This window comes from Flavobacterium sp. K77 (assembly GCF_021608205.1).
GTDB classification, from domain to species: Bacteria; Bacteroidota; Bacteroidia; order Flavobacteriales; family Flavobacteriaceae; genus Flavobacterium; species Flavobacterium turcicum.
Genome location: NZ_JAKIHO010000008.1, coordinates 1 through 114,882, shown reverse-complemented (window position 1 = coordinate 114,882; position 114,882 = coordinate 1). Strand labels below are relative to the sequence as shown.

Here is a 114,882-nt window from a genome sequence, read left to right as displayed (position 1 = left end):
TGTTAATGTAAAGATCACATTGCTTCCCACATTTGGTGTAGGATTGTTTACTGTTTTAACAACCCTTACGTTGGATGAAGCGTCAACAAAGTTTCTACCTGTGATGGATTGAAAGCCAAAAACGTTATTACCAACAACACTATCATTTGCTCCATCTACATCTGAAAAATTAGAGAAACCAGTCAAATTTGTCTGAGTCACCGTGTAAGTACCTAAGCTCCCCACAGGAATGGCAAACGAATAGTTTCCGTTTGCATCAGTAGTTGTAGTTTGGCTGCTCGGCCCACTTAATGTTACAGTAGAACCTGAGATATTTCCACCACCATTTACTGAAACATTTCCACATAACAATGGTGAAGTCAAAACCGTGCCTTCTCTCCCTGTTAAAGTTATATCTTGAAAATAAATCGAATTGAGTCTTTCTACAGTAGTTCCACCTACAGCACCTATAGTAATAATCATCGACGAACGATTCTCAAAATAAGTTGTGTATGCAAATGCTGGCCCTACTCCTGTACCAGCTTGTACTGTAGTATTAGTTGCAGTTCCTCTAAAACTAGTTGCAGTAGTTGCAAATGTTAAATTAGTGGGATTAGAATTAAATCTTGCATCTGGCAAATTCATTTCTACATATTCTCTTAAAGTACCATTATCTCCATCAACATCTAATGCAGATGCATAATAATTCAATCGCACCGGATTTGCAAAAGTTCCTCCCGCAGTAACGAAATTAAATGTAAATGTAATGCCAACGGGATTAGCTCCATTCGTTAAAATCGAAGGTTGGAAAGCTGCATCAAAACCATCCACCCCTTCCGTCGCAGCAGGCTTATCGAAATCAACAATAGTTGGAAGCCCGCCTGAACCATTGATAGCTGATATCGTAACTAACGCGTCTACTCCAGCTGTTACAGCTGGGAAACGATATACATCTCCCTCATTTGGGACACCATCGTTAGAACCCGACACAAATACAGGATTTTGAAAATTTAAACTAGAAGCTGTTATCGCACTGGAATTACAAGCCCTCTGAGAAGAAGCATCATAAGGAACAGTAGTAAATTTTGAATTATTATTCCCCGGGGTTGGATCGGCTTCATTGGCTGCAATACTCGCTGAATTGGCGTAATTACCTGTTGCATTTACAGTTGCCGTGATGGTTAATGTTGCACTTTCTCCATTGGCTAATGGACCTATTGCCCAAATTCCACTCCCACTAGTATAATTACCTATTGAAGGATTTGCACTTACGAAAGTATAACCGCTAGGTAATAAATCTGTGACATTGACGCCTGTTGCTGATCCAGGCCCAGAATTATTAGCTGTCAAGGTAAAAGTAACATTGCTTCCAAATGAAGGTGTAGCATTGTCGACTGTTTTATTGATGGCTAAATTAGCAGAACCGTCAACAAAATTTCTACCAGTAATAGAAACAAAACCAAATACATTATTATTAATTGCACTGTCATTTGCACCCTGAACATCGGAAACATTAGAATAACCCGCTAAATTGGTTTGAGTAACATTGTAAGTACCTAAATTTGCAACCGGGATAGTAAACGAGTAATTACCAGAAGCATCTGTAGTAGTACTTTGATTGTTTGGTCCTACTAAGTTTACAGTAGAACCTGGTATACCTCCTCCACCTTGTAAAGAGACATTACCACAAAGTAAAGGTGGGGTTATTACAGTGTTAACAGGAGTGGTATAAGTTATATTTTCGAATAAGAGAGAGAATATTCTATCAACATTTACAGCAGTTCCTGCTTTTCCAGTTGTTATTGTTATTGTGTTCCTGTTTTCATAATAAGAAGTAAAAGAATAAACTGGATCATTATTTGTACCTGCCACAGTAGTTGTCCCTGAAGTACCACGGACAAAACCAACCGGAGTAGTTATTATAACTGAAGAAGGATTATTCCTCACATAAGCATCTGGTGTTGGCATTTGTACAAATTCCTGCACTGTTGTGCTTCCGTCGACGTCAATAGGAGTTACGTAAAAATTTAAGTTTACTGGATTAGCAGCTGTTCCACCAGCGGTAACAAAATCAAACCTAAAATTTGCTGCAGCTCCAGACGCAGTGCCTCCACTAATAGTTGGTTGAAAAGCTCTATTGTAACCATTCGTACCTTCGACAGCGGCAGGTATGTCAAACGAAGCGGTCGCAATGCTTGCCCCACTTGTGTAGGGAAGTATAGTGACAAGTGCATCCACACCCAAAACAACAGTTGAAAATCGGTAAACATCTCCAGCATCCATTGAGGCATTATTAGACCCTGATACAAAAGTAGGGTTTCGAAAATCTAAACTTGCCGCTGTTATAGCAGTACTGCTGCAACTCCTTTGAGAAAAACTCTTGACCGTAGAGGTAAGTGCAAAAACAACAAATAAGAAAGATAAATAAACTCGTGACTGACTTTTAGTAAAGTTGTGCATACGCTATGATTTTTTAATCTGTTTTTTTATTTCAAATAGGAAACCGAATTGTTTCGACTTCCTTTTTTTTTATGTCAAAAATTTTTAACTACTTAATTGTATCGAAAGAACAAAATAGTAATTCACTAATCCATCTTCCATTTTTACCAACAAACCAAGAATTAATCAAGTGGTCCATTTGAATCTAAGCTAGTTTAAACTAGATGTACGTTAAAAATATCTTAACGGTTTTGTTAAAAATGAAAATTTTATTTTGGAGACAAAGTTTACAAAAAAAATCATAAAATCAAATACATTTTTAGAATGACGGCAATAATTCCTAAAATAAAACACTTGTATATCAACACTTTTGACAATTCCAATGATTTTCATCACAATTTAAAATCATAAAAATTTAACATTTGATAATCTAAATATTGATTGTAAGGCGTTTATACCTTAGTAAAACGTTTTAACATCCATAATAACACGCAACTTTAAGCAATCAATACGAACCTTGAAACAAACAATAATAAAATTAATAAAAGGGAAAATAAAAAATAAAAACTTTCGACGAATAGACAAAATGTGTAGCTAAACAGTAAAAAATGTAGTTTAATTAGTAGTGAACTATAAATTCGAGCCAGAGAACTATCTTAAAAGCATAAATAACATCACTACTCTAATACCGAAGTGAATTGTTTACGATATTGCGAAGCACTCTTTCCTGTAAAGGCTTTAAATGATTTGTTGAAATAACTAAAATTATTAAATCCACTTTCAAAACAAATTTCGGTAACACTAATCGGATTTTCGGCTAGCAACTTGCAAGCGTGAACCAAACGATAATCGTTTACGAATTTGGTAAAAGTTTTATGGGTAATTTTTTTAAAATACCTACAGAAGGAAGGGACGGTCATGCTAACTAACTGCGCTATTTCTTCAAGACTAATGTGCTCCTGAAAATGATCTTTCACATAATTAAAAACTAAATTAATTCGATCATTATCCTGCATTTGCATTTCGAGCAAAAAACCATTAGCATTCAGAACTAAGGCGTCGTCAGCTTGTTCCAATTCATGAAGAATCTCCAGCAAACATAGTACTCTTTCGAACGGATTTTGTAAGGCCATCTTTTCTATCTTCTGACCTACTTTGATCTTCGTATTTCCTGTAAAAGCTATCCCCGCTTTAGCTTGGGTAAGCAAATTAAGTATCGAAATAAACTCTGCTTGGTTAAAAAAATTATCACCCAAAAACTCCGTTTTGAATTGAATAACAGTCTCAGTTCTATTGCCAGTTTGTTCATTAGTGAATCCACAATGTGGCAAATTACTACCTATTAAAATCAAGTCACCATCAGTATAATAGGATATGTGACTTCCTATTTGACGTTTACCAGAACCACCATTTACAAAAACAAGTTCAATTTCCGGATGGTAATGCCATAAGTGTGCTTTACTATTTTCATTTTCTATATACTTCGAAAAATAAAATGAACTCCCAAAAGAAGGCACAATAATTTCAAAAGCTGGTGGAATTGATTTCATACGTAACAATCTAAATATCAATGTAAATGTAACAAAAACCATTAGCATATTTACCACGAATTAACCTAAATCGTTTTCGTAAAAGGTAATATAGCACACAAATATGAAAACCCAGCATCATTACTACCTAAACAACTACCGTAATTTAGCAGCAGATAAATATCAATAACATCTAACACTTAACGATTATGAAAAAGATTTTAAAATTTAGTTTCTTGCTAGCTACACTAGTGTTAACTACAAAACAAGTACGAGCAAAAAATATTGATTTTTCACTGAATTTAATTAAAGAAGATGGAAAAACAGTAAGTTTTAGTTTGAAAGAAATCAATACAATTGCTTTGTCTATTTTCGACAGCAACGACGCTTTGATTTTTCAAGAAAAGATGACCAATCAAGATGAGATAAACAGATCATACGATTTAACAGCACTACCTGATGGAGTATATTTCTTAAAGGCTGAAAGCGATCGTAAAATTGCTACGTACAAAATCGAAGTGAAAGGTCGAGTAGCTAAGCTAGGAAACACAGCGATTTCTACCGTGTACAAACCTGTAGTTGTAAATAAAAATGGAATGGTAACTGTAAACGTTCTAAATGCAGAACAAAAGACTGTAAAAATAACTGTTTACGGCGTAGACCAAGCCGAACTGTACACTCAAGAAATAGGTACCGCTCAATACATAGGTAAAGTTTTTGATTTGAAAAATGTACAACCTGGCAAATACACTTTTGAAATTAAGAACAACGGTAAAACATTTGTAGAAAATATAACTATAAAATAAAGAAATCCAAAAAAGAAAAGGCTGCACTTATAAAATGCAGCCTTTTTTTATACTTATTAACAGCCTTCAATACCACAGCTATCTCCAGAAACATCATTAAGTAAATGCGGTTTTATTACAAAATTACCTTCGTCCCAAACTTTCTCCAAAGTCTTCACAAAAGTCTCAACATGTTGTGCTCCAGATACAGCATATTTATTGTCGAATGCAAAAAAAGGAACACCTTGAACTCCTATAGCATTAGCCTCAGCTATGTCAGCACGAACTTCGGCAACATACTTATCTGATGAAAGCACCTCTTCAATTTCAGTAGAAGAAAGTCCTACCACAAGCCCTAAATCCGATAGCGTATTATTGTCGTTTACATCCTTGCCATCCGTTAAATATGCTTTTAAAAGCAATTCTTTTAATGCATCACCTAGCTTATACTTTTTAGCTAAATGCAACAATTGATGCGCTTTTAGGGAATTAGCCATAATTGCTTTTTCAAAATGAAAATCCAATCCTGAATTAGCAGCATTCTCAGTCATGTTGCCCAACATCTCTTTAGCCCAATCTGTATCTTTTCGATATTTTTCAGCCAAATGATCAACCAAGTTATCATCAGGAGAGGCAACGAAATTAGCATCTAACTGAAAACTCTTCCATTCAATCTCCACCGCATCTTTGTATTGGAACTGTTCAAGTGCAGCTTCTAGCCTTCTCTTTCCTATATAACAAAACGGACACATAACATCCGACCATATTTGAATTTTTAAAGTATTTTGCATCTGTTCTACAATTTAAAAAATTATTGTTTGTATATACAAATGTACAATACTAAATACAAAACACGACAGCCATTATGCTTTAATTAAGAGTATAACACTAAATTTAAAACATAAAAAAACCATCAAAATTAATTGTGATGGTTTTGTATAATTGAGAATATTTTTTCTTTTAAGAAATAAGGTCTAACACTACTGAAGGAAACAAACCTAATGCAATATTCAAAACTATTGCAATAACAGCAACTGCATAAATTATAACCGGCGTTCCAGTTCTCGTCTCATTCGCATCTTTAGTGAACATGGCTAATATAAGTTTGAAATAATAACCAACACTGATAATTGAATTGATCACAGCAACAATAACTAGGGTAAGATATCCAGCTTTTATGGTATCACTAAACAAAACCAACTTAGCAAAGAAGCCTGCAAAAATAGGAATACCTGCCATAGACAGCAATGCAGCAGTCAAGATCACGGCTAATAATGGGTTTGTTTTTCCTAAACCATGAAAGTTAACAATATCTTCATTATCTCTATTTTTACATACATACAACACAACACTAAAAGCTGCAATTCCAGCAAGTGCGTAGGCAGAAGTATAATACAATAAACTACCTGCAGCAGTAGACAGACTTAGTAAAGTCATCAACATAAAACCCGCGTGCGATATACCTGAAAAAGCCAACATTCGCTTTACATTAACTTGACGCAATGCCATAATATTTCCAACCGTCATCGATGCCATAGATATAATCACAACAACTAATTGGAAGGATTCAGAAACATCAGCATTCATTACCGAAAGTAACTTGAACAAAGTAGCAATCGCTACCACCTTAGCCAAAGTACTCATCAAAGCCGTGGTTAATGCCGGAGAACCTTCGTAAACATCTGGAGCCCAAAAATGGAACGGTACAGCAGCGACTTTAAATAACATACCAATGGTCAGCAAAACAATTCCGATAGGGAACCAAATAGGCAATTCGGCCGATTGTGAAAGTTCGCTGATTTCAGTAACATCAAAACTACCCATTGCTCCATAAATTAAACAAATACCAAACAGTATGATACCCGAAGCAAATGAACCCATCAAGAAATATTTCATCCCAGCTTCGTTACTTTTTAAACTCAAACGATCACTAGCAGCCAAGATGTAAAGTGCAATAGATAATACTTCGATTCCTAAAAAGAACATAGCTAAATTTCCAAAGGAAACCATAGCAACAGCGCCGGCTAACAAAAATATTTTTATGGCAATAAAATCCGAAATTTTAGACTGCTTTTGTTCATAAAAATTGTGACCCAAAGCGACCAAGAAAATTGTCAAAACAATAAACAATGATGAAAATGCTCCTGAAAATTTACTGACAACAATCATATTATTGTAGAAACTAGCAGGCGTATTCATTTCAGAAATTGTCAAACCAAGCACACCCAAAAGACCAATAATCGTAAATGGAACAATGGCTTTACGTAAATTAAATATTTCAAATAAAAGGCATAAAACACCTAATCCTATTATAGCTATTAATGTATTCATTTCTTATTTGACTTAGTTAATTCGGTTGATTTGTGTTAAAATTTCTTCAAGACTTGGCGTAATCAAGTCGGTTATTGGTTTAGGATACATTCCGAAAAAGAACAACACTCCAATAATGATAATAAAAGTAATCGCCTCAGATAAAGTAATGTCAGTAAATACTTTGGTATTGGTTTCTCCTAACATCACATGCTGGTACATTTTCAACATGTAGTATGCTCCCAAAATAATAGTTGTTCCACCTAATATTGCGAACCAAACATTGATTCCGTATAAACTGTAAAGAACCGTAAACTCCCCAACAAAGTTAAAGGTAGTTGGTAATGCTACAGAGGCCAAAACCAATATTAAAAATAATGAACTAAATTTAGGAGCTTGAGTTCGCACACCACCCATTTCTGAGATTAATCTAGTTTCATATCTACGGAACAAAACTTCAGCTGCATAAAATAATCCAACAACAACAAATCCGTGAGCGATCATTTGTAAAACTGCACCACGCAATCCATCTAAAGTTAATGTATACGTTCCAGCTGCAATTAAACCTACGTGTGCCAAAGATGAGTAAGCTAATAATTTCTTCAAATCTCTTTGTCTAAGTGCAACTATTGATCCGTAGATAACACCTGCAATACCAAGACCTATGAAAACAAACATATACTCTTTAGCAGCTAAAGCAGTAAGAGGTAATTGCCAACGGATAACACTGTATAAACCCATTTTTAACATGATACCCGAAAGTAACATGGTTCCAACGGTTGGCGCTTTTTGGTAAACAGCAGCCTGCCAAGTATGAAAAGGAATCAAAGGAATTTTGATTGCATAGGCTAAAAAGAAAGCAAGGAAAATCCAAAACTGCTCGTCGGCTGACAAATCCAATTGATACAAATCTTCTAAAAGTAAACTTCCTGCTTTTTGGTACATGTACACAAAAGCAACCAACATAAATAAAGAACCTGCAAGGGTGTAAATAAAGAATTTAACAACCGCCCTTTTGCGAGACTCAGAATCCCCATTACCCCACAACAAAGCTATAAAGTAAATAGGAACAAGTGCCAATTCCCAAAAAACATAATACAACAATCCATCACTAGCTAAAAACGTTCCGACCATTGCAAAGGACATAAACAAAACTAATGCGTAGAAAGCTTTCGCATTTTCAAATTTAGAACCCAATGAAGAAAGGATAATCACTGCTGTAAGAACGGTAGTCAATAACAACATGGATATTGATAAACCATCTACTTTAAGTGCAAAAGAAATATTAGGTTGCGCGATCCATTGCTGAATGAAATTGGCATTTTGACCTAAATTATATTGATTTAGTATAACGATAGAAGTCGCAGCTGCCACTATACTGAAAAGTAAAGCTACTTTTGAAGCTAATTTATCACCCGAAAGAAAAGTGACAAAAGCACCTACTAAAAGAATAATTAAAATAAGAGATACATTCATAATATACGATTATTGAGCTAAGAATAAATAAGAAACGATGGCACAAAGACCCAACACAAATACAAAAAGATAAAGTCCGATACTTCCAGTTTGTATTCTCTTACCTTGATAGCTTAATTCATTAGTCACTTTTCCAAACCCTAAAACTAAAGCTGATAAACCAGTTTCAACAGTATCTCTAAAAAAGTTAGAAAGAGCATTGATTGGTTTCACAAATATTGAATCGTAAACTTCATCAACATAATACTTGTTGTATATCGTTTTAGATAATCCAGTTAACGCTTCGTCTTGAACAGGAACATTATTTTGCTTCACAAATTTGATGTAAGCTAGACCAATACCAAATAATCCACCAACAACAGCAACACCCATCAACATGTATTCAGTAGTACCTAAATGATGCGCGGCGGTAGCTAACTTTGGTAAAATCGGAATTAAATAGTGATTCAACCAACTGTTTCCTGGCAAACTAATAACACCACCTACTGTAGCTAAAATTGCTAATATTATTAATGGAATGGTTATTAAGGCTGGACTTTCATGTAAATGATGTTTTTGCTCTGCAGTTCCTCTAAATTCTTGAAAGAAAGTCAAGAACATCAAACGGAACATGTAAAAGGCGGTCATTATAGAAGCAATAGATGCAACAATCCATAATGGAATATTATGATGGAAAGCAACTAACAATATTTCGTCCTTAGAGAAAAATCCTGAAAACAAAGGAACACCAGAAATAGCTAATGAAGCAATTAACATCGTAATAAAGGTAATTGGCATCGCTTTACGTAAACCACCCATATTACGCATATCTTGTTCGCCGTGCAAAGCATGAATAACCGACCCTGAACCTAAGAACAAACAAGCTTTAAAGAACGCATGCGTGATTACATGAAAAACAGCTACTTCATAAGCTCCTAAACCTAAAGCCAAGAACATTAATCCCAATTGCGAAACTGTAGAATAAGCCAACACTTTTTTAATGTCGTTTTGCAACAATCCAATAGTAGCAGCAACCAATGCAGTTACAGCACCTACAATTGCAATTACATTTTGAACATCTGGTGTTAAATCAAATAAAAAGTTCAAACGTGTTATCATAAAGATACCCGCAGTAACCATGGTAGCCGCGTGAATCAACGCAGAAACAGGAGTTGGTCCTGCCATTGCATCTGGCAACCATGTATATAAAGGTATTTGAGCCGATTTACCACAAGCTCCAATAAACAATGCGAAACCTGCAACAGTAAGCCAATACATATCCACATTACTTCCGGTTGTGATGGCCGCTTTTAAACTAGTATAATCAACAGTCGAGAATAAACTTCCTAAGATGAAAATTCCAATCAACAATCCTAAATCCCCAATACGGTTCATGATGAAAGCTTTCTTTGCAGCATCATTGTACTCTTGATTTTTGTACCAAAAACCAATTAACAAGTACGAGCAAAGACCAACACCCTCCCAACCGATAAACATTACCAATAGGTTACTTCCTATTACTAAAGTGATCATGAAAAAGATGAACAAATTCAAGTAAGCAAAAAACTTATGCATGTTTTCGTCATCATGCATGTAACTGATGGAATACAAATGAATCAATGATCCGATTCCTGTTACAAAAAGCAACCACAATAAAGACAGTTGATCCAACTGAAAGCCGAAATCAACTTTAAAATTGCTAATCTGAATCCAATCAAACAAAGCTATGCGAATACCGTCCGGTTGCGCTGCTAATCCTCCAAAAAAGTAAACCGTAGCTACAAAACTAACTACAACTGCCAATGTACCTATGACACACGATACCCTTTTGCCAAGGCTTTTGCCAAAAAACACATTCAATAAAAATCCTAAAAAAGGAGCAAGAACTAAAACTAAAGCTATATTGGTATTCATCTCCATTTATCCTTTTAAGTTTTTTAAATTATCAATAGTAATTGAACCAAGGTTTCTGAAAATAGAAACTAAGATAGCCAATCCTACTGCAACCTCTGCTGCTGCAACAGCCATCGAAAAGAACACAAAAACTTGTCCTTGTGCATCTTGATGGTAAGTTGAAAATGCTACAAAAAGCAAATTCACCGCATTCAACATAATTTCGATAGACATAAATACGATAATGGCATTTCGTCTGTACAACACTCCAAAAATACCAATACAAAAAAGTATGACACTCAAGAATATGTAATTTTCAATACCAATGTGGTTTAAAATATTATTCATCTTATTTCTGCAATTTTTCTTTTTTAGACAATAATACTGTTCCTATCATCGCAACCAATAATAATATCGAAGCAAATTCAAACGGAACCATGTATTCATTCAGCAACACTTTACCAAGCACTTTGATTGATTGATAATCCTCACCGGTAGTTACATATTCTCCAACAATTGGTTTCGAATTAATGAAAATCAATATTAAAACTGCACAAATCAAACAGAACGAAACAATAGCTCCTAAACGGGTAATCCGCGGGCGATGCACTTCTTTTTGTTCATTCAAATTCATTAACATGATCGTAAAGAGGAACAAAATCATGATAGCTCCTGAGTAAACAATGACGTGAACTATTGCTAAAAACTGCGCATTCAATAAAAGGTAATGTCCTGCGATAGAGAAAAAACAAATCACTAAATAAATAGCACTATGAATTGGGTTTCGACTAAAAATAGTTAAAAATGCGGTGGCTAAAGTAATTGCAGCCAATACACAAAATATGATAAGTACTGTAGACATTAGTTCGCGTTTTTAAGTTGAGTATTTTTCATAGCCATTTCCAAAGGCATTACTAATCTGTCTTTACCAAAGATAAAATCTTCTCTCTCATAACTTGAAGGCACAAGAACTTTACTTGTTGTAAGGTAGATAGCATCTTTCGGACAAGCCTCTTCACAAAGACCACAAAAAATACAACGCAACATATTGATTTCATAAATAGAAGCATATTTTTCCTCGCGATACAAATGCTTTTCATCCGCTTTACGCTCTTCAGCCTTCATTGTAATAGCTTCAGCTGGGCATGATAAGGCACACAAACCACAAGCGGTACAGTTTTCACGACCTTGTTCGTCACGCTTTAACATGTGTTGTCCGCGATAAACCGGACTCATGGTACGTACTTGCTCCGGGTATTGAATGGTAACCTTTCTAGTAAACAAATGCTGAATGGTGATAAACAATCCCTTGATAATCGCAACAAGGTACATGCGCTCCCAAAAAGTCATCTCCTTGTTGGAGACTAACTTTTTTCTTCCCGATAAGGATATACTTTCTATTGACATTTTCTATTTTTATTTGAAGCTTATTCCTGCTATTCGTTTCAATCTTTTATCCTGATAAAAATCAGGCTAAAAGGATTTCCACTACTATCAGGGCTAGGACTTACGGTAAACAATTCTAATTTCTTCCTGGTTTTAGTACAGCTAACTTAATTTATAATCCAAAATAAGCAGCAATATCAGCTCTTAAAATTACAATTCCGGTAATTATAATATTGATAATCGAAAGCGGAATCAAAATTCGCCATCCTAAGTTCATCAATTGATCGTATCTAAATCTCGGGATCGTCCAACGTACCCACATGTAGAAAAAGATGAAGCCACACAACTTGATAAACAATGCACCAAACCCTAAAAGATTCGCCGCATTCACTCCCCAATTTTCAACAACCCAACTCATTCCCGGATAATTATATCCTCCAAAAAACAAGACCGCTAAAATAGTAGAAGAAATGAACATATTTGCATATTCAGCAAATAAATAAAAGCCCATTTTCATAGACGAATATTCGGTGTGGTAACCTCCAATTAATTCACTTTCGCACTCTGCCAAATCAAAAGGAGTTCTGTTCGATTCTGCAAAAGCACAAATTAAAAAGATTACAAATGAAAGTGGTTGGTAAAATACATTCCAATTCATTCCGGCTTGCTGTGCAGAGATTTCTCTTAAACTCAAAGTTCCAGTCATCATCAACAAAGCAATCATTGAAAGTCCCATGGCAACTTCATACGACACCATTTGCGAAGCAGCACGAACCGCTCCCATCAACGAGAACTTGTTGTTCGAAGCCCATCCTCCAATCATGATTCCGTAAACACCCACAGACACCACTCCAAAAAAGTATAATAAACCAATATTCAAATCGGTTGCTTGTAATAAAATATCTCTTCCAAACAAATGCAATCTGTCTCCCCACGGAATCACAGCACTTGTCATTAAGGCCGTACTCATAGCAATGGCTGGCCCTACAAAAAACAAGAAACGGTTTGGCGTATTTGGCTCAAACTCTTCTTTTGAAAATAATTTTAAACCATCAGCAAGTGGTTGAAACAAACCTAGCGGACCTGCTCTGTTTGGCCCTACACGATCTTGCAACCATGCCGCCACTTTACGTTCTGCCCAAGTAGAATACATCGCCATTAACATTGTCAGTGCAAAAACAGCAACAATTATGACACTTTTTTCAATTATAATAACGCTATCCATTGTTCTCGGTAGTATTAAAAGTTGTACTTCCTTCGTTTGTCAATGGAATCTCAGCCATACTGATTTTTTTACGGTCAACTGCTCTACCCAACAAAATGTTCTCTTCGGTTGCAATTTGCACTTTTTCTAACTTTCTGTTGTATTTATTTACGTTGATTACAGAATCTTTTTCAAAAGCTCTTGGTCCTTCAATAGTCCAGTCAGCTACATCTTTATGGTCAAAACGACAACCGTTACAAATGAACTCATCAACTTCGTGGTACTCGTCTTTACGTCCTGTTACACGCTGAATCTCGTCACCAAACATCCAAACAGTAGTTTTACCTGAACAAGTAGGACAATCTCTGTGTGCATTGTACGGCTTGCTAAACCAAACTCTTGATTTGAATCTAAATGTTTTATCAGTTAATGCTCCAACAGGACACACATCAATCATGTTTCCTGAAAACTCATTATCAATTGCTTTTGAAATACAAGTTGAAATGTTAGAGTGATCTCCTCTATCCATAACACCATGCACACGCTCATCTGTTAACTGATCAGCTACCATCACACAACGGTAACATAGAATGCAACGGTTCATGTGTAACTGAATGTTCGGACCAATATCTTCTGGCTCAAAAGTTCTTTTCTCTTCAATAAAACGAGTCTCTGACTTTCCGTGCTCAAAGCTTAAGTTTTGCAAATCACATTCACCAGCCTGATCACAAACTGGGCAATCTAAAGGGTGATTGATCAATAAAAACTCAGTTACCGACTTTCTAGCTTCTTGAACTCTTGGTGATGATTTACTATTCACTTCCATTCCGTCCATACAGCCTGTAACACATGATGCCATTAATTTTGGCATAGGTCTTGGGTCTGCATCGCTACCTTTGGCAACTTCAACTAAACAACAACGGCATTTTCCACCGCTTCCTTTTAGTTTAGAATAATAACACATCGCTGGCGGTACTACCTCACCACCTATCATACGTGCTGCTTGCAGGATAGTTGTTCCTGGTTCTACTTCTATTGACTGTCCGTCTATTGTTACTTTCATTTCTTAATTAGTTTCAAGTTTAAAGTTTCATATTTCAGGAATTGTCCTGAAACTGAAACCTGAAACGTTTTATACTGTTTGCTTTGCTACTAGGTGCTTTACTTGTTCAAAAGGCTCGGCAACAAAATGATTTCTATTTTTGATTTTCTCTGGAAAACGAATGTGGTATTCAAATTCATCTCTAAAGTGACGAATCGCAGCAGCTACTGGCCATGAAGCAGCGTCACCTAAAGGGCAAATTGTATTACCTTCAATTTTACTTTGAATACTCAACAACAATTCGATATCCTCTTCACGTCCGTGTCCGTTTTCAATACGGTGCAATACTTTTTCTAACCAACCCGTACCTTCACGACATGGCGAACATTGCCCACAACTTTCATGATGATAAAAACGAGAGAAATTCCATGTGTTACGAACGATACAAGCTGTATCATCATAAACGATAAAACCTCCTGAACCCAACATCGATCCTGTAGCAAAACCTCCATCACTCAAAGATTCATAAGTCATCAAACGATCTTCGCCATTTGCTGTTTTGTAAATTAAATTTGCTGGCAAAACCGGCACAGAACTTCCTCCTGGCACGAAAGCTTTTAATGGTCTGTCAGAACTCATACCACCCAAATATTCATCTGAGTTCATGAATTCATAAACACTTAAACCTAAATCAATTTCGTAAACTCCAGGATTTTTAATATTTCCCGAAGCAGAAATTAATTTGGTTCCCGTAGATCTACCTATACCGATTTTAGCATAGTCAGCACCTGAATTGTTTACAATCCATGGCACAGCTGCAATGGTTTCAACATTATTCACTACCGTTGGATTAGCCCATAAACCAGATACCGCAGGAAACGGCGGCTTGATTCTTGGGTTTCCTCTTTTACCTTCTAACGACTCAATAAGAGCAGTCTCTTCTCCACAAATATAGGCACCACCACCAATTTGAACGTACAAATCCAAATCGTATCCGGTACCTAATATATTTTTACCCAACCATCCTGCAGCTTTCGCCTCAGCAATGGCGCGTTCTAAAATTTTATACACCCACATGTACTCTCCACGAATGTAGATGTACGATAAATTTGCACCAAGAGCATAACTTGAGGTAATCATTCCTTCAATCAATAAGTGCGGAATGTACTCCATCAAATAACGATCCTTAAAAGTACCTGGCTCCGACTCATCTGCATTACAAACCAAGTGTCTTGGCTTACCCGATTTTTTGTCGATAAAACTCCACTTCATCCCTGCAGGAAATCCTGCACCACCACGACCACGTAGTCCTGAAGTCTTTACTTCTTCTACTACTTCGTCAGGTGTCAAGGTTTTTAAAGCTTTTTCTACAGAAGCATAACCACCATTAGTGCGGTACACATCATAAGTTTTAATTCCTGGAATATTTACTTTATCTAATAATATTTTCTGTGACATATTATTTATCGTGTAGAATTATTGTATTGTTTTTGCAATCATCAATTAACTGATCTACTTTTTCTTTGGTTAAATGTTCCTTGTAAAAATCACCCAACTGCATCATTGGAGCATATCCACAAGCACCTAAACACTCTACTCCTCGAACTTCGAATAAACCGTCTGCTGTAGGCTCTCCTACCTTTACACCTAATTTTTCGCAAGTATAATCCATTAAGTCCTCTACTCCATTCAAACAACAAGGTGATGTTTGGCAAAATTCAAACATGTATTTACCAACTGGTCGACGATTGAACATCGTATAAAATGAAACCACTTCATACACCTCAACCGGTTTTATCGAAAGAATTTCGGCAACCTTGTCTTGCAATTCAATACTCAACCAATCATTGTGAGCATCTTGAACCTCATGCAAAACTGGTAGTAAAGCTGATTTTTGTTTGCCCTCTGGATAATGACTTATTAGCTCATTGATGCGAGTCATCAAGGCTTCAGTCATATTTATTTCTTGTTTGTACTGTGTTCTTTCCATTTTAAATATTTTAAATTTTGAATTATAAATTTTAAATGTTTTGGATACTTTATAATTTAAAATTCATCATTTATAATTTTACTAAGCGTCTAACTCTCCCGCAATTACATTTAAACTCGACAAAATAACAATCGCATCAGATAATAACGAACCTTTAATCATTTCTGGATACGCTTGGTAATATATAAAACAAGGTCTACGGAAATGCAAACGGTATGGAGTTCTACTTCCGTCAGTTACCAAATAAAAACCAACTTCACCATTTCCTCCTTCAACAGGATGGTAAATTTCGGCTACTGGTACCGGAACCTCACCCATAACAATCTTAAAGTGATAGATTAAAGATTCCATATTGTTATACACATCTTCTTTTGGAGGCAAGTAATAATCAGGTACATCAGCATGGTATTCGTTTCCTGCTGGCATTTTATCCAACGCTTGACGAATAATACTCAAACTCTCCCAAACCTCGGCATTACGAACACAAAAACGATCGTAAGTATCACCTGATTTTCCAACTGGAACGATAAAATCAAAATCTTCGTAAGAAGAATAAGGTTGTGCAACACGTACATCATAATCTACACCAGCTGCACGCAAGTTAGGGCCAGTAAAGCCGTAAGCCATAGCTTGTTCTGCAGTGATAGCGCCAACATTAACGGTACGGTCAATAAAAATTCTATTTCTTTCAAAAAGGTTTTCGAACTCTTTCCAAGCAACTGGAAATTCTTCTAAAAACACATCTAATTTTCTAAAAGCTTCTGGAGACCAATCTCTTTCGAAACCACCAATACGTCCCATATTTGTTGTCAAACGAGCACCGCAAATTTCTTCGTAAATCTCATATACTTTTTCTCTAAACTGAAAAACATATAAGAAACCGGTGTAAGCTCCAGTATCAACACCTAAAATAGAGTTACAAATAATATGATCGGTAATACGCGCTAATTCCATAACAATAACACGCAAGTACTGCGCACGTTTTGGAACCTCAATACCTAACAATTTTTCTAAAGTCATCCACCAACCCATATTATTGATAGGCGATGAACAATAATTCATCCTATCTGTAAGCGGTGTAATTTGATAAAAAGGTCGGTTTTCGGCGATTTTTTCGAATGCTCTGTGAATATATCCAATTGTAGGCTCTGCCTCTAAAATACGTTCTCCATCCATCAACAAGATATTTTGGAAAATACCGTGTGTAGCTGGGTGAGTAGGCCCTAAATTTAGAATCGAAAGCTCGCTTCCGTCTTCATTTAGTTGCTCTGCAATTCGTTTAGCATAGCGATGCTCTGGTGGTAATAATAGTTCTGACATTTAGTTAATGTGAAAAATTATAATATTTTTTTTAGCAATTTTTGACAGTACGACCGAAGAAACGATCGTCTTTATCCGTTCTTCCGCTGTCTTCCATCGGAAACTCTTTACGCATCGGGAACGAAATCATTTCATCCATATTCAAAATACGTTTCAACTGTGGATGACCGACGAAGTTAATACCGTAAAAATCGTATGCTTCACGTTCCATCCAATTAGAACTTAAAAAGATATTGGAAATGGTTTTAATTTCAGGATTAGCGCCATTTAAATACGCTTTGATTCGGATTCTTTTGTTCTCGTACCAATTGTGCAGGTGATATACCACAGCAAATTGATGATCTTCATCATTATCAGGATAATGAATACCGCATAAATCGGTTAAGAAATGAAAACGTAATGTAGGATCATTTTTCAAAAAAAGGATGATAGCAGTAATTTTATCTGAGCTCGCTTCAAATGAAAATATATCTTGTTCTTGTTTGAAGTCAAAAACAGCTGAATCAAAAGTTTCAACTAGTTTTTCTTGAATTTGTGTAGTTTCTAGCGCCATTCTTTATTTGATATTATAAGAAGCTAATAATTCTTGGTATTCAGGTGAACTTCTGCGTCTCACAGATTCTGTTTTTACCAATTCTTGCAATTTCATTACTCCATCAACAATTTGTTCTGGTCTAGGTGGGCATCCTGGTACATATACATCTACAGGAATTACTTTATCGATTCCTTGTAAAACAGAGTACGTATCGAAAATACCACCAGATGAAGCACAAGCACCAACAGCAATTACCCAGCGAGGCTCAGACATTTGCTCGTATACTTGACGTAAGATAGGTGCCATTTTTTTTGATATTGTTCCCATTACTAGCAACATATCCGCTTGACGAGGCGAAAAACTCACACGTTCAGATCCGAAACGGGCCAAATCATAATGTGAAGCCATTGTTGCCATAAATTCGATTCCACAACAAGAGGTTGCAAATGGCAAAGGCCATAATGAATTGGCACGAGCCAAACCCACAACATCATTCAGTTTTGTAGCAAAAAAACCTTCACCAACAACACCTTCTGGAGGGGCAACCATAGTTACATTTGAATTACTCATCTTTTGAAAAATTATGAAGTATGAATTATGAATTGTGAATTCATAATTTAAATTTTAAAACATTCTTTTAAAACACATTAAAAATTAGAATCTATGACATTCGCTAGTTCCAATTCCTAAATATTCTTTATTCCCACTCGAGTGCCTTCTTTTTGATGATGTAAAAGAAACCCACCAAAAGCAACAACATAAAAACAACCATCTTGATCATTCCATCCATTCCTAGTTCTCTAAAATTTACAGCCCAAGGGTATAAAAAGATAACCTCAACATCAAAAAGAACAAATAGAATAGCTACCAAGAAATATTTAACAGAGAAAGGAATACGCGCATTACCTACGGATTCAATTCCACATTCGAAGTTTTTATCCTTCACCTCCGAAGATCGCTTTGGACCTAATTTACCCGAAACTAAAATAGTACCTACAACAAACCCTACAGCTAAAATGAACTGCATAAGGATTGGAATGTAATTTAACTGATCTGATTGCATATAATGGTTTTTACGAATAACAATAAGCTACAAAGATAACTTTCAAAAAATTAAATACCAATTAAAACTTAGAAATACATGACTACTACAACGATGTAAATTTGCAATTTTTATCAATTATAAATAAGGTTTTAATAAATAATTAAGAGCTGTTTAAGCTTGATTTTTCATGAATATGTAAATTTTCGATTCCATCAATCTTTTTGATAATGCATATTCATAAAAAAAGCGTCCCGATATCTTCGGGACGCCTTAAACATTCGTAGGCAATAAAAAAATATTTTTTATGCTTAGATCACTGCTACTTTCGCAGCAACTTTTCCTTTTCTTCCTTCTTCTTCTTCATAGCTAACTCTGTCACCTTCGCGTAATTCTTCCGCGTTGATTCCTGAAGCGTGAACGAAAATGTCTTTTCCTGTTTCTTCGTCTGTAATGAATCCGTAACCTTTAGACTCATTGAAAAATTTAACTGTACCTGTACGCATTGTAATAGTAATAATAATTTATAATGTAGCAAATGTAATATTTAATACAATACGAAAAACGTTCAAGGCTTTTTATTTTGTAAAATTATTGATATTCAACGTTTTCTAGTACACTTACGTTTCCTAGGTCACTTATTTTAATTGAATATGCAACTCATTTAGTTGCGAAACATCAATTGCAGATGGCGCATCAATCATAACATCGCGACCTGAATTGTTTTTTGGGAAAGCAATAAAATCACGTATTGTTTCTTGTCCACCCAAAATCGCAACAAGTCGATCTAGTCCAAATGCTAATCCTCCATGCGGCGGCGCACCAAACTGGAAAGCATCCATTAAGAAACCAAACTGCGCTTTAGCTTCTTCTGGAGTAAAGCCTAAATATTTAAACATTAATTGCTGTGTTTCTTTGTCATGAATACGAATAGAACCTCCACCAATTTCGTTACCATTCAAAACCATATCATAAGCATTTGCACGTACTTGACCTGGATTGGTTTCTAATAAGTGCATGTCTTCTGGTTTTGGAGAAGTAAAAGGATGGTGCATGGCGTGGTAACGACCACTTTCTTCATCAAATTCTAACAATGGAAAGTCTACTACCCATAAAGGTGCAAATTCTGCTGGATTTCTCAATCCCAGATGAGTAGCCAACTCCATACGCAAAGCACTTAATTGCGTACGCGTTTTGTCTGCTGGTCCAGAAAGCACAAAAATCATGTCTCCTGCTTTCGCACCCGTAATTTTTGCCCATTGTTGCAAATCATCTTGATCGTAAAATTTATCTACTGATGATTTGTAGGTTCCGTCATCATTGCATTTTACATACACCATTCCTGATGCACCCACTTGAGGACGTTTTACCCAGTCAATTAACCCATCAATTTCTTTACGAGTGTAGTTTCCAGCTCCTGGCACTGCAATACCTACAACCAATTCTGCTGCATTAAAAACAGGGAATTCTTTGTGTTGTGCTACGGCATTTAACTCTCCAAATTCCATCCCAAAACGGATATCTGGCTTGTCATTTCCGTAGGTTTTCATGGCATAATCATAAGTGATTCTTGGGAATTTATCTACTTCAATGCCTTTAATTTCTTTTAGTAAATGTCTTGTCAATCCTTCAAAGACATTTAATATATCTTCTTGCTCAACAAAAGCCATCTCGCAATCAATTTGTGTGAATTCCGGTTGTCTGTCGGCGCGTAAATCTTCGTCACGGAAACATTTTACAATTTGAAAATATTTATCCATTCCACCCACCATCAACAATTGTTTGAAAGTTTGAGGCGATTGTGGTAAGGCATAAAATTGTCCTTCGTTCATCCTTGACGGCACTACGAAATCTCTAGCTCCTTCTGGAGTCGATTTAATAAGATAAGGCGTTTCTACCTCACAGAAATCCAAATCAGATAAATACTTGCGTACTTCCATGGCCACTTTGTGGCGGAAAAGCAAACTATTTTTAACCGGATTACGACGGATATCGAGGTAACGGTATTTCATACGAATATCTTCGCCACCATCTGTTTCATCTTCTATTGTAAAAGGTGGAGTTAAGGCTGCATTTAAAATTTGTAATTCTGAAACCAAAATTTCGATGTCACCCGTACTCATGTTTTTGTTTTTAGCCTCGCGCTCAATCACTGTACCTTTTACCTGTATAACAAATTCACGACCTAAGGTTTTGGCCAACTCAAAAACGGTTTTTTCAGTACGACTTTCGTCAAAAATTAATTGTGTAATTCCGTAACGATCACGCAAGTCAACCCAATTCACAAATCCTTTATCACGAGATTTTTGAACCCAACCTGCCAATGTAACTTCGTTATTGATATGCGTGGCATTCAACTCACCACAATTATGACTTCTATACATGTTTTACAAATTTATTATTTAAGCGCTACAACGCGGGTGCAAATTTAGGACTAATATTCAATAATGAATTGCCAAAGCTTAAATTTTACCATCAAAGCGATGGCAAAGTTCATAGCCAATGTTAAGTTTTACTCCAATGTTACCAAATTGTTAACTTAAAGTTTTTTTATTGTAAAATAGTTTTTATATTTGTGACTATAAATGAAACTTTTAAAAACCTACATCATGAAAAAATATATCATTATTGCCGTATTACTATTTACTGGAATCGTATCTGCTCAAGAAAACAATCCAAAACTAGAAGCTATTGGAGAGTTAGTAAAAACAACTTACTATTATGAAAATGGAAATGTACAACAAGAAGGATTTTTCAAAAACGGAAAACTAGAAGGAATCTGGACATCGTATGCTGAAAATGGAAACAAACTAAGCGTTGCTACCTACAGTAATGGTGAGAAAACAGGAAAATGGTTGTTCTGGAATGGAATCAATCTAAATGAAGTTGACTATTCTAATAATAGAGTTGCTACTGTAAAAACTTGGAAACAAGATGCAATAGTAAACAATTAACATCAAAAAACATAAAGGTTAAAAAAAAAAGCTTTCGAATATCTCGAAAGCTTTTTTTTTGCAACAGCATTACCTTAAATAATTTTAATCTGGTTTTATCATTATTAATGCTTCGCATTACATTCAATAGCAATGTGAAGCATTTATCTTTTACCAAAAAATAGTATAGAATGCAGCTATTAATGAGATCACAATCAACATTCCTACTGTAAAGGCAGGGCTCATTTTAAACATTGCTCGATCAATTTCAAGACCATTGGTTTTAACACCTCTTGACGTTTCGTACAAACTAATACTCACCATACCGATTATACAAATCAAGAATACAAATCCCATACGATCAATAAACGGAATTTCATACAATCCATCTGCATTTGGTACCGCAAACCCTGTTGAATATAAAAATGACAAATCAACGACAGCTGGCATAAATTTGAAAGCAAGCGACAGCAAGAAACCACCAATGGTTGCAAACAAAGCCGCATTTGAAGTTGTTTTCTTCCAGAAGAAACCAAGAATAAACATGGCAAAAACTCCAGGACTTACAAATCCTGTGTACTCTTGAATGTATTGAAATCCTCCTTTTTTATCAATTCCTAAAAATGGAGCCACAACTACAGCAATCAGCATCGCAACTACAATTGCCTTTTTACCAACGTTGACTAATTTTTTTTCATCAGCATCAACATTTAGTTTTGTTTTGTAGATGTCTAATGTAAAAATAGTCGCAATACTGTTCGCTTTTCCAGCCAGGGAAGCTACAATTGCAGCAGTAAGTGCAGCAAAAGAGAGCCCTTTTAAACCTACCGGAAGTAAATTTAACAAAACAGGATAAGCACGATCTGGATTTAACGAACCGTCTTGTAGCATCTCGGAACCAAAATATCCTTTTTGATACAATACAAAAGCGGCGATTCCTGGTAAAACAACAATTATAGGCATTAACAATTTCAAGAAAGCAGCAAACAAAATTCCGTTTCGTGCCGTTTTAATATCCGCACCTAATGCTCGCTGCGTGATGTATTGGTTACAACCCCAATAATTGAGATTGATAATTAACATACCACCAATCAAAACAGAAAGTCCAGGCAAATCCATATAATTCGGATTCGTTTTTTCAAAAATCATATGAAAGTGATCGTTTGCCTCGGTAGTCATCAAGTTAAAACCATTAATTACACCTGTCGTACCAAACTCTTCGGCCACCAAATTCAGGGCTAGATAAGTAGTAACCAATCCTCCTAATATCAAAAAGAAAACTTGAATAACATCAGTATAACCAATAACTTTCATACCGCCTAGTGTAATCATAACCGCGAAAAACGCCAAGAAAATCATACAGAAAGTCAAATTTAAACCACAAATACTACTGATTGCCAAAGCGCCTAAGTACAAGATGGAAGTCAAATTCACTAAAACGTAAAGCAATAACCAAAATACCGCCATAATCATGGCCACATTGCTATTATACCTTTGATTAAGATACTGCGGCATGGTAAAAATTTTATTTTTTAGATATACTGGAATAAAGAAAATAGCAACAATAATTAAGGTAAAAGCCGCCATCCACTCATAAGTAGCAATGGCTAATCCCATCTTGAAACCACTTCCACTCATTCCGATAAACTGCTCCGCACTAATATTACTCGCAATTAATGAAGCACCAATAGCCCACCATGTGAGTGATCCCTCGGCTAAAAAATAATCCTTACTACTGGTTTCTTCTTTTTTCTTCTTGCGGTAAATCCATACTCCATAACTCACAATTAAGATGAAGTAGAAGAAAAAGACAATGTAATCTTGGGTTGCTAATGTTTGCATTGGTTAAATTGTTTTTGGTTTTTGGTTGGTTTTATAGTGAATGGTTGGCAATGCTCTTAATATGGCTGCACTTTTTTCTGGTGTAATATCCCGTTGCGATTCGCCCATCATTTCATATCCTACCATGAATTTTTTAACCGTTGCCGAACGCAGCAAGGGCGGATAAAAATGCATGTGGAAATGCCACTCTGGATGCACATCACCATCAGTTGGCGACTGATGAATGCCTGACGAATACGGAAAAGAAGTTTCGAAAAGGTTATCATACTTAGTTGTCAACTGTTTCAATATCAGCGCAAAATCAGCAACTTCGGCTTTGGTAAAATTAGTTATTTTATTGACATTACGCTTACTAATAATCATCGTTTCATAAGGCCAGATGGCCCAAAACGGAACTAATGCCACGAAATGTTCATTTTCAATCACAATTCTTTCTTGAGAACGCAATTCCTCTTGTACATAATCCTGTAAAAGAGTTCGTTGGTATTGGTCCCAATATTTTTTCAGACTAATTTGTGTTTTTTCAACCTGAGTTGGTAATGACGATTGTGCCCAAATTTGACCGTGCGGATGCGGATTACTGCAACCCATCACACTTCCTTTGTTTTCAAAAATTTGCACATGATTGATGTATGGTACAGCACCTAAATCTGTATACTCGCGCTGCCAAGTGGCAATGATATCTTCAATTTCATGTCCCTCCATTTCTGGTAAAGTCAGATGATGTTTGGGTGAAAAACAAACGACTCTTGAAATTCCTCTTTCTGGTTTAGCTTTAAAAAACCGTTCGTTTTCATCTTCCTCAAAATGGATTTCATCTTGTTTTAAAGCTGCAAAATCATTCTCAAAAACAAAGGCATTTTTATACTCAGGATTTATTTCTCCGTTGGCACGAACGTTACCCGGACATAAATAACAAGTTGGGTCGTATTCCGGTAGTTTTTCTGTTGCTATAGATTCATTTTGTCCTTGCCAAGGTCGTTTAGAACGGTGGGGCGAAACCAAAACCCATTCATTGATTAAGGGATTGAAACGCCTATGTGGATCTTCGTTAATATCAAAATTTTTCATGCTATTCATTTATTGTTTTTAACATTCCTTGATCGGAAGGTCTTTTTAACACAAACTAAATTTGTGCTTAAAAATGGATGTAATCAGTGTTACGTTTTTTTATGTTTCAGAGGTTCATACAAAGAAGTCCCGTTTCCGATTTTAACATCATAAATCTTTAAATCGATACCGAAAGTAGCTTTATAACCTTCAACTAATTTCGTTTTTATTGCGTGTTCTTCTCCCTTTTTAATCAAATTTATGGTGCAACCACCAAAACCGCCACCCATTAAACGCGAACCTACAACGGCCTTTTCGTTTTTAACAAAATCAACTAAAAAATCCAGCTCGTTGCAACTCACTTCATATTCTTGAGATAATCCTTCGTGGGTTTCAAACATCAACTGTCCTAAAGTTTCTATAGCACCATTATCGAGCGCAGTACAAGCTAAAGTTACTCTTTCGATTTCTTTCACCACAAACGAACATCTTTTAAAAACATCGGCACTCATTACGCCTTGCAATTGCAGTACATGCTCCAAACTACAATCTCTAAAACTATTGATTTCTGGAAACTTATTTTTTAAAAGAGACAACCCTTCTTCGCATTGTTCTCTTCTTTGATTGTACGCGGAAGTCATCAAGGAGTGTTTCACGTTCGAATCAAATAAAATCAAAGCATAATCATTAAAGTCGGCCGTATGGTATTCATATTCCAAAGTTTTACAATCAATTTTAATCACTTTATTTTCGAGTCCCATTACACTCGAAAACTGGTCCATTATACCACAATTAATTCCTACCCAATGTTCTGCTTTTTGGCCCATTAGCGCCATATTGATTGGTTTTATTTGCAAATTAAAAAGCGTATTAATTCCGTATAAAAAACCACATTCAAGCGCTGCCGAAGATGACAAGCCGGAACCAACTGGAATATTACTGCTAAACACACAATTAAAACCTTCAAAATTAAATCCATTATCCTGTAATTGTTTGATAACTCCCAGAAGATAATTTGTCCATTCAACTTTACTATGACTAACTTCTACCGAAAGATCAACTACCAATTCTTCATTCAAATCCAAGGCTATAATTTTAGATTCGTTCGAAGTGTTTTTGGCAAAAGCAAAGCAAATAATCTTATCAATGGCAGCCGGCAAAACATAACCATCATTATAATCAATATGTTCTCCGATGATATTAATTCGACCAGGAGAAAGCACAACTTTTTCGGGAGTTGAACCAAATTTTTCCTGAAAAAAAGCACTCGTTTTTTGTATTACTACATCATTCATAAACTTCTTATTTTATTGTATTATTGGCCTGCTGCGCCTTTTGCTTGGGTTGATTATTTAACAAGCAAATCGATAAAACCACTTTTTAAACCTGATCCACTTACCTCTAATTTCGCTGTTCCAGCACTTACTTTTGATTGTACTAAAACCACTAATTTTCCGCTAAAAAGTTTCATTGTATCATTATGAAACATTTCGAGCGAGGTCGCATCACCATTACAAGCCGCTCTGTAGGATGCCGCACCTGAAACTTTAAACTTTAATTGATTTGTAGCTGTTGGGCACGGAATTCCATTTTTATCAACTACTGAAACCGTAACGAACGAAATATCTTCACCATCAGCCGAGATTATTTTTCGATCGGCCTCAAGTACAATATGATGGGGTTTTCCTGCGGTTTGAATTTGCTCCTCGGCCACTGCTTTACCGTTATCATCTATGGCAACTACTTTTACTGTTCCCGGCTCGTACTTTACATCCATCCACATCAGGCGGTAGCGATTTTGTGGTGTGCTGTTATTTTTTTTCTGCACGCCCATACTTTTGCCATTGATAAAAAGCTCAGCACTGTTGTAATTGGTGTAGACAAAAACAGGTGTTGTTTTCCCCTCGCGGCCTTCCCAATTCCAATGCGGTAAAATGTGCAGCGTTGTATCCTTAGTATTCCAGCGACTGCGATACAAATAATATCGATCTTTGGGTAAACCCGCTAAATCATTAATTCCGAAATACGAACTTCGTGACGGCCAACTTTCGTCATAAGGTGTTGGTTCACCTAGATAATCAAAACCGGTCCAAACGAATTCGCCAATTACCCAAGGTTTATCATCTTGCAGCACAAAATCTTCATCGGGAACATTTGACCAACTGCAGGCTTCTAAATCATAAGACGAAGATTGAAAATCGGGATATTGCTTCATTTTTTCTTGAACAACAGGAAATTTATAAATTCCTCGTGAACTTACTGTTGAAGCCGTTTCGGAACCTAAAATAAAACCTTGAGGGAATTTTTTTTGAGCCTCATCGTATAAATGAACTCGGTAATTGAGTCCAGGAATATCTAGCAAGGCTCCAAAACCCGATTCGATGGTAGCTTTTACCTGATCCATTCCAACGGTCACTGGACGAGTTGGATCTTCTCGATGAAATATTTCTTGCAACCATTTGGCTCTTTTAACGCCTTCTTCGCCCCACTGATCAGGGACTTCGTTACCGGAACTCCACATCACAATCGAAGGATGATTTCTGGTAGCTCGAACTAAATTTACGATATCTTTCTCTGCATATTCTTCAAAAAAACGATGGTAGCCATTATCTACCTTTGGCTTAGCCCATTCATCAAAACTTTCTGCCAGGAATAAGAAACCCATTTCATCGGCCAACTCTAATTGTTCGAATGACGGCATATTGTGTGAACTTCGGATGGCATTGCAACCCATGTCTTTCAGAATTTGCATTTGTCTACGAAGCGCCGCTTTGTTTACAGCAACTCCAAGCGGTCCCAAATCGTGGTGCAAACAAACACCTTTGAACTTAGTCACTTTTCCATTTAAGCTAAAGCCTTTGGCTGCTTCATATTTGATAGACCTTATTCCGAATACGGTAGTATTTTCATCTTTTAACTGATCACCAACGAACAATTGCGACACTGCTTTGTATAAATACGGACTTTCGGGACTCCACAATTTCGGTGTTTCAACTTTTATATTTTGATCGAACTCTTGACCAAACGGCACTGTAGCTTCGTCAGAACCAATTTTTTTACCATCGGCATCAAAAATGGTAGTGAGTAAACGCGTGTTTTCTCCTGATACTTTCGTTTTAATGTTCACTTTTGCAACAGCATCTGTAACAAGTGGTGTAGTTACAAACTGTCCCCATTGATCGATACTTTCTTCATTCTTGATGATCACGCTTACATTTCGATACAATCCTGCACCCGGATACCAACGTGAAGCAAATTCTTTATTGGAAAGTTTTACCGCTAAAGTATTGTTACCTTCTTGTGCCCACTGCGAAATATCGAAATAAAAATAACTGTAACCGTACTTCCACTCGCCTACTTTTTTTCCGTTCCAGTAAATTTCAGGCTCACTCATGGCACCTTCAAAAAGTAAAATAATTTTTTTGCCTTTTACATCTTTTGGCAAACTCACATTGTTGCGGTACCAAGCAGTACCAATGTGCGGCAAAGCTCCTGTTCTACCTGTTTTTTCGGTTGCTACAGTTTCTCCGTTTTGAACGATGGCTACCTTTTGGATATCAACATTTTTGTCAAAAGGACCGTAGATTGCCCAATCATGCGGAACGCTCACTCTTTGCCATTTGGCATCGTTAAAAACGACTTTTTCTGCGCCAGCGTGATCGCCTTTTTGAAATTTCCAATTGGCATTTAACACCTTAACTTCTCTTGATTGAGAAAATGCAGCTTGTGTAAAAGCTAAAATTACAACTAGAAAACAGAACAATTTCTTCATTTGTGAAATATTTTTTGAACCATATAAGTCATGTAAGATCAGATAAGTTTGCTACTAATTGTAGATTTAATCTGTGTTACCTTTACCAGATATGGTTAATTTATTTTGCATTTTAATACCGATTGACTACTCTTTGAAAGCATCTAAAGCCATAGAGGGTTTTCCGTCTGATTGCCAAGCGCTCAAACTGTAACCACTCCATGATTTGGCTCCCTGCGGTTCCCAAAACATTACGCCTAATCCTTTTTGGTTAGGAACAGCTTTCACGGCTTTTATAGTTTCTGTTAATAATTCAAAGGTGTTTTGAGACTTTTCATCCTCTCCGCCTACTTCAACTACCATAACTTCTTTAGCATAGCGAGAAACCATATCGTTTAAATTAAAAGCTAAATCTGAAATGGTTTCTGAGTAATCTTTTTTGATCCAAAACGGATAATACGATAAGCCAATTACATCATACTTGACCTTATAAAGCGTAGCTTGATCAAAAAACCAACGGAATTTTTCATTGTTATTTCCCTCATCAAGATGCACAATTACTTTAATTTTTGGGTCGATTGCTTTTGTGGCTTCGTATCCTTTATTAAGTAGTTGGGCTAGTTGTTCAAAATTTGAGGTTTTACCTTCAGGCCAAAGCATACCGCCAGGAATTTCGTTTCCAACTTGGACCCATTCTGGAGTAACTTTTGCCGCTTTTAACAAACGTAGTACTTCAAAAGTATGATTATAGACATCTGTCAAAAGTTGTTCAAACGAATGATTTTCCCACGCTTTAGGTTTAAATTGTTTAGCCGGATCAGCCCAAGAATCACTGTAATGAAAGTTAATCATGATGCGCATTCCCATTTTTTGAGTACGAACTGCCATAGCAACCGTTTCGGCTGGGCTGCAATGACCGCTGGCCTTATCGTCATTTGGATTTACCCATACGCGCAAGCGAACGGAATTCATTCCGCGATCTTTCAAAAGTTGCAGAGCGTCTTTGGGCTTACCATCCGTATCGTAAAATTTGTAACCTGTAGCTTCCATTTGCGGCAACCAACCTACATCTGCACCTTTGGCGAAAGCGGGAACAGTCGTAGCAGTTTGTTTTGTTGAGCTACAAGAAAAAAATAGGAATTGCAACAATACTAACAGGAGAAAATGTTTGGTCTTAATTAATTTTATCATGTTACCTTTTATTGCGCAAAAGCTTGTAAAACAGGCAAGGCTTTATTATTAAAATCATAAAAAGCTTGGTTCTCAAAAGTAGATCCATTGGTAGCTTGATTCCCTTTGAAAGACACCCATTCGCCACCCCAATAGGCAAACCCTTGACCATATTCTGATGCTTTAACAAGATTTTTAATAGCTAGTACAAAACTTTTTTGACCATCAGGCGTTGCAGGATAACCAGCTACCAACTGCGATTCAAGCCCCACAATATTGTTGGTGTAATCATTCCAAGTTAATGTAAATGGGTAAGCAGTCTCGGCAATGAGTACCTTTTTAGCAAATGTTTTTCCCAAAGCATCAATCGTTGTTTTTACATTGTTGATGTCTTTTCCGTGCCATATTGGATAGTAAGACAAACCGATATAATCATAATCGACACTTTTTACTTTATTGAAGAACCAATTCGTATCCGAAGAAGAAACTCCTGCATAATGAATCATGATTTTGGTAGAAGGTTGCGCAGCCCGAACCGCTACACTTGCAGCCGCCAACAAAGATAAACTTTGCGTTTCTTGGCTAATCAAATTGCCTTGAGGCCAAAGTAAACCGCTATTTATTTCGTTTCCTATTTGAATAATATCTGGCTTTATTTCATTCATTATTGTTGTAGTGTAGGTTGTTACAGCTGTTTTAAGAGCAGTGAATGAGAGTGATTTCCACTCAGCTGGCGTTTCTTGCGCTCCTGGATCAGCCCAAGTATCCGAATAATGAACAGTCAACCAAACTTTGAAACCCGCTTGTTTTGCTTTTTGTGCTAGTGTCTTCACTTCAGCTAAACCAGAACGTCCGTTGCTAGGATTATTCCACAAACGAATTCGAACAGTATTGCATCCTGAATTTTTTAAGGTGGTTAGCATATTTTCCGGCTGGTTGTTGGCGTTGTACAACACTTTTCCTGACGCTTCTAGTTCAGGTAAATACGAAATATCTGCTGCTCGTATAAATCCATCAACAACCGCAGGAGGCGCTACCTCAGCCTCTGTTTCATTACTATTAGAACAAGAGAAAAGGGAAGCAATGGCAACGATTTTAATTAAAAATGCCTTTTGTAGTTTCATTTTTATAATGCTTTAAATTTGTAAATAGTTTTATGATAGTACAATTCGCCCTTATCTAACTCACAAGAAGGAAAATGCGAGTGATTGGGCGCATCTGGAAAATTTTGAGTTTCAAAACAAACACCGCTCAAGGCGGTATATTCAGCACCTTCTTTTCCTTTTATTTGCGAAAAACAATTTCCACCCACGTACACATGAACAGCAGGTTGGTTGGTGAAAACCGACATTTTTAAGGTCTTGGTACTGTTGTACAAACTAGCAGCATATTCTTTAACTTGATTTAAGATGAAAGTATTGTCTATCTTACTTGGACAAAGTCTACCCTCTGAAAAATCAAAAGGGCAATTGGCAACATTTAAAAATTGACCCGTTGGAATTCCGGACGAAATCGTGTCTAAAATGCGTTGCGACTTAATTTTTAGTTCATGATTCACAACTGTTGCTGCTTGCCCATCTAAATTAAAATAACTGTGATGCGTCAAGTTTACAATCGTTTTCGCAGTTGTATGGGCAATATACTCTAATGCCAATTCATTCGTTTCAGTTAAAGTATAAGTTAAATCAATTTGCAACTCTCCCGGAAAACCGTTATCGCCATCAGGACTTGTGTGACTTAAAGTAACCGAAGGGTTTTTACCTTCTGTTCGTCTTTTGATCACCCAATTTTTTTGACTGAAACTATTTGATCCGCCGTGCAATGTATTTCCGTTCGAATTGGTATCCAAATTAATTGTTGCTCCGTCCAGCGAAAAAGCACCCTCGTTGATACGACCTGCAAACCGACCTACAGTAGCTCCAAAATAAGGTGCACTTGGCAAGTCAAACGATTGTATGTATTGTTCTAAAGTTTCGAAACCTAAAACCACATCTACACTACTCTCATCCTTTAATGGTACTTTCAAACTAGTTAGCGTAGCACCGTAAGTGATAATTTTGGCTACAAGACCATTTCCATTTTTTAGTTCACATTCAAAAACGGCTGAACCATCGGCAAGAATACCAAACGATTTGACAGCGGAATTAGATTTAAAATGTGATTTATGTTTTATTTTCATGCTAAAATTATGAAATATGAAAAATCAAAAATAAAGGAATTGTTAAATTATACATACCAGTACCTACCAGTTTTTGTATCTTGCACCAAAATTAGCATCCAAATGAAATTAATTTCGATTCAAAACAACATTGGAATTCCAAAATATAAGCAAATTGTCTCCTCAATTGAACAAGTAATTGCCGACAAAAAAATTAAAAAAGGAGATGCTCTTCCATCCGTAAACAAGGTCTGTATGGAGTTTTCATTATCCAGAGATACCGTCCTACAAGCTTACGAGGAATTAAAAAAAAGAGGGATAATTTATGCCATTCCTGGAAAAGGATACTACATCAAAAGCATTGAAACTACTATCAAACAAAGGATTTTTTTACTATTTGATGAGTTAAACATCTTTAAAGAAGACTTATACAATTCATTTTTAGAGAGCATTGGAGCTCATGTACAAGTAGATATTTTTTTCCATCATTTTAACCCAACTGTTTTTCAAAAACTAATTAATGATAGCAACGGTAATTACACTAAGTACATCATTATGCCAACCAATTTAGCAAATGCATCGACTTGTATAAAAACCCTACCAGTTAATGATGTGTATATCCTGGATCAAACCAACACTGAATTATCAAACTACCCGGCCGTGTACCAAAATTTTGTAAAAGATATTTATAATGGCTTACTCAAGGGCCAAAACCAGTTGAGTTCCTACCAAAAATTAATTATGATTTTTCCCGGATTTAGAGAGCCATTGGGTATGAAAATAGGTTTTGAAAAATTTTGTTCAGACTTTGGTTTAACACACGAAATTATCACCAAGATGCAAAACCGCATCATTCAAAAAGGCGAAGTATACATTATTCCGAGTGATCGAGATTTAGTTGAAGTAATCGAACAAGCCAAAACACAACAGCTACAATTAGGTATTGATTATGGCATTATCTCCTACAACGAAACTCCTTTAAAAAAAGTAGTTGAAAACGGAATCACCACAATTTCAACTGATTTTAAACTCATGGGAAGCTTACTTGCCGATATGATTTTGAAAGGAAAAAAAGGACAAATTGAGAATAAAAGCGCATTGATACTTCGGAATTCTTTATAACAAAAAAATCCGCTTCTTTCGAAGCGGATTTTGTACCCGGAGCCGGAGTCGAACCGGCACGGTTTCCCACAGGTGTTTGAGACCAGCGCGTCTACCAATTCCGCCATCCGGGCTTAGCAGACCGAAACGACAACAGCCGTTTCACGCAATAAAGAGACAAATGGTGGTAGCCAAGTGCCTTTATCTTTAACACGGTGCAAATGTAAAAAATATATTTAATAGTCCAACAAAAAATACTTAATTTTTTCCTTTCAGAGTTGAATAAATTTCATAAATTTGCACCTCGGTAAAAACACAACACACAACTAACTACAACCGAGGTAAATACATAAAAAGAAGCCAAAATACAGTTTGGATTTTTTGAAACAATTTTAACTTCGGGATAAAACAACAACTAAATGTCACACCTAGAACCAGAAGCTAAAATATTTGCTTGTTCGCAAAGTGTTTATCTTGCTGAGAAAATAGCAAAAGAATACGGAATTCCTTTAGGGAAAATCACCATGTCAAAATACAGCGACGGTGAATTTCAACCTTCGTACGAAGAGTCAATTAGAGGATTACGCGTATTTATTGTTTGCTCTACTTTTCCAACAGCAGATAATTTAATGGAATTGTTACTAATGATTGATGCTGCAAAAAGAGCTTCAGCCAGACACATAACTGCTGTAATTCCTTATTTTGGATGGGCAAGACAAGATAGAAAAGACAAGCCTAGAGTTCCGATTGGAGCTAAGTTAGTAGCTAATTTATTAGATGCTGCAGGCGCAACAAGAGTAATGACCATGGATTTGCACGCTGATCAAATTCAAGGGTTTTTTGAAAAACCAGTAGATCACCTTTTTGCATCTACTATCTTTTTACCATACGTAAAAAGCTTAGGCCTTGACAATTTAACAATTGCTTCGCCTGATATGGGTGGTTCAAAAAGAGCTTATGCCTATTCTAAATTTTTAGAATCGGATGTAGTAATTTGTTACAAACAAAGAAAAGCTGCCAACGTGATTGACACAATGGAACTAATCGGAGAAGTTAAAGGTCGCAACGTTATTCTTGTAGATGATATGATTGATACTGGAGGCACTTTGGCGAAAGCCGCCGATTTAATGATTGAAAAAGGAGCTTTGAGCGTACGTGCTATTTGTACACACGCCATTTTATCTGGTGATGCTTATGAGAAAATTGAAAACTCTAAGTTGAGCGAATTAATAGTTACCGATTCTATTCCGTTAAAGAAAGAGTCAAACAAAATAAGAGTGTTGAGCTGTGCTCCACTTTTTGCCGAAGTAATGCACATGGTACACCACAACAATTCGATTAGCGGAAAGTTTATCATGTAATTTTTAGTCCCTAGTGATTAGTACTTAGTAGAGTGGCTATGATCTAGAGTCAAAAACTAAGGACTTAGAACTAACAGCTAAGGACTTAAAAAAAAGAGTTTAATTAATAACTATATAAATATTTAAAATGAAATCGATTACAATTAAAGGATCAGAAAGAGAAAGCGTGGGCAAAGTAGCTACTAAAGCCTTACGTAATGCTGGATTGGTTCCTTGCGTATTATACGGAGGAAGTCAAGCAGTTCATTTCTCAGCAGAAGTAATGGCATTCAAAAACTTGGTTTACACTCCAAACGCGCACACAGTTGTGATCGACCTTGGAAACGGAAAATCATTCAATGCTGTTTTACAAGACATTCAAGTACACCCAGTTTCTGACAAAATTTTACACATTGACTTCTTTCAAATCTTTGATGACAAAGAAATCACTATGGAAGTTCCTGTGAAAATCGTAGGAAAATCTAAAGGTGTTATGGCAGGTGGTGATTTACGTATGAACAACCGTAAATTAAAAGTAAGAGCGCTTCCTAAAGATCTTCCTGATTTTGTTGAGGCTGACATTACTCCACTTGACATGGGTAACAAATTGTACGTTACTAAAGTACCTACACCAAACTTCAAAATCATGCACCCAGACAACACAGTAATTTGTCAAGTGAAGATTTCTCGTGCGGCTATGAAAGCAGCTCAAGAAGCAGCAAAAGCAGCAAAAGCTCCTGCAAAAGGAAAGAAAAAATAATTTTTTTCAATCATACATCAAAGCGTCAGTTGCAAAACTGGCGCTTTTTTTTTCTTTTTAGTTTTGATGTCAATTTTAAGGAGCAGCTAAACTATTTTATTACAGCTATTTTGCCCCGCTTTCCGTTACAATCTTTTTGTCCGCAAAAAAATGCGCACGAAAAGGATTTTCACTCCAATCGGGGCTACTACACACTACTTTTGCATCTCAGACGATTGCCTAAGCAAAGCTTTAAATATCGGCAACAGCATAGCCATTTTATTGAATTAAGCTTACTTTTGCAACATGATACAATGGATTTTAAATCTTTTCTCAACCTCAAAACAAGAGACCAATAGCAATAGCATGAAGAAATTTTTAATAGTAGGACTTGGCAACATCGGTGCCGAATATGTAAACACTAGACACAACATCGGTTTTAAAGTACTTGACTTTTTAGCCAAAAAAGAAGGCATTCAATTCGAAACCGTAAAACTTGGCGCATTAGCAAAATATAGTTTTAAAGGTAGAGCCTTTTTCTTGCTTAAACCCAACACCTATATGAACCTGAGCGGCAAAGCCATCAAATATTGGATGGATCAAGAAAACATTCCGCTGGAAAACATATTAGTCATTACAGACGATTTAAACCTTTCCTTCGGCACTATTCGCATTCGTCAAAAAGGAAGCGATGGCGGACACAACGGTTTAAAAAACACCAATCTAATGCTCAATACGCAACAATACGCTCGTTTTAGATTTGGAATTAGCGACGAATTTAAAAAAGGAAAACAAGTAGATTATGTGCTTGGCGACTGGAACGATGTAGAACAAGCTGCCTTACCGGAACGTTTAGAAGTAGCTAGCGAAATCATAAAATCATTTGGAACAGCTGGTATTGAGATCACTATGACCACCTATAACGGAAAATAAAAGACAGGCAAGCCCTTTTGGGATAAAAAAAATTAGTAATTTTAAAATCTAATTTCATTTTGTACAAATAAAAGAATGGCAAAATAAGTTGACACGCAAGCTAAAACCATGTTAATTTCGTAAATAGTACAACTCACGTCCCAAAAATACCACACATGAAAAAATTTACTTTCCTTTTGTTACTTATTATAGTTGCACATCACTCGAGTTATGCACAATCAAATGTAGAAGTAACTCTTTTTGGTAAAAAAAAGTCCGTACAAGCAGGAAAAGTAATTCGTTGTGCGTCGACAGAATATGAGGAATATTTAAAAGCATCAAACCCACAACGGCTTTCAACAAAAGAATTTGAACAATGGCTTGCGCCAAAAGTACAACTAGAACAAGCAAGAAAGAGAAACTCAAACAAAACAGCACAGACTAGTGCAGTAATTACAATTCCTGTTGTTGTACATGTAATTCATAATGGCGACGCTGTAGGTACCGACGAAAATTTGTTTGCAGAACAAATCAACTCCCAGATTCGCGTACTAAATGAAGATTTTAGAAGAAAAATAAGCACCCCAGGATTCAACACCAATCCAGTAGGCGCTGATATTGAAATTGAATTCGCATTAGCCAAAAGAGATCCTGCTGGAGTTCTATCAAACGGTATCCATAGAGTGAATTTAGGGCAAAGTAGTTGGTCTTTTGATGAAATAGAAAATACTGTAAAACCACAAACCCAATGGAATCCAGATAAATATTTAAATATTTGGGTTTTAAACTTCCAACAAAGTGATTTATTGGGTTATGCGCAATTCCCAAGTTCTTCAGGATTACCTGGATTAAACACTAGTGGCGGCGCTGCAGCTACCGATGGCGTTGTTATTCAATATCAGTTTTTCGGTTCAAAATCATATTTCCCTAGTGGTACTTATGGACCTACATATGACCAAGGCAGAACAGCAACTCATGAAGTAGGGCATTATTTAGGGCTTCGTCATATTTGGGGCGATGCAGCCGATGGTGTTGATGGATGTACTGTTGATGATTTTTGTCAAGACACACCAAATGCCGCAATAGACAATTCTGGCTGTCCAATAAATGTAGATTCTTGCATCAACTCTCCGGGATTAGACATGGTAGAAAACTACATGGATTATACTGATGATATTTGCATGAATATATTTACAGGAGATCAAAAAACAAGAATGATAACTGTAATCAATAACTCCATTCGTAGGGCAAGCCTAAAAACTTCAGACGCGCTTACTCCTGGCGTGATACTAAATCATGATGGTGCAATTGCAATTTCTAACTTAAACATTCAAAAGTGCAGCAACAGTTTTACTCCTGTAATTATTTTAGAAAACAAAGGAAATGCCGCACTAACTGCTGCTACAATTCGTTACAGTATTGACAACACCAATTTACAAACCTTAAATTGGACTGGTAATTTAGACACAAATGCATCTGTAACCTTAACATTAAATACACTAACAACAAATGGTGGAACACATAATTTTAACGCAACAATTTTAAATGTTAATAACACAACAGATCAAAATACTGCTAATAACAGCGCCGACCAAACTTTTAAAATTGACAAAAACATTGCAAGTACCATAGTCAATTTTACCCTACAAAATGATCGATTTGGCTCTGAAACTACTTGGTTACTTACTAATTCAGCAGGTACCATTTTATATCGTGGCGGACCTTACACTGATATTGCAAGAGCACAGCCTCTACCCGCTCCAGTAAAAGAAACATTTGTCTTAGCAAATAATGACTGTTATACTTTTACCATAAATGATGATGCCGCTGACGGGGTGTGTTGCGATTGGGGCGAAGGATCTTACACCTTGGCCACTCCAACCAATGAAGTAATAGTGACTGGTGGCGCTTTTTTAGATACAGAATCAACCAATTTTAGAATAGGAACTCTTGGAACAAATTCAATTGATACACTGCAAAATACTGTGATTTATCCTAATCCAACAACAGATATCCTAAACGTTAGCTTTGACACTAACAGTCTTGATTACCCAACATCATACAACATCATCAATCTTTTAGGGCAAACAATACGAACAAAAACAATAGATGTTAAGCAAGAATTACAAATTAATGTTGCTAACTTAGCACAAGGCATGTACTTTTTACAACTTGTCAAAAACGGATCAAGTAGACAAACCATTCCTTTCGTTAAGAAATAACAATTTATGTACTATTTTATATCAAAGGGCCGAAGTTTTCGGTCCTTTTTTAATTATATCAATTGTATAGCGTAAATTTGCAGCATTATAAAACCCTTGCTTTGAAGATTTTTCATTCTATAAACGACTTTTCGACTACCAAAAAAACGATTTTGACTCTTGGAACTTTTGATGGAGTACACTTAGGCCATAAAAAAATCCTTCATAAACTGACTCAAAATAACGCCAACAAAGAATTTGAAAGTTTGGTACTTACTTTTTTTCCTCACCCGCGAATGGTTTTACAAGAAGGCTCAACGATACAACTTTTAAATACGATTACAGAAAAAGTTGCATTAATCGAAGAATTAGGAATAGAAAACATTGTCATCCATCCTTTTGACGAAGCCTTTTCAAGACTTACCGCCGAAGAATTCGTTAGAGATGTTTTGGTTGACAAATTTCAAATACACAAAATTATAATAGGCTACGATCACCGATTTGGCCGAAATAGAACTGCTGACATCGATGATTTGATTGGTTTTGGACTTGAATACGGGTTTGAAGTGGAACAAATTTCTGTTCAAGAAATTAATGACATCTCTGTAAGCTCAACAAAAATTAGAACAGCTCTACTCGAAGGCAACATGAGCCTAGCCAACAGTTATTTAGGTTACGATTACTTTTTAACAGGCACAGTTATAAAAGGCAAACAATTAGGACGTACAATTGGCTATCCTACAGCCAACTTACAAATACCAGAGAAATTTAAACTCGTACCGCAAAACGGTGTTTATATTGTACAAAGCCAAATACAAAACAAACTTGTGTATGGTATGATGAATATAGGTAACAATCCAACTGTGGGAGGACAGCAACAAACTATTGAAGTTTATTTCCTAGACTTTGAAGCCGATTTGTACCAACAAAAACTTCAGATTTCAATCTTACAACGTATTCGATCCGAGAAAAAATTTGACACCATCGAAGATTTAAAAAATCAGTTGCATAAAGACGAGCAAACTGTTTTAGCATTCATAAACAAAATCTAAGATTTTATACTATCGTTCGATTTTTTTAATTAAATTTGGTATTAACCTCTCTTTATCAAAGAGATACTATTGTCAAACTAAAAAATTTAGCGGTATGAAACTTCCAAAAGAATTAACAAATGGAGTACTTATCATTGTAGGTATTGGACTCTATTTCTTGGCGATGGAACTATTGGGCTTAGCCGATAGTCACATTTTACGTGTATTTAATGTGCTGTTCATTTTTTATGGCACTAATCGAACTCTTCTATCCAACTATGCCGAAGGCAAAACTACCTTAGCTGCAAATGCTGTTTCTGCTTTATTAACCGCTTTAATAGGTGTTTTGTTAAGTATCGTAGCGCTTGTTGGCTATAGTTATGCTAAAGGAGGAGAAGAGTACATTGGTTCTTTATCTAAAACATTTTTATTTGGTGGTGAGCCATCAGTTATGACGTATTCAATTTCTCTTTTGTTCGAAGGAGTTAGTTCTGCAGTAATAGTAACTTTTATGCTTTTACTATATTGGGATGCCCGCTTTACTTCGAATAAAAAAATAGCAAAGACGTAAATCTTCATCAAAAAACTTAATCACCTCGCTACAGCACAAGCCTTAGCGAGGTTTTTTTATATCTATTTCCAGACAAAACATTTCCTGGCTACAAAATTAAAAATAGTCTTTAAAGCAGTGGGATGAATTGAAAAAGGCCTTCAAAGCACTAATTTCATTTCGGCTGTTTAAGATTGGTACTTTAGAACAATTTAACTACTTTTGAGGCATCAAAAATTCGTATCAATGAGCATTACAAAACACAATTGGACTAAAGACGAAATAATCGCCATATATAACAAACCTTTAATGGATTTGCTTTACGAAGCAGCATCTATACATAGACAACACCACGACCCTAACGTAGTACAAGTTTCAACTTTGCTATCAATAAAAACAGGTGGTTGCCCTGAGGATTGTGGCTACTGCCCACAAGCAGCGCGCTATCATACCGATATTGAGGGCAACGATTTAATGTCAGTTTCACAGGTAAAAGCACAAGCTTTGCGCGCAAAATCTGGAGGATCGTCACGTGTATGTATGGGAGCGGCATGGCGTAACGTAAAAGACGGGCCAGAATTTGACCAAGTACTTGAAATGGTGCGTACCATAAATAAACTGGATATGGAAGTTTGTTGCACACTTGGTATGATTACCGAAAACCAAGCACAGCGACTTGCAGAAGCTGGTTTGTATGCATACAATCACAATCTTGACACAAGTGAAGAATATTACAAAGAAGTAATCTCAACACGTGGTTTTGAAGACCGAATTCAAACTATCGAAAACGTTCGTAAAACCAATGTAACTGTTTGCAGTGGAGGAATTATTGGAATGGGCGAAAGCATCGAAGATAGAGCAGGAATGTTAGTTGCTTTGTCTACATTGAATCCACAACCAGAATCAGTGCCAATTAACGCCTTAGTTGCGGTAGAAGGAACTCCGATGGAAGAAGAAAAACCAGTTGAAATTTGGGAAATGATCCGAATGGTAGCTACTACCAGAATTATTATGCCTGAAACACAAGTGCGTTTATCAGCAGGTAGAATGAACATGAGTCGCGAAGGGCAAGCCATGTGCTTTTTTGCTGGAGCTAATTCGATTTTTGCAGGTGACAAATTGTTAACTACGCCAAATCCAGATGTAAATGAAGACATGAAAATGTTTGAAATGCTTGGATTAAATCCTCAAAAACCGTTTACAAAAGTATCGCAACCGCAAACTGTTGAAGCAGAAGATTCACAATTTGCGCCACTTGGCGAAAAACCAAAATGGTCAAGACCAGGTCACACTATTGAACGTAATCTAGAAGCATCTGCTAAAGAAAAATAATAGTTAAATACAAAAATAATTAGCCATCTTGTAATGCACAAGGTGGCTAATTGTTTTTAAGGAAGTATCACTTTTTTAGAAAACACTTCCCCATCTAAACCTTTTACCTTTAAAATAGCAACTTGCTGCAAAATTGGCAATGGCTGAATGCTGTATTGCGTTGTTTGAATGTCTTTTTTATGATATATTTCTTTTCCATCAATGCCATACAACCATAGCTCATCAATAATTTGATTGTGCAAACCAACAGTAATTGTTTTGCTACTTTGAATAACAGTTAGTCCATTTTTTTCCTTTACAAACTCCGAATTACTTAAGTTTTTATCTGTAAATCGAAGCTGAAAACGATCATTAAACAAGCCTTTATCCGAAGTAAATTTATAACCTTCAGTTGCGAGCGGAACAATAGTTTGGTTCACTTTATCTTCAATAAAAATAATTTTGTCCTGCAAAAAGCCATCTGCATGATCTACTTTAAGCACAAATGTGCTTGCCGCAACAGTGCTAAAACCTAGTTTAAAAATATCATTATCATTAAATGGCATTCCATTAGCCTGAATAGTTAGGTTTTTATTCTCATTGATACTATAAAAATCTAAAGCAGTGTTGCCGTTAAAGGAAATTCCATCATAAGCCAAATCAAATTGATTTGTTGCAGCCTCGCTATACCCTACTAAAATTTGTTTGAATACACCTTGTTCATTGGTCAAGTTTAACCACAGCCGATGCTTTTCTGTTCCACCTACTTCCTTGTCTTTTCCATTCTTGATTTTAAAAAAATCTTCATTACCAGAACTTTCGCGCATTGAATTATCAAAAACAGCATTACCTCCACTATTAATTCCTAGCACAAAGAATGATTGTCCAGCTGCTATTTTACCTTTTGGAACTAATGTATTAACTCCCAAATTTAAAGCGGCTGTACCCACACCACCAAACAAGTTGTAGGCAGCATAATCGCCTGAATTGTAGTTATAGTTGGTGATAGCTGTATTGTGTGTCCAAAAATACAATGTGCCTCCAATGATAGTTTTGTTTCGATCTAAAAATAAGTCGGCATTTAAAGTTGATGGATACGGATTACCAATTAAGTTGAAGGTACTGGCTCCAACAATTGGAATATTGTATTGACCATTATTGGGAATACCTGTAAATACTGCTTCGTAAACTGCTGGAACGGTTTCTGAAAAATTTAATGGACTCCGAATGATATACCCTTTTCCGACTGTCATGACTGCATTAGGTAGTTCGCCAACCCACTTATTTAGCACGGAATTGTATGAAAAAAGTCGGTCTTGCGGAGCATTTGGCGATACATCAGCCAATACATGACTGGCAACGGGCGACGACCAATACGTATAATCTGATTTTACAATTGGAGTGGTCTTTCTGTGCATTTTCATTTGCCCAGAATTTACCACATGATTTTCTTCTTGAAAAAGCACACCCGTATTTTCTAAAATTAAAGTACCTGCACCAGAATAGTCAAACATCAAATTTAGGGCTGCTGATGAAGATACCGTCACCGTTGAAATAGGCTTAATGTTACAAGAGCAAGCATTAATTGTATTCGCAATTGTATAATTAGCATTAATAAATAACGATTTTTCTGAAGATGGCGAGCCATTTGACCATGAAAGGCCATCCCATGTTGAGCTATTAGTGCATAACTTTAAGCGTGCAACTCGATGCTTAGTAATTCCCGAAATTGAATTAAAATTACCACCAATTATCAATTTGTTATTGATGGTTATTGCCATTGCAAACAAAGTATTATTAAGTACAGCCGAAAATGTAGGATCAATTTGTCCGTTACTTAAAGTTCTTATGAGACGTTTAACACTTAAACCATTGTACGTACCAGCAAATGTGCCACCTATAAGCAATCTGTCGTCTGGCTGAACTACAATTGCCCTTACATCGCCTGTGCTAAAACCAGACCCCATATTAAAACTACTATCAAAAGTACCGTTAGATTCCAATCGAACTATCCTTTTTGCTGCATTCCCATTGTAATTAGAAAAGCTACCTCCTAAAAGTATTTTTCCATCAGATTGAAAAGCAATGGCATAAACAGTTTTATCCAATCCCAAACCCAATACAAAACTTGAATCTAAGCTGCCATCAGGCAAAAGACGAGCAACACGAGCTTGTGCCGTACCATTAAAATTAGAAAACTGACCACCCAAAAGCAACTTCCCATCAGACTGAATAATGACAGTTTCTACAATGGCATCAGCTCCTAGACCAACATTGAAGGTTGGATCTAAAGAGCCATCATTAAGTAACCGAACTACTCTATTTATTGGGATGCTATTGTATGACGTAAAATTTCCAACTACGATCATCTTACCATCAGCTTGCAAGGCCAAATCATACACTTGATTATTAAAACCGCTTCCTGTACCAAAACTTATATCTACATTTCCGTCAGCAATTATTCGAACAATTCTACCACAAGTTGTTCCATTGTATGTAGTAAAAGCACCTGCAAATACTATTTTTTGATCTGTTTGCACAACGGCTGTTTTAATGGTATTATTTGCACCTGATCCCAAAAGATTAAACGAGGGATCTACAGCGCCTGAGGGCAACAAACGAGTGATTTTCGAACATAGAAAACCATTGAACTTTGAAAAATTTCCAAAAACTAAAGCGGTATTATCTGCCAACGGTATAAGCCCTAAAACCGAATTATCAAACCCTACACCTGCCGTTAGGTAAGCAATGTCTAGTGCACCATTAGTGTCAAATCGAGCCAATCGTCCTTGATTTTGCGAATCGAAAACTGAAAAAGAACCACCAGCATAAAAATTTCCAAAACTATCCTCAGCGAAACTGTAAATAGATCCCGATGCCGGACCTACTCCAAGATCAAAATTACTTGCTACAGTTCCATTTGCAATCAACAATACAATTCGATTCACATCAACAGCGTTATAAGTACTAGAAAATGATCCGCCCACAAAAATGGAGCCTGAAGTATTTACTCGAACCGATTCAACTACCCCATTGGCAAAACCTGTACCTGATAGAAAACTTGCATCGATAGAGCCATCTGTATTTAGTCGAATAATTTTTTGTGCCGTAGCAGCATTATAAGCTAAAAAACTTCCTCCAACGATAATTTTACCATCTGCTTGAATTGCTAAAGCGGAAACAGAATTATCAAAACCAGAACCTTGTATGAATGAAGGATCTACAACTCCTGTTGAATTTAAGCGAATAATTCTACCGCAAGGAGTTCCATTATAAGAAACGAATGATCCTGCAAGTATTATTTTCCCATCCGTTTGTAATTGCACCTCTTCAACCAAAGAGCTAGCTCCAACCGAAGTAACAAAAGTAAGATCTAAACCGCCGGTTGGTAAAATTCTCGCTACTCTATTGGCTGTAACTCCATCATATTTAGTAAAGCTTCCTACAATAATAATTCGGCCGTCCGCTTGCTCTGCCATATTGTAAATAATACCACTACTAGCCGCTACGGTGGTATTAAAAGTAAGGTCTAAACTGCCGTCGCTATTAAGTCGAATTAATCTATTAGCTGGCAAACCGTTGAATGCAGTAAATGATCCACCCAATATAATTTTTCCACTAGCTAGTAACAAAATACTATAGACTTTTCCATTTAGACCCAAACCCGTATTAAATGTTGGGTCCTTGGAGCCATCAGGTAATAAACGACAAATTTGAGGCGTAGATGCACCGTTGAAATTTAAAAAATCTCCACCAACCAACATCTTACCATCCGGCTGCAAAACAGTTGTTCGAACTATACCATCAAAACCATCTCCAAGCAAACCATCATCATAGGTATTAAATGTAGAATCAGAAATTCCTTGCTGCGCAAAACTCACTTTAAAAAATAGTGAAGCAATTAAAATAAAACAGAAAAGTAGAATTTTTTTCAAAGGATTAACATTTTAATTTTACAAAAAACATGTATTAATCTGCCATACAAATCAATACAATATAAAATTAATCACATTGGAACTTTTACACAATACCCACATTTAGTGATATTTACAAAAAATTAATTTATTTTTTAACATAAAAAAAGCCCATTCAAATTAGAATGGGCTTTGTTAAATAAAGTATTTTTATTTTACTTAAATATTGTTTTTGTAGTGTACAATGTGCCGTCTTCAAGAACAGTCTTTACAATTAAAACTTGATCGCTCGAAGGAAGGTTTTCGATAACCAATTCTTTATTAGCTATGTCTTTTTTGAAGTAAATTTGCTTCCCTAAGATGGAATAAATAACAACCGAATTGATGTCTTCTTTGCCAGCAGTTACTTTTAATTGCTTATTTTTTACAGTTACTAGCACAGTATTAAAATCAGTAATTACATCTTCTACACCAAGAGTCTTATCCGTGTAACGCAAAACAAAACGATCATTAAAAGTTCCTTTTGTAGTTTGAAAACTATAAGGAGACGTTTTTAGATTATGAATCGTATTGGTGTTTTTGTCTTCTAAAAAGACATTTTGAGTGGTAAATAATCCATCCAAATTATCAATGCTAATTGAAAATTCACCATCAATGGTAGAGCTGTAACCTAATGGAACCAAATCGTTTTGCTCAAACGGAAGTGCACGACCTTGAATTACGTAGTTAGTAGATTTGTTTACGCTATAAAAATTAATAATCGCATTGGCATTAAAACTTGGTCCATCAAAAGCAGCATCAAAATCATTAGTAGCACCATCTATGTACCCAACTAAAGTTTGCTTAAAAGCATTTTGTTTGTTGGTCAAGTTCAACCAAATTCTGCTTCTGTCAACTACTGCACTAACTTTTTCAGTTTCTTTAGTTCTAAAAAACTGAGAATTGTTCAAGTAACCAGTACCAATACGCATATCATTATTAAAAGTAACAGGGGTTCCAGCAGCAGCGATACTTGTAGTGAAAAACGATTGACCAGCAGCGATCATTCCATTCGGAATATTAGGGTTGCTAAGCAACTTATCTGGATCACTTATAGCTACTGTTCCAACTCCTCCTGTACGGTTAAAACTAGCATAATCGTCCTGAATATAAACCAAATCTCCTGAACCTTCATTCAAAGTTCCAACTTTATTACGAATTTCTGTATTATGTGTCCAAAAATAAATGGTGCCACCTAAAACTGTTGAATTTGCATTTAAAAATTTAATAGCATCGATTGCGGAAGGATACGGATTCCCGATCAAATTAAAGGTCCCTGGTCCTCCAACTGCTATTGTTTTTACTCCATTGTTGGGTGCTCCAGAAAATGTAGCTACGAATGTTGAAGATGGTGGATTAAGTCCAGGAAAAAACTCTGGAGCTCTAATAATATACCCCTTTGCTACATCCATTATTTTAGTTGACGGTGTTTCTACAAACCATGTACCTCCCGGTACAAAAGACCAAAAACGTCCCAAATTTGTATTTGGAGAAACAGCCAATAAGTTTTGCCCTATTACCGGACTTGACCAATAGGTGTAATCCGATGCTTTACGCACAACAGACGTTATTCTTTTATAATTAATAACACCACTATTTACCGCAGCATCATTAACTTGAACCAAACTAGAGGCATTTTCGAAAGTGATGGATCCTAAAGGATTAACTGTAAGTTGATTTTGCAATTTCAGCGTCACTCCTGGATTAACGATCACATTTGTATTAGGACTAATTGTACAAGAGCAAAGTTCCGTATTTGCAGTTAGTAAAATAGGTGACGCATTACCAGCTGTAATTGTACCTATTTTGTTTACACCAGTTCCCGAATTCCAACCTACACCGTTGAAAGTAGTAGTTTCTAAACTGTTAACAACTACAGGAGCAGATAGAGTATTGCAAGTACCATTAGACACTGAAAAAGTATAGGTAGTGCCCTGAACCAAACCACCAATTGTTGCAGTAGTTCCCGTTCCTGTTAAATTAGTTAATCCACCGGTATCAGGATTAGCAATAATTGTTCTCGAACCAGCAGGCAAACCACTAAGCTGTACACTTCCAGTTGGAACCGCACAAGTAGGTTGGGTAACTGTGCCTAAAGTTAGCGTTATAGGAGGAAGTATATTTATAAGATTTGAGATATTTCCACTCGATAAAGTCGTACTACAAGAACCGGAAGCCAAATTACTTATGGTAATTGTTGTAGCATTATTAGCTAACATTATCCCAAGATCGGCAGTAAATTGTCCCGTTCCTGCCGTCGTTACGGTCATTGGAGCAGTGTAGCTGATAGCGTTTGAGTTAATACTTAAACTATAAGTAACCGTATAAGAACCAATAGGTAAACTTGCTGCTGAGCCGTTAAGTGTTACCAACGAAGTTTTATTTGTTGTACATGCTGTTGAAACAGCTGAAACATTAGTCAAACTATAAATAGGACAAGGCGCAGTAACTGTAATATTGTAATCTTCGGCTTGACCATAGAAAGCACCCGTAAAACAGGGGTTAATTGTATTAAAATTAAAAACTTTTATGACCCTCATCCTCGTTGTGCCAAGAACAGCTGTTGCAGGAACCGTCACATTTCCTATTAGTATTTTGGCATCAACTCCTGTAGAGTTTGTTATTGTACCTATGTCTGTTATTTCATTTGCGTTATTTCCAAAAACACCATTTTGATCCCAGTCGATATAAACTTTATAAAAATCTGTATAATTTCCAGCTGTATTTCCTTTCACAGAAATAGCATTAATTGCTGAGCCCTGAACAACAGAACCTGTATTACAAAATATTTCTAAACTGGAACCTCCTAATGTATTTGAAGTAGTATTATTTATTCCTGCGAAAGTTACATTTGTAATAGGATCAACACGTGTATCAAAACTCGGAGTGCAATAACCTGAACTCGCACTTATGTAAGTAATTACAACTCTACCATTACCACCTCCTCCACTATTATTTCCATCTCGACCTCTCTCACCACCACCACCACCAGGGACAACACCTACTGAACCACTACCATTGGTTCCACCACCATTACCACCATTACCACCACCATTAGTTCCCGTACCACCATTTGCTCCTGTGCCGGTGGTAGTATTACCACCATTTGCTCCATTATTTATTCTTCCAGCACCAGCGCCACCTCCAGCGCCACCATTACCTGTACTTGTTCCTCCATCACCACCACTAAATGTTATATCACCCACACTCGATGATCCTTGTCCACCTCGTCCTGCATTATTACCGCCGTTTCCACCATTGCCCCCCCGGGCAATAACTAAAGTACCAAAAGTTGAGTCACCACCGTTAGCACCTGTCCCTGCTGCACCGCCTTGACCAATTGTAACAGCAAACGAATTTCCTTCACTAACATTCAGAGTACTTTGGGCAAAAGCTCCACCTCCTCCTCCTCGTGATTGGTTTCTATCGCCTCCACCTCCAGCTCCCCATACTTGTACCGTAATAGAAGTTACACCACAAGGAACTGTAAATGTCCCTGAAGAGTTAAACGTTTGTATACTTTGTCCAAAAGAAAATAAAGAGACAAAGAAAAAGAATGCTATTAAGTAGCTATTAGTGATCGAAAAGTATTTTTTTTCCATGAAAATAAATTTTAGAGTCAAACAAATTACTTCAACTTTACTTACAAATTAATAATTAATCGGGATTACTTCAAAATATAGTTGTTTATCAACACGTAAACTCGTTGAATGACTTTTTTTCATGCAATTACCTAGCATTTCAACCATTATTTCAAAATCTACTTAATGGTCAAAATTGAACGGACTTTTAAATTTCTGTTTCACTTAATTTTTACTTGAAATAGATAGCTTCGAAATTAAAAATGTTAATATTAAAGCTTCAACAAAATTAAAAAAAAACATAAAACCTTATAAATCAACTAATAATTTACAAAGAAAATATTTAATAATATGAAAACAAAATTCCTTAACAAAAATATAATAATACAGTAAATTCGTCCTTTTTAGAAAATCATAATAGTTATAACGTAGTTATATATCCGAAAATAATTGCTGTTTAGATTTAAAAAAAGGTGAATGGCAATTAAGATATCAAACTAAATAAGAAGCCCATTCAATATAGAATGGGCTTCTTGTAGACTAATAGTATTTTTAATTATTTGAATATTGTTTTTGTAGTATGTAGTGTATCATTTACTAAAATAGTTTTTACAATTAAAACTTGGTCACTTGCAGGAAGAGTGTCAATAATCAATTCTTTTTTAGCAATAGCTTCTTGGAAATAAATTTGTTTTCCTAAAACGGTATAAATAGCAACCGATTTAATATCTCCAAGGCCAGAAATCACTTTTAATTGTTTATTTTTTGTTGTAACAACCACATCATTACTATTTGTAATTACATCCTCTATAACTTGATTTTTATCCGTATAACGTAGTACAAATCGATCATTGAATGTTCCCTTTGTAGTTTGAAAACTATAAGGAGCTATTTTTAAATCGTGCATCGTGTTAGTAGATTTATCTTCCAGAAACACGCTTTGTTTGGTAAATAGTCCGTCAACTGTGTCAATGCTTATCGTAAATTCACCTTCAACAGAAGAACTGTAACCTAGCGGTACCAGATCGCTCGGTACAAATGGAAGTGCTCTACCTTGAATTGCATAATTTATAGCATTATTTATACTATAAAAGTTAATTATCGCGTTCGCATTAAAACTTACACCATCAAATGCCTTGTCAAAGTCATTGGTAGCGCCTTCAATGTATCCAACAAGCATTTGTTTAAAAGCTCTTTTTTTGTTTCCTAAATTCAACCAAATTCTATTTTTCTCAGGTTCTATAGTCACTTTTTCAGAAGCCTTGGTTCTAAAAAACTGTGAATTGTTTAAGTTTGATGCACCAAGACGCATATCATTGTTAAAAGTAACAAGAGTTCCAGCAGGAGCAATACTTGTTGTAAAAAACGATTGTCCTGCAGCAATCATTCCATTAGGAATATTAGGATTGGTTGGCGACTTATTCGGATCACTTGAAGCAGCTGTACCAACACCTCCGGTACGGTTAAAACTGGCATAATCATCCTGGATGTATACTAAATCTCCAGTTCCTTCATTTGTGGCTCCAACTTTATTACGGATTTCAGTATTATGTGTCCAAAAATAAATGGTACCTCCCAATACGGTTGAATTTGCATTTAAAAATTTTACGGCATCAATTGCAGAAGGATAAGGATTACCTAAAAGATTATATGTCCCTGAAGCTCCAACAGCGATTGTTTTTACTCCATTATTCGGTTCTCCAATGAACGTAGCCTCGAAAATTGATGAAAAAAATGGGTACGCAGCATAGTAAGAATCTGGTGCTCTAATAATAAATCCTTTTCCTATATCCATTGTTTTAATTGATGGTGTTTCTACAAACCAAGTTGCTGCCGGATTAAATGACCAAAACTTACCAGTATTTGTATTAGGTGACAGGTTCAATAAATTCTGCATTGACACAGGACTTGACCAATAGGTATAATCTGAACCAATACGAACAACAGTTGTTTGACGTTTATAGCTTATGGTACCACTATTAATTGCAGCATCATTAACTTGAACCAAACTAGAGTTATTTTGAAAAGTAATAGAACCAGTACTATTTACTTCTAGTTGATTTTGCAATTTCAATGTTATTCCAGAATTAACGATCAAATTAGTATTCGCACTAACGGTACAGGAGCAAAGCTCGGTATCGGCACTGAGAGAAATTGGTGACGCACTGCTTGCCGTTACAACTCCTATTTTTGCTAAAGTTGGAGCGCTAGACCAATTGGAGCCATCAAAAGTGGTAGTTATTAAATTGTTGATAGGCACAATAGCAGTTTGTACAGAACTACAAGTACCATTAGAAACAGAGAAAGTATAGTTTGTTCCTTGTGCTAATCCTCCAATTGTAGTCGTACTACCAGATCCTGTTAAACCTGTAATTCCAGACGTAGTAGGACTTGCTGTAATAGTCCAAGTTCCTGCAGATGGCAAACCACTCAAGGCTATACTGCCGGTTGGAACAGCACAAGTGGGTTGAGTAACTGTACCAAGAGTTGGTGTTGCCGGCAAAGGATTGACCGTAATATTAAAACTAGAATTACCACTGGTTGCACATCCGTTCACTGACGCCACTCTTAAAATTCCATTTGTTGCAGAGGCATTAAAAGCCACCGAAACAGACAAACCATCTGCTGCAGGTGTTATAGTCCATCCGGTTCCAGTATTTGTCCAACTATAGGTTACAGCATTAGGAACCGCTGCTATACTGTAGGTTGCCACACTAGCCCTACATTGACTTGTCCCTCCAGAAATTGGACCTGGAACAGCTGCGGCACCTCCACTAGTAGTAACAGTAACAACACTTGAATTAAATTCACATGTCCCAGGTATTAAAGCTGAAGGCTTGAAAACACGTCTAAAATAGCGCACGTTGTTTGGGGCACCAGCAACCACTGTCACTGCTGGAGCTAGATAATTGGCTGCAGTTGCTCCTACAATATCAGTGAATAAAACATTGTTTGTAGATATTTGCCATTGGTACAAAGAGTTAGTGCCACCATTTGTACCTCCTGTGCAAGAACCAAGAACAGAACCTGTTATGTTTGTTGTTAATCCTGAACACAATCTGACATTTGAGGCGCTTGTTATTGCATTGCCTGAACCATCAAAAGTCGCTAGACTGAAAGTCAAGTTATTTCCCCCTCCATTTTCATAATAATCCAATACAATATCACTATTACCTGTCAGTCTTATAAGATTGTCGCAATAGGATGTCGTGCCCTGATCAACCCAACGGTCAAAAACTAAGACCCCATCAACATACACTCGTATTCCATCATCTCCACTAACATTCAAAGTATAGCATCCCGCAGGTCTTGTTGATCTCATTCTATACCTTACAGCAAAAGATTCTGTGTAAATCTCAGCTCTTTTTACACTATTGCTAAAAACATCAAAACATGCTGTATTTCCCCCAAAAGTCGTAGTAAAACCCTCTGTGGCCACTGTATAATTACCCACATAATTTGCATTGAGAAACGGAGAAGTAGTTGAAGAAATTGGATTTGGTGAAGGAAATCCACCAGGTCTAGTTCCTCCTCCATAATTATAAACATGACCTACCCAAGTATTTACACCGAAAGCCGATTGACTATCTAAAGTATTACCAACTGACAGTAGATTCATCGTTATCACGCCCCCAGCTGTATTATCATTAATGCAATTACGAGACAAAAGAACTTTTATTTGACCTGAAAGCGGAGCAGTCCAACTGTTAATAATGGCTCCAGCTGCACCAGATGCGAAACTCCCTGCTCCAAAACTTGAATTATCGGCTGCATTCAGCAGTGTAAGACTCTCTGTATCCGCGGTAAAAACATTTCCCACAGAAAAACTATACGAAAATCCTTGTACAACATTCAAAAGCACAAATTGACCTGCCCTTACAGCAGCGCTTGAAATAGTATTTGTAGTTCCGGGAGTATTAACACAAAAAGTAGAAGTGCCTACCGAGGTAAGAGGTGACCCAGTGTAAGTACATTGCGCCTTCATAGACATAAAAGTCATTAAAAGTAGTATAGCAAAATATAAAGTTTTTTTCATTTTCATTATTTTAAAAACAACAATGTCTTGAGGTCATTTATCCTAGCTAATAAACTAACAATCAATAAGTAGCGCAAGTTAGTTAAAGTTCTATAAATGTTAAAAAAATTCAACCTAAAAATTAAAAATTTGCTCCAATTTATTGCAAAAATTTAAAAACTTTAACTAGAAAAATTATTTATTCTATATGCAACCCTAAGATAAGAACATTTTTACTTTTATTTACTTAACAACGGCGAAGTTTTTAACTATAATTTTTATATTGAAAAATTCATCATTTCACCAAAAAGATTAAACGTATTTTTGCCATGCAAAAAACACCAATTTTACGTATTGATGAAAGAAATCTATTCGATAAAAGAAGCCATCAAAAAAGCAGAGCATTACTGCGCTTACCAAGATCGTTGCCATGATGAAATGATGAGCAAACTGCGCAGTATGAAAATATCAAATGATGAGATAGATGAAATTATCGCTCATTTAATTCAAGAAAATTTTTTAAATGAAGAGCGTTTTGCTTGCAGTTTTGCACGAGGCAAACACAGAATTAAATCTTGGGGAAAAATCAGAATTACAAATGAGCTCAAGTTCCGAAATATCAATCAACGACTGATTACAAGAGCGCTACAAGAAATTACAAACGAAGAATATTTAGAGACTTTTCATAAAACTGCCGACCGAGTTTGGGAAAACAGTACCGAAAGAAACACCCTCAAAAAAAGAAAAAAGTTTTGTGATTACTTACTCCGCAAAGGATTTGAGAGCCAATTAGTTTACGAAAAAGTGAAAGATTTAGAGGCTCAATAACACACTAACCGCATTGCCACCGAAACCAACTGCGTTCACCAACACTTTTCGAATTGGTTTTTTGGACTGCTGCGCTTCCGCAAAAGGTACGCCGATAAACGTATTGTGCTGCATCATAAGGATAGCCAATTCCATACTCAAAATTCCAGAAGCGCCAAAAGTGTGACCTATTTTCCATTTATTGGTAGTCAACAGCGGTAAATCGGTACCGAAAAGTTTCTGAATGGCTTTGTATTCAGTCAAATCGCCTTTTATGGTTCCGGGCGCGTGCATTACAATTACATCCACATCAGTGAGAGCCGTATTTTGCAAAGCCATTTGCATTGATTTTTGAAAACAAATCGCCTCTGTTGATATTGAAATATTATGTTCAAGTAACTCAGTAGCATAGCCAATTCCTTCAATGTAGGCCAATGCATTTGGCGCTTTTCCCGCTTCAAGACAACAAACTGCGGCTCCTTCACCAAGCACCATCGTATTTTTTTTCTTCTCGAAATCTAAAGCACGATTGGGCCATAATTGAACTTCAGATTCTGTTTGAGAATAGATTTTTAACGCTCGCATTTGAGCAATCGTAAAATCAGTCAAAGGCGCCTCGCTGCCACCTACCAAAAACTTATCAATCATACCAGATTGCAACCAAACATAACCATTTAAAACTGCATGTAGCGCTGTAGAACAAGTAATAGAATGTGAAATTTCTGGACCCGAACTTTGTAAATCATGCGCTACCCAAGAGGCAATATTTCCTAGAGTAGTAGTAGGCGAAGCCAAAGTTTGCGCTTTACCAGATTGAATATAATCCAGATGATGTTTTTCGAATAATTCTGTCGCTCCACGTGAAGAACCTAAGTTGATCCCAAACACGTCTGACTTATCCCAACCCGCTTTTACAACAGCGTTACGGGCAGCAATCATCGCATACAGAACAGACTTGTCGAGGAATTTGTATTTAGAATCTTCTTTACGCAATGCTTCAACCAAAGCTGCTTCTTTTTCATTTAAAGAAGCTACAAATGTTAGTGCATTATCATACGATTGCTTTGTAAAACAATGTTTATCTTGCAAATACATTTCCCAAACCGCCTTAGCGTTGCTACCTAGAGGCGAAATTGAGGCTATTGAAGTGATGGAGATAATTTTCGACAAGACTATTTTTGATTTAAGGAATGCTAAAAAATTGAAAATGCTCCAGTAATTCACTTTTAAAACTACTTCAGAGCATCTTCAAGTACTTTGCAAATTTTCTGCAAATTTAAACTATTTCTAAAGCATTTTCGATCACTTGATATACTTTTTGTAACTGCTCATCGCTAATTACGTATGGCGGCAATACATAAACAATGTTTCCTACAGGTCTCAAAACAACACCGTTGGCAATAAAAAAATCGTACAACTTGTTGCGCAAACTTCCGTAATAACTTGCCGCGCCATCGGTGACAACTTCGAGTGCAATGATAGTTCCCAAAATTCTTGTGGTAACTACTTTTGGGTGAATTTTTATTCGCTCCTCAAAAGCCTTATGATTGGCATGAATTCTAGCAATATTAGTTTGCATTTCATCCGTTTGCAACAAGGTCAAACTCGCCAAGGCCGCAGCACAGCCAGTTGGGTTTGCTGTAAAAGTATGACCGTGAAACAAGGCTTTATTGATATCATCATCATAAAAGGCGTCGTACAACTCTTGTGTAAAAGTAGTAATTGCCATCGGAATCGTTCCACCTGTTAAGGCTTTCGACAAGCACATCATATCAGGTTTAGTAGTCACATAGTCCGTAGCAAAATTTCGTCCCGTTTTACCAAAACCTGTCATTACTTCATCAGCAATGTTGAACACTTTATTTTCCTTGCAAATTTGCATCAGTACTTCAAGCGATTTAGGCTCATACATCACCATACCTGCCGCTCCTAAAACCAAAGGTTCAAATATAAAAGCTGCGCAATTTTTAGAGTTAATTACATTTTGCAAAGCATCATAACTCTCTTGTTCGTGCCCTTTTACAGGAACAGGAATACGCACCACATCAATAAACATTCCTTCAAAGGCTTCGACAAAAAACGAAATTCCGCTGGCTGCCATGGCGCCAAAAGTATCACCGTGAAACGCATTTTCAAAGGCAATAATAGTCGGTCGTTTTTCGCCTTTGTTGAAAAAATACTGCAACGCAACCTTGATCGCTACTTCAACAGCTGTTGAACCGTTATCTGAAAAGAAAATCTTTTGTTGATTTTTTGGCAAAATCTCCATCAACTTTTCGGCAACAAGAACCGCCGGCTGATGTGTAAAACCACCAAATAGCACATGTTCTAATGTGGTTAATTGTTTGTAAATCGCATCAGCTATAAACCGATTAGAGTGCCCGTAAGGATTAACCCACCACGATGCAATGGCATCAATATACTCCTTGCCATTCACATCCCAAAGTAAAGCGCCTTCTCCTTTTGCAATAGCAATGGGCAAAGAAGCTGTTTTATGTTGGGTGTACGGATGCCACAAATACTTTTGATCTCTTTCTACAAGGCTAGACTTTTCCACAGCAACACTTTTTATAGTACTCATAATTTATAAACTCAAAAGGTTGTCACGAAATAAATCAGCGTATTCTTTTATGGCATTGGCATCAAAATAAGGTTCTTGATCAATGCGACCAATGCATTTAATTCCTGTCTTGTTTAAAATAATTGATTCGGTTGCTTTGTTTTCGTTGCCACTAAAAACAATTCCTGCTACTTTTAAATTTCTATTTTTCAAACATTCGATAGTCATCAAAGTGTGATTGATACTGCCCAAATAATGGCGTGAAACTACTATCACTTTATAATCGGGTTGAATCAAATCAACCACACAGTCCGTATCATTTAATGGAACCAAAACCCCTCCAGCACCTTCAATTACCAAATGATTTTTGGTTGCGGGTGAAGCTATATTACTTAAGTCAATTGTAATTTTATCTAACTCAGCAGCAAAATGCGGACTTGCTGGAGTTTGCAGTGCGTAGGCATTAGGATGAATCACTGTTTTATTGTTTGACAAAAGCAATTTGATCTTGTGACTGTCTGAGCGATCTAAATCTCCCGCCTGAATCGGTTTCCAATAATCAGCTTCGAGAGCTTCTGTAATAATTGCAGATGCAACAGTTTTACCAACATCGGTTCCAATTCCTGTTATAAATAGTTTCATACTTTTCAAATAATTATCCACCAAGCAAATGCTAGCAGTACTTTAATATTTTATCTTTTTTTTATTCAAAAACGTACACACTAAGCAAAGTAAGTACTTTTTCAATTTGTTCTTTTGTGTTGTAATTATGTAAACAAAAACGAAGGCGTTCTTGTCCTTCTGGCACCGTTGGCGAAAGGATTGCTTTTACATCAAAACCTTGCTCTTGTAATTGATTGGCAATCATTTTAACCTTGTCATTGCCCGGTATAATTGCAGATTGAATAGCTGATTTGCTACGAACAAATAAAGGCTTTACTCCCAACATATTTTTTATTTGATTAAAATGAATAATATTCTCCCGAAGCTGAGATAATGCAGTTACATCTTGATTCAAATAATTGTAAGCGATTAAAATCGTTGCTACCGAATGTGGAGAAAGACCGGTCGTGTAAATAAAACTTCGAGCGAAATTTACCAAATAATTCTTCAAATCTTGACTACCTAAAATGGATGCTCCATGGCAACCTAATCCTTTACCAAAAGTCATGATACGCGCAAAAACATGGTCTTGTAAGCCTAACATTTGCACCAAACCTTCCCCTTTTTCGCCAACCACTCCCAACGCATGCGCTTCATCTACTACCAAAAAACAATCATTGTCAGAAGCAATTTGAACTAAATTAGATAAATCTGGGCTATCGCCATCCATTGAAAAAACTGATTCAGTGACAATGTAAATACTGGACGAAGATAGTTGCGTAGCTTTGGCTTTAGCGATGAGTTCTTCTAAATTTTCAAAATTATTATGCTCAAATTTAAACGACCTTGCAGCACTCATTTGAATTCCGTCACGAATGGAGGCATGACACAAAGAATCAAATAAAATAATATCATTGCGTTGCGGTACAGCACCAAAAAAACCAACGTTAGCATCGTAACCAGAATTGAAAAGCAAAGTAGTTTCTGATTGATGAAATTGTGCAATATAATTTTCAGCTGTAGCATAAACAGCATGATTACCTGATAACAAACGGGAACCCGTTGCACCATTTTGAAGCAAATTATGAGCTACTAAATACTCATGAGTTTGATGAAACAGACTTGCAGAAGCAGCAAAACCTAAATAATCGTTAGAAGAAAAATCAACACCGCCACGAGTCGAAGGCAATACGCGTAAAGCATTTTGCTCCACTCTTGCTTGTAGCTTATCCGAAAGATTTTTTGGAAATTTTTTCATGGTGACACAAAAATAGGCAAGTTTTATTTGAATTGAATTTTGAAGCGTCAATTCATCAAAAAGAGTGCTCTAACACATGACTACTAATTAAGGAAACGAAAAAAGAGTTTTGAATTAAAAAAATACAAATTCATTATAATTTAACATATTAAAAAGAAGAGTCATAAGCTTAGCGCTTTATTTTTACGAAAACGGTTTCGATTAATCTAAATCATAAATTTATGTTAATTTTATCTTAAAAACAATCTCAAAAAAAACAGTCTGAACAATTGTTTGCTACTTTCGGAGCATATGAAACGGATTGCTACTCTTTTTCTGATAGTTACGTTATTTTATAACGTACTTGGTTATTACCTGATGTTTGCCTATCAGGAAGAGCAAGCATGGGTAGCAGCGATTGAAAAAAAAGACAATATTAATTACCAAGTTATTCAATTAAATGCCTCTTTATATTCATTTATAGAGGATACTGAATTTGAATATGTAAATGAAAATGTAGTTATCGACAAAAAAACGTATCACATATTCAAAAAAAGAATTCAAAACAATATTCTGAGCTTGTATTACCTACCAAATTCGCATCAAGAATCAATAAATCCTAACTTACAAAATATTGTTGATCAACAATTGTTTAATGGTGGAGCCACAAAAGAATCGCCTTTAAAAAAACTGATGAAATCTTTCTTAAAAGATTATATTCCTCAAGAAACAGCTGCCATAGTGTTTTCACCAGAAAACAAGGCAACTACTACTGAAATTGCATTATTACCTACTCCGCTTCTAATTGCAGGTTATCTGTCTGTGCCCTTCTCACCACCGGATCTGGTTTAAGACCTTGTTAAAACCTATTTTACCTTAACTTTTTGTACAAGATAAACTTTAGCTGCTTACAAATGTGCTAAACGTAAATGCTTGCGCAATCAACAACATTGGCTTTTAGCTTGTTATTGATCTAAAGCATGGCACCTATTTCATTATAGCCGTTTTTAGCAAATATCATTTTACAAAAAAGCAACACAAATTTTAGCTATCCTGCACAGCCAACATACAAAAATTTGACTGAGCAGTTAATAAACATAACATTTTGTGTTTACCAAAAGAGCTATTCAAGTAAATCAGGCTTTTAACAACCCAATATCTAATGGAGTTCTATTGATTTTCGAGAACTATTTTTTTTTAAAAAATCAACTCCTAAGTAACCTAAATCAAATACAAAAAACTTCTTTTTGATAGAAGTGATGTGTATTTTATGCTTCTTGTTTTGATGACTACAAAAATCAAAATCAGGTCCTGCAGATAAAGGATAATTGAGTATAAAAACATATCACCGCACTTAAAAGATCAAAAAATTAACCAGACCAGCAATTAAAAATGAAAAATAAATATTTACTTGGATTACTACTCGCTCCACTTTTTTTGTTTTCTCAAACAGAAACCGATGGATTATTTATGAGTAAAAATTATTTCTGTTTCGGAACGGTATATCAGCACAACAGCTGGAATGAGTATTGGGAAGGTGACTTTAAACGTGAAAATCTAAATTTAGGAACCGTTTCGAGTTCTTCCTTGGCTGTAATGGGTAATTACGGATTAACGAAAAAATTAAATGTACTAGTAAGCCTACCCTATGTAAAAACAAAAGCTAGTGCAGGCACTTTGGCCGGCCAAGAGGGCGTTCAAGATGTCACTCTATTACTCAAACACCTAACATTTAAAAGAAAAATAAACAGAACAGCCTACACACTATATACCGTTTTGGGACTTTCTACACCCTTATCAGATTATGCAGCAGACTTTTTACCACTAAGTATTGGCGCAAAGAGCAATACCGCAACCCTACGCTTGATAGCTGATTATCAAAACAAACGATTTTTCACCACATTTTCAGCTGCATACGTAAAAAGAGCTTCTATTGAAATTGATCGCAATTCCTACTTTACTACAAAACCGTATTACACCAATAGAGTAGATATGCCAGATGTAATAAATGTAAACTACAAAATAGGATATCGAACCAATACCCTTATTGCCGAAGCCTCTTTGGAAAACATGGTGACTCAAAGTGGAGGTTTTGACATTACCAGCAATAATATGCCTTTCCCGAGCAATACCATGAATGCACTACGAACAGGTGTTTTTACAAAATACAGCCCAAAACAAAACCCTAGATTATCATTCTTAGCAGGTTGTAATTACACTTTAAATGGTCGAAATGTAGGGCAAACAACCTCTATTTATGGCGGCCTATTTTACATCTTGAATTTTAACAAAAAACAATCATGAAAAGTACATTCAAAAAAACCTCAATATACCTTTTAGCAGCAATTTCTTCGATAATTTTCACTTCATGCAATGAGGATTTAGAAGAGAGAAATAATGAATTTCAAGCTTTAAATCCGATAACACAAGATGAAGAAGCAGGAGCTTGGAAAACATTTTTATTAACTAGTCCTAATGAATATTCATTAGATGCTCCAATAGCCAGTAACAGTCCGGCATTTACAAGAGAAATCAATGAAATAAAAAGTTTCCAAGCTAATATTACTGCTGAGCAACAAAGAATCATTCGTTATTGGAGCGTAGGTGGCGTATTGCGCTGGAATGAAATTATGCGAGCACTCGTGGCCAAACACAACCGACCGCCCTACCAAAATCCTGACGGAACCTACCCAACTCCATCAGCAGCAAATCCTTTTGCTAATCCTGAGTTTCCTTTTTCGAGCCCACCGTACGCAGCGAGGGCCTATGCCTATGTAAGCGCTGCACAACACGATGCTTTGGTTGCCACATGGTTTTATAAAAAGCAGTTTAACAGAATTGCTCCCTTTACACAAGACAACGCGTTGCAAGTATTAGTTCCTAAAAGTACATTACCCTCCTATCCCTCTGAAGATGGTGCAATCTGCGGTGTAACAGTAGAATTACTCAAATTATTATTCCCAACAGAAATTGCATTTATTCAAGAAAAAGCAGCTGAACACCAACTGTATCGCATTATTGCAGGCGCAAACGTGCGAAGTGATGTTGATGCAGGAATAACTTTAGGAAAAAAAATAGCAGCGAAGTTTATTGCAAGAGCAAGTTCTGATGGCGCAGGAGCCGCAATAGGAACTCCAGCGCAATGGGCACAACTAGAAAATGAAACATTTGCAAAAGGCGAAACACCTTGGAAATCTCTAGAATTGCCAGCTCGTCCGCCAATGCTACCCTTCTTTGGGAAAGTTAAATCATTTATTATGACACCCGAAATGGTAATCGCAAATAGACCAGTACCACCACCATCAACTAAATCAGATCTTTTCAAAAAAGAATTAGCCGAAATCAAATCAATAAGTCTAAATCAAACCAGAAGAAATATGGAAATTGTTACATTTTGGGCAGATGGAATTGGAACTTATACACCGCCAGGGCATTGGAACGCAATTGCGGCAGAATCTTTTGTTAAATTGAATTATAGCGAAGTTCGTTGGGCTAGAAACATGGCATTACTAAATATCTCTATGATGGACGCAGCAATCAGCTGTTGGGATGCCAAGTATACCTATTATAACCCGAGGCCAACACAAATGGATCCTTCAATTAAAACAAATACTGGAGTTCCCAATTTTCCAGCTTACGTTTCAGGACATTCCACATTTAGCGCAGCGGCAAGCACTGTATTATCTCATTTAATCCCGAGTAAAAAAACCAGTTTTGAAGCTATGGCAAAAGAAGCGTCTGAATCTAGGATGTTAGGTTGTATACATTACCGCAGCGATTGCGAAAAAGGAATGGAGTTAGGACAAAAAGTTGGAAATCTAGCCGTGGAACGCGCCAAGCTAGATGGAGCGGAATAATTAAAACTCATTTAGAATAAAACGATCATTATCAAATACATCATGAACACGATACTTTATTACAGGGCCAATTTACTCGAGGAACTTGAACAAATAAGGGAATTACAATTGCAAAATAGTAGCTCGCAATTCTCTACTGAAGAAAAAACTAAAGAAGGTTTTGTGACTGTACAACATACTGTATCTCTGCTTGAAAAAATGAATAATGCTTGTAAGCATATCATTGCCAAGGATCATACAAAAGTAATTGGATTTGCATTAGTCATGCTGCCTAGTTTTAAAGCCGAAATACCTGCTTTACAGCCACTATTTACTAGAATAGAACAACTTGTGGCTCCCGAAACGAAATACGTTGTAATGGGGCAAATTTGCATTTCAAAAGATTATCGAAAGCAAGGTGTATTTAGAGCCTTGTACCACTTTTATAGAGAACAACTTCAAGGTGAATTTGATGTACTTATTACCGAAGTAGCAACACTAAACCAACGTTCGCTGCAGGCACATCAAGCAATAGGTTTCAAAATTATTGCTACTTACCTTGAACACGACCTCGAATGGAACATCATAAAATGGAACTGGAAATAAAAAAAAGCCTAACGATAAGTTAGGCTTTTTTTTGGTATTTATAACGGGAACTTAATCAACTAAAACAATCACTTTATTGTCTTTCATTTCAACAGTCCCAGAATGAATCTCTAAAGTATAGTTTTGAGCATCCAGTTTTGTAAACTTATTAGCAACATCCTTTGTTAAAGTAAGGTTTGCCGCTGCAATTTTAATCACACCTTTCTCAAGAATTGAAACAATAGGAGCGTGATTATTTAAAATTTGAAAACTTCCATCTACTCCTGGCAAAGTAACCGAAGTTACTTCTCCTGAAAACAATTTAGCCTCTGGTGATACTATTTCTAAAATCATATTTTTAAGTTTTCAGTCTCAGTTTTCAGTTTCAGTTACTACTAACTGTTACTATCAACTGTAAACTCGTTTTACGCTTCGGCTAACATTTTCTCTCCAGCTTCGATAGCTTCTTCGATAGTACCTTTAAGGTTAAAAGCTGATTCTGGTAAGTGATCTAATTCACCATCAATAATCATATTAAATCCTTTGATAGTATCTTTAATATCTACTAAAACTCCTTTTAAACCTGTAAATTGCTCCGCTACGTGGAAAGGCTGAGACAAGAAACGTTGTACACGACGCGCTCTTGATACTGCCAATTTATCATCTTCTGATAATTCTTCCATACCAAGAATCGCGATAATATCTTGCAATTGCTTGTATTTCTGAAGAATTTCTTTTACTCTTTGTGCACAGTCATAGTGCTCATTTCCTAAGATATGTGGAGTCAAGATACGAGAAGTAGAATCTAACGGGTCAACCGCAGGATAAATACCTAACTCAGCAATTTTACGAGACAATACTGTAGTTGCATCTAAGTGAGCAAATGTTGTTGCTGGTGCCGGGTCAGTTAAATCATCCGCAGGTACGTATACCGCTTGTACAGATGTAATAGAACCTTTGTTTGTAGAAGTAATACGCTCTTGCATAGCTCCCATCTCAGTAGCCAATGTTGGTTGGTAACCTACTGCAGATGGCATACGACCCAAAAGTGCCGATACCTCAGAACCTGCTTGTGTAAAACGGAAGATATTATCAACGAAGAACAATACATCTTTACCTTGATCAGATCCTGCTCCATCACGGAAATACTCAGCAATAGACAATCCAGAAAGTGCTACACGTGCACGAGCTCCTGGTGGCTCATTCATTTGACCGAAAACGAAAGTAGCTTTAGACTCTCTCATTCCTGGTAAATCAACTTTTGATAAGTCCCATCCTCCATTTTCCATAGAGTGCATGAATTCCTCACCATATTTAATAATTCCTGACTCTAACATCTCACGAAGCAAGTCATTTCCTTCACGTGTTCTTTCTCCTACTCCTGCGAATACTGAAAGTCCACCGTGACCTTTTGCAATATTGTTAATCAACTCCTGAATCAATACTGTTTTACCAACTCCAGCACCACCAAACAATCCAATTTTACCACCTTTTGCATAAGGCTCAATCAAATCGATTACTTTGATACCTGTGAATAAAACTTCAGAAGATGTAGATAAATCTTCGAATTTTGGAGCCTGACGGTGAATAGACATTCCGTTCTCACCTGTTTTAGGCAATTCTGGTAAACCATCAATAGCGTCTCCAACAACGTTAAATAAACGACCGTAAACATCTGCACCAATTGGCATTTGAATAGGATTTCCTGTACCCACAACTTCGTAACCTCTAGACAAACCGTCTGTTGAGTCCATCGAAATGGTACGAACTGTGTTTTCACCAATGTGAGATTGTACTTCTAGCACTAATAAAGTACCATCTTTTTTTGTGATTTCTAACGAATCATAAATTTTTGGAAGTTCAACATCCTTACCGTTGAAAACTACGTCAACTACTGGTCCAATGATCTGGGCAACTTTTCCTATTACTTTCGACATTACTTATGTATTTATTAAATAGCTATTTAGGTTTATGAAAAGAGTCTAACCAATACATATTGATTAAATACTTTTTTCAGTGTGCAAAGATAATTTTTTAAAATATAAAATCAATTATTTTTTATAAAAATTGGAGTATTTTAATAGATATGCTAGAAATGAGTCAAAAACCATCAAAGCATCGCATTATCCTCAAAAAAAAACCACCTGCAAAACTGCAGATGGCCTTCCTAATTAACTAAATTTTATTTTTAAACTACAACGAAGCAGGGTACAAAATGCGGTACGTACCTACGTTTTTGTTTTTAAAGTTAGCTCCAAATTTTACATTTATAGCATCAGTAAATAAATTAGCAATAATTGCATATCCTCTTGGACTTGGATGTACTCCATCTAATGAAAACATTCCTCCAAAAATAAAAGCAGAAGTTGTATTAAAACCATTATACACAATACCACCACTAGCTAATTTATCTGTAACACCTTTCAATTCTACGAAAGCCAAACCTTTTGCAGTTGCAACTGATTGAATTGTTGCATTGTAAGCATCAGTAGCTACTTTTACTTCAGCAATTTCTTCTTTTGACAAAACCCAGTTATCAGCAAGAGGTACAGAAACTCCGTTAACAGCAGCAGCATTCCCTCCTACTAATGTACCAATAAAACTACTTGCTGGTAAAACAATCAAATCATCAGCTGTTGCATGTCTGAAAGATGGAATACTGAAAGAAGTTCTGTCAGTTAAATAACTATCTACAATAACTACTGCATTGGCACCTGCTTTAAAATTGATTGTTCTTCTTGAAGCTTCAGCAGCAGTCAATAAATTAGCATTTACCATTGATTGTAAACCTGCATTGTATGCTGCGTATCCAGTATTTAACTGTGCAGCTGCAGTTGCTGTTAAATTTACTGGATTAAAAGGTACTGTTGTAAAATATGGCAAAGCCGTTACATAAGGCAAATTAGCCACAACACCTTTTGCACCATTAGCAGTCATAGCATTTACAATTCCATTAAACGCACTTGCAAAAACATTTGGATCTGTAATATCATTACTAGCATAGGTAGCAGGATTCAAATTACCTGTTTGGTTTCTTCCTGAACCTCCAGAGGTTGCATAACCCAAAACATCATTACCACCAATCCACAAAGAAAAGAAGGTTGGCGCTTGAGCTACAGCATCAGCAACAACAGTTGTTGCAGCTGTTGAAGCAAATCGTGCAAAATACGGATTAGCAGCTCCAGTAGCTACACCAGCTACATTACCATAATTTGGAGCTACCAAATGATAACTCTTTGCACCTGGAACACCCATATTATTGAAAGGCCCAGTCAATTTAGTCGTTACTTCTGTTGTAGGCCTTCCAGGAACCGAAACTGGTGCCGCACCATTAAAAAACAATCTGGTTCCAAGAATCACATTACCATTTAACAAAAGCCCTCCTGTATTATCGTTCATAAAGGGAGTTTTGAACTCACCTCCTCCTGCTAAAGCAAACTGTTGTGCAATAATGTTTGCATAAGAACCTTCTTGCGCTGTTTTAAAAAGAGCATTATCACTAAAACCAGCCGCATAGGAATCACCTAGTGCTACATACTTAGTCACCACCGCAGAACCTGCTGTTAAAGGTTTTCCATCAGATGAGTTAGCATCTACCACTACTTCCTCTTCGTTATTACACGCTACAAATGCTAACGAAGCAAATAATAGCCATTTGAAATTTTTTATCATTGTAATTTTATTTTATTATGAATGATTGCTTATGGGTTGATTGTCCAAGATGCAAAATACTGCTGACCAATTAAACCAGCTCCTAAAACCTGACCATATTCTTTACCACCAATATTTGAAGCTCCAAGTTTGAATGTTGATTTTAAAGATGGGAAATTATAATTCAATTGCGCATCGATAACTGTTGCTGAAGCGATAACTCCATCAGCAAAAGAAGATTGCCATAAGTATTCACTATTCCATCTTCCGCTCACATTAAATCCGAAATTTTTAAATAATTTCTCATTTCCAATAGATGCCTTAACTCTATGTTTTGGAGTGTTGAAACCAGCTTCAAAACTTGGATCTTTTGATTGATCAAAACTGAATTCAGCATAGTTATAATTGGCTCCAATCTCAAATTCTTTGTATACTTTTCTAGACAATCCAATTCCGAAACCAATTGACTCGATTTCAATTGGAGTATTAGTGTATAACTGAAAAGTTCTTGTATTACCACTTTGTAAAGCTTGTATCGCTTTTGGACCTTCAGGGTTAGTTAATCCACCACCATCTAGTGCTAAACCATACAATGGAGTAATCACATTTAAGTTTCCAATAAAGTTGTTGTATATATTATAATACCCATTGATATCAATAGAAGTTTTATTGATAAAAGAACGATATCCTAATTCAAAAGCTTTCACTTCTTCTGGTTTAACAAGACCAGCATTTGTTTTTTTAAGTAAAGCTGGGTTTCCAGCAGCAGAAAATGCTAATACAGACGAAGCAAGATATGAATTCTCATACGCTCTTCTTCCATCAATAGTAACTGTAGCGTTTCCATTATTGTTAGCCTGACCAACAGTACCATTAACTGGTAAAGTCTCTGTAAAACGAGTTAAGTTATCTGGAGCTGACCCAAGCAAGATAGCACTACCAACATTGAAACCAATGTATTGATCTTGAGTAGATGGATTTCTAAAACCTGTTTGGAATGAACCTCTGAAATTATGATTTTTGTTTTCCCCAGCAGAATAAACCAAAGACACTCTTGGAGAATAATTCCCATCAAAATTTTGTGCTTTATCATAACGAAGCGACCCAGTAAATTTCAATCGATCGTCAATAAATTTTTTCATCACTTGAGTATACATTCCGTACTCGTCATAACGAATTGGTCCGTTAGCATCTGTGTAAATACGACCAAAAGAATTCAATTCATATTGTCTAAAAGAACCTCCAACTTGAATCTCAGCTACTTTGATAATGTCTTTGAAATTGTAATTTACATCTGAGTGATAAATTTTAGAATTATCAACCAACTTTGAACCAGATAAAACACTTGCTTCGTTGGTAACTTGAGCAAAAGCATTTTTAAACTCTGGAGTTCCTGGTAAAAATCTTCCTGAATCAGCTGAAGCTCTTGCTCTTGCATGCGCTTGCTCTGGAGTAAAACCTCCTAAAGTTGACTGTACGTAAGCACCGGCATATTGACCAAACCATGTTGCATCACTTTTCCACTTTCTATTTACATTAATACCTGTAAATAACATATCATATGAATTACCACCATCCTCAGTAGTAGTATAACCTCTTAAGAAAAAGTTTTTACCCTTGAATTCAATTTTATGTTGTTGCATAAAAAAGTTATTCAAGTAATATCTGTTAGCTCCTTGATAAACAGTGTTACCAAAACCAAATTTACTTTGAACAATAACCTCTAGTCTTTCGTCACCAAAAGGACGTACATGTAACGATAAATCAATTTTTGTATTTGACACTTTATTATCTGTCAAATCAACTTCATTATAACCAGTTCTACTTACATTTCTGTTTGGTAATAAATTTACCGCAGATGCTGGAATTATGTTTTGAGCCGCAAGAGCTTGTCCAACATTTTTTATGTTAGTAGCAACTTCGTCACCGTAAACATTGATACCATCATAGTCAATTGAATTTCTATCAACTCCCATTCTAGTTTTATCATCATAATTTACTGCATGCCATTCCGTACCTTTCATGTAAGCAAAGTTTGCTTTACCTGCTACATATTTATTGAAAGCTTTTGCCATACGCACTCCATAATCTACGTAGTCATTTGTACCGGCTGCTTTTTGAGTAGTTTGACCAAATTTAGCATATGCTCTGATACCTTCGCTTGTAAATGGACTTTTACTAGTCATGAACAAAATTCCGTTAAATGCATTCGCACCATACAAAGCCGAAGAAGCTCCTGGTAATAATTCAACTGACTGAACATCAATTTCTGAAACTCCTATTAAGTTTCCTAACACGAAGTTTAATAACGGAGAAGAGTTATCCATACCGTCCACTAATTGCATAAAACGAGTATTGGCTACAGAAGCAAATCCACGAGTATTGATCGACTTGAATGACATACTAGAAGTATTCATTTGAACTTCTTTCATGTTTTCTAATCCGTCATAAAAAGATGGTGAAGCTGTTTTTTTAATTTCAGCAGTACCCATTCTTTCAATGGTTACTGGCGACTCAAGCACACGCTCTGGAGTTCTTGACGCAGATACCACGATTTCATCTAGTTTATTCTCTTCATCTAATAATTTGACAACAATTTTTTGAGTTGATGAAGCAACAGAAACCTTTTGAGATGCAAAACCAATACTTGTAATTTCAATTACAAACGGTGGTTTTTTATTTGATTTTAAAGTAAAAGCACCGTCAACATCTGTCGTTGTGCTGGCAGCATCTCCTAGAAGTTTGATATTGGCTCCAGGAATAGGCTGGTTGTTACTGTCTGTAACAACACCTGAAATTGAATTTTGAGCAAATGTTACGCTACAAAAAAACAATGTCAAAAAAAGTAAATACACTCTCATTGGGCTATAATTTGTTGGTTTATGACGCCAAAGTACAAATAATTTTGATATTAATAAAAAAGAAGCGAAAAAAATCGGGAATCAGCATTTATAATGGTCTAATCAGACTTAATTGCTATTTCTAAAAGAATTTTTAATGTTAAATTTTAAGTATAAAAAACATAATTTCATTATGCATGCATATAAAAAATACATTAATCTTAAAAATTTTATTAAATTTTAGATATTTGACAAAAGTGCAAAAAACGTAAAAATTTATACTAATTTTCACATTTACAAAGCAAAAAAAAAGCCCCGAAAGTTGAACTTTCAGGGCTATTATAAAAAAATATTTTCACTTATTCAACTGTAACTGATTTTGCTAAGTTACGAGGTTGATCAACATTACAACCACGCATTACCGCTATATGGTAAGACAATAACTGTAATGGAATTGTAGTAATTAGTGGCGAAAGCGCATCTGAGGTTTCTGGAATCTCAATTACGTAATCAGCCAACTCACGAACTTGCGTATCTCCTTTAGTTACTACAGCAATAATTTTTCCGCTACGAGATTTAATTTCTTGAATATTACTAACAATTTTATCGTAATGTCCTTGCTTAGGAGCAATTACAACTACAGGCATATGCTCGTCAATTAATGCAATCGGACCATGCTTCATTTCGGCAGCAGGATAACCTTCAGCGTGAATGTATGATATCTCCTTTAGCTTTAACGCACCCTCTAAGGCAACTGGGAAATTATACCCACGACCTAAGTACAAGCAATTTGAAGCATCTTTAAATACAGCTGCGATTTCTTGTGCTACTTCATTGGTCTCTAAAGCTTCTTTAACTTTCTCTGGAATAATTTCTAATTCCTCAAGGTAAGCATGAAATACAGAATTTGACAAAGTTCCTTTTGCTTTAGCTAAACGCAAGGCAATCATCGTTAAAACTGTAATTTGCGTTGTAAACGCCTTTGTAGATGCTACTCCAATTTCTGGACCAGCGTGCGTATAGGCACCTGCATGACTTTCTCTGGAAATAGAAGAACCCACCACATTACAAACTCCAAAGACGAATGCACCATGTTCTTTAGCTAACTTAATAGCAGCCATAGTATCTGCAGTTTCCCCTGATTGTGAAATTGCTATAACAATATCTTTACTACTAATGATTGGATTTCTATATCTGAACTCAGAAGCATATTCTACTTCAACAGGAATTCTAGCAAATTCTTCAAAAATATATTCGGCAACCAAACCAGCATGCCAAGATGTTCCACACGCAACGATTAGAATACGATCAGCATTTAAAAATTTCTCTAAATTATCTTCAATTCCAGCCATTTGAATCAAACCTTCATTTGCATGAAGTCTACCACGATAAGTATCCTTAATTACACTAGGTTGTTCGTAAATTTCTTTCATCATGAAGTGATCGTAACCTCCTTTTTCAATTTGCTCCAAATTCATCTGTAGCTCTTGAATAGTTGGGTTTACCAAAGAGTCATCTTTAATTTTACGAACCTTCATTGGTTTATGCAACCTAATGTTAGCCATTTCTCCGTCTTCTAAGTAAATAGCATTAGATGTATACTCGATGAATGGCGATGCATCAGATGCAATGAAAAACTCACCTTCACCTACACCAATAGCTAAAGGACTACCTAAACGTGCCGCAACTATTTCATTAGGATTTTTTTTATCAAATACAGCTATAGCATAAGCGCCAACAACTTGATTTAATGCTACTTGAACTGCTTTTCCTAGTTTCAATTTATCTTTTTTCTGTACTTCTTCAATCAAATTCACCAACACTTCAGTATCAGTATCTGAATGAAATACATATCCTCTTTTTAAAAGCTCTGCCTTTAGAGGCGCATAATTCTCAATGATACCGTTGTGAACAATAGCTAAATCTCCAGAATTTGATAAATGAGGATGTGAGTTTACATCATTTGGCACTCCGTGAGTAGCCCAGCGTGTATGACCCACTCCAATAGAACCTGAAATTGCCATATCTACTGATGCCTTAGCCTCGAGATCAGCGACCTTGCCTTTAGTCTTAGTAACTTGTATAGACGCTCCATCATACAGCATTACGCCTGCACTATCATAACCTCTATATTCAAGTCTTTTCAGTCCCTTAATTACAATAGGATACGCTTCTCTGTATCCAATATATCCAACGATTCCACACATAATTTACACTAATTAGGTTTTGTAAAATAAATTTCAAGCTTTAGCCTTTTATCAGCTGGCACGGTCGATTTTCCACCAAAAATAATGGTTCCAAGCGGATTCATAACGGACGCCTTAGGCACTTGTTTAATAAAACTGTTCGCATTTCTTACGGAATAAGAATTTGAAACAGCAATTGATTCGGTCACAACCACACCTAATTTTACATTAGTGGAGTCTTTATTATTAATCAAGTTACGAATTTGATTTGTAATTCGCACTTTGTACGTTGTTCCTCTTTTTGATGTAGCATCTTTACGAATTAATCCATCAAGAATAGATTTCGATTTTTTAGGATCAGCAGCATTGGTCGAAGGGTCTAAAGTAAAATCAACTATCGGGCGATTGTTGGTGAAATCGTAAACATAAATACGCTGCGGCTCTTTACTTGAAGCCATACTTGCAGCATCAATGTGAAATACAAGGTTGGCCTCATTAACCAACAACTTTTTACCATCTGCAGGATTTCTTAAATCATCCAATTCATCTGATATTCCGTTTGGCCCACCCAAGACACCATTTGCATCGTATCCTTTCAAGTCTGTTTTATTGAACAATTCTAAGATTGAAACAGCACCTTCTCCACCTCTCAAAAATAATTTATCATCACCTTCTGTCGTATTCCCAGTATTAGGAAGCGCATTGTATGCTGCACCTGAAGATGAAAAATCATTAGTTAATAAACTAACAGAATTACCTCTAAGATTTAACTCAATAGTTTTCTTAACCCTTGGGATTTTTGTAGTTCCTGCAGCTGGGGTACCATCTTCATTATATTTAATGGTTATTTTACCTTTTGTAAAATCCAACATCGCCATGTTCCCTGCACTTCCCGGAATCTTTTCAATTTTAAAATACAAGCCTCTAAAATAGTTTTTGAACACTTCATTTGAAGCCAATTTACCAGAGTTTATGGCATCAATAATCTTTGTCTTAAAAAAACTTCTATTAAGAGTTAACTGCATAGAAGGCGGCGAATAGGTCGTAGTTTTTGCATTAGTAACCGTATCTGTTGTAACCACAGAGAGCTCTTTTGAATCAAAGAAAAACTCTTCGTTTTGCGATTTATCAGCACTATTATCGTTTAGAAGTGTAGGCAGTTTTAAACCGTCAAAATCAGCATTTTGATTGCTGTAATATTTTTGTGGAGATTTGAATCCTGCAGCTGGATCTAAGTCTCTCATAAAAAAACCTGATTCATAAACACTTAACTTCATCTTGGCTTTTTCAGGACCATAAATAGAATCTAAAACATAGGTTCTCGTGCCATCAGTATTTAATTTTGTTTGTGTATTATCTACATAGTAAGGAATTGTCAAAACAACACTTTCTACAAATGGATTCGCACCTACAGAAGTAATTACAGACTCTAATGTAAGTTGCGTATTAAAGTTTGCACTAGTTTGACCAAAATTAGAATCACTGTAAATACCCAAAGGGTTTACCTCTAAATTATTAGATTGCACAGCATTCGTTTTTTGGGTGTATCCCAAAACGCTATAGGACTGTTTACTAAGGTCAAAGTTATTTTCACCTATCAAGTCACCACCAATTTCATTAAATTCTTTATCACAAGAAGTTAAAAAAATAACACTAAACAAGAGGAAAATGTTCTTAAAAAAAGAATTGTTAATCATAGGATCAAAAAAGTTTAATTTTATAGCACTTCATTTTTATAGAAGTTTGTATACGCTTCTGCAAAAGCACCTTTCGCGGTGAAAGGTAAAAAAGGTTTTCCTGAAGACTCTATAAATTTTGTTAAACTTGATGAGAGGTTATCAGCAGCAATAATCACAGCATCCGAATGCAGTACGGTTGCCTTCATAATATTTTCGAAATTAGGCACTTCTAAGTCTGCAATAGCTTCATCTGGAACGCCGTCGAATTTTACTTTGTTTATCATTTCTGCATCTAGTGTACCATCAAAAGATTGACTGTAAACGGATGTGACGATTTTGGTATCCGAAAATAAAGCTTCGTTTTTATAGAAGTGTTTCATGTACACCGGCAGCATAGCAGCCATCCAGCCGTGTACGTGAATAATATCTGGAACCCAATTTAGTTTTTTTACTGTCTCTACAACACCTTTTGCAAAAAATATAGCGCGTTCGTCATTATCAGGATACATGACACCTTCTTCATCAGCAAATGTGGCTTTCCTTTTAAAATATTCATCGTTATCAATAAAATAAACCTGAATACGCTCTTTTGGTATCGAAGCTACCTTAATAATCAAAGGCATATCGAGATCATTCACTACCAAATTCATCCCCGAAAGTCTAATTACTTCGTGTAATTGATGTCTTCTCTCGTTAATATTTCCATACCTTGGCATAAAAATTCTTATCTGTCCACCTTGATCATTGATCATTTTAGGCACGTCATAAGACATTAAAGAGACCTCGTTTTCAGCGAGATACGGCACCACTTCAGATGATACATATAATATCCTCTTATCTTTCATATTGTAATTTACTTTGTTTATTGGCAATAAAAACCACGCAAAATTACAAAATTTTATGCAGTTATTAACTAAAATAGTAAGTTTGCATTTAATTTTAATAATACAGCCATGCCTATTTTCTACGGAAAAGCATCTTTGATGGACTATTTGAAATCGATACAAACACTCCATTCAACGATTGGGTTTGTCCCAACAATGGGCGCTTTACACGAGGGTCACCTGGCTTTAATGCAAAGATCACTCCAAGAAAATACTACAACTGTGGTCAGTATTTTTGTGAATCCTACACAGTTTAATAACCCTGAGGACTTAGCAAAATACCCACGTACACTCGATCAAGATGTAGCTAAACTTAATGCGCTAGATCCTACTATTGTGTTGTATGCACCTGCTGTTGAAGATTTATACCAAGGTACTCCTTCATCAGAACATTTTGATTTTGACGGACTGGAAAATCAGATGGAAGGACGTTTTAGACCCGGGCATTTTAACGGAGTAGGTACTATCGTAAAACGCTTATTTGAAATTGTTACCCCACAAAATGCTTATTTTGGCGAAAAAGATTTTCAGCAACTTCAAATTGTTAAAAAAATGGTAGCCAAAAATAACTTACCGGTTAATGTTATTGGTTGCCCCATTTATAGAGAATCGAATGAATTGGCCATGAGTTCGAGAAACGAGCGCTTATCTACAGAAGAACGTGCTGAAGCCGCCTTGATTTACCAAGCATTACTTGGTGCTCGGTCTCAATTTGCAACAAAAAGCACTGCAGATATTGGCAAATGGGTTACCAAATATTTTGATAAGAACCCTCGATTTACACTAGAATATTTTACAATTGCTGACGAAGCCACTTTAGTTTCTTGCGTTAGAAAAAATAAAAACAAAAAATACCGCGCGTTCATAGCTGTTTTAGTTAACAATATTCGCTTAATTGACACCATTTCATTAAATTAAATTACTTTTGTAGCATGCAAATTCAAGTTTTAAAATCGAAAATTCACCGTGTAAAAGTTACAGGGGCTGATTTAAATTATATCGGATCTATTACAATTGACGAGGCACTTTTAGAAGCCTCTAATATTATTGAAGGCGAAAAAGTTTCTATTGTTAACATCAATAATGGAGAACGCTTTGAAACTTATGCCATCAAAGGCGAGAAAAACTCTGGCACTATTACTTTAAACGGACCAGCTGCCAGAAAAGTTCAAAAAGATGACATTATCATTATCATTTCTTACGCAGGAATGGATTTTGAAGAAGCAAAGACTTTTAAACCATGGGTTATTTTCCCGAATGAGAATGACAATTCATTGACTTAAAAAATCAGTTACAAAATGCAATCACAAATTAGGATTGCACTTTCTAATATCACCATTAAAACGTATTCCGAAATTGTATAGGAATTCGTTTTAATGGTTTTTTTAATCCATTATATTTCGAAAACATAACAATTGAATACGTTTTAACCAATCACTTTTTGCAACTCGCAAACCAATATTTGTGCTATCTTAGTACCTTTCATTTGCTACAGCGTAACAAAAAAAGAACCCCTTATGAAACAAACCTTACTTTTATTCCTTTTTTCATTGAGTGTAATGGCACAAAAAACAAGCTTTGAGTTTGAGTCTAAGCAATTAGGTAGTACCAGAACACTTTCTATTGGGCTTCCGGCATCGCTAGAAAAAAACCCAAATAAAAAATATCCTTTACTCATACTATTAGACGGAGATTATTTGTTTGATCCTTTTTACGGATCACTTAGCTATGGTGCGTATTGGGACGATATACCGGAATGCATCGTTGTTGGAATCAATCAAAATACTGATGAAGAGCGCTACGCTGACTGTGAATTTGACGCCGAAACAGGACTTCCGAATAATCAAAGTGCCAAATTTTATAATTTTATCGCAACGGAATTAGTTTCATTTTTAGAAAAAAAATACCCTATTGCACCCTTTCGAATCCTAGCAGGACATGATCTTACGGCAGGTTTCATCAATTATTATTTGTATCAAGACCAATCTATGTTTGATGGATATGTGGCACTAGGAACAGAATTTGCCCCGGAAATGGAAACCAAAATAGCAACCGCCTTGAGCAAGGTTAAAAAACCTTTATTTTATTACCATTCGAATGGTGAAGGCGATACTAAAAAAATTCAAACACCAATAAAAGAACTCGACTTACAACTCAAACAAATCAGCAATCCAAACCTACATTATAAGTTTGATAATTTTAGTGACGCTTCTCATTACTCGTTAGTGCTCTACTCCATTCCAAGTGCATTGTATCATTTTTTTGAAACCTACAAACCAATCTCATCAACTGAATACAGCGAAAAAATTGCTGTACTTACATCAGGTTACGCAGACTATCTCCAAAACAAATACGATGTGCTACAAAAAACACTCGGTATAAAAACTCCCGTCCGATTGAATGATTTTAAGGCAATAGAAGCCGCAATTTTAAAAAACAAAGCGTATCCTGAACTTGAACAATTGGCACAAATGTCAAATAGAGATTACCCTAAATCAATGCTTGCAGAGTATCAATTGGGTTTGATGTATGAAAAAACAGGAGACACAAAAAGAGCGGCCAAAAAATATCAAAACGCTTCCCAATTAGATGAAATTGGAGATCTCACCAAAGACATGATGATCGAAAAATATGAAGATATGGTTAGCCAAACACCAAAAAAATAATGTCAAAAGTTAAAACTACCTTTTTTTGCCAAAACTGTGGCGCACAATATGCCAAATGGCAAGGGCAATGCAATTCCTGCAAAGAATGGAACACGATTGCCGAAGAAATTATCCAAAAACAAGAAAAAGTAGCTTGGAAAAGCGAGCCCACTCCAACTAGCAAAGCACCAAGACCACTGCGAATTGACCAGATTGATTCAGCGCAAGAGATTCGTATGGACACTACTGATGGCGAATTGAACCGGGTTTTAGGTGGAGGAATTGTACCTGGTTCTTTAATTCTTTTAGGAGGTGAACCAGGAATTGGAAAAAGTACGCTTTTACTACAAATTTCCCTAAAATTACCTTACAAAACGCTATACGTTTCAGGAGAAGAAAGTCAGAAACAAATAAAAATGCGAGCAGAAAGGATTACGCCTAGCGGAGACAATTGCTACATTCTTACTGAAACCAAAACGCAAAACATATTCAAACAAATTGAAGCCATTGAGCCTGAAATTGTAATCATCGATTCAATTCAAACTTTACATACGGATTATATTGAATCAACTCCCGGGAGTATTTCTCAAATTCGAGAAACGACCGCCGAATTGATCAAATTTGCCAAAGAAACCAACATTCCAGTGATTCTCATCGGACATATTACCAAAGACGGAAACATTGCAGGTCCTAAAATCCTGGAGCACATGGTAGATACGGTTTTGCAGTTTGAAGGCGACCGCAATCACGTTTATCGAATTTTACGCTCTCTAAAAAACCGATTTGGCTCTACAGCCGAAATAGGGATTTATGAAATGCTTGGCAGCGGATTACGGGAAGTAGCCAACCCATCAGAAATATTAATTTCGCACAAAAACGAGGAGTTATCAGGAACTGCAATTGCCTCGACTCTAGAAGGCATGCGGCCTTTGATGATAGAAATACAAGCACTCGTAAGCACTGCAGTTTACGGAACACCACAACGAAGCACCACGGGTTACAATGCTAAACGACTCAACATGATTTTAGCAGTACTCGAAAAAAGAGCTGGTTTTAGGCTTGGCGCCAAAGATGTTTTCTTGAACATCACTGGAGGGATTTCGGTAGACGATCCCGCTATCGACTTGGCTGTAGTTGCTACGATTCTATCTTCCAATGAAGATATTGCAGTCAATAAAGATTTTTGTTTTGCTGGCGAAGTAGGACTTTCGGGCGAAATACGCCCTGTGAATAGAGTAGATCAGCGAATTCAAGAAGCTGAAAAATTAGGATTTTCGACCATTTTTGTATCCAAATACAATAAAATCACTTTGAAAAACACAGGTATACAAATTAGAATGGTCGCCAAAATAGAAGATGTAGCGAGTGAGCTATTTGGATAACTATATTTATTGTAGAAAATTTTAAATCATAAGATGGAAATTCAATATTTACCTGAGCAGATAGAAACCAACAGCGATAGTGAACTACAACTGTATGAGTATTTTATTTCAAAAAGTGTCAACAAAAACAAGGTGCAACTATCTAAAAATGTTTTTAGTTTTCTGCTCAATGGCACCAAAGAACTAATCACTCAAAACCACACAACGCGAATCGAAAACGATAAATTTGTCATTATCAAAGCGGGCAATTGCTTAATGAGCGAAAGCATTTCTTTAAGTCAAAATTACCGCAGTATGTTGCTATTTTTTTCGGATAAAGCCGTTGAAGACTTTCTAAAAAAATACGATTACAAGAACAATCACAAACAAAATAACGATCCTTTTATTATCACAGAATACGATCGCGTAATTCAAAATATTGTTAAAAGCTTGGTTCATCTTCAAACGCAACCTGTTGATTTTATCAACAAAATGCTACCGTTAAAATTTGAGGAAATCCTTCTGTATCTTGTGCAAATGAAGGGAATCGATTTTTTATTGAATTTTGTTCATCATCAAAACCCTTCGGCAAAATCATTTGTAGATACGATGCACAAAAATGCTTTGAACAATTTAAGCATACAAGAACTTTCGTTTTTGTGTAACATGAGCGTTTCTACTTTTAAACGCAACTTTGATAAAGAATTTCAAACAAGTCCGATTCGATGGTTTCAAGAAAAGAGACTTGAACATGCTGCTTACTTGTTGCAAACCAAAAAAATGCGCGCCTCTGATGTTTACGAAGAAATAGGTTTTGAAAATTTATCGAGTTTTGTTCAAGCGTACAAAAATAAATTTGGAACAACTCCTAAACAATCACAAATTAATATTTGAACTTTTAGCAACATTTTTTGAACTTTTTAGTTTTAGAGTTTCCTGCCATATTACTGACTTTTGTAATGTAATTTTTAAAACATTCATCATGCAGAAATCAATTTTATTTTTATCAGCTGTATTACTTTTTACAGGTACTCTTTTTGCTCAAAAAACGTTTACTTTAAGCAGTAAAGATATGGGCGGATCCTTTACCATTCAAAATGAGTTTAATGGATTTGGCTGTAACGGAAACAATGCATCACCACAATTAAGCTGGACTAATGCTCCAGAAGGAACCAAAAGTTTTGCTATTACGTGCTACGACCCAGATGCGCCTACAGGAGCAGGTTGGTGGCATTGGGTAGCTTTTAACATTCCATCAAATAGTAATGAAATTGTTTCAAAAGCAGGAAATCCAGCCTTAAATTTAATGCCCGCAGGAACAATTCAAAGTACTACAAGCTTTGGCGCAACTGGTTTTGGAGGTCCATGTCCGCCCGTAGGCCACGGCATTCACACATACATTTTTACAGTTTACGCGTTAAAAACAGATAATTTAGGACTAGATGCAACTGCTAATCCAGAATTAGTTGGTTACAATCTATGGGCCAACACAATTGCAAAAGCAACTATTGTAGCACACTATAAAAGATAAAACTATGGGAACATTACGTAAAGCGACCGCCACTTGGAACGGTACTGGATTAGAGGGAAAAGGAACTCTAAACTCTAAAAATCAATTTTTTAACAACACTCCTTACAGCTTTAATTCTCGTTTTGAAAATGCAGATGGCACACAAGGCACCAATCCGGAGGAGCTATTAGCAGCAGCTCACGCAGGATGTTTTGCAATGGCATTGAGTTTTGCTGTCACTCAAGCTGGTTTTACGCCAGAAGTTTTGCACGTTGAGGCCAAAGTAGCACTCGACGCTGTTGGCGATGGATTTGAAATATCAGTAATCAAACTTCATTTAACTGGTGAAGTTAGCGGAATGACTGAATCACAATTCAACGAATTAGCCGAAGGAGTAAAACTTGGATGCCCAATCAGCAAAGCCTTAAGTGCAACTCCAATTGAATTAATTACCCAATTTACAACCAAATAAGTTTAAAAAAATGAACATTACATTACAACAAGCAGAAGCAGTAATCGCTGCAGCAAAAATCAAATCAGAAGAAATTGGAACTAAAATGGACATTTGCGTAGTAGACGCAGGTGCAAATTTAGTAGCATTCGCAAGAATGGATGGCGCATGGATAGGCTCTATTGACATTTCATTCAAAAAAGCAAAAACATCAGCATGGTTCACGATGGACACTGCAACTTTAACTCCGTTGGTAAAACCTGATGCTCCGTTGTACAACATAGAGCACAGTAATGGCGGATTGATTACTTTTCCTGGAGGTGTTGTTATCAAAAACAATGCTGGTGAAGTAATTGGAGCTATTGGAGTAAGCGGAAGCACCGTAGAAGACGATCATAATGTAGCAGAATTTGCAGCCAAAGCGATCCTGTAACTTACAAAATCTAATTTTTAAAAGCCTAACAAACATTTGCTTTGTTAGGCTTTTTTGTTTGAAGTCTGCAAGCTAGAAGAGTTCACTCGATTATGAATAAGACTGAATAAAGTATATATTTACCATGCTTTTGCTCATCAAGAAACTGAAATAAACTGCACTAACTTACTACAATGAAAACCTACCAAGACCAACTACAAATTGTACACTCCTTTCATGAAATGGGCGAAACGATTGCTGCAGCGCAGTTCTTGATTGAAGAATACGGATTGACACACCCTAATTTCAAGGGTTTTGAACTCAGAGAAAAAGCAAAACCCGATTTTATTTTAATGACTACCGAAGGACCACTTGCTGGACCTCAAATTATTCGGATTCCTGAAAATACTTTCGAATTTCATTTGCCCTTAATGCTCAACTTGTTGCTGCACGAAATGATTCACGTGAGTCAAAAAACACCTCAAAATTCTGTTGCTGACAAAAACGAGAGAGAATGGCAAGCGTACTATGAAATGATTTTTCATCATCAATTCCCACATATTCCAATATTGACCGATACACACAAACGCTTTTTTGCTAACAAAGCGCTAGAATATTACACTCGTATGGGCGAAGGTTCCTTACTTCAAGAAAAATATGCCATTCAAAAACGAGAAATAGACCAACTATTACTTGATTTAAAATAAATCATCTAACTAAGGATCGTATTGTAAACCAAAATCATAAAACCATGACAGCTACTAATTGCTAAGAATTTATTAAACTTTAAAACACCTGAGGACTAATAATCAAAAAACTAACTATTTTAGCGGTTACCAGTCAAGAGATAATGAAAATCAAAAAGCAAAAAGTAATTCTGGCGCTAAAAATAAGTGTCGCAGTTGTAATTGTATTAATTGCAGCATTTTATATTTTTAGAGATGCCGTCCTGCAACAAACCATTGCTAAGATTTCGCATGAAATGGAGGTAGATTACAATGCTAATTTTAGCGTTAAGTCGGCTTCATTCGATGGACTTTCGGGTTTACAGTTTAGCGATGTGGTTTTGGCTCCTAATAATGCCGACACTTTATTTAAAATTCAAAAGCTAGAAACCAGTGTCAATTTATGGCAATTACTTGGTGGAAATGTACAAGTAGGCACTTTACACATCGATAATGGTTACATTCAATTGGTAAAAAATGGCAAAAAAAGCAATTTTGAAGCCTTCTTAAAAAAAGACAAACGAGCGAGCGCCGACAATGAAAAACGGGATTACGCTGAATTTGCATACCGATTAATTTCGAAAACCTTTAATTTGGTTCCAACCGATATGGAGCTGAACAATGTGGCTTTTAAATTCAATGACAACGGCAATCAAACCAATATTCAAATTCAAAAATTGGGACTAGCCAACAAACAACTAGAAACCAACATACAAGTTCAAAACAAAACCTTCACCCAGCGCTGGCGCATCAAAGGTTTTGCCGATCCGAGAAATAAAAAGGCCGACATTCAACTGATCAATATCGATACGGGAGCCATCAGAATGCCGTATTTACAGGAACGTTTTAACCTAAAAACCAGCTTTAACTCGATTCGTGTTGTACTTGATAACATTGACAAAGACGGCGACGAAGTACGTATTAATGGCGCAATGTCAATAGCCAATTTAAAACTCAATCATCCAAAAATAGCGAGCAAAGATGTACTTTTTGAAAAGGCAAAATTCGACTATAGATTTGTTTTAGGATCTGATTTTATTGCGCTTGACAGTAGTTCAACAGTACAAATCAACAACATCAAAATACATCCGTATTTGGCTTACGAAACCGAGGAAGACACCATTTATAAGATGAAGATTGATTTGCCAAAAATGAAAGCGCAAGATTTCATCACCTCATTGCCTGCGGGATTGTTCACCCATTTTCAAGGAATGGAGGCCAGTGGAAACTTTAGTTACAAACTGGATTTTGCGTTTAACCAAAACAAACCCAATCAGCTTGTTTTTGACAGTAAATTGCAAAAAGAAAATCTAAAAATCATCAAATACGGAGAGGCGAATTTAACAAAACTCAACGGCGAATTTGTGTACCGCGCTTTGATTAACAATGTTTTTCAGCGTGGTATTTTGGTAGGAACGGGCAACCCAAATTACACACCTTTGGATCAAATTTCGCAATATTTGCAAAAATGTGTCTTAACAACTGAGGACCCGTCGTTCTTTTCACACCGTGGGTTTATCAACGAAGCTTTTAAACAATCGATCGTAAAAAACATTCGAACCAAAAAATTTGCTCGTGGCGCAAGTACCATCAGTATGCAATTGGTTAAAAATGCATTTTTGAGCCGAGAAAAAACGCTTTCGCGAAAGCTCGAAGAGATTTTACTCGTTTACATTCTAGAAAACAACCGCATTGTAAGTAAAGAGCGCATGCTTGAAGTGTATTTTAACATCATTGAATGGGGCCCAAATGTTTACGGAATTGGAGAAGCGAGTCAGTTTTATTTTCAGAAAACTCCTGCCGAGTTATCGCTAAACGAATGCTTGTACTTGGCTCGAATTATCCCTAGCCCGAAGAAATTCATGTACCAATTTAACGATCAAGGACAGTTGAAAGATTTTGCAGTGAAGCAAGAAGCTTTTTTAACCAAATTAATGTTCCGACGTGGACTTTTAATGCCCGAAGACACTATTTATAAAGCTTTACCGCTCTTTATTTCTGGTCCGGCACAATCATTTATCAAAATAAAAACAATCGATTCTACGCAAGTAAAAACTGATTCGATTGCGCTTGATAATGAGTTTGATCTTTAAATAAAAAAATTACACTATTATTGTGTAACTAAAAAAAGTTGGTGGTTAAGACAGTCGAAACTTCAAACTATTGAAATGGATTATTTGGCGAATTTTTTCTAGTAATCCGTATCTTCTGATAGTTGATTATATGTTTTAAAAATTTTTAATTTCGGATTAACACTTGACAACTTTTTTAATATCAACTCGCTATCAGCATTAGCTATATAGTTACCGATATGCAATTCTTCCAATGTTTCAATACCAATTAAACTTCCGAAGTTTTCAATAGATTTATTAGTAGTTATTTTTAACTTTTTCAATTTGGGCATTTTCTTAAATGGAATACGAGCAATTTGAGCCCCTGTCAAACTTATTTCTTCTAGACCGGTTAAGCTGCCGAAAATCTCAAATAAAATATGACTATTTTCATTTGAATCGCTTAATGCTATTCGTTTAAGGTTTTTTAAATTCTTTAAATTTCTATAACATATATTTAAATTGGTACCCAAATCTAATTCTTCTAAAGATGGCAAATCTTCCAAAAACGTATAATCTATAAACACATTTTCACCTTCGCCATTATTTGAAATAGTAAGGTTAGTCAAGGCTTTTAAATTGCTTATTTTGTGCGAAATAGTATTAATTGTAGAAGAATTTATTTCTAATGTTTTCAATCGAGGTAATTTTTCAAATAATTTTGAATCAATTTTAATGCTTCCAAAGCGACAATTATCAATTTGTAATCGCTCCAAGTTCTCTAAACAACATAGGTTATCTGCATTCTTTAGTTCTTTACAACTTGCTAGACGCATTTCTTTTACGTTATAAAAGTCTTTTAAATCATTTGGTATTTTTTTTACTCTGAAAAAAGTTAAATAAGTAGCATCTCCTATTTTCATAGAACCATCTTTTACTCTTTCATATGCTCCATATTCGATACCCCATTTTTTTTCTTGTGCATTAATAACTGAAACAGAAAAAAACATAAAGAACAAGAAAATTATATTTTTCATAATTGATTTTTAAACTTTACACTTAAACAATGATGCATCAGACTCTAGAGTTACAATTATATAAAGCCCAAATTCCAAAAAGTAAGCCCAAATCAAATTTTGGATAAACTATTTTACTCTTTTTTCGGCGTTCCGTCTTTTATAATCTTTCTACTTCTATCATTTTTTACGGAGCTGGATTAGGAATACCCGCTTGCACTGTATCAATGGCTTGCAAAATTTCATCAGAAAGTGACACTTGAATTGTATTGATATTTTGTTGGAGTTGCTCTACCGAAGTAGCTCCAATTATGGTACTGCTCACAAATGCTTGCTGCTCGATAAAGGCCAATGCCAATTCTGTTAAGGTTAAACCATAACGTTGCGCAATATCTTGGTATCTTTTTGTAGCCTCGGTAGATTGCTCACTGCTGTATCTGGTGTATTGCGGAAACAACGAAATGCGTGCGTTGGGCTGTGCCTCACCAGATAAAAATTTACCTGATAAAACTCCAAAAGCCATTGGTGAATATGCCAGTAAACCAACATTTTCGCGCATACAAACTTCTGCCGAACCCACTTCGAACAAACGATTCAATAATGAATACGGGTTTTGAACTGTTTTTACTCGAGGCAAATTGTGGTGTTTGCTTTCTTCTAGAAAACGCATTATTCCCCACGGATTTTCGTTGGAGAGACCTATGTGTTTTATTTTACCTGCTTTTACAAAACCGTCCAAAGTTTCCAATACTTCGTGAATGTTGTCTTGCCATTCATCCTCTTGCACTTTAAAACCGCGTTGCCCAAAATAATTCGTTTTTCTCTCTGGCCAATGCAGTTGGTAAAGATCAACATAATCGGTTTGCAAACGTTCTAAACTAGAATTTAATGCGTGCGTGATACTGGCGGGAGAAAAGTCTAACTCGGGTCTCATGTACCCAAAATTAGGATTGGGTCCTGCTATTTTGGTAGCTAAAACGACCTCATCTCTTTTGCCTGATTTTTTAAACCAAGTTCCAATAATGCGTTCGGTGCTACCGTAAGTTTCTTTCTTGGCAGGAATGGAGTACATCTCGGCAGTATCAAAAAAATTAACACCGTTTTCAAGCGCGTAATCCATTTGAGCATGCCCTTCGGCCTCTGTGTTTTGTTGCCCAAAAGTCATGGTACCAAGGCAGATTTTACTAATTTTTATATCGGTATTCGGTAAAGTAGTGTATTTCATTTTTTTTTAAAGTCAGTGGTAAAAAGGGACAATGGTGCAAGGGTACAAAGGAACAAAGGGAAAAAAGGCAAAAGTGTCGAGTAAAAACTCTGAACTTTTGCCTCCTTGAATCTTTGCTTCTTCTTTAATTTATTTCATTCAGCATTTCTGCAATGGCATCCAAACGAGGAGTTAAGATGATCTCAATGCGACGGTTTTTTGCTTTACCATCGGCAGTAGCGTTACTAGCTAAGGGCGAGAATTCACCACGGCCAGCTGCAGTTAGATTTTGTTTGTTGATTTTTTTGTTTTCGCTCAAAATAGCTACAATTGCAGTTGCTCTTTTGGTTGATAAATCCCAATTATCAGCTATTGGTCCTGATGCGCTAAAAGCATCGTCATCTGTATGCCCTTCGATAAGCACGGCAATATCAGGGTTATCACCCAATACTTTTGCTAGCTCCACAACCGCTTTCTTACCTTCGGAGCCTACGGCCCAACTTCCGGAATTAAAAAGCAGTTTGTTCTCCATAGACACGTACACTTTTCCGTTTTTCTGCTCCACGGTTAAACCTTTACCTTCAAAACTATTCAATGCTTTAGACAAGGTTTCTTTTAGTTTTTTCATGCTCGCCTCTTTGGCAGCAATCAAATCTTCTAGCTCTTGCAAACGTTGTGCACTCTTGCTCAAACGCTCTTGCTCCAGTGCTAACGCCTTTCCTTTTTCGTCAAGTTGACCTAACAAATCACGATTTTTTTTGAGGTTGCTTTGCAAGGCATCGCTGCTGTTTTTTTCAAGAGCTGCATACGAATCTTGCAAGGCTTTAAATTGCTCTTGTGCCGCTGCATATTCGGCTTTGATTTTAGCCAAGTCAGCCTTGTTTTTATCTAAATCCGTTTTTAGACCGTCACGCTCTAGTTCAGCTTTGTTTTTACCTTGTTGCAAATTCGAATTTTCATCAGCCAAGCTTCGGTTTTCTTTTTTTAGGTCGGCAAATTTATTCTCTAGATCGTTGTATATTTTTTTTGAAACACAGGATGTTGACAAGGCTAAAACTAGCAATCCGATGGAAAATTTTTTTATCATAACGTTAATTTTTGATGTTGATTAATTTTGTTTTAGAACTCGAAAATGTGATGAAAACCGTACTCTTTTAGCCCTGATAGCAGCGGAAATCCTTTTATTTTTTTCTTTAAAAAATAAAAGATTACAGCGAATAGCAGGATAAAGCTCCTAATACTCCTAATCGAGTTCGACTAGAATTGGGCAGTGATCGGAGTGCACGGCATCAGAAAGGATAACGGCTCTTTTTAATTTATGTTTTAAAGAATCGCTCACTAAATTGTAATCAATACGCCAGCCTTTGTTATTTTTTCGGGCTCCCGCACGGTAACTCCACCACGAATATTGATGCGGCTCGCTGTTGAAATGACGAAAACTATCTACAAAACCCGATTTGATAAATCCATCTAACCAAGCGCGCTCTTCAGGCAAAAATCCAGAAACATTTTTGTTGCGCACCGGATCATGAATGTCAATAGGTTGGTGACAAATGTTGTAATCTCCGCAAATTACTAGATTAGGGATTTCAGTTTTGAGTGCGTTAACATAGTTTTGAAAATCGTCCATGAACATGAACTTGTGATCCAATCGATCCATGTTGGTACCTGATGGCAAGTACAAACTCATGACTGAAAAATCATCAAAATCAGCACGAATGTTTCGCCCTTCAAAATCCATGTGGTCAATTCCGGTGCCGTGGACTACTGCATTGGGTTTTATTTTGGATAAAATTGCTACTCCGCTGTATCCCTTTTTAGTAGCAGAATGGTAATATTGGTAGGGATAACCTGCTTGAGTAATGGCTTCGACCGGAATTTGATCCTCGGTAGCCTTAATTTCCTGAAGGCAAATAACATCCGGTTGAGCGGCTTGCAACCAGTCTAAAAATCCTTTTGTAATAGCGGCTCGTATCCCGTTGACATTGTATGAAATAATTCTCATGAAGTAGATTTTTGAAACCCAAATGTAACAAAAAAGAAGAAGTTTGGCCCAGAAAAATAGAGAAAATGGAGTTTTTTGCTATCTTTGTTTCTTGCCTTAAAAACAATAATAAATGGGTTTAGTAACCGCCAAAGAAGTTGCAAAAGCAATAAATGTAGACAAATACGGATTTCTTGGAACTTTTTCAGGATGGATGTTAATGAAGGTGCTAAAAATATCTACCTTAAACACAGTATATAACAGAAACAAGCATCTGCAAGATGTAGCATTTTTGAATGGAGTATTGGATGACTTAAAAATTAAATTTGAAATTCCAGAGGAAGATTTAAAACGATTACCAAAAGAAGGCGCTTACATTACCATATCAAACCACCCGCTAGGCGGAATTGACGGGGTTTTACTTTTAAAATTAATGCTTGAAAGAGAGCCCAATTTTAAAATTATAGCCAACTTTTTACTGCACCGAATTGAACCGCTCAAAAAGTACATCATGCCGGTGAATCCTTTTGAAAACCACAAAGATGTAAAGTCAAGCGTGGTAGGTATCAAGGAAACTTTACGCCATTTAAGCGATGGAAAACCCTTGGGAATGTTTCCTGCAGGTGAAGTTTCGACCTACAAAGATGGTAAATTGATGGTGGATAAACCTTGGGAAGAAGGCGCTATCAAAGTGATTCGAAAAGCACAAGTGCCTGTTGTACCGATTTATTTTCATGCCAAAAACAGCAAATTATTTTATTTTTTATCGAAAATAAGTGGCACGTTGCGTACTGCCAAACTGCCTTCGGAAGTGTTTAGTCAAAAACGCCGCGTGATTAAAGTGCGAATTGGTAAACCGATTTCAGTAAGCGAACAAAACGAACATACAACGCTAGAGGAATACTCTGAATTTTTGAGAAAGAAAACATACATGTTGGCGAATCCTTTCGAGAAAGAAATTCCCTTTTTACCAACGCCTACTCTTAAAATTCCGAAGAGCCCAAAAACAATTGTTACCGCTGCCAGTCCTGAAACGATGGTGCAAGAAGTTGAAGCTTTACGAAGCACAGATTGTCGTTTGCTGCAAAGTAAAAACTACGAGGTGTTTTTTGCGAGAGCGACTAAAATTCCGAGTATTTTACATGAAATAGGCCGCTTGCGCGAAATTACGTTTCGTGAAGTAGGTGAAGGCACCAATGAATCGATCGACTTGGATAAGCACGATCAATACTACCACCATTTGTTTTTGTGGGACAACGAAGCAAATAAAATAGCGGGAGCTTACCGTATGGGATTAGGTTCAGAGATTTACCCGAAATACGGAATTAATGGTTTTTATTTGAATGATTTGTTCCGATTTGAGCCGGAGTTGCACGACATGATGCACAAATCTATCGAAATGGGCCGTGCCTTTATTATAAAAGAATACCAGCAAAAACCAATGCCTTTATTCTTGTTGTGGAAAGGAATTATGCATACCACTTTGCGTTATCCGGAACATAAATTTTTATTAGGCGGTGTGAGTATTAGCAATCAATTTTCAGATTTTTCGAAATCGTTGATGATTGAGTTTATGAAATCAAACTATTATGATCCTTACATTGCGCAATACATTCATCCGAAAAAGGCTTACAAAGTTAAATTGAAAGATGCTGATAAAGACTTTATTTTTGACGAAGCTGAGTCGGATTTGAATAAATTCGATAAGATTATTGACGAATTAGAACCTGGCAGTTTACGCTTACCCGTTTTAATTAAAAAATACATCAAACAAAACGCAAAAGTAGTGGCATTTAACGTTGATCCTTTGTTTAATAATGCGGTTGATGGTTTAATGTACATAAGGATTGCAGATATCCCAGAAAGCACGATGAAACCTGTTATGGAAGAATTTCAAGCCGAACTAGAGCGCAAACTAGTTGAAAAAGAAGAGTAATCAAGAGTGTTTATAAAATCAAAATCCCGATTGAATCGGGATTTTTTTTATGCTTAAAACCAAGCTTTTTTATTGACTTGATAGACTTGATAAAATTCTTCGTCAGATTTGGTCAGGTAAATAATTCCTTCTATCAAACCTAATAAACTAGACACTGTCCCACAAGTGAAAAGACTGATTACTAGCGTGATAATTCCCTCTGTAGTGTAGCCTAAATAAAACTTATGAATTCCTAAAGGACCAAGTAAAATAGCTAGCAAACCAGCCGCTAATTTTTTATTGTCTCGATGTTGTGGCTGTGGCGTGTTCCAAGCTTCGTGTTTTTGATTTTCCATTGTTTATAGTTTTTTGGTTAGATTAGTTTTTTGGTTCAAAAGTAGCATCAATTGGTTCCCAGAGTTCAATTTTATTTCCTTCGGGATCCATGACCCAGCCAAATTTTCCGTACTCATAAGTCTGCATATCCCCTACAATTGTTACACCTTCTGCTGTTAATTTTTTTAAAAGCGATTCTAAATCAGCTACTCTGAAATTTTGCATGAAGTTTTTTTGACTTGGTTCAAAGTAGTTGGTGTCTGCTTCAAAAGGCGACCATTGCGTGCTACAATCGTTACCTTGTTGGTCTTTCCACCAAAAAGTAGCGCCGTAATCATCAGTTGGCAGACCTAAATGTTTGTGGTACCATTGTTTCAATTCGGCTGGATTTTGCGCTTTAAAAAAGAAACCGCCGACACCGGTTACTCGTGGTTCAAGTTTAGCAATTTCTGGTTGAGGAGCATACTTCGTTTTTATTTTATCAACAATAACTTGTGCCAATCGCTCGTGACTTTCAAATGTCCAGCCAGCAACATGCGGTGTTAAAATTACATTTGGCGCTTGCAATAAATATTGGAAAGCGGCTGGCGGATTAGCATCAGTAAAAAGTGTTTCGAAAGATAATTTTTCATATTCTAAAACATCCAAACCAGCTCCCAAGATTTTCCCTGATTGCAGTGCAACAACTAAATCATCGGTTACAATATTTTTTCCTCGTGAGGTATTCATAATCCAAAACGGATTTTTAAAGCCATTAATAAAAGCTTCGTTTACCATTTTATCGGTATCAGGTGTCCAAGGCAAATGCAAACTCAATACAGTAACTTTTTCTTGAAATCCTGCCCAACTTACTTGCTTAGCATTGGCATCGCCAACCCCATCTAAAATATCGTAACACAAAACAGTAACATCAAAACCGCGTAGTTTTTTGGCAAATGATTTCCCCATATTGCCATAACCGATGATGCCCACGGTTTGCCTGTCTAGCTCATGCCCACGGTTTGATTCGCGGTTCCATTGACCCGCACGAATTTCACGATCGGCTTGATTCAATTTATTAAAAAGTGACAAAATCATGCCCAACGTATGTTCAGCGACCGCATTCCGGTTACCTTCTGGCGCAGCAATAAGTGAGATGTTTTTCGATTCGGCATACTCGCAATCAATACTTTCCAGTCCAGCGCCCACGCGAGCAATGAACTGCAATTGCGTGGCTTTATCTAAAAAAGTTTGATCAATTTTAAAACGACTCCGAATTACGATTCCGTGATATTGATCAATTATTGCTTCTATTTCTAGTTTAGAGGATTTGTAATCGCTGTGATTGATGAAACCAGCATTTTCTAATTGGTCCCACAATATGGGATGATTGCTATCGAGATGAAGGACTTTTATAGCCATAATGATGATGGAGATTTAACCATTCAAATTAACAAAAAAAATACGGTTTATTGGCTCCCGAATGGAATTTCACTTTTAAAATCGTAAATTTGCACACTACAAATTCGTAGCAATCCGACTGCTGCTACACAATATATTACCCATGAAATTAACTAAAACGTTCAAAGCTTTTTTTGAAAGCGAAAAATCAGGCGGAATCTTATTACTATTTGTCACTTTAGGATCGTTATTTTTGGCTAATTCGGCCATAGAAACCGATTACATTGCTTTTTGGGACACACAAGTTGGCCATCATTCCATAACCCATTGGATTAATGACGGATTGATGACGATTTTCTTTTTATTAATAGGTTTAGAATTAGAACGCGAAATTTACCAAGGAGAGCTATCTGACCTAAAAAATGCTGCCTTACCTATTTTTGGCGCACTTGGCGGAATGATTGTTCCGGCAGGAATCTTTTTGGGCTTGAATTTTGGGACAATTACCCAAAACGGTGCGGGAATACCAATGGCTACTGATATTGCCTTTGCAATAGGGATTTTATCGCTTTTGGGCAATAGAGTGCCTACTTCCTTAAAAGTGTTTTTGACTGCACTTGCTGTAATTGACGACTTAGGTGCGATCATGGTTATTGCTATTTTTTACACAGAAAGCATCTCATTTTTAAATCTAGCCATTGCTTTTGGAATTATGGGTGGCTTATTTATTTTGAACAGAAGAAACGTACATAGTCTTTGGCCGTACCTACTTGGCGGTGCAGGAATGTGGTATTTCATGCTTAATTCTGGTGTACATGCTACAATAACTGGCGTTTTGTTGGCATTTGTGATTCCGTTTGGAGATGGCGGAAAAAAGACCATCTCGTATAAATTACAACATTTTCTGCACAATCCGGTTGCCTTTTTCATTTTGCCCTTGTTTGCTATTGCCAACACGTGCATCGCCATTAATCCGGATTGGCATGAGGGCTTAACACAATCAAATACCCTCGGAATCATTGCAGGATTAGTGATTGGTAAGCCATTAGGAATCTGGTTATTTTCGTTCCTTGCGGTGAGTTTAGGAATTTGTACTTTACCACGAGACTTAAAATGGTCTACTATTTTGGGTGCTGGAATGCTGGGTGGAATCGGTTTTACGATGTCGATTTTCATTACGCTTTTAGCCTTTAAAAATAATGGCGAAGAAGTAATCACGTACTCTAAAATTGCCATTTTATTAGCTTCGTTTATGGCGGGAACAATTGGTTTTGTTTGGCTTAAGTTTAATTTGAAAACAAGAAAAACAAAATCTACCACAACTTAATTGGATTGTCTGATAATAAAAAAAGCCTCGTTTACAAAGTTGTTAATGAGGCTTTTTAGTATTTAGTAGCTTTTGGTTTGCGTTATGGCAAAACTATCTATGAAATTTAATGGTCTCAAACCCAAAAAAAGAACTTACATTGAACTCCACTACCCCTTAATCTGTTTTAAGGAAGTTTTTATTCCTCGAATTAAGGACGAACTAAAACCGTGCATTTCCATTTCGTTCAAGCCCGCAATGGTGCAGCCTTGCGGCGTAGTTACCCGATCAATTAGTTGTTCTGGATGGATTTTTTCTTCGAGAAGCATTTCGGCAGCTCCCTTCACTGTTTGGGCAGAAATGGCCAATGCCGTTTGCCAATCGAAACCAATTTCGATTCCGGCTTGCATTGAGGCGCGAATGTAACGCAGGGCAAAAGCTGTTCCGCTCGCTGCTAGAACGGTGGCTGCATCCATCAACTTCTCGTCAATAATCGGTGCCGTACCCAAACTTTCAAATAGGGCAACCACCTCTTGAGCCAATTCTCTATGAGCCTCGTGAAATGCAATACAAGTAGCCGATGCGCCAAACTGTGCCGCAATATTAGGCATGATTCGCACTGCATAGTTATTGGCGCCAATTTTAGATTGCAAATTTTCAATAGACAACCCGCTTACTGCCGATGCAATGATTTTATTGGAGATTTGTGGTAAAATTTCGGCCAAAACGGTATCAACCTGATAGGGTTTAATGGTGAGTATAATTACGTCAGCCTCTTGAATTTCGAGAATGTTATTCGTTGTTACTGTTGCCCCTAATTTTTCGAGATATAGAATACTTGAAATGTTGCGTCGCGTAATGGTAACCTGATGCTGTGTGGCAAATTTAGCCAAACCGAGCGCGATAGAAACGCCAAGGTTTCCTCCGCCAATAATGTGTACTTTCATGCGTTGTAGTTTTTTGCCCTCTCCTTTCTATTTAAAACAAAATCAATAAGGCAAGTAGTTAGTTTTAGTTTAGTTTTTTCAAAAATAGCTAAAACAGCAACACAAACCACAAAGTCCAAAAATGAAAAAGCCAAAAATGAAATCATTTTGAACCAAACTAGTGGTATAAAAAGATTTCATTTTTGGCTGAATGATGCTATTCAAAGCTAATTTAAAGGGCTAAAACCCTAAAATCAATCGCGCTATTGAAAAGTAAATTAAAATACCACAAATATCATTGCTCGTTGTTATAAAAGGCCCAGTGGCTAAGGCAGGGTCAATTCCGAATTTATCCAACAACAAAGGTATAGAAGTGCCAATTAATGACGCAATTATGATTACTGCAATCAAAGCCGTAGTGACAATAATCCCGATAATCATTTCTACATTCAGTAAAAAATGACTTCCTACAAATAAAATGGTAGCTAAAATAACTCCATTTAATAAACTTAACGAGACCTCTTTAATTAGTCGGTTAAAAACAGAGCCACTTAACGTATTATTAGCCAAACCTTGCACAATAATAGCTGATGATTGCACACCAACATTCCCTGCCATTGCAGCAATAAGCGGCGTAAAAAAGAACAAATTACCGTGTTGCAACATTGCACCTTCAAAAAGCCCTAGAACTTTAACCGAAACAAAACCTCCCAATAATGCCAGGACCAACCAAGGCAAACGTGCTTTGGTATGTTCATAAATACTATCATCGGCTTCAACATCTTGCGAGATACCTGCTGCTAATTGGTAATCCTCATCGGCTTCATCCTTGATTACGTCAACGATATCATCGATGGTGATTCGGCCTACGAGTCGACCTAATTCATCTACTACCGGAATAGCCTCTAAATCGTATTTTTGCATGATACGCGCTACCTCAACATCTTCTGTATCTACTTTTACCGAGTTTAATTTTCGGATGTACACATCATTAATCGGCGTTCTAGACGAAGTAGTCAGTAAATCTTTGAGTGATAGGCGCCCTTTTAGCCTGTCCTCATCATCTACCACGTAAATGGAGTGTACTCTGGAAATATTTTCAGCTTGAATGCGCATTTCTTTCACACAAGTGAGTACGTTCCAATTTTCATTGACCTTAACCAACTCCTTGTGCATGATTCCACCCGCAGTATCCTCGTCGTAGCGCAACAAGTCAACAATATCTTTGGCGTGTTCTACGTCTTGAAGTTCTGATATTACCTCTGCTTTCAAATCTTGCGAAAGCTCGGCGATAATATCCGCCGCATCATTCGTTTCAAGTTCGTCTAACTCCTCAGCGATTTCCTTTGGCGAAAGCCTGCTTAAGATATTTTCACGCAAGTCATCCTCGAGTTCCAAAAGGATTTCGGCCGTTTTCTCACTATCTAAAACTTTAAAGATATAGGTTGCTTCATTAAAGTCTAATTCATCCAGAATTTCAGCAATATCAGCATGGTGCATGTCATTCAACAAGACTTCCAATTGCTGGTCGTTTTTGTTTTGAATGAGTTGCTCTAATTCATGAATTAATACTTTGCTGATTTTAAATTCCATCGGCTTCTATTTTTTGGGTGAGGGCAATAAATTGAGCTACATTAAGCTGCTCTGGTCGTTTGTTGAATATTTCATCTTCACGCAAAGCATCAGTCAAATTCAACGTTTTCAAACTATTTCTTAAGGTTTTACGTCGCTGTTGAAAAGCAGTTTTTACTACGGTAAAAAATAATTTTTCGCTGCAAGGCAAACTATAATCTTCTTTTCGGCGCAAGCGCAACACACCCGATTTTACTTTTGGCGGCGGATTAAACACATTTTCATCTACTGTAAAAAGGTATTCGGCGTCATAAAATGCTTGTACCAAAACTGATAAAATTCCGTAAGCCTTAGAACCTTCTTTTTCGCAAATTCGCTCGGCAACTTCTTTTTGAAACATTCCTGCAAACTCCGGTATTTGATCTCTAAATTCCAGCGTTCTAAACACAATTTGCGTCGAAATATTGTACGGGAAATTACCAATAATTGCAAACTGTTTTCCGTCAAATATCTCGTTGATGTTGTATTTTAAAAAATCTTGCGAAATGATTTTATCTTTCAATTTTGGATATTTTGCATCCAAATACGTTACCGATTCTGTATCAATTTCGATCACGTAGGTTGTAATGGATTTGTCTAAAAGGTATTTCGTTAACACACCCATTCCAGGTCCAATCTCTAAAACATCATCATATCCTTGTAAATTCAAGGTATCGGCTATATCTTTTGCAATACTTTCGTCTTTTAAAAAGTGTTGTCCTAAGTGCTTTTTGGCGGTAACTTTTTCCATAATTCTTGTTTTGCCTCGATGGCACATAGGCACAAAGCCTACTTCTATTATTTTAAAATTGAAAATAACTCCATACTGCTGTAAAGGAAATGCTTTTTTTAGCCTTTTTAAGCAGTGCTATTTATCTTCTTTTGAGGCACTAATAATCTGCTATAAGTTGCAATTCGGTTCTAAAAGCGAGCATTTTGTCTCCGAAAAGCTTGGCTCCTTCGGCTCTCATTGCAGGAGCATCTTCTTGGTAATAACTTTCGAGCGTAGCTTTACTATCTGTGGTGTATTGCACCGAATAAGTTACACCGCCCATTTCTTCTTCGACCAATACGCGTACCATGCGTGCTGCAGTGAATTTTCCCGTTGCTAGCATTTCAGGTATGTGTTTGTGCTGCATCCATATCATCCATTGGTCGTGTACGCTTTCGTGTATGTTTGTGGTAACGTTGTATAGTATCATATCAGCCCCCTAACCCCCGAAGGGGGAATCCTACTAGGGGTAAGTAGGTTTAAAAGTGTTTAATAAATCTGTTTTAAATGCGCTTTGATTTGCACAGTCTGAAAAGAGGTAATTGTGAATTAAGGATTCAAAGTATCGCCCCGCAACTGCCTAAATTTGTTTCGCGCCTCTACAAAATAAATACTGTCCTCGTGTTCAAATAATATTTTTTCATAAAGTGGTTTTGCCTTTTCAGGAACCGTTTGCTTGTTGTAAATCTCTGCCGAAAAAAACAGTGCTTCATCAACGTAAATTCCATCCTTATGCTGTGTAATTATGGTTTGATATTGGTTTAAAGCTTGTTCGAAATTGGCTTTCTTTTCATACAATTTGCCCAATCGAAGCAAGGTTACCGCTTCTATTTCAGCCCCTTTATGCTTTTTTAATATTTCTAAAAAATGGGTTATGGCTTCCTCATCTCTATTTTGATAAACCAGATAATCGCCTTTGGCAAAATCTTTTAGCGCGGTTTGGGTCGAATCGGCCACCGTATTATCATTAATCAATAAAAAATACTCTAGCGCATCATTAGCAATCAGTTGTGTATTGGCGGCTTTTAACTCTTTGAACTGCTTTAATGCCCATGAAAAATCAGTTTTAAAATAACTGGTTTTAGCAGCTTTTAGACTAGCTTCGTGTGCCAAAACATCATTTTTTATATCTAATTCAATTTGCGAATAATAAATTAAGGCTTGATTGAATTTCTCTTCGTACAAAAAGATATCGGCCAATTCCATTTTGGCTTTGGCTTTATCAAATTCATTCAAAGGCATTTCTAATGCTCGCTTAACTATTGTTTTCCCTTCTTCGGGATTTTTTAAATTAAATGCTGTAAAATGTGCCTGAGCGAGTTGCAATTCTAAAGTTTGTGGTACAATACCAAATTGCTGCACAAGTGTTTCCAATTTCAGTTTTATTGCGGGCAAGTCTGCTGCAGTGGCTTTTTCAATTTTTAGCTGAATCAAATAGGTTTCAACTTGTAACACTAAATCCTTGTCCTGCGTATTCTCTAGCACAAAAGTTAAAATCTCTTGAGCTGTCTCGTCGCGCTCTTCTTGAATAGCCAACTGTCCTAAATTGACAATAGCATTTAACGACTCCGGATTTCGTTTATAAATGGCTTTTTCTTGAATGAAAGCTTTGTCAAATTCCTTTTGTTGCACATAAAACCAACTCAAATAATGGTTCCAAAACAAATCTTGATTCTTTTGAGTTCTTAAGATTAGTGCTTTTCGCAAAAGCTGATTAAAAGAATCATCGCCCTCATCAGCCATAAAACGAACAAATTGATTTTGAATTCGAATGGAATTTTGTGGATTAGCAAAAGCTTCATCTAAAAGCGTGGTTACCATCATCTCTAAATTTGCCATCTGCCCGTACAGTAACCCAATTTGATAGCTAAAATTGAAATTTTGATCTGATTTTGTAGCCGATTGATAGCATTGCAAGGCATAATCGAGCAGTACTTTTTTCTCAAAAGCATTGGCAATACCGTACACTTCATTCGGGTTTTTTTTGACTTTTTCTACCGCCTGATTATAGTATTCTTTTGCTTTAGCGTCATTTTTTTGAAGCTGAAAATTATAGCCCAATTCTACAACCAAATAACCTTGTGGATATTTACTCAATCGTTGTTGAATTGCCTTATCTGCTGCATCATATTGCTGTAACTGCTGCATACATTCTACCGAACGCAAAAAATATTGACTGTTTTGGGGTGCTTCTTTAAGGAGTTCCTCGAAACTTATTTTTGCCTTTTCAAAATCGCCTTTGTCAAAATAATACTGAGCCAGTTGGTCGTTTTGAGAAAACGCCACTAGCGAGCATGACAAAAAAAGATATAGAAAAAGCTTCTTCATTTTCTTCAATATTCGGTATTAGTTGCAGTTACCGTTTTCAGCAACAGTGTAAAATTACTGTGGCTGAAAACTGCAAATTGCTTAATCTATAATATCAAATCCACAATACGGACGCAATACTTCTGGAATTACAATCCCCTCTGGAGTTTGGTAATTTTCTAAAATTCCGGCTAGTACTCGTGGTAAAGCCAAAGCACTTCCGTTCAAAGTATGAGCCAATTGGTTTTTTCCATCTTTGTCTTTGAAACGCAATTTCAAGCGATTGGCTTGAAAGGTTTCAAAATTTGATACTGAACTAATTTCTAACCAACGGTCTTGTGCCGTAGAAAAAACTTCAAAATCATAGGTCAATGCTGATGTAAAGCCCATGTCACCTCCGCAAAGACGCAAAACTCGGTAAGGTAATTTTAAGTCTCTCAAAATGTCCTTAACATGCTCAACCATCCCGTCAAGGGCTTCGTAAGACTTATCAGGATGCTCAACGCGTACAATTTCTACTTTATCAAACTGATGCAAACGGTTTAACCCGCGCACGTGTGCTCCGTATGAACCTGCTTCACGACGGAAACAAGGCGTGTAAGCTGTAGTCAATACAGGCAATTCATTTTCGTTCAGGATTACATCGCGAAACAAATTGGTTACAGGAACCTCAGCTGTTGGAATCAAGTACAAATCATCAGCTTTGTCGTGATACATTTGCCCTTCTTTGTCAGGCAACTGTCCTGTTCCGTAGGCTGAAGCTTCATTTACCATGTGTGGCACCTGCACTTCATTATAACCTGCTGCTGTATTTTTATCTAGGAAATAATTGATCAAGGCGCGTTGCAAACGAGCTCCTTTGCCTTTGTAAACTGGGAAACCCGCACCTGTGATTTTAACACCCAATTCAAAATCGATGATGTCGTATTTTTTTACCAATTCCCAATGTGGTAAAGCGCCTTCGTGTAATACAGGCACAGTACCTTCTTCAAAAACATTCAGGTTTTCTTCTGGAGTTTTACCTTCTGGAACAATCGCTGCAGGAAGGTTTGGTAGGGTATATAATTTTTCAAGTAATTCGGCTGCTAAAGCATCGGCAGTTTCGGCTAATTTTTTACTTTTTTCTTTGTTGGCTACTGTTTTTTCTTTCAAGATCGAAGCTTTGGCCTTATCACCAGCTTTCATGAGTTCACCAATATCTTTCGCTAATTTATTAGATTCGGACAAAATGGTATCCAGCTCTACCTGAGTTGCACGACGGTTTTCGTCCAATTGTATCACCTCTTCCACTACACTTTTGGCATCCATATTTCTTTTTGCCAAAGCTTGGATTACCTTTTCTTGATTCTCTCTAATAAATGCGATTTGTAACATAGCTTAATTTTTTTGCGCTAAATGGTATAATAATGGTAGCAAATTTAAGGAAATGTTTGGTAAGATTGGGACAAAGTTTTTGGGGAAAAGCTATTTCACGAAGATTCACAAAACAACCACAAAGATTCATCAAGTTTTTTTGAAAAATCTTTGCGCTGCTCTGTGTTTTTCTTGGTGTGTCTTTGCGAAATAACGCTATTCTCTTTTAATCTCGTGACCCACAAATTCTTCTAATGTAGCAAACATATCGTCTATAGAAAGCACTTCAAGATCAGGGTGCGACATTAAAAAAGCAGCATTAAGTTCTACTATATTTTCTTCTATTTCGAAAAAAGTATCGGTGTTGAGTGCGTCACGAGTTGGGTTAACACCGTCTAATTTTCCTTGTAAAAATTTATTGAGTTTCACACTGCTCATTAAACGCACTTTTTTAGACTGTTGTTGAAAAAGCTCTAGATGTTTTGGTGCTTCAATCAAGGCCAAACCTTCTTCAATAAGTTCATTTAATTCCTTGTTCCATCCGGAGCGGTGTACAAATTGTGCAAAATTACCCTCAACATGTTGGGCTACATAAAAATCTAAATAATAACTCATCAACGCATCTTCGTGAATTAAATCGTCATCAATTTTTTCTTCGCGCATTAAGTTAATTACCGAAATGTTTGAGTTAATTATGTCTTGTGGGTTTTCACTTTGAGCAGCGTTTTCTGAGATGATGATTTTTCCGAATTCCATTAGGGTTGCGTTTTATATTTAGGATGCAAATTTCGTTTTTTCGCCACAGATTAAACAGATTAAAATAGATTTATTTCTGCTATAAATTTTATTTGATGCATTATGTTCTCTTTGTGATTGAAATTTAATTTGATATTGACATAGATATCGATTTTTTTACCACAGATTGCACAGATTACCACAGATTTATTTCACCTAAAAATTAAATATCATCAGGTGTATCATTATTCTTTTGCTGATTGATTTTGGCAACCAAAGCTTTCAGGCGCAAGGCTTTTTCTCTTTTTTCCTCTTGCAATTTGGCCTTTTTACGATTTAGTAATTTGGTGTGCAAGGCTTTATTTTTGGTGTTTTTTTCGGGACCTTTGGGCATAATAAGGAGTGGTTTTATTGGATTAGCCATTTATTGCAAAATGATGTGCATAAGATTTAAAACTTTGCAAAGGAAACTATTTTTCATGACTCTGCTAAACTGACAAAATAGGAATCATGATTTGAGTTACTCCCGAATCAAAGATTTCTTTTCCCTCTGAATGAAAAATAGCTTACGAAAACCCAATTCCCTAGCCCTAATAGTAGTAAAAATCCTTTCGCGGCGAGGTTCGGAGCAAAAGATTATAACGGATAGTGGGACATCGCAGATTCAGCAAAGCTAAATAGCTTCAAATAAAATTCTATTGCTTATTTTTGCGAGCGATTATATCAAATCATGCAATTTGCCAACGAAAAAAGGCAGTTTGTTACTTTCTTATAAGCGCATTACATGTGAAAACTAAAAAAAACACGAGTTACAAATGATACAGAATCCAAAAAGATATACAATTACCGCGGCATTGCCTTATACTAACGGACCCATTCATATTGGCCATTTGGCTGGTGTTTATGTGCCATCGGATATTTACTCTCGCTATTTGCGTTTGCAAAATCGCGACGTTTTATTTGTTTGCGGAAGCGACGAACACGGCGTAGCTATTTCGATGAAAGCCAAAAAAGAAGGCATTACACCGCAGCAAGTAATTGATAAATATGATGGTATTATTCGCAAATCATTCTTAGATTTCGGAATTTCATTTGATAATTATTCTAGAACTTCGGCTAAAATTCATCACGATACGGCATCGGAATTTTTTAAAAAATTATACGAGCAAGGCGATTTTATTGAAGAAACAACGGAGCAATTGTACGATGCGAAAGCCGATCAGTTTTTGGCTGACCGTTTTGTTACTGGTACTTGCCCAAAATGTGGCAACGAAGAGGCGTATGGTGATCAATGCGAAAAATGTGGTTCTACATTGAACGCTACCGATTTAATTAATCCAAAATCGACTATCACAGGAGAAACGCCTATTTTAAAATCGACTAAACACTGGTTTTTACCTTTGGATCGTTACGAGGACTTCCTGAAAGAATGGATTTTGGTAGGACATAAAAGCGACTGGAAACCGAATGTTTACGGCCAAGTAAAATCATGGATTGACGGCGGTTTAGAGCCTCGTGCCGTAACGCGTGATCTTGATTGGGGAATTGATGTTCCTGTGGCTGGCGCCGAAGGTAAAAAATTATATGTTTGGTTTGATGCACCTATTGGCTACATATCAGCCACGAAAGAATGGGCTGCACGCGAAGGAAAAGACTGGGAGCCTTACTGGAAAGATCAAGATACCAAATTGGTTCACTTTATAGGAAAAGACAATATTGTTTTTCACTGTGTTATTTTCCCGGCGATGTTAAAAGCGGAAGGAAGTTACATTTTACCGGACAACGTTCCTGCCAATGAATTTTTAAATTTAGAAGGCAATAAATTATCAACCTCGAAAAACTGGGCGGTTTGGCTGCACGAATATCTAGAGGATTTCCCGAATCAACAAGATGTTTTGCGTTATGCTTTGACCTCGAATGCACCAGAAACGAAAGACAACGATTTTACTTGGAAAGATTTTCAAGCAAGAAACAACAATGAGTTGGTTGCCATTTTTGGAAACTTCATCAACCGTGTGGTAGTTTTAACTAATAAGTATTACAATGGCGTGGTTCCTACACCGAATGAACTTTCTGAGGTCGACGAACAAACTTTGGCAGAATTAAAAGCGTATCCAGCGGTAATTTCGAGCTCGGTAGAGCGTTTCAGATTCCGCGAAGCACTTGGCGAAATGATGAATGCTGCGCGACTTGGTAATAAATACTTAGCCGATGAAGAGCCTTGGAAAATGATTAAAACAGACGAAGAGCGCACCAAAACTCAAATGTATGTGGCTTTGCAAATTGCCGCAGCGTTGAGCACGCTTTGTGAACCGTTTTTACCATTTACAGCACAAAAATTATCTCGTATTTTAAAATTAGAACAGCCCTTGGCTTGGAGTACCATCTCTGAAACATCTGAGTTGTTATCTTCAGGACATCAAATTGGAGAGGCAGAATTACTGTTTTCTAAAATTGAAGACGATGCCCTCCAGCAACAAATAGAAAAATTGCAAGCTACCAAAACGGCAAACGAAGCTGAAAATAAAGTAGCCGAGCCACAAAAAGAGTTGATTCAGTTTGAAGATTTTGCAAAAATGGACATTCGTACCGGAACTATTTTAGAAGCTGAAAAAATGCCAAAAGCGAATAAACTTTTGATATTGAAAGTGGATACTGGAATTGATGTTCGCACTATTGTTTCTGGTATTGCCGAAAGTTTTAAACCCGAAGATATCATTGGAAAACGCGTAACTGTTTTAGTGAACTTGGCTCCAAGAAACTTACGAGGCGTAGAAAGTCAAGGTATGATTTTGATGACTACAAATACTGAAGGAAAATTGGTTTTTGTAAATCCTGACACGGATGGTGTAGCGAATGGAGAGACAATCAATTAAAAAAATTAACCGCAGATGCGCAGATATATCTTTTATCAATCTGCGAATCTGCGGTAAAATACATAAATATGAACCTAAAAGTAATTGCTTTCGATGCTGATGACACTTTGTTCATCAATGAAACCTATTTTTTGGAAACCGAAGAGAAATTTTGTGCCCTTATGAGTGATTATTTGTCGCATCAAGGACTATCGCAAGAATTGTTTAAGGTAGAAATCGCTAATTTAAAATTATACGGTTACGGAATCAAAGGATATATTTTATCCATGATTGAGGCGGCAATGAAAATTTCGAACAATACCATTCCGATTGAAGTTATTGAGAAGATAATACAATACGGAAAAGAGCTTTTAGAAAAACCTATCGAACTTTTAGAAGGTGTTGAAGAATGTTTAGAGGCATTATATGGCAAATACAAATTAGTAGTAGCCACCAAAGGCGATTTACTAGACCAACGACGGAAGTTGCACAATTCTGGTTTAGGAAAGTATTTTCATCACATTGAAGTCATGTCGGATAAAAAAGAACAAGATTATGACGATTTATTGAAACGTTTAGATGTGCAACCGCATGAATTTTTAATGGTTGGCAACTCTTTAAAATCCGACGTATTACCTGTTTTAGAATTGGGCGGATATGCGGTTCATATTCCATTTCACACGACTTGGGCTCATGAAAAGATTGACCACGAAATACAGCACGAGAACTTTCACAGTTTTACAAATATTACAGAAGTTGTTGACCTAATTACAAATTGAGAGACGCATAAATACAAATGAAACAGCTTTTAGATCTAGAAAACTGGAACAGAAAAGAACATTTTTTATTTTTTAAAGAGTTTGACGAACCCTTTTACGGGGCAACAGTTACGATAGACTGCAGTAAAGCTTATGCCGTGGCAAAAGAAAAACAGACGTCTTTTTTTACTTATTATTTACACAAAACACTTACAGCAGTCAATCATTTTGACTGTTTTAGATACCGAATTGCTGATAATCAAATTTACATTTGGGACCGCATTGACGCCTCAGCAACCGTAGGACGTGAAGATGGAACTTTTGGATTTTCATTAATGCCGTATAATGAAGACTATTCCGTTTTTAATCAAGATGCATTAGCCGAAGTAGAGCGCATTCAGCACACCACTGGTTTGTTTACACGTACTTTTTCTGATGACAATGTGATTCATTTTTCAGCCATTCCGTGGTTGGATTTCACCTCATTATCTCATGCCCGTAGCTATCAATTTCCTGATAGTTGTCCTAAAATTTCATTCGGGAAAATGACCCTTCACCCTGATGGTAAACGAACCATGCCTATGAGCATACACGTACATCACGGTTTGATTGATGGTTTGCACCTTGGCCAATTTGTAGATTATTTTCAGGATTTAATGAATCAGTAAGCATTGAACTTTAAACAAAATCACAATGCTTCCTATAGCTTTTCATCCCATATACCAGCATCCTTTACCCGACGGGCACCGTTTCCCGATGCTGAAATACGAATTGTTACCCCAACAATTACTGCATGAAGGCACCGCTGTAGCTGCTGATTTTTTTGAACCTACTGCTTGCGACATCGAACTAGTTCTTGCGGCACATGAACAAGAATATGTTCAAAATTTAATAGCGCTACAAATTGACCCTCGAGCTGCTCGCAAAATTGGTTTTCCACTTTCAAAAGAATTAGTCCAACGTGAACTCATTATTGCACAAGGTACCGTCATGGGCGCTGTAAAAGCATTTGAGCACAAAATTGCATTTAATATTGCTGGCGGAACACATCACGCTTTTCCCGGACATGGCGAAGCTTTTTGTTTACTGAACGACCAAGCTATTGCCGCACACTATTTACTGAATAAAAAGCTGGCAAAAAAAATCCTGATCATTGATTTGGATGTGCATCAAGGCAACGGAACTGCTGCCATCTTCCAAAATAACTCAAAGGTTTTTACTTTTTCTACGCATGGCAAAACTAATTATCCATTTAAAAAAGAAATCTCCGATCTGGATATCGCTTTTGAAGATCATACCACCGATGCTGTTTTCTTAAAAACAATTGCTGAAGTAATACCGCAATTAATACGTGAACAAAAACCCGATTTTATTTTTTATTTATCAGGTGTTGATATTTTGGCTACAGACAAATTAGGTAAACTAGGATGCACGCTCGAAGGTTGCAAAAAGCGAGACGAAATTGTTTTAGAACTCTGTGCCAAACATCAAATTCCTTTTCAAGTATCAATGGGTGGCGGTTATTCTCCAGAAATTAAAACCATTATTGAGGCGCACGCCAATACGTATCGAGTAGCGAAATCTATTTTTTAAAAACAAAAACGGGACGTCTCCAATGAGACATCCCGTTCCTTTCAACTATTTACTTTAACTATTTACTTAGCAAAAGCAATTCATTAGCCACAATTTCAGTGATGTATCGTTTTTCACCGTTTTTATCTTCGTAGCTTCTGTGTACCAGCTTCCCTTCTATACCAATTTCTTTTCCTTTGGTTACGTATTTCTCTATTAAATCAGCAGTTTTGCCCCAAGCTGTTACGCGGTGCCACTCGGTTTGCTCAACCTTATCCCCGTTTTCTTTGTAATAAACATCATTCGTGGCGATACTTACGTTGGCCAGTTTTTTTCCTCCTTCTAAAGTTTTAACTTCTGGATCTTGACCTACTCTTCCGATTAATTGTACTCTGTTTTTCATGGCGTGTAAATTTAAATATTAGTGTTTATTTGTTTGTATATCGATCTTGTTTCGAATCGACAGTGCAAAGATGTGACGACTACCAAAAACTATTCGGTTGCTAACTACTTACTTTCGGTTGTAACTATTTGTAAGCGTTTGTAAATGGCAAATTTTTTAATTATATTTGTTGAAAATCAATTTATTATGCAAGCAGCAATCAACAAAGTAGAACTCCGAAATTTGAAATTTGAGGACTATAAAGAACTCAAAAATTCAATGGTCGAATCGTATCCAGAAATGACTGGGTCCTACTGGAGAGAGCATCATATCGAAAAATTATTGAATCTTTTTCCCGAAGGACAATTAGTTATTTTGGTAGATGGCAAGGTAGTTGGCTCTGCACTTTCGTTGATTGTTGATGAAAACTTAGTCGATAAAAATCATAATTACTCTGACATCACTGGCAAATACACTTTTTCGACACACAATCCGAAAGGAGAAGTTTTGTACGGCATTGATGTTTTTATTCACCCTAATTATAGAGGTTTACGTTTGGGTCGTCGCCTATACGATGCGCGCAAGGAATTGTGCGAACAGTTAAATCTCAAGGCAATTGTTTTTGCTGGGCGCATCCCTAACTACGGGCAACATGCCGAAACCTTATCGCCTAAAGATTATATTGAAAAGGTAAAACGAAAAGAATTGCATGACTCTGTACTTTCTTTTCAATTGAGTAACGATTTTCACGTGTTGAAAGTCATGAAAAACTATCTTGAAGGCGATACCGACTCCAAAGAATTTGCTGTTTTACTGGAGTGGAACAATATTTATTTTGACAAAAGTCCAAAACTAATCAACTTAGAAAAAACAGTCATTCGTCTTGGACTCGTTCAATGGCAGATGCGTCAACTGAATAACTTAGAAGCCTTATTTGAACAATGTGAGTTTTTTGTAGACGTGGTTTCTGGTTACGGGAGTGATTTTGCACTTTTTCCAGAACTGTTTACAGCACCGTTGATGGCTGATTACAACCACTTATCAGAGGCCGAAGCCATTCGTGAACTGGCCAAACACACCGAGCCCATTCACAAACGATTCAAAGAATTGGCTATTTCGTACAATATCAACATTATTACGGGAAGCATGCCTTACCTTGAAAATGGCACACTTTACAATGTAGGTTTCCTTTGCAAACGAGACGGAACCTCAGAAATGTATGCTAAAATTCACGTAACACCAAACGAAGTGCAACATTGGGGCATGACGGGCGGGTCACAAATTAAAACTTTTGATACTGATTGCGGAAAAATAGGAATTGTAATTTGTTACGATGTAGAGTTTCCAGAGTTATCGCGATTACTTGCCGATGAGGGAATGAATATTTTGTTTGTCCCTTTTTTGACCGATACCCAAAACGCCTACACGCGCGTAAAACATTGTGCGCAAGCACGTGCTATTGAAAACGAATGTTATGTGGCCATTGCAGGTTGTGTGGGTAATCTACCAAAAGTAAACAACATGGACATTCAATATGCGCAATCAGCTGTGTTTACACCATCTGACTTTGCCTTTCCTAGTAACGGAATCAAAGCAGAGGCTACTCCAAATACTGAAATGACCTTGATTGTAGACGTTGATTTAGACTTGCTAAAAGAATTACACGAACACGGAAGCGTACGCATCCTAAAAGACAGAAGAACTGATTTATACGACATCCAAAAAATAAATCCATGACAAAAACCTGTTTAGAATGTGGCGAAAAAATTGTGGGACGCGAAGACAAAAAGTTTTGTAGCGACGGCTGCAGAAATGCCTACAATAACAAAATTAATAAGGACAGTACCAATTACATGCGCAACATCAACAACAAGTTGCGCAAAAATTACCGCATACTATCTGAACTCAATACCGAAGGTAAATCAAAAACCACTCGAGCCAAACTCCTTAGCAAAGGATTTGATTTCGATTTTTTTACCTCGATATTAAACACCAAAACCGGAAACACCTACTACTTTTTGTACGATCAGGGTTACATGGTTTTAGACAATGATTATTACATGCTAGTTAAAAAAGACCTATAAATACCACGACCCCAAATGCTATAACCAACCATGAAAAAAAATTACGCATCCTTTTTTAGTGCCTTATTTATTGCAGGCATTATCGGCTTTCTATTTTTTAGCCTAATGCCCCGGTGGACCGCTGAAGAAGAAGAAGAACCTTTTGCCGAGTTCTCTACCAAAAGAGCTTTGCAACACATCAAAGCTATTGCTCAAAAACCGCATTATGTAGGCTCAAGCAATCATGACAACGTTGCCAATTATCTTGTACAAGAATTACGTAACCTCGGTCTCACTTCAAGCACGCAACAAGGCTACACCTTGAACGATAATGGACTCTTAGTTCAATCAAAAAACATTTTAGCACGAATCAAAGGAAGCAACTCTGATAAAGCATTGGTTTTGTTATCCCATTACGATAGTGCGCCACACTCCTACGCTCCCGGCGCGAGTGATGCAGGCTCAGGCGTAGCTACTATTTTAGAAAGTGTACGCGCATTTCTATATGCCAAAACACCACATAAAAATGATATTGTTATCTTGTTTACCGATGCCGAAGAACTCGGATTAAATGGTGCAGCTCTTTTTGTAACCCAACACCAATGGGCTAAGGAAGTAGGTCTTGTTTTGAATTTTGAAGCGCGCGGCTCGTCAGGACCAAGCTATATGTTGATGGAAACTACCGCAGGTAATGAAGGAATGGTGAACGCTTTTGCGGAAGCAAAAACTAAATATCCAGTATCCAACTCCTTAATGTACAGCATTTACAAAATGTTACCTAACGATACCGATCTCACAGTATTTAGAGAGCAAGGCAAAATTCAAGGTTTCAACTTTGCTTTTATTGACGATCATTTTAACTACCATACCGCTCAAGACGATGTGGCGCATTTGAACCAAAATACATTGGCACACCAAGGAACGTATTTGATGCCGTTGCTCAATTATTTTTCAAACGCAAATCTAGAAGCCGCCAAAAGTACAAACGACCAAGTTTATTTTAGTATTCCGTACACCTTCATCCACTACCCGTTTAGCTGGAATATACCTTTGGTTGTATTTGCAGCAATATGGCTTGCTTTTTTACTTTTTATAGGAAAAGCAAAAAGATTGTTTTCGTTTCGAGAAATTGCAAAAGGTTGTATTCCGTTATTCGGAAGCTTACTTACGGCTGGTTTACTAACTTTTTTAGGGTGGAAAAGCCTACTGTTATTTTATCCGCAGTACAATGATCTACTCAATGGCTTTACCTACAACGGTCATGATTACATAGCCGCTTTTATGGCACTTACTCTTGCCATAAGTTTCACCTTTTACCATTTTTTCTCCGAGCGAAAAATAACCATGAATCATTTGGTTACGCCACTTTTCTTATGGCTCATTATTAATTTCGCACTTGCTTTTTTCCTACCTGGAGCCGGATTTTTAATCATTCCCGTATACTTTGCCTTACTTGCATTAACAGCTTTTGTGGTCACACAAAAATCAAGAATAACTTTAAACATTTTACTAAGTATTCCTGCGCTTCTGCTTTTGGTTCCGTTCATACAAATGTTTCCGGTTGGTCTTGGTTTAAAGTTACTTTTTGGCAGTGCCATCCTCACCGTTCTAACTTTTGTTTTGCTACTGCCTGTTTTTGGTTCGTATACCAAAAAAGGTTGGTGGGCAATTTTGTTTTATGTCATTGCAATAGGCTTTTTTGCGAAAGCAGATTTCAACTCTAGCTACGAATTAGGCAAAGCCAAATCCAACAGTTTGGTTTACGTTTATGATGCTGACACCAAACAAGCCAACTGGGCCACATACGACACCAATTTAGACAGTTGGACTAAGACTGTTCTTGGCAACCAACCCAAAGCTGCTACTAGTAACACGATTAATTCACTCACAAGCAAATACAATTCTGGTTTTAGTTATACCGCTGCAGCACCGAAAGTAGCTTTAAAAGAACCATCGATCGTATTTTTAGAAGACCGAATAGTTGCTTCAAATAGATACGTAGCACTACAGATTACACCGAATAGAAAAGTGAACCGCTACGATATTTTTGCTAATGAAAAGATGAAAATCTATAATTTCAAAGCCAATCGTACCACGGAAAGTAATAATTCAGCAGGCGAATACCGCAGAAAAGGATCTAACTTGTTGCGCTATTATCTGGTAAATAATGCGCCTTTGGTTTTAAAATTTAATTTTGATGCCAATATCCCTTTCGACATGGAGTTGCTAGAAAGTTCCTTTGATTTGATGAGCAATCCGCTATTTCAAATCCCGAAAAGAGAAAACTGGATGATGCCTACGCCATTTGTATTGACAGATGCTGTGGTGATTAAACAAAAAATTAAAGTTACTCCCGTGGCAATTGTTCCAACCGAAAACAATTTAATTATTCAGCCTTATCGGCAAGTGGTGAAAATTAAAGGTAATACTATAAGAAGAACAATTTCAAAAAACTTTTAGATCAAATGCAGTTAAACACTCTACAAACTAAGATTCATGTCATGCAGGGACAAAACGTTATTCTTGACTATGATCTTGCAGCACTTTATGAAGTAGAAACCAAAGTACTAAATCAAGCCGTAAAAAGAAACAGCAAGCGCTTTCCTAGTGATTTTATGTTTCAATTAACCGATTCGGAATACGCTTCTTTAAGGTCACAAATTGTGACCTTAGATGCAAACGGACGGGGCAAGCATAGAAAATACAATCCGTATGCTTTCACAGAACAAGGAATAGCCATGCTCAGCGGCATTTTAAATTCTGATGTTGCAATACACGTTAATATTGCTATCATGCGTACCTTTGTCCACATCCGAAAATATGCATTAGAGCACAAAGAATTCAATGAAAGAATGCTTGAAATAGAAGCAAAATACGATAAAAAATTCAGCGATGTGTATGAAGCCTTAAATTACCTCATCCAAAAAGAAGAAAAAGAAACTACACAAAAAGTACGCAAGCAAATAGGTTATAAAAACAATGAAACAAATTAGCATATTAGGTTGTGGATGGCTCGGACTGCCTTTGGCGAAAGCCCTGATTGCAGACGGTCACGCTGTAAAAGGCTCTACCACAACTACCGAAAAAGAAGCCATTTTAGCCGAAGCGCAGATCAACCCCTACTCGATACAACTTTCTGAGAATGGAATAATGGGACCTATCTCGAATTTTCTGGACGGGTCAACTACTTTACTCATTGATATCCCACCAAAATTGCGCAGCACAGAAAGCGAGAATTTTGTTGCCAAAATCAACCAACTAATTCCTTTTATCGAGCAATCAACAATAGAAAATGTCCTTTTCATCAGCTCAACATCAGTATTTAATGACCTTCAAGGCATCGTTAAAAAAGATACTGTTCCTGAACCTGATACCGAAAGTGGCAAACAACTTTGGGAAACCGAGCAACTTTTGCACAGCAACACGCATTTCAAAACCACTGTACTTCGTTTTGGTGGATTGATTGGTGGCAACCGACATCCGATACATTTTTTATCCGGTCGCCAGCAGGTACCCAATCCAGATGCGCCGGTTAATTTAATTCATTTAGAAGATTGTGTTGGAATCATAAAAACCATCCTTAAAAACAACTTGTGGGGACAAACTTGGAATGCCACCGCACCTGCGCATCCTAGCCGCAAAGATTATTACACGCAAAAAGCTTTAGAATTTGATTTGGCTCCACCACAATTTGTAAACGAAGGTGGCTCCGACCAAAAAATAATAGGAACCGACGAGCTACAAAGCATATTAAAGTATACTTTTGCACAACCAAATTTGTGAAGTGAAAACCAAAATTAAGAATGCCGTTTCGTCAAAATTAAGTACCATTGGCTTGCCAATTCTGGCTTTGTGCTGGATAAGTTTTTTTTGGGGAACCACCTGGATTGCTTCCAAAGAGGGCGTAAAACATATGCCCGCTTTGCAACTAGTAGCCATCAGGCAATTTTTGGGCGGAATCATTTATATTTCCTTTTTCTTGTTCAAAAAAACCCCTTGGCCAAAAGGAAAGCAATGGAAAACTATTGCCATACTCAGTATTTTAAACTTCGTGTTGAGCAATGCACTAAGCACTTGGGGTGTCAAGTACATCAGCAGCGGCTTGGGCGCCATTATAGGTGCGTGTGTCCCGTTGTGGATTGTCATTATTTCCTTTTTTCAAGGAGAACGTTTATCTAAGTTCTCTATTCTGGGTTTGTTGATTAGTTTTAGTGGTGTTTGCGTGATTTTTTACGATCATTTAGCTGATTTTTTAATTCCTGATTTCCGCTTTGGAATCATCATTTCGGTGATTTCAACCATTACTTGGGCCTTTGGTACTTTGTACACCAAACAAAAAGCCGCCAGTTTTAATCCTTATTTTAGCCTGGGAATTCAAATGTTTTTGTCCAGTATATTGCTTTTTGCCTACAATGGCGCCACCGGAACCGCTGTAAACCTAGCCGAAATACCGGCAATTTCTTGGTGGTCTATTGCATATTTGGTTGTTTTTGGCTCGGTACTTACTTTTATCGCCTTTATTTATGCGTTGCAAAACTTACCAGCAGCCATCAGTAGTGTTTACTCGTACATTAACCCAATTATCGCTGTGTTGTTGGGCGCTTTGATTTTTGGCGAAACCCTAAATGCAGCTATAGCCATAGGCGGCAGCGTTACTTTATTTGGTTTGTATTTAGTAAATTACTCCTTGCGAAAAGCACGCGCAAAAGAATAAAACCACCAAAATTTACAACACTTTTTCTTGATTTTAGGAGCAGGCTGGTATCTTACCAAGTCGTTTTGTCCTGCTGTACGCTACAATCTCCTGTTCCATCCCGAGGCTTCGGGACTTGCACAGCAGGATTTTCGCTGCCATCAGGGCTATCAAAATCGTATTGGTTTTCAGTAGGTAACTAAACCCAAGTACCTTGCAAAAAAAACCATGCAAAATAAACGAAGGAAACCCTTTGATACTTAAGCGAAGACACCTAACAGGTTTCAAAAACCTGTTAGGTGTTCACAATTAGTTGAAAATAAGTTTTAGTCGCCACATTGAGTACAAGCCAGATGTAGTTATGGTTCTCGACTGCGCTCGAACTGACAGCATATTTCGAGTTTACATTTGGTCACATCGAGCGCTGTCGAGATGAAGTTCGGGTTCTCAACAGCACTCGAACTGACAACATGCTCTTTGCTGATTTTGTAATGAAAATAAAACGAACTATCATAGCCCCGATGGAAGCGGCATCTCCCGATTTAGAAAAATAAGGCTTTTTGGCCGTAGTTTTTATTTATCGGGAATACAGCGCACAGCGGGACGAGTTGTGTGGGGAGCAAAATAGTACTGCTCCTAAAATTACAACTTGTGTAAAAGAATATCTAACCCGATATTAAAAGTGTTGACTGTCCGTATTTTTTTATCCAGAGTTCCTCAAAACCTAGAACGGAAGAGTTAAAAAACGACCTTAATTTATTTAATGGCCGAGCGATGCGGCACCTTCATGACCTCATAAATAATTTTGAGGTGGTATTTTACGGTGTTTTCTGAAATATGCAGTTTGTTGGCGATTTCTTTATTGGTCAAACCATTTTTAATCCAAGTGATGATTTCGCGTTGCCTATCTGTAAAATCGTATTCAGGCAAGATGACTGTTGCGGCATCATCGGTTTTTTGTTGGTGCGTTAACTTTTCAATTTCACCATAAATACGAGTATTTTCTTGTTCAACAAGTATTCTACGAGTTTTGTTAGAATAGTACAAACGCACTGCAAAATACAGCAGTAGCAGCAATGCCACGATTACGCCATACAAGATGTAATCAAGGTAACGTGCGTTTTGCTCTTTCAATTTGGTGTTTTCTTGTTCTAATTGCAGCTCTGCCAACTCGAGTTTACCATTAGCATCGGTGGCATCGTAGAGTTTTACAATTGAATCGTATTTTTTTTGAACATCAAATGCGTTTTTATAATCGTTATTTTCTTGATAAGTATTGCGCATTACCTCGTACAGGTACATTTCGTACTTGATTTTTTTGTACTTTTTGGCAATAGCTAAGCCCTCTTTGAATGCGTTATCGCGTTGCGCGTCTAACTTCATTTTATTGTACACTTCAATTTTTTTACCAAAAATATTAGGTAAATGTTCTGGTGCTTCGGCTTTGATGATGGCCGCTGCTTCGTCTAATAATTGTAGGGCTTCGTCATAATTTTTATCTAACATTTTTAAGTAGCCATCTTGCATGATCAACCACGATCTAGTACCTGCAGTTAAGTGTTTATAGCCATCTTTACGCAGGATCACTAATAATTTAGCTGCTTTGTCGTACTCGTGATTATCAAAATATACAAAACATTTCTCCGCTGAAATGGTATTGGTAACTTCTTGAGGATGGTCACTTTTCATTCCTTCTAAAAGTGCTTGCTCCAGTTTATTTAATGCTTTTGTGTAGTTAAAAAGTCGTTTGTAAGTGTACGACATGTACAAATACGCAAAATATTTATCGTACGACGAAGCGTTAGAATTGGTTGTAATCTTGCTTAAAACAATAATCGATTTCTCGTATTGCTGTGCATCGTTATAGCCATTTATTTGTTTTTCGAGTTTTATGATGTGTGGAGGTTGCCCTAAAACGGCGCAAATTCCTGTTAGAAAAATCATAAAAACCAAAGCGTACTTTTTTATCATTTTTAACTTTTTGTCAAAGATAATAAATGCAGTAGATTTTTAGTAAAAATAATAATTTTCACAAAACATTCATTTACAGATTTTTACACAACCGACTACCCGACGGGTAGTCAGCAAAACTACCCGCTAACTACCCACTCCAAACTAGGAAAATCTAAAAATCATGTTAATCTTTGTACTTTCAATAAAACAATGTTATGCAACAACTGCTCAATTTTTTAAAACTCCTTTTTCTGAAAAGAGACGAAGCCATTTACACTTGCTTTCAAAACAACATAAAACTCACCGATAAAAATATCAACGAAGTGAGACAAATTTTAAATCAAAATAACACCAAAACAATCCATCCTTAAACAAAAACTCATTTTTATGAAACAAAAAAACTTTCTTTTATTTTTACTGCTGAGCCTGCACTTTATTGGCTTTGCTCAAGCCGATTTTTCCCAAGGCCCTCTTAGATTTATTCAAATTGCGGGAACCAACAATGTGGGAGTTCAAAGGGATTTAACCATATCACCCACTGGTAATTTGATAATACCTTCAACGGTTTCAAATAATGGCACAACCTACACAGTTACCGCAATTCGAAACAATGGATTCAGAGCAATAACAGGTATAGTAAGTGTTTTTATACCTGAAACTGTTACAACAATTGACTTTATAGCATTTGGTGACTGTCCTAACTTAAACTCTGTCAGCATACCAAGTGCTATAAGTGGACTGTTTTCAACTTTTTCAAATTGCACAGCCTTACAAACAGTAACTATTAGAAGCTCAGTGCCTCCTTTCTCTTCTGGTGCATTTAATGGAGTAAATCTGAATAATGTAAAATTAGTTGTTCCAAATGGAGCTGAAGAAGCCTACAGAGCATCAAGTGAATGGCAAAATTTTGGATCTATCATGCCTAGTAGCACAGTAAACATCAATAGTAATACTAAATTAACCACTAGCGGCAATGTAGTAATCAATGTCCAAGGTGGTGCACTGACAAATAATGGAACCATCTCCAATATCAATGGGACCCTAACTTTTTCAGCACCTGTAACTTTTGCAGGAACTGGCACTACCAACACAAGAAACCTCAAAATTGAACATACGGGTAGTAGCCGTTTAAACAACCGCATCAATGTTACTGGTAGTGTTGCAGTTAACAATGGTTCGCTAAACGCTAAT

General features: G+C 36.5%; 94 protein-coding genes and 1 tRNA gene. 38 read left to right on the top strand and 57 right to left on the bottom strand.

The window, feature by feature from the left end; genetic code table 11:
• Together L1S34_RS13575 and L1S34_RS13570 are read right to left on the bottom strand one after the other, a co-directional pair.
• Positions 1–2,439 (bottom strand): hypothetical protein (locus L1S34_RS13575; RefSeq protein WP_236364464.1); only part of this gene is annotated, 2,439 nt, incomplete at its 3' end.
• A 656-nt stretch (positions 2,440–3,095) separates the two neighbouring features.
• On the bottom strand, positions 3,096–3,968 hold the full coding sequence (locus tag L1S34_RS13570; RefSeq protein WP_236364462.1) for an AraC family transcriptional regulator: 873 nt from the start codon (positions 3,966–3,968) through the stop codon (positions 3,096–3,098).
• Between the two features lie 188 nt (positions 3,969–4,156).
• Between L1S34_RS13570 and L1S34_RS13565 the strand changes: the two genes are divergently transcribed.
• Positions 4,157–4,753 (top strand): T9SS type A sorting domain-containing protein, encoded by a 597-nt coding sequence (locus L1S34_RS13565; protein ID WP_236364460.1) that lies wholly within the window; start codon positions 4,157–4,159, stop codon positions 4,751–4,753.
• Between the two features lie 56 nt (positions 4,754–4,809).
• On the opposite strand, the gene L1S34_RS13560 is transcribed toward L1S34_RS13565, so the two are convergent.
• From L1S34_RS13560 to aspS, 17 genes are all read right to left on the bottom strand, one after another.
• Complete coding sequence (locus L1S34_RS13560) at positions 4,810–5,523, bottom strand: DsbA family oxidoreductase (protein WP_255710829.1); 714 nt, start codon at positions 5,521–5,523, stop codon at positions 4,810–4,812.
• Between the two features lie 169 nt (positions 5,524–5,692).
• Positions 5,693–7,063, bottom strand: coding sequence for an NADH-quinone oxidoreductase subunit N (locus tag L1S34_RS13555; protein ID WP_236364456.1), 1,371 nt, complete (start codon positions 7,061–7,063; stop codon positions 5,693–5,695).
• A 12-nt stretch (positions 7,064–7,075) separates the two neighbouring features.
• The gene (locus tag L1S34_RS13550) at positions 7,076–8,518 is read right to left on the bottom strand and encodes a complex I subunit 4 family protein (RefSeq protein ID WP_236364454.1); all 1,443 of its coding nucleotides are present in this window, start codon (positions 8,516–8,518) and stop codon (positions 7,076–7,078) included.
• Positions 8,519–8,527: 9 nt separating this feature from the next.
• Positions 8,528–10,411, bottom strand: coding sequence for an NADH-quinone oxidoreductase subunit L (gene nuoL / locus L1S34_RS13545; protein WP_236364452.1), 1,884 nt, complete (start codon positions 10,409–10,411; stop codon positions 8,528–8,530).
• Between the two features lie 6 nt (positions 10,412–10,417).
• The gene (nuoK, locus tag L1S34_RS13540) at positions 10,418–10,738 is read right to left on the bottom strand and encodes an NADH-quinone oxidoreductase subunit NuoK (RefSeq protein ID WP_166139024.1); all 321 of its coding nucleotides are present in this window, start codon (positions 10,736–10,738) and stop codon (positions 10,418–10,420) included.
• A gap of 1 nt (position 10,739) precedes the next feature.
• Entirely contained in the window at positions 10,740–11,252 is a 513-nt protein-coding gene (locus tag L1S34_RS13535; protein WP_166139020.1) for an NADH-quinone oxidoreductase subunit J family protein, read from the bottom strand.
• On the bottom strand, positions 11,252–11,797 hold the full coding sequence (locus L1S34_RS13530; protein ID WP_236364449.1) for a NuoI/complex I 23 kDa subunit family protein: 546 nt from the start codon (positions 11,795–11,797) through the stop codon (positions 11,252–11,254). The genes L1S34_RS13535 and L1S34_RS13530 overlap by 1 nt, the downstream gene beginning before the upstream one ends.
• A gap of 151 nt (positions 11,798–11,948) precedes the next feature.
• Positions 11,949–13,001 carry an NADH-quinone oxidoreductase subunit NuoH gene (nuoH, locus tag L1S34_RS13525; RefSeq protein ID WP_236364447.1) on the bottom strand — a complete coding sequence of 351 codons (1,053 nt, stop codon included), beginning with the start codon at positions 12,999–13,001 and terminating at the stop codon, positions 11,949–11,951.
• Positions 12,994–14,043 (bottom strand): 2Fe-2S iron-sulfur cluster-binding protein, encoded by a 1,050-nt coding sequence (locus tag L1S34_RS13520; RefSeq protein WP_236364445.1) that lies wholly within the window; start codon positions 14,041–14,043, stop codon positions 12,994–12,996. The genes nuoH and L1S34_RS13520 overlap by 8 nt, the downstream gene beginning before the upstream one ends.
• 69 nt (positions 14,044–14,112) lie before the next feature.
• A complete protein-coding gene (nuoF, locus tag L1S34_RS13515; protein ID WP_236364443.1) occupies positions 14,113–15,480 on the bottom strand; it encodes an NADH-quinone oxidoreductase subunit NuoF in 1,368 nt (455 codons plus the stop codon).
• A 1-nt stretch (position 15,481) separates the two neighbouring features.
• Positions 15,482–16,012 carry a complex I 24 kDa subunit family protein gene (locus L1S34_RS13510; protein ID WP_210790725.1) on the bottom strand — a complete coding sequence of 177 codons (531 nt, stop codon included), beginning with the start codon at positions 16,010–16,012 and terminating at the stop codon, positions 15,482–15,484.
• A gap of 81 nt (positions 16,013–16,093) precedes the next feature.
• Positions 16,094–17,332, bottom strand: coding sequence for an NADH-quinone oxidoreductase subunit D (locus L1S34_RS13505; RefSeq protein ID WP_166139003.1), 1,239 nt, complete (start codon positions 17,330–17,332; stop codon positions 16,094–16,096).
• Positions 17,333–17,363: 31 nt separating this feature from the next.
• Entirely contained in the window at positions 17,364–17,885 is a 522-nt protein-coding gene (locus tag L1S34_RS13500; RefSeq protein ID WP_236364441.1) for an NADH-quinone oxidoreductase subunit C, read from the bottom strand.
• Between the two features lie 3 nt (positions 17,886–17,888).
• Positions 17,889–18,437 (bottom strand): NADH-quinone oxidoreductase subunit B, encoded by a 549-nt coding sequence (locus tag L1S34_RS13495; RefSeq protein WP_166138998.1) that lies wholly within the window; start codon positions 18,435–18,437, stop codon positions 17,889–17,891.
• A gap of 127 nt (positions 18,438–18,564) precedes the next feature.
• On the bottom strand, positions 18,565–18,930 hold the full coding sequence (locus L1S34_RS13490) for an NADH-quinone oxidoreductase subunit A (RefSeq protein ID WP_166138995.1): 366 nt from the start codon (positions 18,928–18,930) through the stop codon (positions 18,565–18,567).
• A gap of 290 nt (positions 18,931–19,220) precedes the next feature.
• On the bottom strand, positions 19,221–19,415 hold the full coding sequence (locus L1S34_RS13485; RefSeq protein ID WP_007137066.1) for a cold-shock protein: 195 nt from the start codon (positions 19,413–19,415) through the stop codon (positions 19,221–19,223).
• Positions 19,416–19,547: 132 nt separating this feature from the next.
• Positions 19,548–21,293: an aspartate--tRNA ligase gene (aspS, locus tag L1S34_RS13480; RefSeq protein WP_236364439.1), complete on the bottom strand. Its 1,746-nt coding sequence runs from the start codon at positions 21,291–21,293 to the stop codon at positions 19,548–19,550.
• 225 nt (positions 21,294–21,518) lie between these two features.
• Here aspS and L1S34_RS13475 point away from each other — a divergent pair, with 225 nt between their 5' ends.
• Positions 21,519–21,863 carry a toxin-antitoxin system YwqK family antitoxin gene (locus L1S34_RS13475; protein WP_210790718.1) on the top strand — a complete coding sequence of 115 codons (345 nt, stop codon included), beginning with the start codon at positions 21,519–21,521 and terminating at the stop codon, positions 21,861–21,863.
• Positions 21,864–22,013: 150 nt separating this feature from the next.
• Here L1S34_RS13475 and L1S34_RS13470 read toward each other — a convergent pair whose 3' ends face one another.
• The 7 genes from L1S34_RS13470 to L1S34_RS13440 all read right to left on the bottom strand — a co-directional run bounded on the left by L1S34_RS13470 (position 22,014) and on the right by L1S34_RS13440 (position 31,834).
• Positions 22,014–23,684, bottom strand: a complete 1,671-nt coding sequence (locus L1S34_RS13470; RefSeq protein ID WP_236364437.1) for a sodium/sugar symporter — start codon at positions 23,682–23,684, stop codon at positions 22,014–22,016.
• A gap of 3 nt (positions 23,685–23,687) precedes the next feature.
• A complete protein-coding gene (locus L1S34_RS13465; RefSeq protein ID WP_236364435.1) occupies positions 23,688–24,755 on the bottom strand; it encodes a UDP-glucose--hexose-1-phosphate uridylyltransferase in 1,068 nt (355 codons plus the stop codon).
• A gap of 89 nt (positions 24,756–24,844) precedes the next feature.
• Positions 24,845–26,029, bottom strand: a complete 1,185-nt coding sequence (galK, locus tag L1S34_RS13460; protein WP_236364433.1) for a galactokinase — start codon at positions 26,027–26,029, stop codon at positions 24,845–24,847.
• Positions 26,030–26,082: 53 nt separating this feature from the next.
• Positions 26,083–28,506, bottom strand: coding sequence for a DUF4982 domain-containing protein (locus tag L1S34_RS13455; RefSeq protein WP_236364431.1), 2,424 nt, complete (start codon positions 28,504–28,506; stop codon positions 26,083–26,085).
• Positions 28,507–28,632: 126 nt separating this feature from the next.
• Entirely contained in the window at positions 28,633–29,676 is a 1,044-nt protein-coding gene (locus L1S34_RS13450; RefSeq protein WP_236364429.1) for a glycoside hydrolase family 53 protein, read from the bottom strand.
• Between the two features lie 8 nt (positions 29,677–29,684).
• On the bottom strand, positions 29,685–30,779 hold the full coding sequence (locus L1S34_RS13445) for a glycoside hydrolase family 53 protein (protein WP_236364427.1): 1,095 nt from the start codon (positions 30,777–30,779) through the stop codon (positions 29,685–29,687).
• A 2-nt stretch (positions 30,780–30,781) separates the two neighbouring features.
• Complete coding sequence (locus L1S34_RS13440; protein WP_236364425.1) at positions 30,782–31,834, bottom strand: aldose epimerase family protein; 1,053 nt, start codon at positions 31,832–31,834, stop codon at positions 30,782–30,784.
• 102 nt (positions 31,835–31,936) lie between these two features.
• Between L1S34_RS13440 and L1S34_RS13435 the strand changes: the two genes are divergently transcribed.
• The gene (locus L1S34_RS13435) at positions 31,937–32,935 is read left to right on the top strand and encodes a GntR family transcriptional regulator (protein ID WP_236364423.1); all 999 of its coding nucleotides are present in this window, start codon (positions 31,937–31,939) and stop codon (positions 32,933–32,935) included.
• A 33-nt stretch (positions 32,936–32,968) separates the two neighbouring features.
• Here the strand turns inward: L1S34_RS13435 and L1S34_RS13430 are convergent.
• Positions 32,969–33,048: transfer RNA gene (locus L1S34_RS13430), tRNA-Leu, on the bottom strand.
• 285 nt (positions 33,049–33,333) lie between these two features.
• Here L1S34_RS13430 and L1S34_RS13425 point away from each other — a divergent pair.
• The 7 genes from L1S34_RS13425 to bioB all read left to right on the top strand — a co-directional run bounded on the left by L1S34_RS13425 (position 33,334) and on the right by bioB (position 41,019).
• Positions 33,334–34,275 (top strand): ribose-phosphate pyrophosphokinase, encoded by a 942-nt coding sequence (locus tag L1S34_RS13425; protein WP_086453166.1) that lies wholly within the window; start codon positions 33,334–33,336, stop codon positions 34,273–34,275.
• Positions 34,276–34,402: 127 nt separating this feature from the next.
• On the top strand, positions 34,403–35,014 hold the full coding sequence (locus L1S34_RS13420) for a 50S ribosomal protein L25/general stress protein Ctc (RefSeq protein ID WP_166132472.1): 612 nt from the start codon (positions 34,403–34,405) through the stop codon (positions 35,012–35,014).
• A 285-nt stretch (positions 35,015–35,299) separates the two neighbouring features.
• Positions 35,300–35,926: an aminoacyl-tRNA hydrolase gene (gene pth / locus L1S34_RS13415; RefSeq protein ID WP_236364421.1), complete on the top strand. Its 627-nt coding sequence runs from the start codon at positions 35,300–35,302 to the stop codon at positions 35,924–35,926.
• Positions 35,927–36,081: 155 nt separating this feature from the next.
• Positions 36,082–38,127: a M43 family zinc metalloprotease gene (locus L1S34_RS13410; protein WP_236364419.1), complete on the top strand. Its 2,046-nt coding sequence runs from the start codon at positions 36,082–36,084 to the stop codon at positions 38,125–38,127.
• A gap of 101 nt (positions 38,128–38,228) precedes the next feature.
• Positions 38,229–39,158, top strand: a complete 930-nt coding sequence (locus L1S34_RS13405) for a bifunctional riboflavin kinase/FAD synthetase (RefSeq protein ID WP_236364417.1) — start codon at positions 38,229–38,231, stop codon at positions 39,156–39,158.
• Between the two features lie 94 nt (positions 39,159–39,252).
• Positions 39,253–39,708: a hypothetical protein gene (locus L1S34_RS13400; protein ID WP_166132476.1), complete on the top strand. Its 456-nt coding sequence runs from the start codon at positions 39,253–39,255 to the stop codon at positions 39,706–39,708.
• Positions 39,709–39,933: 225 nt separating this feature from the next.
• Entirely contained in the window at positions 39,934–41,019 is a 1,086-nt protein-coding gene (bioB, locus tag L1S34_RS13395) for a biotin synthase BioB (RefSeq protein ID WP_236364416.1), read from the top strand.
• 56 nt (positions 41,020–41,075) lie between these two features.
• Here the strand turns inward: bioB and L1S34_RS13390 are convergent, their stop codons facing one another.
• From L1S34_RS13390 to L1S34_RS13380, 3 genes are all read right to left on the bottom strand, one after another.
• A complete protein-coding gene (locus L1S34_RS13390) occupies positions 41,076–44,933 on the bottom strand; it encodes a calcium-binding protein (RefSeq protein WP_236364415.1) in 3,858 nt (1,285 codons plus the stop codon).
• Positions 44,934–45,127: 194 nt separating this feature from the next.
• Positions 45,128–48,553: a GEVED domain-containing protein gene (locus tag L1S34_RS13385; RefSeq protein ID WP_236364414.1), complete on the bottom strand. Its 3,426-nt coding sequence runs from the start codon at positions 48,551–48,553 to the stop codon at positions 45,128–45,130.
• 535 nt (positions 48,554–49,088) lie between these two features.
• Positions 49,089–52,568 carry a hypothetical protein gene (locus tag L1S34_RS13380; protein WP_236364413.1) on the bottom strand — a complete coding sequence of 1,160 codons (3,480 nt, stop codon included), beginning with the start codon at positions 52,566–52,568 and terminating at the stop codon, positions 49,089–49,091.
• 336 nt (positions 52,569–52,904) lie between these two features.
• Here L1S34_RS13380 and L1S34_RS13375 point away from each other — a divergent pair, with 336 nt between their 5' ends.
• Positions 52,905–53,375: a regulatory protein RecX gene (locus tag L1S34_RS13375; RefSeq protein WP_236364412.1), complete on the top strand. Its 471-nt coding sequence runs from the start codon at positions 52,905–52,907 to the stop codon at positions 53,373–53,375.
• Here L1S34_RS13375 and L1S34_RS13370 read toward each other — a convergent pair.
• From L1S34_RS13370 to L1S34_RS13355, 4 genes are all read right to left on the bottom strand, one after another.
• Positions 53,361–54,524 (bottom strand): beta-ketoacyl synthase N-terminal-like domain-containing protein, encoded by a 1,164-nt coding sequence (locus tag L1S34_RS13370; RefSeq protein ID WP_236364411.1) that lies wholly within the window; start codon positions 54,522–54,524, stop codon positions 53,361–53,363. The two genes, L1S34_RS13375 and L1S34_RS13370, sit on opposite strands and share 15 nt — an antisense overlap.
• Positions 54,525–54,630: 106 nt before the next feature.
• Positions 54,631–55,935, bottom strand: a complete 1,305-nt coding sequence (gene bioA / locus L1S34_RS13365; protein ID WP_236364410.1) for an adenosylmethionine--8-amino-7-oxononanoate transaminase — start codon at positions 55,933–55,935, stop codon at positions 54,631–54,633.
• Between the two features lie 3 nt (positions 55,936–55,938).
• Complete coding sequence (gene bioD, locus L1S34_RS13360; RefSeq protein WP_236364409.1) at positions 55,939–56,556, bottom strand: dethiobiotin synthase; 618 nt, start codon at positions 56,554–56,556, stop codon at positions 55,939–55,941.
• Between the two features lie 61 nt (positions 56,557–56,617).
• Complete coding sequence (locus tag L1S34_RS13355; RefSeq protein WP_236364408.1) at positions 56,618–57,775, bottom strand: aminotransferase class I/II-fold pyridoxal phosphate-dependent enzyme; 1,158 nt, start codon at positions 57,773–57,775, stop codon at positions 56,618–56,620.
• Between the two features lie 291 nt (positions 57,776–58,066).
• On the opposite strand from L1S34_RS13355, the gene L1S34_RS13350 reads away from it, so the two are divergent.
• The 4 genes from L1S34_RS13350 (at position 58,067) to L1S34_RS13335 (ending at position 62,196) form a co-directional block, all read left to right on the top strand.
• Positions 58,067–58,606 (top strand): hypothetical protein, encoded by a 540-nt coding sequence (locus L1S34_RS13350; RefSeq protein WP_236364407.1) that lies wholly within the window; start codon positions 58,067–58,069, stop codon positions 58,604–58,606.
• A gap of 540 nt (positions 58,607–59,146) precedes the next feature.
• Positions 59,147–60,058 (top strand): hypothetical protein, encoded by a 912-nt coding sequence (locus L1S34_RS13345; RefSeq protein ID WP_236364406.1) that lies wholly within the window; start codon positions 59,147–59,149, stop codon positions 60,056–60,058.
• Positions 60,055–61,611 (top strand): phosphatase PAP2 family protein, encoded by a 1,557-nt coding sequence (locus tag L1S34_RS13340; protein ID WP_236364405.1) that lies wholly within the window; start codon positions 60,055–60,057, stop codon positions 61,609–61,611. Before L1S34_RS13345 ends, L1S34_RS13340 begins: the two co-directional genes overlap by 4 nt.
• A 42-nt stretch (positions 61,612–61,653) precedes the next feature.
• On the top strand, positions 61,654–62,196 hold the full coding sequence (locus L1S34_RS13335; protein ID WP_166132488.1) for a GNAT family N-acetyltransferase: 543 nt from the start codon (positions 61,654–61,656) through the stop codon (positions 62,194–62,196).
• 51 nt (positions 62,197–62,247) lie between these two features.
• Here L1S34_RS13335 and L1S34_RS13330 read toward each other — a convergent pair whose 3' ends face one another.
• The 7 genes from L1S34_RS13330 to L1S34_RS13300 form a co-directional block, all read right to left on the bottom strand.
• Positions 62,248–62,529, bottom strand: a complete 282-nt coding sequence (locus tag L1S34_RS13330; RefSeq protein WP_166132489.1) for a FoF1 ATP synthase subunit delta/epsilon — start codon at positions 62,527–62,529, stop codon at positions 62,248–62,250.
• 71 nt (positions 62,530–62,600) lie between these two features.
• Complete coding sequence (atpD, locus tag L1S34_RS13325) at positions 62,601–64,112, bottom strand: F0F1 ATP synthase subunit beta (RefSeq protein WP_166132490.1); 1,512 nt, start codon at positions 64,110–64,112, stop codon at positions 62,601–62,603.
• 256 nt (positions 64,113–64,368) lie between these two features.
• Entirely contained in the window at positions 64,369–65,847 is a 1,479-nt protein-coding gene (locus L1S34_RS13320; RefSeq protein WP_236364404.1) for an SGNH/GDSL hydrolase family protein, read from the bottom strand.
• Between the two features lie 29 nt (positions 65,848–65,876).
• Positions 65,877–68,687, bottom strand: coding sequence for a TonB-dependent receptor domain-containing protein (locus L1S34_RS13315; protein ID WP_166132492.1), 2,811 nt, complete (start codon positions 68,685–68,687; stop codon positions 65,877–65,879).
• A gap of 338 nt (positions 68,688–69,025) precedes the next feature.
• The gene (gene glmS / locus L1S34_RS13310) at positions 69,026–70,873 is read right to left on the bottom strand and encodes a glutamine--fructose-6-phosphate transaminase (isomerizing) (protein WP_166132493.1); all 1,848 of its coding nucleotides are present in this window, start codon (positions 70,871–70,873) and stop codon (positions 69,026–69,028) included.
• Between the two features lie 8 nt (positions 70,874–70,881).
• Positions 70,882–72,549, bottom strand: a complete 1,668-nt coding sequence (locus L1S34_RS13305; RefSeq protein ID WP_236364403.1) for a DUF4270 domain-containing protein — start codon at positions 72,547–72,549, stop codon at positions 70,882–70,884.
• Positions 72,550–72,569: 20 nt separating this feature from the next.
• Positions 72,570–73,376, bottom strand: a complete 807-nt coding sequence (locus L1S34_RS13300; RefSeq protein WP_166132495.1) for a glycogen/starch synthase — start codon at positions 73,374–73,376, stop codon at positions 72,570–72,572.
• 108 nt (positions 73,377–73,484) lie between these two features.
• Between L1S34_RS13300 and panC the strand changes: the two genes are divergently transcribed.
• The 10 genes from panC to L1S34_RS13250 all read left to right on the top strand — a co-directional run bounded on the left by panC (position 73,485) and on the right by L1S34_RS13250 (position 82,612).
• Entirely contained in the window at positions 73,485–74,333 is an 849-nt protein-coding gene (gene panC / locus L1S34_RS13295; protein ID WP_236364402.1) for a pantoate--beta-alanine ligase, read from the top strand.
• Positions 74,334–74,347: 14 nt separating this feature from the next.
• Positions 74,348–74,698: an aspartate 1-decarboxylase gene (gene panD, locus L1S34_RS13290; RefSeq protein WP_166132497.1), complete on the top strand. Its 351-nt coding sequence runs from the start codon at positions 74,348–74,350 to the stop codon at positions 74,696–74,698.
• Positions 74,699–74,932: 234 nt separating this feature from the next.
• Positions 74,933–76,081: an alpha/beta hydrolase gene (locus L1S34_RS13285; protein ID WP_236364401.1), complete on the top strand. Its 1,149-nt coding sequence runs from the start codon at positions 74,933–74,935 to the stop codon at positions 76,079–76,081.
• A complete protein-coding gene (radA, locus tag L1S34_RS13280; protein ID WP_236364400.1) occupies positions 76,081–77,442 on the top strand; it encodes a DNA repair protein RadA in 1,362 nt (453 codons plus the stop codon). The genes L1S34_RS13285 and radA overlap by 1 nt, the downstream gene beginning before the upstream one ends.
• Before the next feature lie 33 nt (positions 77,443–77,475).
• A complete protein-coding gene (locus tag L1S34_RS13275) occupies positions 77,476–78,315 on the top strand; it encodes a helix-turn-helix domain-containing protein (protein WP_166132500.1) in 840 nt (279 codons plus the stop codon).
• A gap of 88 nt (positions 78,316–78,403) precedes the next feature.
• Positions 78,404–78,952 (top strand): YbhB/YbcL family Raf kinase inhibitor-like protein, encoded by a 549-nt coding sequence (locus L1S34_RS13270; protein WP_166132501.1) that lies wholly within the window; start codon positions 78,404–78,406, stop codon positions 78,950–78,952.
• 4 nt (positions 78,953–78,956) lie between these two features.
• Complete coding sequence (locus L1S34_RS13265; protein WP_236364399.1) at positions 78,957–79,403, top strand: OsmC family protein; 447 nt, start codon at positions 78,957–78,959, stop codon at positions 79,401–79,403.
• Positions 79,404–79,413: 10 nt separating this feature from the next.
• Positions 79,414–79,815 (top strand): GlcG/HbpS family heme-binding protein, encoded by a 402-nt coding sequence (locus L1S34_RS13260; protein WP_236364398.1) that lies wholly within the window; start codon positions 79,414–79,416, stop codon positions 79,813–79,815.
• A 173-nt stretch (positions 79,816–79,988) separates the two neighbouring features.
• Positions 79,989–80,501, top strand: a complete 513-nt coding sequence (locus L1S34_RS13255) for a hypothetical protein (protein WP_236364397.1) — start codon at positions 79,989–79,991, stop codon at positions 80,499–80,501.
• A gap of 143 nt (positions 80,502–80,644) precedes the next feature.
• On the top strand, positions 80,645–82,612 hold the full coding sequence (locus L1S34_RS13250) for a transglycosylase domain-containing protein (RefSeq protein ID WP_236364396.1): 1,968 nt from the start codon (positions 80,645–80,647) through the stop codon (positions 82,610–82,612).
• Positions 82,613–82,710: 98 nt separating this feature from the next.
• Here the strand turns inward: L1S34_RS13250 and L1S34_RS13245 are convergent, their stop codons facing one another.
• The 4 genes from L1S34_RS13245 to L1S34_RS13230 form a co-directional block, all read right to left on the bottom strand.
• Positions 82,711–83,607 carry a hypothetical protein gene (locus L1S34_RS13245; RefSeq protein ID WP_236364395.1) on the bottom strand — a complete coding sequence of 299 codons (897 nt, stop codon included), beginning with the start codon at positions 83,605–83,607 and terminating at the stop codon, positions 82,711–82,713.
• A 166-nt stretch (positions 83,608–83,773) separates the two neighbouring features.
• Complete coding sequence (locus tag L1S34_RS13240; protein WP_236364394.1) at positions 83,774–84,811, bottom strand: aldo/keto reductase; 1,038 nt, start codon at positions 84,809–84,811, stop codon at positions 83,774–83,776.
• Positions 84,812–84,935: 124 nt separating this feature from the next.
• Positions 84,936–85,877 (bottom strand): OmpA/MotB family protein, encoded by a 942-nt coding sequence (locus L1S34_RS13235; protein ID WP_236364393.1) that lies wholly within the window; start codon positions 85,875–85,877, stop codon positions 84,936–84,938.
• Positions 85,878–86,033: 156 nt separating this feature from the next.
• Positions 86,034–86,795, bottom strand: coding sequence for an exodeoxyribonuclease III (locus L1S34_RS13230; protein WP_210790640.1), 762 nt, complete (start codon positions 86,793–86,795; stop codon positions 86,034–86,036).
• Between the two features lie 112 nt (positions 86,796–86,907).
• On the opposite strand from L1S34_RS13230, the gene L1S34_RS13225 reads away from it, so the two are divergent.
• On the top strand, positions 86,908–88,710 hold the full coding sequence (locus tag L1S34_RS13225; protein WP_236364392.1) for a GNAT family N-acyltransferase: 1,803 nt from the start codon (positions 86,908–86,910) through the stop codon (positions 88,708–88,710).
• 53 nt (positions 88,711–88,763) lie between these two features.
• On the opposite strand, the gene L1S34_RS13220 is transcribed toward L1S34_RS13225, so the two are convergent.
• Together L1S34_RS13220 and L1S34_RS13215 are read right to left on the bottom strand one after the other, a co-directional pair.
• Entirely contained in the window at positions 88,764–89,045 is a 282-nt protein-coding gene (locus L1S34_RS13220) for a TM2 domain-containing protein (RefSeq protein ID WP_236364391.1), read from the bottom strand.
• 22 nt (positions 89,046–89,067) lie between these two features.
• Positions 89,068–90,426 (bottom strand): NAD(P)-dependent oxidoreductase, encoded by a 1,359-nt coding sequence (locus L1S34_RS13215; RefSeq protein ID WP_370637636.1) that lies wholly within the window; start codon positions 90,424–90,426, stop codon positions 89,068–89,070.
• Between the two features lie 142 nt (positions 90,427–90,568).
• On the opposite strand from L1S34_RS13215, the gene nhaA reads away from it, so the two are divergent.
• Positions 90,569–91,732 carry a Na+/H+ antiporter NhaA gene (nhaA, locus tag L1S34_RS13210; RefSeq protein ID WP_236364390.1) on the top strand — a complete coding sequence of 388 codons (1,164 nt, stop codon included), beginning with the start codon at positions 90,569–90,571 and terminating at the stop codon, positions 91,730–91,732.
• A 149-nt stretch (positions 91,733–91,881) separates the two neighbouring features.
• Here the strand turns inward: nhaA and proC are convergent, their stop codons facing one another.
• From proC to L1S34_RS13170, 8 genes are all read right to left on the bottom strand, one after another.
• Positions 91,882–92,658, bottom strand: coding sequence for a pyrroline-5-carboxylate reductase (gene proC, locus L1S34_RS13205; RefSeq protein WP_236364389.1), 777 nt, complete (start codon positions 92,656–92,658; stop codon positions 91,882–91,884).
• A gap of 219 nt (positions 92,659–92,877) precedes the next feature.
• On the bottom strand, positions 92,878–94,230 hold the full coding sequence (gene mgtE, locus L1S34_RS13200) for a magnesium transporter (RefSeq protein ID WP_166132516.1): 1,353 nt from the start codon (positions 94,228–94,230) through the stop codon (positions 92,878–92,880).
• Positions 94,220–94,999 carry a 16S rRNA (adenine(1518)-N(6)/adenine(1519)-N(6))-dimethyltransferase RsmA gene (rsmA, locus tag L1S34_RS13195; protein ID WP_236364388.1) on the bottom strand — a complete coding sequence of 260 codons (780 nt, stop codon included), beginning with the start codon at positions 94,997–94,999 and terminating at the stop codon, positions 94,220–94,222. Before rsmA ends, mgtE begins: the two co-directional genes overlap by 11 nt.
• Positions 95,000–95,138: 139 nt before the next feature.
• The gene (locus tag L1S34_RS13190; RefSeq protein WP_166132518.1) at positions 95,139–95,450 is read right to left on the bottom strand and encodes a DUF4286 family protein; all 312 of its coding nucleotides are present in this window, start codon (positions 95,448–95,450) and stop codon (positions 95,139–95,141) included.
• 119 nt (positions 95,451–95,569) lie between these two features.
• Positions 95,570–97,348, bottom strand: a complete 1,779-nt coding sequence (locus tag L1S34_RS13185; RefSeq protein WP_236364387.1) for a tetratricopeptide repeat protein — start codon at positions 97,346–97,348, stop codon at positions 95,570–95,572.
• An 81-nt stretch (positions 97,349–97,429) separates the two neighbouring features.
• Positions 97,430–98,701 carry a serine--tRNA ligase gene (gene serS, locus L1S34_RS13180; protein ID WP_210790614.1) on the bottom strand — a complete coding sequence of 424 codons (1,272 nt, stop codon included), beginning with the start codon at positions 98,699–98,701 and terminating at the stop codon, positions 97,430–97,432.
• A 195-nt stretch (positions 98,702–98,896) separates the two neighbouring features.
• Positions 98,897–99,436, bottom strand: a complete 540-nt coding sequence (locus tag L1S34_RS13175; RefSeq protein WP_166132521.1) for a DMP19 family protein — start codon at positions 99,434–99,436, stop codon at positions 98,897–98,899.
• Positions 99,437–99,638: 202 nt separating this feature from the next.
• Positions 99,639–99,839, bottom strand: coding sequence for a hypothetical protein (locus L1S34_RS13170; RefSeq protein WP_236364466.1), 201 nt, complete (start codon positions 99,837–99,839; stop codon positions 99,639–99,641).
• 391 nt (positions 99,840–100,230) lie between these two features.
• Between L1S34_RS13170 and metG the strand changes: the two genes are divergently transcribed.
• From metG to L1S34_RS13150, 4 genes are all read left to right on the top strand, one after another.
• The gene (gene metG, locus L1S34_RS13165) at positions 100,231–102,291 is read left to right on the top strand and encodes a methionine--tRNA ligase (RefSeq protein ID WP_236364386.1); all 2,061 of its coding nucleotides are present in this window, start codon (positions 100,231–100,233) and stop codon (positions 102,289–102,291) included.
• Between the two features lie 68 nt (positions 102,292–102,359).
• A complete protein-coding gene (locus L1S34_RS13160) occupies positions 102,360–103,049 on the top strand; it encodes an HAD family hydrolase (protein WP_236364385.1) in 690 nt (229 codons plus the stop codon).
• A 17-nt stretch (positions 103,050–103,066) separates the two neighbouring features.
• On the top strand, positions 103,067–103,696 hold the full coding sequence (locus L1S34_RS13155; RefSeq protein WP_236364384.1) for a chloramphenicol acetyltransferase: 630 nt from the start codon (positions 103,067–103,069) through the stop codon (positions 103,694–103,696).
• Between the two features lie 25 nt (positions 103,697–103,721).
• Positions 103,722–104,621, top strand: coding sequence for a histone deacetylase family protein (locus L1S34_RS13150; protein ID WP_236364383.1), 900 nt, complete (start codon positions 103,722–103,724; stop codon positions 104,619–104,621).
• A 58-nt stretch (positions 104,622–104,679) separates the two neighbouring features.
• Here L1S34_RS13150 and L1S34_RS13145 read toward each other — a convergent pair whose 3' ends face one another.
• Positions 104,680–105,003, bottom strand: coding sequence for a single-stranded DNA-binding protein (locus L1S34_RS13145; RefSeq protein ID WP_210790597.1), 324 nt, complete (start codon positions 105,001–105,003; stop codon positions 104,680–104,682).
• 186 nt (positions 105,004–105,189) lie between these two features.
• On the opposite strand from L1S34_RS13145, the gene L1S34_RS13140 reads away from it, so the two are divergent.
• From L1S34_RS13140 to L1S34_RS13115, 6 genes are read left to right on the top strand one after another with little or no spacing between them, the layout of a single operon-like run.
• Complete coding sequence (locus L1S34_RS13140; protein WP_236364382.1) at positions 105,190–106,719, top strand: bifunctional GNAT family N-acetyltransferase/carbon-nitrogen hydrolase family protein; 1,530 nt, start codon at positions 105,190–105,192, stop codon at positions 106,717–106,719.
• Positions 106,716–107,066, top strand: a complete 351-nt coding sequence (locus L1S34_RS13135) for a hypothetical protein (RefSeq protein ID WP_166132528.1) — start codon at positions 106,716–106,718, stop codon at positions 107,064–107,066. Before L1S34_RS13140 ends, L1S34_RS13135 begins: the two co-directional genes overlap by 4 nt.
• A 30-nt stretch (positions 107,067–107,096) precedes the next feature.
• Positions 107,097–109,505, top strand: coding sequence for a M20/M25/M40 family metallo-hydrolase (locus tag L1S34_RS13130; RefSeq protein ID WP_236364381.1), 2,409 nt, complete (start codon positions 107,097–107,099; stop codon positions 109,503–109,505).
• Between the two features lie 5 nt (positions 109,506–109,510).
• Positions 109,511–110,038 carry an ORF6N domain-containing protein gene (locus tag L1S34_RS13125; RefSeq protein WP_236364380.1) on the top strand — a complete coding sequence of 176 codons (528 nt, stop codon included), beginning with the start codon at positions 109,511–109,513 and terminating at the stop codon, positions 110,036–110,038.
• The gene (locus L1S34_RS13120; protein ID WP_236364379.1) at positions 110,025–110,828 is read left to right on the top strand and encodes an SDR family oxidoreductase; all 804 of its coding nucleotides are present in this window, start codon (positions 110,025–110,027) and stop codon (positions 110,826–110,828) included. Before L1S34_RS13125 ends, L1S34_RS13120 begins: the two co-directional genes overlap by 14 nt.
• A gap of 1 nt (position 110,829) precedes the next feature.
• The gene (locus L1S34_RS13115; protein WP_236364378.1) at positions 110,830–111,759 is read left to right on the top strand and encodes a DMT family transporter; all 930 of its coding nucleotides are present in this window, start codon (positions 110,830–110,832) and stop codon (positions 111,757–111,759) included.
• A gap of 735 nt (positions 111,760–112,494) precedes the next feature.
• On the opposite strand, the gene L1S34_RS13110 is transcribed toward L1S34_RS13115, so the two are convergent.
• Positions 112,495–113,709 (bottom strand): helix-turn-helix transcriptional regulator, encoded by a 1,215-nt coding sequence (locus tag L1S34_RS13110; RefSeq protein ID WP_236364377.1) that lies wholly within the window; start codon positions 113,707–113,709, stop codon positions 112,495–112,497.
• A gap of 369 nt (positions 113,710–114,078) precedes the next feature.
• On the opposite strand from L1S34_RS13110, the gene L1S34_RS13105 reads away from it, so the two are divergent.
• On the top strand, positions 114,079–114,882 hold an 804-nt coding region (locus L1S34_RS13105), incomplete at its 3' end, for a leucine-rich repeat protein (RefSeq protein ID WP_236364376.1).

Bases quoted from the DNA above. Each gene is read 5' to 3' on its own strand.
- L1S34_RS13555 (WP_236364456.1), bottom strand. From the start codon at position 7,063: ATGAATACATTAATAGCTATAATAGGATTAGGTGTTTTATGCCTTTTA.
- L1S34_RS13465 (WP_236364435.1), bottom strand. From the start codon at position 24,755: ATGAAAAATTTTGATATTAACGAAGATCCACATAGGCGTTTCAATCCC.
- L1S34_RS13335 (WP_166132488.1), top strand. From the start codon at position 61,654: ATGAACACGATACTTTATTACAGGGCCAATTTACTCGAGGAACTTGAA.
- L1S34_RS13455 (WP_236364431.1), bottom strand. From the start codon at position 28,506: ATGAAGAAATTGTTCTGTTTTCTAGTTGTAATTTTAGCTTTTACACAA.
- L1S34_RS13125 (WP_236364380.1), top strand. From the start codon at position 109,511: ATGCAGTTAAACACTCTACAAACTAAGATTCATGTCATGCAGGGACAA.
- L1S34_RS13190 (WP_166132518.1), bottom strand. From the start codon at position 95,450: ATGATACTATACAACGTTACCACAAACATACACGAAAGCGTACACGAC.
- L1S34_RS13420 (WP_166132472.1), top strand. From the start codon at position 34,403: ATGAAATCGATTACAATTAAAGGATCAGAAAGAGAAAGCGTGGGCAAA.
- L1S34_RS13145 (WP_210790597.1), bottom strand. From the start codon at position 105,003: ATGAAAAACAGAGTACAATTAATCGGAAGAGTAGGTCAAGATCCAGAA.
- L1S34_RS13185 (WP_236364387.1), bottom strand. From the start codon at position 97,348: ATGAAGAAGCTTTTTCTATATCTTTTTTTGTCATGCTCGCTAGTGGCG.
- L1S34_RS13435 (WP_236364423.1), top strand. From the start codon at position 31,937: ATGAAATTAATTTCGATTCAAAACAACATTGGAATTCCAAAATATAAG.
- L1S34_RS13320 (WP_236364404.1), bottom strand. From the start codon at position 65,847: ATGATAAAAAATTTCAAATGGCTATTATTTGCTTCGTTAGCATTTGTA.
- L1S34_RS13490 (WP_166138995.1), bottom strand. From the start codon at position 18,930: ATGCAATCAGATCAGTTAAATTACATTCCAATCCTTATGCAGTTCATT.
- L1S34_RS13345 (WP_236364406.1), top strand. From the start codon at position 59,147: ATGAAAAATAAATATTTACTTGGATTACTACTCGCTCCACTTTTTTTG.
- L1S34_RS13235 (WP_236364393.1), bottom strand. From the start codon at position 85,877: ATGATAAAAAAATTTTCCATCGGATTGCTAGTTTTAGCCTTGTCAACA.
- L1S34_RS13560 (WP_255710829.1), bottom strand. From the start codon at position 5,523: ATGCAAAATACTTTAAAAATTCAAATATGGTCGGATGTTATGTGTCCG.
- L1S34_RS13565 (WP_236364460.1), top strand. From the start codon at position 4,157: ATGAAAAAGATTTTAAAATTTAGTTTCTTGCTAGCTACACTAGTGTTA.
- L1S34_RS13385 (WP_236364414.1), bottom strand. From the start codon at position 48,553: ATGGAAAAAAAATACTTTTCGATCACTAATAGCTACTTAATAGCATTC.
- metG (WP_236364386.1), top strand. From the start codon at position 100,231: ATGATACAGAATCCAAAAAGATATACAATTACCGCGGCATTGCCTTAT.
- L1S34_RS13285 (WP_236364401.1), top strand. From the start codon at position 74,933: ATGAAACAAACCTTACTTTTATTCCTTTTTTCATTGAGTGTAATGGCA.
- L1S34_RS13255 (WP_236364397.1), top strand. From the start codon at position 79,989: ATGAAAACCTACCAAGACCAACTACAAATTGTACACTCCTTTCATGAA.
- L1S34_RS13530 (WP_236364449.1), bottom strand. From the start codon at position 11,797: ATGTCAATAGAAAGTATATCCTTATCGGGAAGAAAAAAGTTAGTCTCC.
- L1S34_RS13535 (WP_166139020.1), bottom strand. From the start codon at position 11,252: ATGTCTACAGTACTTATCATATTTTGTGTATTGGCTGCAATTACTTTA.
- L1S34_RS13300 (WP_166132495.1), bottom strand. From the start codon at position 73,376: ATGAAAGATAAGAGGATATTATATGTATCATCTGAAGTGGTGCCGTAT.
- L1S34_RS13275 (WP_166132500.1), top strand. From the start codon at position 77,476: ATGGAAATTCAATATTTACCTGAGCAGATAGAAACCAACAGCGATAGT.
- L1S34_RS13175 (WP_166132521.1), bottom strand. From the start codon at position 99,436: ATGGAATTCGGAAAAATCATCATCTCAGAAAACGCTGCTCAAAGTGAA.
- L1S34_RS13230 (WP_210790640.1), bottom strand. From the start codon at position 86,795: ATGAGAATTATTTCATACAATGTCAACGGGATACGAGCCGCTATTACA.
- bioD (WP_236364409.1), bottom strand. From the start codon at position 56,556: ATGAAACTATTTATAACAGGAATTGGAACCGATGTTGGTAAAACTGTT.
- L1S34_RS13475 (WP_210790718.1), top strand. From the start codon at position 21,519: ATGAAAAAATATATCATTATTGCCGTATTACTATTTACTGGAATCGTA.
- L1S34_RS13330 (WP_166132489.1), bottom strand. From the start codon at position 62,529: ATGATTTTAGAAATAGTATCACCAGAGGCTAAATTGTTTTCAGGAGAA.
- L1S34_RS13380 (WP_236364413.1), bottom strand. From the start codon at position 52,568: ATGAAAAAAACTTTATATTTTGCTATACTACTTTTAATGACTTTTATG.
- L1S34_RS13260 (WP_236364398.1), top strand. From the start codon at position 79,414: ATGAACATTACATTACAACAAGCAGAAGCAGTAATCGCTGCAGCAAAA.
- L1S34_RS13315 (WP_166132492.1), bottom strand. From the start codon at position 68,687: ATGAGAGTGTATTTACTTTTTTTGACATTGTTTTTTTGTAGCGTAACA.
- L1S34_RS13505 (WP_166139003.1), bottom strand. From the start codon at position 17,332: ATGTCAGAACTATTATTACCACCAGAGCATCGCTATGCTAAACGAATT.
- L1S34_RS13375 (WP_236364412.1), top strand. From the start codon at position 52,905: ATGAAAGAAATCTATTCGATAAAAGAAGCCATCAAAAAAGCAGAGCAT.
- L1S34_RS13215 (WP_370637636.1), bottom strand. From the start codon at position 90,426: ATGGCTATAAAAGTCCTTCATCTCGATAGCAATCATCCCATATTGTGG.
- L1S34_RS13495 (WP_166138998.1), bottom strand. From the start codon at position 18,437: ATGAGTAATTCAAATGTAACTATGGTTGCCCCTCCAGAAGGTGTTGTT.
- bioA (WP_236364410.1), bottom strand. From the start codon at position 55,935: ATGAGTACTATAAAAAGTGTTGCTGTGGAAAAGTCTAGCCTTGTAGAA.
- nhaA (WP_236364390.1), top strand. From the start codon at position 90,569: ATGAAATTAACTAAAACGTTCAAAGCTTTTTTTGAAAGCGAAAAATCA.
- L1S34_RS13155 (WP_236364384.1), top strand. From the start codon at position 103,067: ATGAAACAGCTTTTAGATCTAGAAAACTGGAACAGAAAAGAACATTTT.
- panD (WP_166132497.1), top strand. From the start codon at position 74,348: ATGCAAATTCAAGTTTTAAAATCGAAAATTCACCGTGTAAAAGTTACA.
- L1S34_RS13510 (WP_210790725.1), bottom strand. From the start codon at position 16,012: ATGGAAAGAACACAGTACAAACAAGAAATAAATATGACTGAAGCCTTG.
- L1S34_RS13550 (WP_236364454.1), bottom strand. From the start codon at position 8,518: ATGAATGTATCTCTTATTTTAATTATTCTTTTAGTAGGTGCTTTTGTC.
- L1S34_RS13440 (WP_236364425.1), bottom strand. From the start codon at position 31,834: ATGAAAATAAAACATAAATCACATTTTAAATCTAATTCCGCTGTCAAA.
- panC (WP_236364402.1), top strand. From the start codon at position 73,485: ATGCCTATTTTCTACGGAAAAGCATCTTTGATGGACTATTTGAAATCG.
- nuoH (WP_236364447.1), bottom strand. From the start codon at position 13,001: ATGGATAGCGTTATTATAATTGAAAAAAGTGTCATAATTGTTGCTGTT.
- L1S34_RS13135 (WP_166132528.1), top strand. From the start codon at position 106,716: ATGACAAAAACCTGTTTAGAATGTGGCGAAAAAATTGTGGGACGCGAA.
- proC (WP_236364389.1), bottom strand. From the start codon at position 92,658: ATGAAAGTACACATTATTGGCGGAGGAAACCTTGGCGTTTCTATCGCG.
- L1S34_RS13120 (WP_236364379.1), top strand. From the start codon at position 110,025: ATGAAACAAATTAGCATATTAGGTTGTGGATGGCTCGGACTGCCTTTG.
- L1S34_RS13225 (WP_236364392.1), top strand. From the start codon at position 86,908: ATGGGTTTAGTAACCGCCAAAGAAGTTGCAAAAGCAATAAATGTAGAC.
- L1S34_RS13425 (WP_086453166.1), top strand. From the start codon at position 33,334: ATGTCACACCTAGAACCAGAAGCTAAAATATTTGCTTGTTCGCAAAGT.
- nuoL (WP_236364452.1), bottom strand. From the start codon at position 10,411: ATGAATACCAATATAGCTTTAGTTTTAGTTCTTGCTCCTTTTTTAGGA.
- L1S34_RS13570 (WP_236364462.1), bottom strand. From the start codon at position 3,968: ATGAAATCAATTCCACCAGCTTTTGAAATTATTGTGCCTTCTTTTGGG.
- L1S34_RS13170 (WP_236364466.1), bottom strand. From the start codon at position 99,839: ATGGCTAATCCAATAAAACCACTCCTTATTATGCCCAAAGGTCCCGAA.
- serS (WP_210790614.1), bottom strand. From the start codon at position 98,701: ATGTTACAAATCGCATTTATTAGAGAGAATCAAGAAAAGGTAATCCAA.
- L1S34_RS13130 (WP_236364381.1), top strand. From the start codon at position 107,097: ATGAAAAAAAATTACGCATCCTTTTTTAGTGCCTTATTTATTGCAGGC.
- L1S34_RS13220 (WP_236364391.1), bottom strand. From the start codon at position 89,045: ATGGAAAATCAAAAACACGAAGCTTGGAACACGCCACAGCCACAACAT.
- L1S34_RS13160 (WP_236364385.1), top strand. From the start codon at position 102,360: ATGAACCTAAAAGTAATTGCTTTCGATGCTGATGACACTTTGTTCATC.
- glmS (WP_166132493.1), bottom strand. From the start codon at position 70,873: ATGTGTGGAATCGTTGGATATATTGGATACAGAGAAGCGTATCCTATT.
- galK (WP_236364433.1), bottom strand. From the start codon at position 26,029: ATGAATGATGTAGTAATACAAAAAACGAGTGCTTTTTTTCAGGAAAAA.
- L1S34_RS13470 (WP_236364437.1), bottom strand. From the start codon at position 23,684: ATGCAAACATTAGCAACCCAAGATTACATTGTCTTTTTCTTCTACTTC.
- atpD (WP_166132490.1), bottom strand. From the start codon at position 64,112: ATGTCGAAAGTAATAGGAAAAGTTGCCCAGATCATTGGACCAGTAGTT.
- L1S34_RS13485 (WP_007137066.1), bottom strand. From the start codon at position 19,415: ATGCGTACAGGTACAGTTAAATTTTTCAATGAGTCTAAAGGTTACGGA.
- L1S34_RS13270 (WP_166132501.1), top strand. From the start codon at position 78,404: ATGCAGAAATCAATTTTATTTTTATCAGCTGTATTACTTTTTACAGGT.
- L1S34_RS13110 (WP_236364377.1), bottom strand. From the start codon at position 113,709: ATGATAAAAAAGTACGCTTTGGTTTTTATGATTTTTCTAACAGGAATT.
- L1S34_RS13355 (WP_236364408.1), bottom strand. From the start codon at position 57,775: ATGAAAAAATTTCCAAAAAATCTTTCGGATAAGCTACAAGCAAGAGTG.
- L1S34_RS13400 (WP_166132476.1), top strand. From the start codon at position 39,253: ATGAAACTTCCAAAAGAATTAACAAATGGAGTACTTATCATTGTAGGT.
- L1S34_RS13250 (WP_236364396.1), top strand. From the start codon at position 80,645: ATGAAAATCAAAAAGCAAAAAGTAATTCTGGCGCTAAAAATAAGTGTC.
- rsmA (WP_236364388.1), bottom strand. From the start codon at position 94,999: ATGGAAAAAGTTACCGCCAAAAAGCACTTAGGACAACACTTTTTAAAA.
- L1S34_RS13305 (WP_236364403.1), bottom strand. From the start codon at position 72,549: ATGATTAACAATTCTTTTTTTAAGAACATTTTCCTCTTGTTTAGTGTT.
- radA (WP_236364400.1), top strand. From the start codon at position 76,081: ATGTCAAAAGTTAAAACTACCTTTTTTTGCCAAAACTGTGGCGCACAA.
- L1S34_RS13450 (WP_236364429.1), bottom strand. From the start codon at position 29,676: ATGATAAAATTAATTAAGACCAAACATTTTCTCCTGTTAGTATTGTTG.
- L1S34_RS13445 (WP_236364427.1), bottom strand. From the start codon at position 30,779: ATGAAACTACAAAAGGCATTTTTAATTAAAATCGTTGCCATTGCTTCC.
- pth (WP_236364421.1), top strand. From the start codon at position 35,300: ATGATACAATGGATTTTAAATCTTTTCTCAACCTCAAAACAAGAGACC.
- L1S34_RS13500 (WP_236364441.1), bottom strand. From the start codon at position 17,885: ATGGCGCTAGAAACTACACAAATTCAAGAAAAACTAGTTGAAACTTTT.
- bioB (WP_236364416.1), top strand. From the start codon at position 39,934: ATGAGCATTACAAAACACAATTGGACTAAAGACGAAATAATCGCCATA.
- L1S34_RS13140 (WP_236364382.1), top strand. From the start codon at position 105,190: ATGCAAGCAGCAATCAACAAAGTAGAACTCCGAAATTTGAAATTTGAG.
- L1S34_RS13240 (WP_236364394.1), bottom strand. From the start codon at position 84,811: ATGAAATACACTACTTTACCGAATACCGATATAAAAATTAGTAAAATC.
- L1S34_RS13410 (WP_236364419.1), top strand. From the start codon at position 36,082: ATGAAAAAATTTACTTTCCTTTTGTTACTTATTATAGTTGCACATCAC.
- nuoK (WP_166139024.1), bottom strand. From the start codon at position 10,738: ATGAATAATATTTTAAACCACATTGGTATTGAAAATTACATATTCTTG.
- L1S34_RS13350 (WP_236364407.1), top strand. From the start codon at position 58,067: ATGAAACGGATTGCTACTCTTTTTCTGATAGTTACGTTATTTTATAAC.
- mgtE (WP_166132516.1), bottom strand. From the start codon at position 94,230: ATGGAATTTAAAATCAGCAAAGTATTAATTCATGAATTAGAGCAACTC.
- L1S34_RS13265 (WP_236364399.1), top strand. From the start codon at position 78,957: ATGGGAACATTACGTAAAGCGACCGCCACTTGGAACGGTACTGGATTA.
- L1S34_RS13520 (WP_236364445.1), bottom strand. From the start codon at position 14,043: ATGAAAGTAACAATAGACGGACAGTCAATAGAAGTAGAACCAGGAACA.
- aspS (WP_236364439.1), bottom strand. From the start codon at position 21,293: ATGTATAGAAGTCATAATTGTGGTGAGTTGAATGCCACGCATATCAAT.
- nuoF (WP_236364443.1), bottom strand. From the start codon at position 15,480: ATGTCACAGAAAATATTATTAGATAAAGTAAATATTCCAGGAATTAAA.
- L1S34_RS13245 (WP_236364395.1), bottom strand. From the start codon at position 83,607: ATGAAAAATATAATTTTCTTGTTCTTTATGTTTTTTTCTGTTTCAGTT.
- L1S34_RS13340 (WP_236364405.1), top strand. From the start codon at position 60,055: ATGAAAAGTACATTCAAAAAAACCTCAATATACCTTTTAGCAGCAATT.
- L1S34_RS13150 (WP_236364383.1), top strand. From the start codon at position 103,722: ATGCTTCCTATAGCTTTTCATCCCATATACCAGCATCCTTTACCCGAC.